General features: G+C 46.5%; 77 protein-coding genes and 1 tRNA gene (1 of these 78 running past the window's edge). 21 read left to right on the top strand and 57 right to left on the bottom strand.

Annotated features, from left to right (window positions below; genetic code table 11):
- Positions 1-845 carry the 3' portion of a TlpA disulfide reductase family protein gene (locus tag FHW36_RS25250; RefSeq protein ID WP_145673287.1) on the top strand. It extends 292 nt beyond the left edge of the window, so only the last 845 of its 1,137 coding nucleotides appear in the window; the start codon falls outside the window, past its left edge; the stop codon is at positions 843-845.
- Positions 846-903: 58 nt separating this feature from the next.
- Positions 904-1,656, top strand: a complete 753-nt coding sequence (locus FHW36_RS25245) for an XRE family transcriptional regulator (RefSeq protein ID WP_145673285.1) — start codon at positions 904-906, stop codon at positions 1,654-1,656.
- 83 nt (positions 1,657-1,739) lie between these two features.
- On the opposite strand, the gene FHW36_RS25240 is transcribed toward FHW36_RS25245, so the two are convergent.
- The 9 genes from FHW36_RS25240 to FHW36_RS25200 all read right to left on the bottom strand — a co-directional run bounded on the left by FHW36_RS25240 (position 1,740) and on the right by FHW36_RS25200 (position 14,478).
- On the bottom strand, positions 1,740-2,426 hold the full coding sequence (locus tag FHW36_RS25240; RefSeq protein ID WP_145673283.1) for an ATP-binding cassette domain-containing protein: 687 nt from the start codon (positions 2,424-2,426) through the stop codon (positions 1,740-1,742).
- On the bottom strand, positions 2,420-2,728 hold the full coding sequence (locus FHW36_RS25235; RefSeq protein WP_145673281.1) for a hypothetical protein: 309 nt from the start codon (positions 2,726-2,728) through the stop codon (positions 2,420-2,422). Before FHW36_RS25235 ends, FHW36_RS25240 begins: the two co-directional genes overlap by 7 nt.
- A gap of 110 nt (positions 2,729-2,838) precedes the next feature.
- Positions 2,839-3,345, bottom strand: a complete 507-nt coding sequence (locus FHW36_RS25230) for a hypothetical protein (RefSeq protein ID WP_145673279.1) — start codon at positions 3,343-3,345, stop codon at positions 2,839-2,841.
- Between the two features lie 67 nt (positions 3,346-3,412).
- Complete coding sequence (locus FHW36_RS25225; RefSeq protein WP_145673277.1) at positions 3,413-3,913, bottom strand: 2'-5' RNA ligase family protein; 501 nt, start codon at positions 3,911-3,913, stop codon at positions 3,413-3,415.
- 55 nt (positions 3,914-3,968) lie between these two features.
- On the bottom strand, positions 3,969-6,227 hold the full coding sequence (locus FHW36_RS25220) for a GH92 family glycosyl hydrolase (RefSeq protein ID WP_145673275.1): 2,259 nt from the start codon (positions 6,225-6,227) through the stop codon (positions 3,969-3,971).
- A 112-nt stretch (positions 6,228-6,339) separates the two neighbouring features.
- Complete coding sequence (locus tag FHW36_RS25215; protein WP_145673273.1) at positions 6,340-7,899, bottom strand: RagB/SusD family nutrient uptake outer membrane protein; 1,560 nt, start codon at positions 7,897-7,899, stop codon at positions 6,340-6,342.
- 47 nt (positions 7,900-7,946) lie between these two features.
- Positions 7,947-10,946: a SusC/RagA family TonB-linked outer membrane protein gene (locus FHW36_RS25210; RefSeq protein WP_145673271.1), complete on the bottom strand. Its 3,000-nt coding sequence runs from the start codon at positions 10,944-10,946 to the stop codon at positions 7,947-7,949.
- 570 nt (positions 10,947-11,516) lie between these two features.
- On the bottom strand, positions 11,517-14,051 hold the full coding sequence (locus FHW36_RS25205) for a galactose oxidase (protein ID WP_145673269.1): 2,535 nt from the start codon (positions 14,049-14,051) through the stop codon (positions 11,517-11,519).
- A 139-nt stretch (positions 14,052-14,190) separates the two neighbouring features.
- Positions 14,191-14,478 carry a hypothetical protein gene (locus FHW36_RS25200; protein ID WP_145673267.1) on the bottom strand — a complete coding sequence of 96 codons (288 nt, stop codon included), beginning with the start codon at positions 14,476-14,478 and terminating at the stop codon, positions 14,191-14,193.
- 349 nt (positions 14,479-14,827) lie between these two features.
- Between FHW36_RS25200 and FHW36_RS25195 the strand changes: the two genes are divergently transcribed.
- Entirely contained in the window at positions 14,828-15,304 is a 477-nt protein-coding gene (locus FHW36_RS25195) for a group II truncated hemoglobin (protein WP_145673265.1), read from the top strand.
- Between the two features lie 3 nt (positions 15,305-15,307).
- Here the strand turns inward: FHW36_RS25195 and FHW36_RS25190 are convergent, their stop codons facing one another.
- On the bottom strand, positions 15,308-16,282 hold the full coding sequence (locus FHW36_RS25190) for a D-2-hydroxyacid dehydrogenase family protein (RefSeq protein WP_145673264.1): 975 nt from the start codon (positions 16,280-16,282) through the stop codon (positions 15,308-15,310).
- A 130-nt stretch (positions 16,283-16,412) separates the two neighbouring features.
- Between FHW36_RS25190 and FHW36_RS25185 the strand changes: the two genes are divergently transcribed.
- Positions 16,413-16,745: a hypothetical protein gene (locus FHW36_RS25185; RefSeq protein WP_145673262.1), complete on the top strand. Its 333-nt coding sequence runs from the start codon at positions 16,413-16,415 to the stop codon at positions 16,743-16,745.
- An 8-nt stretch (positions 16,746-16,753) separates the two neighbouring features.
- Here FHW36_RS25185 and FHW36_RS25180 read toward each other — a convergent pair whose 3' ends face one another.
- The 4 genes from FHW36_RS25180 to FHW36_RS25165 all read right to left on the bottom strand — a co-directional run bounded on the left by FHW36_RS25180 (position 16,754) and on the right by FHW36_RS25165 (position 18,845).
- Positions 16,754-17,227 carry a hypothetical protein gene (locus FHW36_RS25180; protein ID WP_145673260.1) on the bottom strand — a complete coding sequence of 158 codons (474 nt, stop codon included), beginning with the start codon at positions 17,225-17,227 and terminating at the stop codon, positions 16,754-16,756.
- A 50-nt stretch (positions 17,228-17,277) separates the two neighbouring features.
- Positions 17,278-17,601 (bottom strand): hypothetical protein, encoded by a 324-nt coding sequence (locus tag FHW36_RS25175; protein WP_145673255.1) that lies wholly within the window; start codon positions 17,599-17,601, stop codon positions 17,278-17,280.
- 9 nt (positions 17,602-17,610) lie between these two features.
- Positions 17,611-17,991, bottom strand: coding sequence for a PH domain-containing protein (locus FHW36_RS25170; protein ID WP_145673253.1), 381 nt, complete (start codon positions 17,989-17,991; stop codon positions 17,611-17,613).
- 152 nt (positions 17,992-18,143) lie between these two features.
- A complete protein-coding gene (locus FHW36_RS25165) occupies positions 18,144-18,845 on the bottom strand; it encodes a DUF2461 domain-containing protein (protein ID WP_145673252.1) in 702 nt (233 codons plus the stop codon).
- Positions 18,846-19,000: 155 nt separating this feature from the next.
- On the opposite strand from FHW36_RS25165, the gene FHW36_RS25160 reads away from it, so the two are divergent.
- Positions 19,001-20,053, top strand: a complete 1,053-nt coding sequence (locus tag FHW36_RS25160) for an AAA family ATPase (protein ID WP_145673251.1) — start codon at positions 19,001-19,003, stop codon at positions 20,051-20,053.
- Here the strand turns inward: FHW36_RS25160 and FHW36_RS25155 are convergent.
- Positions 20,050-20,790 (bottom strand): LuxR C-terminal-related transcriptional regulator, encoded by a 741-nt coding sequence (locus FHW36_RS25155; protein ID WP_145673249.1) that lies wholly within the window; start codon positions 20,788-20,790, stop codon positions 20,050-20,052. The two genes, FHW36_RS25160 and FHW36_RS25155, sit on opposite strands and share 4 nt — an antisense overlap.
- Before the next feature lie 433 nt (positions 20,791-21,223).
- Between FHW36_RS25155 and FHW36_RS25150 the strand changes: the two genes are divergently transcribed.
- The gene (locus FHW36_RS25150) at positions 21,224-21,601 is read left to right on the top strand and encodes an iron chaperone (RefSeq protein WP_145673248.1); all 378 of its coding nucleotides are present in this window, start codon (positions 21,224-21,226) and stop codon (positions 21,599-21,601) included.
- A 146-nt stretch (positions 21,602-21,747) separates the two neighbouring features.
- Here the strand turns inward: FHW36_RS25150 and FHW36_RS25145 are convergent, their stop codons facing one another.
- A complete protein-coding gene (locus tag FHW36_RS25145) occupies positions 21,748-22,824 on the bottom strand; it encodes a M48 family metallopeptidase (RefSeq protein WP_145673246.1) in 1,077 nt (358 codons plus the stop codon).
- Positions 22,825-22,830: 6 nt separating this feature from the next.
- Positions 22,831-23,799 carry a YjgN family protein gene (locus FHW36_RS25140; protein ID WP_145673244.1) on the bottom strand — a complete coding sequence of 323 codons (969 nt, stop codon included), beginning with the start codon at positions 23,797-23,799 and terminating at the stop codon, positions 22,831-22,833.
- 155 nt (positions 23,800-23,954) lie between these two features.
- Here FHW36_RS25140 and FHW36_RS25135 point away from each other — a divergent pair, with 155 nt between their 5' ends.
- The 7 genes from FHW36_RS25135 (at position 23,955) to FHW36_RS25105 (ending at position 30,965) form a co-directional block, all read left to right on the top strand.
- Positions 23,955-24,812 carry a helix-turn-helix domain-containing protein gene (locus FHW36_RS25135; protein WP_222429182.1) on the top strand — a complete coding sequence of 286 codons (858 nt, stop codon included), beginning with the start codon at positions 23,955-23,957 and terminating at the stop codon, positions 24,810-24,812.
- An 87-nt stretch (positions 24,813-24,899) separates the two neighbouring features.
- Entirely contained in the window at positions 24,900-25,661 is a 762-nt protein-coding gene (locus FHW36_RS25130; RefSeq protein WP_145673240.1) for an MBL fold metallo-hydrolase, read from the top strand.
- 404 nt (positions 25,662-26,065) lie between these two features.
- Positions 26,066-26,530, top strand: a complete 465-nt coding sequence (locus FHW36_RS25125) for a GbsR/MarR family transcriptional regulator (protein ID WP_145673239.1) — start codon at positions 26,066-26,068, stop codon at positions 26,528-26,530.
- A 64-nt stretch (positions 26,531-26,594) separates the two neighbouring features.
- Positions 26,595-27,926 carry a TolC family protein gene (locus FHW36_RS25120; RefSeq protein ID WP_145673237.1) on the top strand — a complete coding sequence of 444 codons (1,332 nt, stop codon included), beginning with the start codon at positions 26,595-26,597 and terminating at the stop codon, positions 27,924-27,926.
- A gap of 8 nt (positions 27,927-27,934) precedes the next feature.
- On the top strand, positions 27,935-29,032 hold the full coding sequence (locus FHW36_RS25115) for an efflux RND transporter periplasmic adaptor subunit (RefSeq protein WP_145673235.1): 1,098 nt from the start codon (positions 27,935-27,937) through the stop codon (positions 29,030-29,032).
- Positions 29,029-30,291 carry an ABC transporter permease gene (locus FHW36_RS25110; protein ID WP_222429181.1) on the top strand — a complete coding sequence of 421 codons (1,263 nt, stop codon included), beginning with the start codon at positions 29,029-29,031 and terminating at the stop codon, positions 30,289-30,291. The genes FHW36_RS25115 and FHW36_RS25110 overlap by 4 nt, the downstream gene beginning before the upstream one ends.
- A gap of 2 nt (positions 30,292-30,293) precedes the next feature.
- Positions 30,294-30,965: an ABC transporter ATP-binding protein gene (locus FHW36_RS25105; RefSeq protein WP_145673234.1), complete on the top strand. Its 672-nt coding sequence runs from the start codon at positions 30,294-30,296 to the stop codon at positions 30,963-30,965.
- Here the strand turns inward: FHW36_RS25105 and FHW36_RS25100 are convergent.
- The 4 genes from FHW36_RS25100 to FHW36_RS25085 all read right to left on the bottom strand — a co-directional run bounded on the left by FHW36_RS25100 (position 30,931) and on the right by FHW36_RS25085 (position 35,441).
- On the bottom strand, positions 30,931-32,397 hold the full coding sequence (locus tag FHW36_RS25100; RefSeq protein WP_222429180.1) for an MFS transporter: 1,467 nt from the start codon (positions 32,395-32,397) through the stop codon (positions 30,931-30,933). The two genes, FHW36_RS25105 and FHW36_RS25100, sit on opposite strands and share 35 nt — an antisense overlap.
- A 44-nt stretch (positions 32,398-32,441) precedes the next feature.
- On the bottom strand, positions 32,442-33,371 hold the full coding sequence (locus tag FHW36_RS25095; RefSeq protein WP_145673232.1) for an alpha/beta fold hydrolase: 930 nt from the start codon (positions 33,369-33,371) through the stop codon (positions 32,442-32,444).
- Positions 33,372-33,458: 87 nt separating this feature from the next.
- Complete coding sequence (locus tag FHW36_RS25090; protein WP_145673230.1) at positions 33,459-34,019, bottom strand: TetR/AcrR family transcriptional regulator; 561 nt, start codon at positions 34,017-34,019, stop codon at positions 33,459-33,461.
- A gap of 210 nt (positions 34,020-34,229) precedes the next feature.
- Complete coding sequence (locus tag FHW36_RS25085; RefSeq protein WP_145673229.1) at positions 34,230-35,441, bottom strand: NAD(P)-dependent oxidoreductase; 1,212 nt, start codon at positions 35,439-35,441, stop codon at positions 34,230-34,232.
- Positions 35,442-35,685: 244 nt separating this feature from the next.
- Between FHW36_RS25085 and FHW36_RS25080 the strand changes: the two genes are divergently transcribed.
- Positions 35,686-35,769: transfer RNA gene (locus tag FHW36_RS25080), tRNA-Leu, on the top strand.
- 251 nt (positions 35,770-36,020) lie between these two features.
- Here FHW36_RS25080 and FHW36_RS25075 read toward each other — a convergent pair.
- On the bottom strand, positions 36,021-37,040 hold the full coding sequence (locus FHW36_RS25075; protein ID WP_145673228.1) for a toxin-antitoxin system YwqK family antitoxin: 1,020 nt from the start codon (positions 37,038-37,040) through the stop codon (positions 36,021-36,023).
- A 1,198-nt stretch (positions 37,041-38,238) separates the two neighbouring features.
- On the opposite strand from FHW36_RS25075, the gene FHW36_RS25070 reads away from it, so the two are divergent.
- Positions 38,239-39,363: a T9SS type A sorting domain-containing protein gene (locus FHW36_RS25070; protein ID WP_145673226.1), complete on the top strand. Its 1,125-nt coding sequence runs from the start codon at positions 38,239-38,241 to the stop codon at positions 39,361-39,363.
- Positions 39,364-39,565: 202 nt separating this feature from the next.
- Here the strand turns inward: FHW36_RS25070 and FHW36_RS30985 are convergent, their stop codons facing one another.
- From FHW36_RS30985 to FHW36_RS24975, 21 genes are all read right to left on the bottom strand, one after another.
- Positions 39,566-39,688, bottom strand: coding sequence for a hypothetical protein (locus FHW36_RS30985; RefSeq protein ID WP_262713403.1), 123 nt, complete (start codon positions 39,686-39,688; stop codon positions 39,566-39,568).
- 275 nt (positions 39,689-39,963) lie between these two features.
- Positions 39,964-40,383 carry a VOC family protein gene (locus FHW36_RS25065; RefSeq protein WP_145673225.1) on the bottom strand — a complete coding sequence of 140 codons (420 nt, stop codon included), beginning with the start codon at positions 40,381-40,383 and terminating at the stop codon, positions 39,964-39,966.
- A gap of 92 nt (positions 40,384-40,475) precedes the next feature.
- Positions 40,476-40,661 (bottom strand): VOC family protein, encoded by a 186-nt coding sequence (locus FHW36_RS30775; RefSeq protein ID WP_222429179.1) that lies wholly within the window; start codon positions 40,659-40,661, stop codon positions 40,476-40,478.
- Between the two features lie 26 nt (positions 40,662-40,687).
- Positions 40,688-40,879, bottom strand: coding sequence for a VOC family protein (locus FHW36_RS30770; RefSeq protein WP_222429178.1), 192 nt, complete (start codon positions 40,877-40,879; stop codon positions 40,688-40,690).
- Between the two features lie 89 nt (positions 40,880-40,968).
- Positions 40,969-41,547: a Crp/Fnr family transcriptional regulator gene (locus FHW36_RS25055; protein WP_145673224.1), complete on the bottom strand. Its 579-nt coding sequence runs from the start codon at positions 41,545-41,547 to the stop codon at positions 40,969-40,971.
- Positions 41,548-41,803: 256 nt separating this feature from the next.
- Positions 41,804-44,128: a glycoside hydrolase family 127 protein gene (locus FHW36_RS25050; RefSeq protein ID WP_145673222.1), complete on the bottom strand. Its 2,325-nt coding sequence runs from the start codon at positions 44,126-44,128 to the stop codon at positions 41,804-41,806.
- Between the two features lie 229 nt (positions 44,129-44,357).
- Entirely contained in the window at positions 44,358-45,572 is a 1,215-nt protein-coding gene (locus tag FHW36_RS25045) for an alginate lyase family protein (RefSeq protein ID WP_145673221.1), read from the bottom strand.
- Between the two features lie 86 nt (positions 45,573-45,658).
- Positions 45,659-47,260 (bottom strand): glycoside hydrolase family 43 protein, encoded by a 1,602-nt coding sequence (locus FHW36_RS25040; RefSeq protein ID WP_222429177.1) that lies wholly within the window; start codon positions 47,258-47,260, stop codon positions 45,659-45,661.
- 12 nt (positions 47,261-47,272) lie between these two features.
- Positions 47,273-48,679: a family 43 glycosylhydrolase gene (locus tag FHW36_RS25035; protein WP_246121226.1), complete on the bottom strand. Its 1,407-nt coding sequence runs from the start codon at positions 48,677-48,679 to the stop codon at positions 47,273-47,275.
- A 359-nt stretch (positions 48,680-49,038) separates the two neighbouring features.
- Entirely contained in the window at positions 49,039-50,625 is a 1,587-nt protein-coding gene (locus tag FHW36_RS25030; protein ID WP_145673220.1) for a GH39 family glycosyl hydrolase, read from the bottom strand.
- Positions 50,626-50,649: 24 nt separating this feature from the next.
- The gene (locus FHW36_RS25025; protein WP_186452591.1) at positions 50,650-53,556 is read right to left on the bottom strand and encodes a beta-galactosidase; all 2,907 of its coding nucleotides are present in this window, start codon (positions 53,554-53,556) and stop codon (positions 50,650-50,652) included.
- 22 nt (positions 53,557-53,578) lie between these two features.
- Positions 53,579-55,762 carry a glycoside hydrolase family 3 C-terminal domain-containing protein gene (locus FHW36_RS25020; RefSeq protein ID WP_145673219.1) on the bottom strand — a complete coding sequence of 728 codons (2,184 nt, stop codon included), beginning with the start codon at positions 55,760-55,762 and terminating at the stop codon, positions 53,579-53,581.
- Positions 55,763-55,796: 34 nt separating this feature from the next.
- The gene (locus tag FHW36_RS25015) at positions 55,797-57,728 is read right to left on the bottom strand and encodes a glycoside hydrolase family 97 protein (protein WP_145673217.1); all 1,932 of its coding nucleotides are present in this window, start codon (positions 57,726-57,728) and stop codon (positions 55,797-55,799) included.
- A gap of 24 nt (positions 57,729-57,752) precedes the next feature.
- On the bottom strand, positions 57,753-59,213 hold the full coding sequence (locus FHW36_RS25010) for a cellulase family glycosylhydrolase (RefSeq protein ID WP_222429175.1): 1,461 nt from the start codon (positions 59,211-59,213) through the stop codon (positions 57,753-57,755).
- Between the two features lie 24 nt (positions 59,214-59,237).
- A complete protein-coding gene (locus FHW36_RS25005; RefSeq protein ID WP_145673216.1) occupies positions 59,238-60,383 on the bottom strand; it encodes a glycan-binding surface protein in 1,146 nt (381 codons plus the stop codon).
- 96 nt (positions 60,384-60,479) lie between these two features.
- Positions 60,480-62,051 (bottom strand): RagB/SusD family nutrient uptake outer membrane protein, encoded by a 1,572-nt coding sequence (locus FHW36_RS25000; protein ID WP_145673215.1) that lies wholly within the window; start codon positions 62,049-62,051, stop codon positions 60,480-60,482.
- Positions 62,052-62,078: 27 nt separating this feature from the next.
- Entirely contained in the window at positions 62,079-65,237 is a 3,159-nt protein-coding gene (locus FHW36_RS24995; RefSeq protein WP_222429174.1) for a SusC/RagA family TonB-linked outer membrane protein, read from the bottom strand.
- 600 nt (positions 65,238-65,837) lie between these two features.
- Positions 65,838-67,430 (bottom strand): RagB/SusD family nutrient uptake outer membrane protein, encoded by a 1,593-nt coding sequence (locus FHW36_RS24990; protein WP_145673214.1) that lies wholly within the window; start codon positions 67,428-67,430, stop codon positions 65,838-65,840.
- Between the two features lie 18 nt (positions 67,431-67,448).
- Positions 67,449-70,571, bottom strand: a complete 3,123-nt coding sequence (locus tag FHW36_RS24985; RefSeq protein WP_145673213.1) for a SusC/RagA family TonB-linked outer membrane protein — start codon at positions 70,569-70,571, stop codon at positions 67,449-67,451.
- Between the two features lie 19 nt (positions 70,572-70,590).
- Complete coding sequence (locus FHW36_RS24980; protein WP_145673212.1) at positions 70,591-73,446, bottom strand: TIM-barrel domain-containing protein; 2,856 nt, start codon at positions 73,444-73,446, stop codon at positions 70,591-70,593.
- A gap of 127 nt (positions 73,447-73,573) precedes the next feature.
- On the bottom strand, positions 73,574-77,662 hold the full coding sequence (locus tag FHW36_RS24975) for a hybrid sensor histidine kinase/response regulator transcription factor (protein ID WP_145673211.1): 4,089 nt from the start codon (positions 77,660-77,662) through the stop codon (positions 73,574-73,576).
- Between the two features lie 313 nt (positions 77,663-77,975).
- Between FHW36_RS24975 and FHW36_RS31090 the strand changes: the two genes are divergently transcribed.
- Positions 77,976-78,296 carry a cellulase family glycosylhydrolase gene (locus tag FHW36_RS31090; RefSeq protein WP_222429187.1) on the top strand — a complete coding sequence of 107 codons (321 nt, stop codon included), beginning with the start codon at positions 77,976-77,978 and terminating at the stop codon, positions 78,294-78,296.
- 167 nt (positions 78,297-78,463) lie between these two features.
- On the opposite strand, the gene FHW36_RS24965 is transcribed toward FHW36_RS31090, so the two are convergent.
- Genes FHW36_RS24965 through FHW36_RS24955 form a run of 3 tightly spaced genes read right to left on the bottom strand, consistent with a single transcriptional unit; the run spans position 78,464 to position 81,537 of the window.
- Positions 78,464-78,802, bottom strand: coding sequence for an L-rhamnose mutarotase (locus FHW36_RS24965; RefSeq protein WP_246121225.1), 339 nt, complete (start codon positions 78,800-78,802; stop codon positions 78,464-78,466).
- A 12-nt stretch (positions 78,803-78,814) separates the two neighbouring features.
- Positions 78,815-79,831 carry an aldo/keto reductase gene (locus FHW36_RS24960; protein ID WP_145673210.1) on the bottom strand — a complete coding sequence of 339 codons (1,017 nt, stop codon included), beginning with the start codon at positions 79,829-79,831 and terminating at the stop codon, positions 78,815-78,817.
- A gap of 56 nt (positions 79,832-79,887) precedes the next feature.
- Entirely contained in the window at positions 79,888-81,537 is a 1,650-nt protein-coding gene (locus tag FHW36_RS24955) for an alpha-L-fucosidase (protein ID WP_145673209.1), read from the bottom strand.
- 234 nt (positions 81,538-81,771) lie between these two features.
- On the opposite strand from FHW36_RS24955, the gene FHW36_RS24950 reads away from it, so the two are divergent.
- Positions 81,772-82,653, top strand: a complete 882-nt coding sequence (locus tag FHW36_RS24950) for a helix-turn-helix domain-containing protein (protein WP_145673207.1) — start codon at positions 81,772-81,774, stop codon at positions 82,651-82,653.
- Between the two features lie 8 nt (positions 82,654-82,661).
- Here the strand turns inward: FHW36_RS24950 and FHW36_RS24945 are convergent, their stop codons facing one another.
- Positions 82,662-83,762, bottom strand: coding sequence for an endo-1,4-beta-xylanase (locus tag FHW36_RS24945; protein WP_145673206.1), 1,101 nt, complete (start codon positions 83,760-83,762; stop codon positions 82,662-82,664).
- 46 nt (positions 83,763-83,808) lie between these two features.
- Entirely contained in the window at positions 83,809-86,715 is a 2,907-nt protein-coding gene (locus FHW36_RS24940; RefSeq protein WP_145673205.1) for a family 43 glycosylhydrolase, read from the bottom strand.
- Positions 86,716-87,000: 285 nt separating this feature from the next.
- Here FHW36_RS24940 and FHW36_RS24935 point away from each other — a divergent pair, with 285 nt between their 5' ends.
- Positions 87,001-91,113 (top strand): hybrid sensor histidine kinase/response regulator transcription factor, encoded by a 4,113-nt coding sequence (locus FHW36_RS24935; RefSeq protein ID WP_145673204.1) that lies wholly within the window; start codon positions 87,001-87,003, stop codon positions 91,111-91,113.
- A 77-nt stretch (positions 91,114-91,190) separates the two neighbouring features.
- On the opposite strand, the gene FHW36_RS24930 is transcribed toward FHW36_RS24935, so the two are convergent.
- From FHW36_RS24930 to FHW36_RS24895, 8 genes are all read right to left on the bottom strand, one after another.
- Positions 91,191-93,338: an endo-1,4-beta-xylanase gene (locus FHW36_RS24930; protein WP_145673203.1), complete on the bottom strand. Its 2,148-nt coding sequence runs from the start codon at positions 93,336-93,338 to the stop codon at positions 91,191-91,193.
- Positions 93,339-93,365: 27 nt separating this feature from the next.
- Positions 93,366-94,316, bottom strand: a complete 951-nt coding sequence (locus tag FHW36_RS24925) for a DUF5627 domain-containing protein (RefSeq protein WP_145673202.1) — start codon at positions 94,314-94,316, stop codon at positions 93,366-93,368.
- 52 nt (positions 94,317-94,368) lie between these two features.
- Entirely contained in the window at positions 94,369-96,138 is a 1,770-nt protein-coding gene (locus FHW36_RS24920; protein ID WP_145673201.1) for a RagB/SusD family nutrient uptake outer membrane protein, read from the bottom strand.
- Between the two features lie 33 nt (positions 96,139-96,171).
- Positions 96,172-98,982 (bottom strand): SusC/RagA family TonB-linked outer membrane protein, encoded by a 2,811-nt coding sequence (locus tag FHW36_RS24915; RefSeq protein WP_145673199.1) that lies wholly within the window; start codon positions 98,980-98,982, stop codon positions 96,172-96,174.
- A gap of 55 nt (positions 98,983-99,037) precedes the next feature.
- On the bottom strand, positions 99,038-100,915 hold the full coding sequence (locus FHW36_RS24910) for a RagB/SusD family nutrient uptake outer membrane protein (protein ID WP_145673198.1): 1,878 nt from the start codon (positions 100,913-100,915) through the stop codon (positions 99,038-99,040).
- Positions 100,916-100,926: 11 nt separating this feature from the next.
- Positions 100,927-104,064: a SusC/RagA family TonB-linked outer membrane protein gene (locus FHW36_RS24905; protein ID WP_222429173.1), complete on the bottom strand. Its 3,138-nt coding sequence runs from the start codon at positions 104,062-104,064 to the stop codon at positions 100,927-100,929.
- Positions 104,065-104,477: 413 nt separating this feature from the next.
- Positions 104,478-106,391, bottom strand: coding sequence for an alpha/beta hydrolase-fold protein (locus FHW36_RS24900; protein WP_145673197.1), 1,914 nt, complete (start codon positions 106,389-106,391; stop codon positions 104,478-104,480).
- A gap of 113 nt (positions 106,392-106,504) precedes the next feature.
- On the bottom strand, positions 106,505-108,454 hold the full coding sequence (locus tag FHW36_RS24895; RefSeq protein ID WP_145673451.1) for a family 43 glycosylhydrolase: 1,950 nt from the start codon (positions 108,452-108,454) through the stop codon (positions 106,505-106,507).
- 836 nt (positions 108,455-109,290) lie between these two features.
- Between FHW36_RS24895 and FHW36_RS24890 the strand changes: the two genes are divergently transcribed.
- The 3 genes from FHW36_RS24890 (at position 109,291) to FHW36_RS24880 (ending at position 114,963) form a co-directional block, all read left to right on the top strand.
- Entirely contained in the window at positions 109,291-112,080 is a 2,790-nt protein-coding gene (locus FHW36_RS24890) for a T9SS type A sorting domain-containing protein (RefSeq protein WP_145673196.1), read from the top strand.
- A gap of 659 nt (positions 112,081-112,739) precedes the next feature.
- Positions 112,740-114,479, top strand: coding sequence for a thiamine pyrophosphate-dependent enzyme (locus FHW36_RS24885; RefSeq protein ID WP_145673194.1), 1,740 nt, complete (start codon positions 112,740-112,742; stop codon positions 114,477-114,479).
- Positions 114,480-114,489: 10 nt separating this feature from the next.
- Positions 114,490-114,963: an MEKHLA domain-containing protein gene (locus FHW36_RS24880; RefSeq protein ID WP_145673193.1), complete on the top strand. Its 474-nt coding sequence runs from the start codon at positions 114,490-114,492 to the stop codon at positions 114,961-114,963.
- A 125-nt stretch (positions 114,964-115,088) separates the two neighbouring features.
- Here the strand turns inward: FHW36_RS24880 and FHW36_RS24875 are convergent.
- Positions 115,089-115,343: transposase (locus tag FHW36_RS24875; RefSeq protein ID WP_186452590.1), on the bottom strand; the 255-nt coding region annotated here is incomplete at its 5' end.

Here is a 115,343-nt window from a genome sequence, read left to right as displayed (position 1 = left end):
TGCTCGACCGGGGCGATACCAGGGTAACCGCCACCGATAGCATCAACAGCGCCCGCATCAGTTCCCCCATTGTAGGGGAACTAAAAAACTATAATAGCTACCTGAAAGCCGTGCGTAAACCCATGGAGCGGCTTACCAGAAAATATAACCGGAGCGGCGCCACCCCTGCTGAACAGGCTAAAATCACCCAGGAATACCAGGTGGCCAACGAAGCCAGAAAATTGCTGCAACACAAATACATCGCTGAAAATCCCGATTCCTACTATAGCCTTGTGGCCCTGATAGAAATTGCCGGGATACAAATCAACCCCGATGAAATAGAACCTATTTTCAAAAAACTGTCGGAAAGAGTACGCAGTACCCCCGCCGGTAAAGACTTTGGAGAGGAGATACAACGAGCCAGGAATCTTACCATCGGCTCCGATGCCCCGGATTTTATGGTCCCCGATATCAACGGGAAACCGGTACGTCTCTCCGACTTTAAAGGAAAAGTAGTGCTGCTCGATTTCTGGGCCTCCTGGTGCGAACCCTGCCGCCGCGAACACCAATATATCCGGGATGCCTACAAGGCCTTCAAAGACAAAAATTTTACGGTGATCAGTATCGCCCTCGATCCGCCGGTTGACCGGAAATATATGCTCGAAGCTATTCAGCAGGACAGTCTTACCTGGACAAACCTCTCCGACCCCACCAGAGATAAAAACGACGCCGCTAAAACCTATAGCGTAAAAGCCCTTCCACAAAACTATCTCATCGATTCTACCGGTATGATCTTTAATAAAGACCTGCACGGGGAATCTATCAAACAACAACTCAGTAGCCTTTTACAACCGCAGAATCCGTAAAAAGCCCTACATTTGTCCTTATTAATTATAAATATAATTTATTATAAATATATAATACATGGACAAACAGCCCCTTTTCTGGGCCGCTAATCTAAAACTATTACGGACACGAAAGAAACTCTCACAACAACACCTCTCCGATTTACTGGGACTCAACAGGAATAAAATCACCGCACAGGAAAGCGGTAAAACACGCAATCCACGGATGGAAGACCTGGTACTGATTGCCGGATTCTTCCAGGTAGACATGGACCTGCTCATAAAAACGGATTTGTCGCTGCTCCCGGAGGCCCAGCTGGAAGAACTGGAAACTGGCAAAAAGATAGACCTCACGGGCAGGCATATACGCATTTTGCCCATAACCGTGGATGAACATAACGAAGAAAATATGGAATACGTGCCAGCCAAAGCCAGAGCAGGCTACCGCAGCGGCTTTAGCGACCCGGCATTTATCGCGGCACTGCCTAAATTCACGCTACCGGAATTACCCAGGGGCAAAACCATCCGCATGTTTCCCATCAGCGGCGACTCTATGGAGCCCATTCCCGATGGCAGTCATATCATTGCCCAATACCTGGAAGACTGGTCACACCTGAAAAACAATACCGCCTGTGTACTGATATTGAAAGGCGGAGAGGAAGAAATAGTGTTCAAAGTAGTGGGTAACCACATTAAGCAAAACAGGACGCTGTCGCTTCATTCGCTCAACAGTGCCTACGATACTACTACTGTGCATATCGACGAAATCCTGGAAATATGGACGTTCATAGGATATATCAGTAAACAACTGCCCGAGGCAAAGGCTGTCTGAAAAGATGGTACATAAAGCAATAAAGGAGCAATGCAGCAAAGGAATAATTTTTAAACTGCTTTACTCCTTTGTTGCCTTGCTTGCTACTCCAGCTCTGCGGCACGCCCCGGCGGCAAATACTGCCAGCGTTCCAGCTCTTCCAAATCGCTAATATTTTTAAACACGCCATTGGTAACTAAAATAATACGGTCGCTGGTGGCAATAATATTACGGTAATCGTGATCCGTGATAATAAACCCTTTACTGGCACGGGCAGCCTGGATCAAAGCTACCACCCGCTCTTTCATCAGCGGATCCAATCCATTAAATGGCTCGTCCAATAATATGAATTTGGCAGGAGAATTGACCAGCAACAATATCTCCAGGTAGCGGCATTCCCCACCGGATAAAGTATCCACTTTATGACGGAGATAAGAAGTGATCCAGGCATGTTCCAACAAACACTCCCGCTCTTCCCGGCTATCGGTATACAAACGGATTACTTCCTCTACCGTCAGATTACCCGGTAAAAAATCACGCTGCGGCAAATAAGCCATCAGCCCTTTTGTTTTATACGGCGTATCATACTTTTTGCCGTTTATGCTGACATACTTATGCTCAGCTGCCATGGCGCCAAAAATGATTTTCAGGAAAGTTGACTTGCCGCAACCATTTCTCCCTAAAATACCTACTACCTCCCCGGTATAACAACGCACAAAACAATCAGTTAATATTTCCCAGCTACCAAAGCATTTATATACACTGTCGGCCAACAATTCATTTCTCACCATGGTCCTATATATTTGATAAACTGGTAAACACCCCACAGACCAACGTTTAAAAGATACGATACCCCTACCAACCACGTTTTGGAATAGCCTTTATTATAATAGAAGTAATAACGGGATGCATATCTCAGCTCATAAAAAAATACCGACAACAGGAAACCGCCACTTAACAGCGACAAGAAGAAACCGGTCATATAACCGCTGAAAGTATTCACATTCATCGCATACCCTAATCCCCCCGCAAACAATGAAAAGGGAATATTAAAACTGCTGAGCGATGTATGATAATGAAGTAAAAGTTTCATGTGGCGCATTTACACATTAAATATAAACTACAAAAACATAAAGCAGCAAAGCCGCATAGAAGTTGATAAGTTCCCTGCACCTTTGCTGCTTTATTTCCTGCGTGCCCGCCCTACTTATAACTTTCCCGGAAGGCCTGCAATCCTTGTTCAAATCGGGCCTTCAGCCGTTCGCCATTCGGGCCGTCGCCAGGCATGGCAATATGAAAAAGATTCATCTTATTGCTTTCTTTCAGTTCCCGGCTGCCTTTGTCGCTTTCCGTGATATTTACTACCGCTCCTTCAAACTCCAGTCCTATATAATAGTCATAGAATACGCTCTTTATGGCGCTGATTGGCGCAGTAAGACGGTATAAGGCAAAGCTGTTTTCTACCGGGTACCGGAAAGTAACCGATAAAGTACCATCTTCACTGATCCGGAAACCGGATTCAATTTTAGCACCCTGCTCCGTCAGGTAAGACAGGTGCGGTGGATAAGCCATGGCCGCTTCTTCCAGTATTTTGGTAAACTGGATGGCCGCCTTGGCCCGGCTGCCGGGATTGCTCACATTTTGCTGAGCCGACATCGAAAGGAAGGATCCCATCAATAGGATAAGGAGTAATAGGTAGCGTTGTTTCATAGGTAGGTATTTCGCGTATGTGGTTTTTGAGGATGTAAATATAAAAAAATTACATCATACATTCATTTTATCTCTCGCGCATATCAAAAGCATACAACTGTTTTAGTTTCCACGGACCTTTCTGGTATTGCCACAATCCTATACCGGTGGCTTGTACGGCAAAAGGCTGAAACGACGATTGTAATTTTTCATACAGCTGCTGTGCCTTGAAATCGGTGACTCCATTCATAATGGTAATATGCGGGCGCAAAGGCTGACGGTCGCGCGGAATAAGCCAGGGTTCCCAATGCTGCTGCAATGCCTGGTGCAGCGACAATAGCGTGTTGGCCGTGAGCGTATAGGCCAGGCCGTTAGGATAGCGTTGCAGGCCGCTCACCTGCAGCGAAAAAGGGGTATGAGCGGTAAAGGTGGACAAGGTAGCAGGGATGGCCGGCTCGTCGGGCAGGCAGTAGAATAGACTCAGGTGAGCGTTTACCTGGTTGGCATGGGCGGGATAATATTGCTGGCGCAGCTGGTTAAAGAAGTTGTTGGCGGCGGTATCCAGTTCCAGTGTAACGATCATCTTCATAGCAACGAAGATAAGTAAAAGAGACAGGCTCCGCCTGTCTCTTTCTATTCATTATTTACTGCACGCCCCAGCTCTTATTGGGCCTGGGGCCCATAAACAGCTCCAGTGTGCCACCATCCACCAGCTGCTGGTGGGTAAACGTGGGCTTATTCAAAGGTTGCCCATTGAACTTTGCCTGCTGGATATATTTATTCACAACAGAGCTGTTATGCGCCACTACAGTAAAGTGCTTTTGGTTGGGCAAAGCAATACTTACCTTTTCAAATACGGGGCTGCCGATGGTATATTCCGGGATGCCAGGTGTTACCGGGTAAAATCCCATGGAAGAAAATACGACAAAGGCCGACATACCGCCGCCATCTTCATCGCCGGGAATACCGAAGATATTGTCTTTAAACCAGGCATCGAGTAAAAACCGGATGCGCAGCTGCGTTTTCCAGGGGGCGCCTGCATAGTTATACAGGTAAGGAATATGGAAGCTGGGCTCATTTCCCATAGAGTACTGCCCTACCAGGCCGGTGGCATCGGGAAACTTATTCCAGAAAGTATACCGCGACATGTCCAGCGGTTCGCGGAACAGTTGATCCAGCCGGTTAACGAAGGCCTGCTTCCCTCCCATTAAACCAATCAACCCCGGAATGTCTTGTTGCACCTGCCACAGGTAAGTCCACCCATTATTTTCATCATAATAATCGCGGCCACCCAGGCCACCATCATACTTTACGTTGATGTCGATCCACTCGCCTTTGTCGTCTTTCGGAAGAAAAAATCCTTTGTCGGCATTCCACAGGTTTTTATAATTTTTAGCCCTGGGTGCAAACAGGCGCTGATCATCGGTCTTGTGCAGGTCGCCCGCCAGTTCAGCTACCGCCCAGTCATCGTAGGCGCCGCCCAGCGTCACTGCTACGGCCTGTCGTTTTTCAAAGTCATGTACTTCAGGTACGGTTTCTTTTTCTCCTTTATGCAGGGCGGGAAAATATCCCTTCTCCCTGTATATATCGTCGAGCACTGTTTTGGGGCCATTGCGCCAGGGCAACATGGTGGCCTCGGTAGCATTTTTGCGCATGCCTTCATAGGCCTTCTCAATATTGAATCGCTTCAGCCCTTTCCGCCAGGCATCCAGCATTACCACGGAAGAATGGAACCCATTCATACAGGCATGGTCGCCAAACAACACCGGGAAAGTAGGCATCCAGCCGCTTTGCTCGTACATATGTACATATGATTCCAACATGTCTTCCTCCCTGGCCGGGTTGAGGATCATTCGCAACGGGTGCAAGGCCAGGTAGGTATCCCAGGACCAGTCATCTACGTAAAACGGACGGCTGTCGCGGTGCACCTGTTTATCGAAACCGCTGTAGTATTGTCCATCTTCCGTAATATCCACCGCCCTTTCATAACAACGGTATAAGGCGGTATAAAAAGACCGCTGCTGCGCCAGTGTACCTCCTTTCACCTGTACCTGCGACAGGACCTCTGACCAGGCCTTTTTGCCATTGGCAGCTACGGCATCAAATTCTTTTTTGCTGATCTCTGTTTCATAGTTCTTTTTTGCCTGTTCTGCGCTGATGTAGCTGATACCATACTTAAAAGTCACTTCCCTGGTGGTGGCCGGGAAAGTAATCCAGGCTTTGCTGCCTTTGCCGCTAACGCTGGTATGGTTCGTTAACTGGTCCTGTTCTACTACACCTGGCGTGCCGGCTTCACTGAATACGCCAAACAGGTATATCTTGATGTCACCGTTATAGGTTTCCATGCCGGTAAGCACGTTCCCGGGTAAAAATTGAAAGGCCGATGCCCCCTCATTATATACATCGAGCAAAAGCGACTTGCTTTTGTTTTGCGGGAAACGAAAGCGGTAATACCCTGTTTTCCTGCCGGCAGTAAACTCCACGTTGATCTCGTCGTCGAGCAGCCAGGTAGAATAATACCATGGCTTGTTTACTTCCAGGTTATGGTCATACGCCATCCTGGCTTGCCAGGCTTGCTTTGAAGGCGTTTGTAAGGTGGGCTTGAGTGCAAACACCTGTCCTAAGCGGTGCGATACAATGGTTAAAGGGAAGTTATCGATCTGGTCGTCCATAAAATCTTTCCGCTGTGGTGTAAACCGTATCAGCTGGTTAGGCAGCTGCACGGTGGGCCGGGTAGGTTCCAGCAGTTGTCCTACGTTGCCAATGGTAGGATCTACCAGGTCGATACTTTGCTTAGGTCCGGGAACAGAATCGCGGCAGGCCGCAGTGGCGGCATAGTCCGGCAAGGATACAAAAGGTGTGAGCAGTAAAAGGCTGCACAGCTTCCACGTTACTTTATTCATTCACTATAGTTTATATGCCGAGAGAAATTGCTGTTGGCTGCGCAACGAATTAACAAAATAGTTTAATCATGCACAAGGCATGATTAAACTATTACGGGTCAAATCAGGACACTCAGTAACCCGGATTCTGAGTCCAGCCGGGGCTGAGACTCAGATCACCAAACGGTATCGGGGCCAGGTACCGGGGCCCCGGGTTGGTGAGCGAATTGCTGTTGATCTTATTTTGTTCTGCGGTAGTGCTGCGGGCTGCCAACACTTTGGGCAACAGCTGCAACCGCACAATATCAAACCAGCGTTGACCAAATTCGCCGGCAAACTCGTAGGCTCTTTCATATACTACCGAATCGCGGAAAGCTGCTGCCGGCAAGCCTTGTGTTAAAGGCGGTAACCCGGCACGCTGCCTCACTTCATTTACCGCACTATAGGCTTTGGCAGAAGGATTTCCCTCCGACATAGCGGCCGCTTCTGCATAAGTGAGTAGCGTTTCGGCATAACGGATCACGTCTGTGGTTTTATTGGTGCTGGGCTTAATTTGTATAATGGTGTTGTCTGTTTCCTGTACCCCATCCCCTACGCCATAACGGAACTTCTTATAATAAGGATGCCGGGCATTGGTCAGTGAATTATCCCAATTCACCAGCGTGTACGTTTTATTATCGGCATTACGGAGCTTAATAGTGGTATAAAACGTTTCGTCGGTACGTTTACATTTGGGCGCATTCAGGTAAAAATTGACCTCGGGGTAAAAATCGTCCCAGCCGCCGGAACCATCCAGTGCAGTTTCTTCCAATGGTACACTGGTAGACCCAAAAGAGCGGTTAGGCGCATTACCGCCTACATTAAACTGTATCCCGAAAATGCTTTCCGCATTATTGTTGGTTCTGAACACCTGGAGGTAGTCATCCATCAGTGTGTATTGCCTGGCCTGGATCACCGCATCTGCTTCGGTAGCCGCCAGCGCATAGTTGGCCGTTTGATGGAGGGGCCAACCTGCCATGGTCAGGTATACGTTAGCCAGCAATGCCCTTGCTGCCAGGCTGGTAGCCTTTCCCACATCGGTGCCAGACGACCATTTGGCCGGCAACAATGTAGTGGCCTGTTTCAGGTCGTTCACAATAAATTCATAAATATGCGCTACGTCTGCTCTTGGCGGTACCACAGATATTTCTGCCTGCTTGTCTACAATAGGCACGGCGCCGAAAGTCCTTACCAGCATAAAATAACAGAGGCCCCGCAGGAAATAGGCCTGCCCCGCCGAGTGGTTGCGGGCATCCACACTGTTGGCATCGGTGGTAGGTACCTTTTGGTAATTGAGCAATACGTTGTTGGCCTGGTAAATGGCGCTCCATGGGCCATTCCACTGCGCCTTCAGGCTTTCATTGGTGCTGGTACCTTCCAGCTTGTCGAACTCGCGGAAGTCCTGCTTGTTCAGGCCCTTATCGGTAGTGAGGTCATCTGCTCCAAAATAAGACGTGCTTTTATTGGTAAAGGCCCAGGCGCCGTCTACACTCAGCCGCTGGTAAATAGCGCTCACCGCGGCGTCCAGGTCTTTTTGGGTAGCGAAATAATTGGTAGTAGTTAAATTTCCTTTCGGGTCCTCTGTCAGCTTCACACAGGAGGCCGTTCCCATTACCACCGCTGCCGCCAGGGGCATTAAATATCTCAAGTTCATAATCGTAGTTTTTAGAAAAATGTAATCCTTTGCTTTTCCTTGGTCACTTATAAGCCTAGTCTCAATCCCACCGTATATGTTTTGGGGTTAGGAATAGTGCCCGTTTCCAACCCTTGTGTAATGGCGTTGGTGGCATTGGTTACTTCCGGATCGTACCCGGGGTAGTTGGTGACAGTCCAGATGTTCTGCGCGCTCACGTAAATATCCAGGCTGTTGACATGGATCCTGCTGAGGATCCTCTCCGGGAAAGTATAGGTAAGCGATATGTTTTTCAGCTTAATATAGCTGGCATCATATACCCAACGGCTGCTGGTCAGGAAGCTGTTGCTGGTATAGGTAGGCACGTTAGTTTGATTTTCCGGCGTCCACATATGCAGCACCTCCGTAGACGTTGCATGACGGGCATCTCCCAGCCCGCCGAGGGTATACGGCGTAGTGAAAGAATAGATCTGGTTGCCGTGGGTGCCCTGGAACATTACATTCATGCTCCAGTTGCCGTAGCTGAAATCATTGATAAACCCGAAACCAAACTTCGGGGTACCATTACCTACTACCTGCAAGTCGGCCGACGTATAGGAGTGGCTGTTATCCAGGTCTTCGTACCGGGCATCACCAGGTTTGGCATTATACAAGGCGGCTTCCGCGGCCTGCGCTGTTTTCCAGGTGCCCAGGAATTTATATCCGAAGAAAGAACCCAGCGGCTGCCCCACTTTCAGAATGGCGGCGCCATTTTGTGCGGAGCCTATATTATTGACGATCACATTATCGATACCGCCCAGGTTCAATACCTTATTGCGATTGAAGGAAATATTGAAGTTACTGGTCCATTTGAATTTATTACCAGCTACCGGCATGCCCCCGATACTGAACTCTAATCCCTTATTTTCCAGGCTGCCGAGGTTCTTCTGGTAGTTGCCGCCACCATAATAACTGGCATTGGGAACGTTGTACAGCAGGTCGGTGATCTGGCGGTTATAGGCATCGGCGGTGAAGGTGAGGCGGCCGCGGAACAACTCCGCATCGATCCCTACATCATAGGTGGTATTCTTTTCCCATTGCAGGCTTTGTGATACCGGTGTTCCCAGCGGCGTAGATACAGAAGGCGTGGAGCCGTCGAAATAATAAGCGGGACCACCACTGTTGATCTGCGCAATGGTAGCATAGGCTGGAACGGCCTGGTTACCGGTTTGTCCGTAGCTGGCCCGTAGCTTCAAGCCCGTCACCACGCGCGACTGCTCCATGAAGCGCTCCTTATTGATCACCCAACCCAAGGCCACGGAGGGGAACGTGGAATATTTCTGCGTGAGGTGAGACGAGCCATCGGTACGAACCGCGGCGGTCAACAGGTATTTATCCTTATAGGCATAGTTCACCCTGCCCATATAAGAGATGAGCGCATCTGCCCAGTATCCGCTGGTGGTAAGCTGTGTACCACCCAGACCCAGGTTATAATAGCCGTTATTGTAACTCGACAAATTCTTCGCCTGTGCCTTTACGTTGGTGTTAGTTTTGGAGGCCTGCTCAAACAGGGCAGTTACCGTGAGCGCATGATCGCCAAACCGGTTGGTATAAGTGAGGAAGTTACTGTTTTGCCAGCTGCGGTAACGATTGGTTTCAGCCTGTGCATAGTCATTTTTCACGTTGCCTTCATTGGTTGCCAGGGGGAACACCGACTGGCTCAATTGCGACTGCAGCTCGTAGCTGTTGTTGGACGTAAAGGTGAGGTGATCCAGGATGCGATAAGTGAATATGCCAGTAGCCGTAACGTTGGTGGTGTTTACATCTACCGACCGGTTCATAGCGTTGGCTACCGGGTTATACTGGTTGGAAGCCCGGGGAGAACCAGGGGTATAGTTCCCGCTGGCATCTTTTACCGGCACGGTGGGATCGTATTGATACGCTTGCGCAAATGGATCGGTGATATCGCCGGAGTAGTCCGTATTGTGTGTCTGAGGCAATACGGCGGTGATGTTGACCTTCAGGTTCATCCGGTCGTTGAGCTTTGCATCCATATTGGCTCTCAGGGTATTTCTTTTATACCACTGGTTAATGAGGATACCTGGCTGATCGAGATGATTGTAGGAGAAGAAATATTTCACATTGGCCGATCCGCCGGAAACGCTTACCTGGTAATTCTGGATCCAGGGTTCCTGCGTGATGGCATCCTGCCAATCGGTGCCGGGATTGTTCTGAAAGCCTTTCAGGTCGGCATCGCTGAAGGGAGGCGTAGCGCTGTTATCTTTTGCGAGGGTATATTTATTTACCTGTTCCGCAAATTGAAAGGCGTTCATCAAACTCAGTTTTTTGGGGATGCTGGCTTTGCTGAGCCAGGAGCTGAAGTTGACCCGGGGCTTCCCTTCTTTGCCCGATTGGGTGGTAATGAGCACTACGCCATTGGACCCCCTGGAGCCATAGATGGCAGTAGCGGAAGCGTCTTTCAGGATTTCCACGGAGGCAATGTCGGCGGGACTTACCGATTCAATATTGCCGCCAATGTAACCGTCGATTACATAGAGCGGGTCGTTACCGCCACTCACGGAGCTGGCGCCGCGGATACGTACACTCAGTCCTTTTCCCGGCTGACCGCTGCCGCTTTGCACCGTTACACCGGAGGTAGTGCCCTGCAAGGCCTGCTCTACTCTTACCAGCGGGCGTTTGGCAATGTCTACTGCCTTGATGGAGCTGGTAGCGCCGGTAACATCTCTTTTCTTTTGGGTACCATAACCTACTACTACCACGTCGTTTAAAGAGCGGGGATCAGTTTTCAGCTGCACCGATACCGCACCGTTTCCGGTAACCGGCGCTTCCGCGGTAATGTATCCAATGTAGGAGATGATCAAAACCGGGTTGGATGTTTCCCCGGTATTAACCTGGAATTCGCCCTGGGCATTTGTGGGGCTGGAGATGGTAGTCCCTTTTACCCGTACAGTGGCGCCGGGTAGCGGATGGCCGGTTTCATCCAGCACTTTACCCTTTGTCAACTGCTTTTGAGCATAGGTCTGTAGCAGACCTGATGCAAGGAGCATCAGCAATAGCACTCTTTTCATAACGTGATTGATATTTCGATTGATAAAAAATAATACCCTGCAAGTAAGCTCCAGGGGGCTAACGGCAGCGCTAATAAGGAACTAACAGGAGCATTAATGGAGGCATTTTCTTAATTTTTTTTTGGGAGAGAGATAAGAAGGCGGGCTATTTCGTTGGTCATAAACATCGTCCCGCAGACGCGTGCCCGGGATGGCGTTCCTATATATGGAGGCCGCGGCGCAGGTGTCTGTCACTTAAAGTAAAATATTAAATACAGTGAAAGTTATCTAACAACTAACATTCATAATATGCTAATAACCAATATTTTGAAAAATATCTATTTTATTTCACTTTAACTGACCTGCTATTCCGGTTTCGTTCTTTTCGTAGGCGGGTTCAGGTGGGTACCCGTAAAAAAAATGCCGGTGAACTACCTCACCAGCATGCTATCATTTGTAATAAAAACGGCCTAAGTGCCCAAGACGTGGAATCTTGTCTTATTCATTTGTTACCTGCAAATTAGTAGCCGTCCCTTAATGAAGGCACTAATAAAGCACTAACGCTGGTATTAAAACCGGGAAAATTATTTTTTATTTATCACCGGAGAAGTCGGTGAACACCTGCGGGAACTCTTCTCCGTACATATGGAGGTATTCTTTGGTGAATTTATTGAAGGCTGCTTTTGCCAGTGAATGACGACCGAGGGAAATTAGACTGCTGCATTTGAGTCGCAACGCCTCTTCATTTACCGGGTCAAAGAGGAAGATACTATCAGCTATTTCGATCAGGAACTCGGCATCGGCGGGGAACTGCTCCGCGGCATCGGTCAACATTGTCAGCGCAGCGTTGGAAATCTCCGACTGAATATCTTCCAGCCAGGTGTAATTGGCATCAGGCAGGAAAGCGCCCCGGCGCAGGATACCCAGCAGCTCCCGTACCCGGTCCTTATTGAATGGGCGCGGCGCCTGCAACAGCTGCTGGAAATCGGCCAGGTCCATCCGGATATCGGAAGGCGCATATTGTAAGCTCCAGCGGTCGGCCTCCTTCACAAATGCGCAGGCGCCCAACTTATCCAGGATCGCTTTCAGCTTTACCATATTCACCGAACGGTTATTCTGCGCCTCCTTGTTCGACTTATCGCGCCAAAGGGTGGCATACAGCCTTTCCGATGAAATGCCTTTGCCAGTACGCAGGGTATGAATGCTGATCAGGAGGAACAATTCCTTCAACAACGGCGTAAAGAATTTGGTAACGTCCTGCCCTTCTTTATCCTGTACTTCAAATGGCCCGAAGAAAAAGATATGTCCCCGTTTATCAGGTTCGGGTAATAACTCCATTTCCGGCTCCGGTAGAGGCTCCGGCATCACTACCTTCTCTCCCGGTGCTGTCACCACAGGCTGCACCGTAACCGGCTGCCGGCGACGGGCTTTCCACCACCATACCAGCAGTCCCAAGACCGGCAGCGCCAGTAAATAGTACCAACGGAATGGCGATGATACTGGCAAAGCCGCATCGGTTGTGAGCAATTCCGGCGGAAACTCCAGCGTATATACCTTCACGGTAGTCACGTTATCTTTCGACGTATACAGGGTTACCGCCACCAGTTGCTTACTGTCTTTACAATAATAGAGATCGGCGAATGACTTGATGTCGTGAAAAGAATAGGGAATAGTCCCCGCCAGCGGTGTATACCCGGGTATTTCCAGCGACCCGCGAATCAGCTGTAACGTAGTATTGAATTTGTCGTCGGGGAAAATCAGCGCATACCAGGTTTTATGGTCGGTATCAAGTACCAGGCTGTTGGCAAAGCAAAATTGTGTGGGCGGGTCGGGCAACTGGTATATTTTATGAAACGCCCGGTCCTTTACCACGTACCGCACCAGGTCGTAGTAATGGCGGGGGTTCACCACCTGGTTACCGCTGTTACTGCCATATCCTCCCAGCACATAGGTGGTATCGCCATTGGGCGTGGCGCCTGCCGCCGCCAGGTAACGTGGCGTCATCCGCTCGCCGGTAGTAGCAACGGAATCCCATTGTTTATCGGCAAACCGGTACCGCTGTACTTTGTTTTTATATTGTAATTGTCCGTATCCCAGCAATACATACAGGGAGGAGTCGGTACGGGATACGAACTTATTGGCCTGCCAGAAAACCGTGAGCAGGTCTGGCGCATAGCTCACATCCCATTTGCGGGCTACCGTATCATAGGTGCCTGCTTTCTGATGATCTATATAATAATTATACAGGCGATGATTAAAAGGATTGAATACCGACTGGTTGCCTGGCATGAGAGAATCCAGTGGCTGTGATAATTTCAGGGCTTGTTTCAACTCCTGCTTAAACGAGATGTCATACAGGGAGTCGCGCGACACCACATACAGTACTTCGTTGTCCCGATCGAAAGCCACACTGGGGTTACCGTTTATTTCCCAGCTTTGCAGCATGCGCCATTGCCGGTGTTTAGGCCCAATCCAGTCGGCATTCCGGATGGCAGCCTTTTTCCCGGCTATCACGTCCACGGCTATCTGCCCATCATTTTCCGACAGGGGCCACTTGTATTTAACCTGTCCTTCCTCACTTACCTGGATATCCCGGAGGTTCATTGGCGGAATATCTACTGTTTGAAACCCCTCGTAGGTGTTGGTGCCAAAAAACACGTGCATACACGTACCCGCGGGTAATTTCACGGGGCCATGGGCAATGGTGCGGCCATTGACCGAAACAGCAGCCTGGCGGCCCGTCACATCAAATGCAATCCCGATACGGGTCCACTGGCCAAACAGGGCAGCGGAATCCACCACGAAAGCGGTGGAATAATTTTCGCCGATCAGGAAGTTAAAAGTGCGTTCTTTCTGGTTGTATACCAGGTCTATATTCTGGTGACTATCCGTAATGATGCGCACTACATAGCCAAAGTATGTTTCTTTATAAGGGAGAAAATTGAGGTCGAACGACAGCGAGGTATTCTTTTTAATACACAGTGAACCGGTGGAGGTAAGATCCAGCGAGGTACGTTTTTCCTGTACTGCTTCATGGCTGGAAAAGCGAAGTCCATAAGACTGCGCATAATCAGCAGGTATAAAAAGAAGAACAGATAAGGACAGTAAAAGGATAAATTTCCACATACTCCGCTAAAGGCTAAAATAACTAACGATTCAATAATAAACTGATCCGGGCTTCGTGGAATATACAAATAATTAGTGTTTTTCTATACACTAATAATCAATCACAAATGTAGAAAGTACCCGTAAAATGTAGGAGATGTTACTTTATAAAATGGTGCACCAGCAGCTCCCACTCTTCCTGCAGGGAGCAGGCAGGACGTTTTTCTCCGGCCTGGCGGTACCAATAGTCCGCGTTGCCAAGGTCGCCCTCCACCCGGTGTAAGTAGGCATGCACACGAGCGGCAGTCGTTCCGGGCAAATCGTCGACCAGGTCGTGGGCCCTGGCCCAATCACCTTTGCCATCGTACCATAATGATTCCAGGAACACAGAAATATGTTCCGGTGGACGCGCCTGTTGCAAGGATTGCTTAAACTGATTAAAATCCATCTTATAATTTTACCTGCCTGTGAATATCCCCCTCAAATATACGGCAGCGGGATACAAATTGTCAATGCCGGGCTTGCTGTTAATATTAAATTAGCGCTTAAGGAGGCACATCGTTTCTTTTATGTGTTTATCCTATATAATTCCCGCTTCCCTGGTTTCCGGGAAAAATTTTCTCGCGTACCCATGGCATAAAACGTAGTATCGTTGGCGTTAGCCTGGCCCTTCTTCTCCCCAACAAACAAAAATGCTGACCGGAATATTCTTTTCTTATTGCACTTACTTTTTGGTAAGTTGTTGCTTTCGTCGTGCAACGATGGTAGCTTTATCATTTATTGTTAAACCAAACGATATGGAAACGAATAAACAGGTCCCATCGCTTTATGAATGGGCGGGCGGGATGCCGGTATTTGAAAAATTGATGGTGGCATTTTACGACAAGGTATTGAAAGACGATTTACTGGAACCTATCTTCAGGCATATGTCGCCCACCCACCAGGTGCATGTGGCGCATTTCTTTGCGGAAGTATTTGGAGGACCTAAAATATATAGCAGTAACGAAGGGTCGCATGCGGCAATGGTAACGAAGCACCTGGGCCGGCATCTCACGGAGGAACACCGGAAAAGATGGGTACAGCTGCTGGTAGCCACCGCCGATGAGCTGGAACTGCCGGCAGATCCGGAATTCCGGTCGGCCTTTGTGGCCTATGTGGAATGGGGCACCCGGATAGCCGTCATCAATTCCCAGGATCCCAACCTTACCATGAACCCTCATGAACCCATGCCTAAGTGGGGTTGGGGAGAACCCGGCGGCCCCTATCAGCCCTGATAGCTACGGTTGGCGCAATACCTGCGGGTTTACAATATGCGTAGGGGTACCCTGGAGAAAGTTGATCACATTTTCAAAGGCTGCCCCAAAATATAATTCGTATCCATTCTTTTCTACATAGCCAATATGCGGGGTGCATACTACATTGGGCATTTTCAGTAGTTCGTCATCGGGGTTATATACCGGCTCTTCTTCATATACATCGATACCGGCAAACCCGGGCCGGCCCTTTTTCAATGCATTCGGCAGCGCATCCGGCGCTATTAATTCCGCCCTGGCGGTATTAATCAGTACCGCGGTGGGTTTCATCATATCCAGGTCAATTTCCTGGACAATACCGGTGGTGGATTCATTCAGGCGCAGGTGCAGAGTGATTACATCGGCCTGGGAAAAAAAGGCCGCCTTGCTGGCAGCTTTATCAAAACCATCTTCCAGCGCTTTTTCCCGGGAAGCCTCGCTTCCCCATACCAATACACGCGCGCCAAATACCTTCGCATAGTTAGCCACCATTTTACCGATCTTACCATATCCCCAGATGCCAATGGTTTTCCCATGTACCGACTGTCCCATATTCACCTGCCATTTCCCATGCTTCATCCCCTCAATGGCGGCGGGAATCTGGCGAAGTACATTCATGATCAGGGCCCAGGTTAGTTCCGCCGGCGCAATAGGAGAACCTACACCTTCCGCTACGGCCACCCCGTATTTGTTGCATGCGTCAAGGTCTATATGCCGGGAAATCTTACCGGTTTGGCTAATCAGTCTTAAATGAGGTAAGCGGGACAACAATGCTTCGTTAATATCTGTTCTTTCGCGGGTCAGCACCAGCACTTCTACGCCATCCAAGGCGGCGGCAAGGCGGGCCGGATCTTTTTCTGCGGTATGTAAAATAAGTACTTCCTCCTGCTCATCGAGCATATTGAAACATTCCAGCCCCTGGATAACATGCTGGTAGTCATCTAAAATGGCAATACTCATATAACTCCTCCACTATTTTATGCAAGTTACCATCATTCGCGCGATTAACGAGATAAACCTGTCTTGTTTACAAGAGTCTTTACAAATGCAATATTTTTTTATATCTTAGTGACAAAATGGAAACTACCCCATGCGCCTCTTTCCTATCGTTGTTTGTATATTATTGACAGCCACCGCTTGTAAATTTTCAGCTCACCGGAAAAGCATCCTCGCGACTCCTGAATATCATGCTACCAGCGATACCGTACTACAGGAAAGCATTCCAGCGGATTTTTTGAATAGTACCGCCAACGACTATACGCCCAAACACCCGGCCGTACATGCCGCTACCTCCCCCACCCGCGATTCTTTTTTGGAAACAACCATGATAGATACCGTAGCAGAGGTGGAACCAGGGCAGGAATTAGTGCCACAGCCGGTAATACTGGTGGAAGAAGACCGGTATCATGTGGTGGAAGAATAAGGCAAAGGTTATCTATCTATGGCTTCCCATTTCGTTCTGACCTTCCATAACATAATGGCATAAGGTATTTCCAGCGCCAGGCTAATTACAGTGATGCCAATGGCGGAAATCACGGGATTAAGATGATCACCTGGCCACAAAAGAACGCTTCCGATATTAAAAAGCTGTAGTAATATTGAAATGCCGGCAACGATCAATGCCAACAGGATTCCTGGTTTCTTTTCCCTTAAAATGAGTAAACTTGATAAGACCCATAAAACCAGGGATGCCAGGATCAATGCTTGCCCAATTACCTGTTCTTCCCGGTCAGGATCACCAATAACCCTATAAAGCTCCTTCATAGTGCGGAGTATACCCAGGCTACCAAGTACCAGGATCCACCAGACATATCGCTTTAATGGCCTGGACAACAGGTCGCGGCGACGTATAGTCGTTTCCGTTAAAAACTCTTCGTCGAAAATGGAGGATGGTTCGTTTTCCATATCTTAAGAATTAAAACAGGAGTATACCGGTTCCCCTGTTACTATTAATACTAGAGACTTTTACTATCCAGTTCACTTTTTGAAAACGCCATGGTTTCCCAGTCCTTCTTTATTTTTATCAGCATCACGAGGAAAGGAAGTTCCAGCATGATGGCGACAGCACCAGTTGCCTGGCCCGAAAAAGATGGCGTCAGGCTCCGCAGGTAAATGATTGTTGCACATTGTGCACTCAGAGAAATGGCCGTCACAATAAGTGCCAGGAGAATAGCTGCTTTCTTTTCCATCCAGATGAACAGGCAGGATATAATCCGACGGCGTATAGCCGTGGCCGCGAAAAAATCATGCTCAAAAATAGAGGAGGATTCATTTTCCATAAGCTGCTATTAACCCAGTACATAAAAGGCCAGCACGCGCTGCACTTCGTACACGTCTACTGATTTGGTAAACTGTTTTGTAATGCTCGGCTGCTGCTCCCCGGAAATCCAGATCTTCAGCTCTGCATCCAGGTCGAATGTACCGGCAGACTCCACGCTGAACCGGGAAATGCTTTTGTAGCTAATGCTACGGTACTCCGTTTTGCTACCGGTCAGCCCTTGCTTATCGATCAGTATGAGTCGCTTGTTGGTAAATATAAACATGTCCCTGATCAGCTTAAAGCCAAGTTCGATCTTCTCGGTATCTATCAGTAATTTACCATATTCCTGTTGTAATTTTTGCGGATCTACGGCTCCGGCATTGCCCAGCAGCCCCGAAAAAAATCCCATATAAAAATGTATTGAGGTGATCGGTTATAAAAATGTGATTCCATGCCTGGCCTGCCTAACAGAAAGATTTGCTACAAAATCATTCATGGGTATAGGTATTCCCTATAAATATAGGATGATTGCGGGAGATTTTTGATCTCCCGCATAAAAAACTATGCTTCCTCACCATTAGCATCGGCCGTTAGCGCCATGCTCATATAGTCGAAGAAAGGCCGCATGCCCTGGAAAGTACGGTTAGCCTCTGCCAGGAAAGATTCACTCAATACCTCGTTATCAGAAAAATTGCGTATAAGCAAAAACTGCTTATACCTTAACAGGTCGATGGCTTCATGATCTGCGTCAAAGCCTTTGGGGGCGGTTTTCAACTGCTCGCCCTGTAAAGTGCCAAACAGCGAGGTAAATGTCTTGCTTTTCAATATTTTCCGTAGTGGCGCCGCATCAAAGGCTATTTCATCCCGGATCTTCTTCAGGTCGTCGGCTACAGGGCCAAAAAAGCCGCCGGCAATAAAGCTGTTACCCGGTTCCAGCTGCATATAATATCCGCCCCGGCGTTGCTTGGTGGCCCGCCTGAACGCCAGGCTCCAATGGGATTTATAAGGCGTTTTATCTTGTGAAAAACGGGTATCCCGGTAAATGCGGAACAAGCTCTTTTTGCCGGAGGGCGTTTCAATCAGGTCGTGGGTCGACAACTGCTCCAGCAGCGCATCTGCGAAAGCCGCCACCGCGTCTTGTTCCTGGATAAACGTTGTTTTATGTTCATTAAACCATTCCCTGTTATTATTTGCCTTCAGCTGCTGTAAAAATTTAAAGGAAGACGGGGTGATCTGTGGTATTACTGTTGCACGTTTTGCCATATAGCGTCTATAATTTTATTCCCTGCGTATCACGGGTATGCGCCTACGCCGGGCCGTTACAAAAGTCGATTTTTTTAGGGAGAGAAACCGCCTTCTCATCAAAGTATTTTTATCTTTGCCGGCTATTATTGCATTCCTTATTCCTATTTGTATACATGAAGCGTGCTATTACGAGTAAAAATATGTACCGGCAGTTGCTGGCCGACCTGATTGGTAAAGACTCCTACCGGGGTGTTACGCTTACGTATTCCTGGTTGGCCAACCAGTTCGGTCATTTCTCGCTGGGCTTTATTCCTACTTTCCTGTTCTTTCTTTTCCTGAAAAAAAGGATGACAGATACCAGCGCCGCGCTCTTGGCCGCTTCGGTGATAAGCGCGATATGGTTGCTTTTTGAAACCTTCAATTTCCTGGGACCTCTACTGCTCTCTAAACGTGGTGATGTAAAAAAGGCCTATGTATTTCAACCAGCCTGGGGCAATATTGCATTCGATACCGTTACCGATCTGCTGTTCTTCTGGTTCGGCGCGTTCACGGCTTCGCTCTGTTGCGCTCCTACCAATACGGCGCTGACGATAGCTATTGTGCTGGCGATTGGTATGATGTACCCCGCTTATTACTGGTATCTCACCAAAATGTACCTGCAAACGCCGGCTTACCCCTTCCAGTTCCGCCTCAGCCAATGGAATACGGAAAAAATACCGGATAACGATGTGGCCATTGTACAACGGTTTTTGGATAACGAAGTACAGGGCATGCACCTGTTCCTGTTTGGCCCTAAGAGAAGCGGCAAGACCAGCCTCAGCGTGGCCATTGCCACTGAGTTATCTATCCGCCACCATGCGGCCGTATACACCTCAGCCATGAAACTGTATTGCATGTTCTTTGAACAGGACGAACACGCTACCGCCGACACCCTCTGGACCTGGCGCCGGGCTTCTATACTGGTGATCGATGATATTAATCCCGGGCACCCCATCAAAGAAGAACTGATCAGCCCCGAGCGTTTTCTCAGCTTTGTAGATACCTTTTCTACCAATGATATTAACCGCACGGTGCTCAAACAAACCAACGTGATCTGGGTATTGGGCGATGACGATGATGCCAGGAAATTATCTGAAAGATGGAAAAATATGCTGCACAGTATAGGCGTAGAAAAAGAGAAAATGCTCTCCCTTAACCTGGAATTAGCCGAAACACCTGTATGCTAAGGCAGGATATGATTGGCAAAGGCGAAACTGATCAGGTGCGTCAGGCTTTTCACTTCAAACCTCCTATACATCGGGATAATCCTTTTTTCGATGGCCGACTGGGAAACACCGAAGCGGGCAGCTATCTCTTTAAAGGAATATCCTTCTGCCACCAGGGAGAGGGCTTCCTTTTCCTTCTCTGAAATGGCATAGTGCCGGAACAACTGCTTATTGAGCTCATCTTCAAACTCCGATTTTTCGGGGCCATAGGCGGCATAGCGCATCACGTTACCCAGCTTGATACTTTCATTCCGCTGCGAGTGCCCAATGATACTGGAAACGTGGCCCTGCTCTGCTTTAAACACACCCACTTTGGAAATCAACGGGACGTGGGTACCGTTTTTATGAATCTTTTTTAACTCGATCGTAAAACTGTATTGTTCCAGGTCGGTGGTTTTGTTGTGCAGGAACATTAATGCCTTGTCGTTCAACTCATTGGAAAACGGGGCATATTCCGGCGCCGTGATATTCACGATCGTTAACATGGTAATTTCATCATCCCGGTACCCCAGTAAGTCCTCCCAACCATCGGCATATAACATGCGGTTTTCCTTAAACGAATAAATATAGATCGCCTCATCCGGGAAGCGCCGGATGGTTTTCTTAAATTCCTTTGCCTCCGGACTGTTGAGGTCAGCCGGTACGTCTGTGATAAAAGTCTTTGAATAGTTTCCTAAGTCCAACCTGTCGGATTGCATGTTTTTTTGCCCTAAAAGTAACAAAGAAAATGAGAACCTGCGAATTTACGCAGTTGACCAGTCATGAATACTATGATACTTTTGCCGCTGTAATACAAGCTATTAATAATAGCAGGACAAACGCTGAAAGGCCTTTTATCCGGTACCCCATAAACCATACTTCTTTATCAGCTGATGGTTTATCATTATAAAGTTGAGTTCGAAAAACCGCCCTTCTCCGTCATTCTTGTCATGTTCCCCAAACATAGCGCGGCTTTCACAGCCACGCTATGTTATTTCCGAATACACCTGCTTTGTTTTTATGCTGACAGCGCCAGCCGAACCCGCGACCTGAAATGGGGATGTCGCATCTGCCCCAGATACTGTCGCTTTTACACCGCCTTGTTCCGGCAATCCCTATGTAAATTTGCTACAGGTCAAATTCTCACCCGCCATGAATAACGCCAATTTCGATACCATAGATGCATACATTGCTACTTTTCCCAAGAGCATACAAACCATACTGGAAGAAATCCGGGCCACAATAAGAAAAGCCGCGCCGGATGCGGAAGAAGCTATCCGATATGGTATTCCCACATTCCGGCTACAGGGTAACCTGGTACATTTCGCCGCGTTTAAAAATCACATCGGCTTCTATCCTACGCCCAGCGGTACAGAAGCATTTAAAGAAGAAATAGCCCCCTACCGTGCAGGGAAAGGCACGATACAGTTTCCGCTGAATGCCCCCATGCCGTTAGGTCTCATTACTAAAATTGTCAAGTTCCGGGTAAAGGAATCACTGGCGGCTAAAACAGCTGTAAAGAAAAAGTAACTGCGGTGTCTTAAAACCCGGCGTAGATGTACCGGCGGGTAAGCCGGTTCCGGTCAAATGCCCAGCATACCAGGTATCCAGGTATGCTACAAATTACGGGAAATTTTACTCCTTTGCATATTTCGTATACCCGATACCGGTATAGCTCAACGGGAAGCCTCCTTTAATTGTTGAAACAGCGTTGCCATAGCAGGATGTTGCATAGCGGTAGCCGGATGTTCGGCAATTTGTTGCTGTACATAGCGCACGCGGTGATCTGTGAGCGGATGTGTGCTGATAAACTCCGGGATATGATGCTGGTGATCCAGTTGTTGCAATGCTTCCATCAGCGCCAGCATGCCTTGCTGGTTAATGTGGTTCTCCCGGAGGGTAGCCAGCCCGGTGAGGTCGGCCTGTTCTTCATATTTACGGGAATAGCGCAGGCTATTGAGTGATGCCGCATTGGAAAACAGCTGCCCGGTAAGCGTACCTCCTCCACTGAAAATAAGGTTGATGAGCAGCATACTGCTCATATTGCTGCAGAGGGCGCGGATGGAGTGCCGGCAGGTAACGTGGGCCACTTCATGGGATAATAATGCGGCCAGTTGCTCCGGCGTTTTCAGTTTTTTCAGCAGGCCGGTATATACCACCATATATCCGCCCGGAAGGGCATACGCATTTTCTATATCCCGGCGGGATACCACAAAAGTGAGGGTATCCCGGGTATCCCATTGTATTTGCCGGGCGAAGGCGGTCAGCAGGGCGCTGGCCGCCGTATCCACCGGTTCGGGATTGCTGTTACGCGCCATTTCTCCCAGCTGCCGGTCGAAGGAATGCGGTAACCGCTCCGCCGCGATACCGGCGCACCAGGGTAATACCACGAAATTACCAACCAGCAAAAGGGCTATCATCACCAGTACAATACCCAGGCTCCATTTAAGACCGCCACGAACCACCAGCTGCTCAAGACGGGTAATTCGCGACGGCTTATAATATTGCAGGAACGTTTTTACAAACGCCGGATCGTTTACTTCCAGCGTACCGGCATCCGCTCCCCGATGGATAATGCGGATAAAGCTGCGGTCGACCAGGTCCGGCTGCATATCGGCAAACAACCAATATACCGGCTGGATGACGCCTTCTTCTGCGCCCGGCACCTGTAGTAACAAACCTGCCTCTACTATCAATACAGTAATAGTGGTAGATTTGGCCACCTGGTGATTGTAAAATTGTCCTGTAAACATTCGTAATTAAATAATGCTCAGATCCAGCATATCTGCCAGGTCTTCGCCGGTTGCATTTTTATATTCCTCTTCTGTTTGCGCCAACTCATCCAGTGCGATATTACCTTCTATTTCCACGTTCTCCATCAGGAACTTGATGGTACGGGTTTGTACCCACGCATACCCGATGCCCAACGTGAAAATCAACAACAAGGCATTCAAAATCAGCAGCCCGGCAAAAGCACTACCAGATGCGGTAGAACGGAAGTTAAACACTTTATCGCCATGCAGCAAACGCGTATGATCAATACTGTAGCGGAAAATATCTGCCTGCCACCAGAAGCTGTAAATACCCAGGGTGATAATAGTCAGGAAATATCCTTTCAGGTTTATCTTGAAATACTCCCAGCCATCACCTTCGTATAAAAACTCCCCGCTTCCAAAACGGATATTGCTAACTACGTAATTGCGGATATTCATCAACATCCAGGAACCATAAAAGCCCAGGGTAACGATGGTGAGCAACATTTCCTTAATAAACAATTTTACAAACTCGTTCCGGTTGCCGCGGTATCCGAAACGGATACCCCTCCAGGTAGTCCGGGACCAGTGGTAACGGTTAGCGCCATGAATGGCTACGGGCACCACAAACACGATAGCTGCCAGGTATACCAGTACCCCCAGGAAAGGGACTTTCATCCAGGCAAAGAGACCCACCAGCAAACCAATGACCAAAAGAATACCCAGCGCCTTCAGGAAGCCAATAAACATTTCCTTCCCCGTGCCATTCCAGGCAAAACGGGAACCTTCCATTTCCGTAGAGGAATAAAGATAACGCAGGCGTGCCGCCCGGGCCCAGGGATAATAAAATCCGAGTGTAACCACCGACAACAACATGTTTACGATCAGGATACCAAAATAAGAAGATCCGCTCCCCTTAAAGCTTAAAGAAGGAGCGCTTGCTACAGTCCCCGAAGGGCTATACTGTTGTTCCATAGATAAGGATTAAAATGATATAGATTAATGAAGTAAAAATATAAATATTTTTTACAATACAAAATTACCTAATCAATATCGCCTCCCGCGACCGTGATATTTCCTTACATTTGGCGACCGGACCAACAACTATGCAAGCACCTTTAAAAACTATCTTGTTCCAAAAAACGGAGTGCGGCGTCGACTTTCTCCTGAATGTGCTTGGCGGCAAGCAACAGCAAAGGCGCTGGACCAATAACAATACCTATAACACCGATTTCTTCGAAATATCTTTCTTTAAGAAAGCCAAAGGCCGGCTATTGCTGGATCAGCGACAAGTTGATATAGGGGACAATACCGTCATTTTCATTTCCCCCTTCCAGAAAAGACAATGGCCCGTGGCCCTGGAAGATCCGGATTTTACCACGCTAATCTTCCAGGAAGACTTCCTGAATGATTTTTTTGCAGACAAGCTGTTCACCTATCGCCTGCTTTACTTTTACCAGCTGGACTACCCACTGAACATGACCATCCCTGCCGATGAAATGGACAGGGCCTGCCATATCTTGCAGGAAATAAAAACAGAACTTACTGCTACCAAACCGGATAGCGTGCATATCATCCGGTCGCTATTGTATTACCTGCTGCAAAAATTAAACAGGCAATATGCCCATCAACATCATCTTCCTATAGAAAAAACAGAAAACAACTATGCCTACCAGTTCAGGAAGCTGCTGGAAGTACATATCCATGAAAAACAGCGGATCAGTGAATACGCTGCACTGATGGGGATTAGCCGGATTTCATTGAATAAAGCCGTGCAGGCCCAATTCAACGTAACCGCCACTCAACTGATGAAACACCGGCTGCTGGCGGAAGTCCAAAATTACCTCCTGCACGAAAGGCTCACCGTAGCGGAAATTGCAGACAAGCTACACTTCTCTGAGCCCCATCACCTGATGCGGTTCTTTAAATCTCAAACAGGCCTGACCACCAGCGAGTTTATGGCCAGTTATCAAAACACCGTTGTATAAGCTTATCAAAATGGTAGCTTCATGTGCTGTTTGGGTAGCCGGCAAGCCAACCGGAGCCTGTATCTTTGACGTATAAAATCATTTGATATGTCGAGCATACAGTTAATAAGAAACGCTACATTGGTGATCCATTATGCCGGGAAGAAGATATTGGTCGATCCTATGTTTGCTCCCAAATCAGGTTTGGGCTCTATTGCAGGAAAGGTGAAAAGCCCTACCGTAGAACTTCCGCTGCCCATAGCAGACATCATCCGCGACACCGATCTGGTACTGGTAACACATACCCACCGGGATCATTTCGATGCAGCTGCCAGTGAAGCCTTAGATAAAGCCCTGCCGCTGATCAACCAGCCCGCTGATGAAGCTTACTTCCGGGACGCAAAATTCACCAGTGCCATCACTATACACGATACTATCACCTGGGAGGGTATTACCATCCAGAGAACAGGCGGTGAACACGGCAGCGGCGAAGTACTCCTTAAAATGGGTACCGTGAGCGGGTTTGTATTAAGCGCTGCGGGCGAACCTACCATTTACATTGCCGGCGATACCATCTGGATCCCGGAAATAGCGGGGTACCTCCAGACCTTTCAGCCAGATTATGTGGTGATTAATTCCGGTGGCGCCGTTATGCCGGGTTATGAAAACACGCCCATCCTCATGGAAGAAAGCCAAACCATGGAGCTGATAAAAGGAACCGGTCATGCTAAAATAATTGCAGTACACATGGAAGCCATTGACCACTGCCTGACTACCCGGGAATCCCTACGCCAAAAAGCAAATGCGTTGAACGTACCGGAAGGGAAACTGACTATACCCCGGGATGGAGCGGTAGTAATACTACAATAAAGTACTTCTAAACAGCAAGCATATACGAAAAAACGCCTCTGCATACAGCGGGGCGTTTGCTTTTCCACCGCCCGCCACTCCCAGCTCCCCTGCTATTTACCAGAGTCGAAAGCCTTTCCTTTTTTAGCGTGGCCAGCAGAACAATTGCTTTCATAAGCTGTTTTTAAAAACCGGGAAACAATAACGACGCCATTTATCACTGCTTTCTGAAAAATATCTACTTCGTTCGTTGACGAGCCTGTTGTAAATATCTGCATATACTTATGGGGCATTGTACATAAGCCTTATGGAAGATGATACAGCACATTTACCTTTTCTTCCTGTAGGATTCTTAAAATAAAATCGGTTCTCTTTTTGGAAAACCAATTTTATTTTTCCAACTTTGTCCAGTAAAAACAGCATCATTGGAAAAACACAGGGATAAGATTGAGCAACTGAGCGTTGCCATGGAAGGTCTGGGCCTTACACCGGTAGCCGCACGGACTTACATTTATCTCTTGTTGTGTAAAGACCACCAGGCTACATTTGAACAGATAGTTGAGTATTTCGGCGTGAGTAAAAGCGCGGTATCTAATGCCATTAAAATGCTGGAATCCACTAAAATGATCACATCTAAAACCGTGGGAGGCCAGCGAAAACGCTACTTTTCGGTCAACCTGGCCGGCATCTTCAATGAGCAGACCATGACCGACAGGATCAAGGTCTTTTTCGGCATCCTGGATGAAATCAGGTCTATCCGCCACACCGATGACACATTGAATGAGGAATTGGAAGCAGTAGCCCTGCTCTATAAAATGATGCTGGTAGAATTACCATTGATAATGGAACGATGGAAACGGACCATCGCACTCAACAAAGCCCACCCATAGCGGCTTTTTTTTTGTCGCGCCTGGTTCTTTAAGTTCAGAACTAAAAGAATAATAACTACTTAAGATGAAAACAGGGATTATTTTTCTGTTGCTGGCTGCCCAGATCCGGGTAGCGGCGGGACAAACCATGCCGGAGAAAGACACGGGTCAACCTGCCACTACCCTCAGCTTACAGCAATGTCTTGACTATGCCAGCGCCCATAACCAAGAACTGCTTGTCAAAGCGCAATCGGCCGATGCGGCAACGCAAGACCGGAAAGCGGCGGCGGCAGCCCTTCTCCCCGACATCACCATTACCGCAGCTGTCAACAACTACTGGAAAATACCAGTACAGGTATTTCCCGGAGAACTGGTAGGCCGGCCTCCCGGCACCTTTGTACCGGTACGCATGGGTACCCCCTGGATGGGCAACTACGGCGCAGAAGCCAGCCTGCTCCTGGTAGATGTAAAAACCTGGCAAAACATCCGCCTGGCAAAGCTGCAGCAACAGGCCGCCAACAGCGAATATCACTCCTTACAACGGCTGCTGCGAAAGAATGTACGTATGGCCTACTATAGCGCACAGCTGCAGCAAGACTACCTGGCGGTAACGCAACAACTGTACAGCAACTACCAGCAAATCCATGACTTGGTACTGCTACAGTTTAATAAAGGCCTGACAGATAAAATTGCTTTCAATCAATCGGCCGCCCTGCTGAAAAACAGGCAGCTAGCCGTACAACAGGCCACGGCATCATTGCAGGAAGCCTGGCTTGATCTGAAATTCTGGATGGGCTTTCCGCCAGACAGCCTGCTGCACACACAATCTGCAGATCCTTTGCCGCCGCTGGACATTCCTAATTATAACGCCACCCAGCTACCCGATTATGAGGCGGAGCAACTGAAAGTATCCATCGCGGCGCAACAATACCGCCACATTCAAGCTTCATTATATCCCAGCTTACACCTGAAAGGTTCTTATCAGCAACTGGGATTTGGCGATCAAATCAACTTCGTCACCCGCTCGCCCTGGTTTACTGTTGGCTTTGCTGGGGTGGAATTGCGTTTCCCGCTGTCGTGGTCCAACATCTCTGCCAAACCACGCAGCATGAAAGCCCAATGGCAGGCGAGTTCCAGCCGGTTCAAACAATACGAAGCAGCACAGGAAAAGAAATACCGCCAGGAAAAACTACTGCTGGAAAAAGCAGCTGGCGATATACAGGTACTAAAAGAAAACATTGCGCTGGCACAGGAAAATGAAACCCTCAGCAGGCAGAAGATCAATAAAGGAATAATCGATATGATACAGTTGAAGGAAATACAACAAGACCTGTATGATGCCGAGGTAAAGCTCAACGACGCGCGTACCGACTTTTTCAAACACTACACTGAACTCAACTATTTGCAACATCAATAACGATCTGCATGAAAACATGGCTCACTATAACAGGAATGACTATACTGTTCATTGCCTGCAAATCGAAAACGGTTACCTATACGGTGCAGGCCCGCACCTTGAATGAAGCCGTATATGCGTCCGGGGAAATTATGCCCGAAGCCTACTATTTCCTGAAAGCCAATTCCGCTGACCTGCTGCTGAAAGTGCTGGTAAAAGAAGGCGACACCGTACGGCAAAACCAGGTGCTGGCAGTGTTAGGCACGCCCGGTCAACTGGAACAGGTGGACATCCTGCAGCGGCAGGTGGCCCTGGCCGGCGCCAATACACAGGAAAACTCCGCTCCGCTAACGGAATTGAAAAAGCGAATTGCACTGGCCCAAACCCAGCAGGAACAAGATGCGGTTAACGCCAACCGCTATACGGAGTTGGCACAAAGCAAGGCGGTATCAGAGAAAGAGGCGGAACAAGCCAGGATACAGGCCGCCACCAGCGCTACACAATATAAAACCTTACAGGATCAGTACTATACGATGCAAAACGACCTTTCCGCCAAGTTGCTGCAGGCCCGGCAACAGCTAACCGCCACCGCACAAGAACGCGAAGGCAAAGTGCTGAAAAGCCCCGTGAGTGGACGCGTATACAAGGTATACCTGAAACCCGGCGAACTGGCGCAGCTCAATGACCCCGTAGTAATGGTAGGACAACCCGGCTCATTCAAGCTGGAACTGCTGGTAGATGAACGGGACATCAGCAAAATACATAGCGGCCAGCAAGTGTATTTCGAAACCGATGTTTACAAAGACAAACAGTTTGCAGCGACCATCAATAAAATTATTCCGCTGCTACAAAAGGAAAGCCGCAGCTTCCAGGTGGAAGCCGCCGTACAGGATACCGCTCTCTTTTACCCGCAATCGTCTGTGGAGGCCAATATTGTTATACGGGAACACGTAACAGCGCTGGTAGTACCAGCCAATTACCTCTTGAAAGGCGACAGCGTGTACCTGCAGCAAGGCCAAGCAATACAGAAAACCGCGATTGTTGCCGGCATCCGCAACGGCGACTGGATAGAAGTTAAATCCGGCTTGAAAGCAGGTGATATCATCGCCTTAAAAGAAGCACCATGAAACTAATTACCAATATCAAACTGGCCGCCACCATCGCATTCACCCATATGCGCGCCCGGCTGAAACAAACGCTGATCGCCACTGCCGGCGTCACCTTTGGGATTACCGTCTTCATTTTTATGGTCAGCTTCATACAAGGCTCCAATGATTTCGTACAGGCGGTAGCGTTTGAACAATCGCCTCACCTGCGGCTATACAACGAAATACAAACGGCGCCCGCTAACATTATCGACAGGACCTATCCCGGTAACATCAACCTGGTCAGCCATGTTAAACCAAAAGACATCCTGCTCAACCTGAAAGATGGCCCGCAGGTGGTACAGGCATTACAGCAGGACCCGCGCGTAGCCGCCGTTTCCGGCGCTGTCAGTACCCAGGTCTTTTATCGCCTGGGCTCCAGTAGCATTAATGGCACCATCAACGGTATTCGCTTCGAACAGGAAAATGCCCTGTTTAACCTGCAAGCCAAACTGGTAGAGGGCAGCTTCAAAGAGCTGGCTACCCTGCCCAACAGCCTGGTGGTTGGCATTGGACTGGCCAGGCGACTCAATGTTAAAACTGGCGACCGCCTCGAAGTGACGACCGACAAAGGCAACAACTTTTCTGTAAAAGTAGCCGGCATCTTTAAGACAGGGCTTACCGACATCGACAAACAACAAAGCTATGCGAGTTTGCATACCGTACAACGGTTCCTGGAAGTACCGGTATCCTATATCACCGACATCAAAATAAAACTGCATGATATGGAGCTGGCCCCCGCCATGTTACCGGAATTGCAGGCTAAATACGGCTTTCATGGTTCCGATTGGAAACAGGACAACTCCGCCCTGCTCGAAGGCGATGCCCTCCGTAAAATGATTGTATATGGCGTAGCCGTTACTATCCTATTGGTAGCCGGCTTTGGTATTTTCAACATCCTTACCATGATGATCTATGAAAAGATGAAAGATATAGCCATCCTTAAAGCCATGGGGTTTTCCGATACAGACATCCGCTGGATATTCCTGGTACAGGCGCTGATGATTGGGATCACCGGCGCCTTAATGGGCCTGGTATTCGGATTCCTGGCGGCGTACGGCATTTCCAAAATGCCTTATAAGAGCGATGTGATGATTACGCTGGACCATCTGCCTGTAAGTTTCAGCGCCGTGTATTACGTTACCGGCTTCACTTTCGGGATGCTTACCACTACCCTTGCCGGTTACCTGCCTTCGCGCAAAGCCGCGCGGGTAGATCCGATCACTATATTAAGAGGATAACCATGAACCTGATAGAAGTTAGGAACATCAATAAATACTTTTACCAGCCCACCAAAATGCAGGTGCTAAATAACGTAGACCTGGACATTGAAAAGGGCCATTTCGTTTCCATCACCGGGAAATCGGGTAGTGGTAAATCTACCCTGCTATACTTGTTGTCTACCATGGATACCGATTTTGAAGGCAGTATCCGCATTAACAGCGAGGAAATGCAGGGCAAACGCAACCGGTGGCTGGCCGACTTCCGGAATCATCATATCGGATTTGTGTTCCAGTTTCATTACCTGTTACCCGAATTCACGGCGCTCCGCAACGTGATGCTGCCCGCATTAAAACTGGCTCGTTATCCCCCCGCTGAAATAGAGCACCGGGCGATGGACCTGCTGCAGTTACTGGGTGTGGATGCGCAAGCCAACAAGCGCGCATCGCTGCTTTCCGGGGGGCAACAACAACGTGTAGCCATTGCCCGGGCACTGATCAACGAGCCCCTGATCATCATGGGCGATGAGCCGACTGGCAATCTCGACAGCCAGAATGCGGCGATTGTCTTTGATCTTTTTCGCCAGCTCTCTTCAGAACGGGGACAAACCATCCTCACCGTAACACATGACGATGACTTTGCCCGTCGTTCTGATAAGGTTATTCACCTGGTAGATGGAAGGATTGCGGATTAATGGGCATTTTCGCCTTCCGCACTTTCCTGGTAGTACTGGTGTGGCTGTCGGGTAATATCACCAGGAAACCAATCACGATGACCAGCATCGCAATACTCAATATAGCGGCGGCGCGGTAGGCCATAACATACTCCTGCAAAGAAGGATTCTCTCCCGTGAAGCAGAAGAAAACGCCTCCTACAATACCAGCGCCCATAGCAATAGCAGATTGTTGAGCGGTGTAATAAGAGCCGGATGCTGCTCCCGCAAATTCATGCGGAATACCTTTAAGGGAGAAGGCCAGTAAAGAAGGGAGTACAGCGCCACATCCAATGCCGTATAGCAACAGGATGGCAGCAAATGTGAATGGCCCGGCCTGCAGATTATCCAGGAAAAGAATATGCAGTACGAAAGCACTAATCATGATAACCACGCCCGCCACCAGTACCTTCTTGCCAAATGAGGGGATCAGTTTTACCGATAAAATAGACGCTATTACATAACCGATTCCCTGGAATACAAAATAGCTACCGGTAGTATAAGAAGGAATGCCCAGGCCATTTTGAAAGAATACACCCGTGATCAGGAAATAAGATTCCTGTACCAGGAAATAAAACAGGGATGCGAACAAACCGATGCGGAAGTCCTTATAATGAAACAGCTGCATATTAATCAATGGTTCTTTTCCCCCTGCCGGCTTATTCCGCTGGTGGATGTAAAACAGGTAAAAAAGTGGTACCGCTGCCAGGAGCATTGCCACACTCCAGGCCGGCCACCCGAGTTCCCGGCCCTGTATTACCGGAAAAACCAGGCAGAACAACGCGGGGGTAAGCAGCAATACACCTTCATAGTCAAATTTCAGCGAAGTGTTACGGGGCGTTTCTTTTAAGAAAAGTCCGGCGAAAATCACCGCCACAATGCCCACCGGTACGTTGATGAAGAATATCAACCGCCAGCCCTCCATCGCAAAATGTGTGTCTGGCAATAACCCTCCGAGGAACTGGCCAATAACAGAGGCCGAGCCGGCAATGATGCCATAAATGCCAATGGCCTTCATCCGTTCCTTTTCTTCCGGAAATAATACCTGGATATAGGAAACGCCCTGGGGAGTCATAACAGCGGCCGTGATGCCCTGGAAAAAACGGGCAACGTTTAGTTGTCCCGTCGATTGTGCCAGTCCACAAAAGCAGGAGCTAACCGTGAAGAGCAACATACCAGCTATAAAGATTTTCTTCCGGCCGTAATAGTCACCCAACCGGCCCCCGGTAATCAGCAAACAGGAATATCCCAGCAGGTAAATGGCAATCACCAGCTGCAATTCACCATTGGTACCGTGCAGTCCTTTCTGGATAGCCGGCAGTGCTACATTCACTACAAATATGTCGATCACCGCCAGGAAAATGGCGGACGATACGATAAGCATGGAAAACCATCGGGACGTTTTTTGTTTCATAAATAATTATATAGATAGATCTATCTATTTATAAATAAAAAAAATTAAATGACGGAAACAGTGGTCGCTTCCAGGAACCGGCCAATCAGCTCCCCTATTGCATCAGGCGCATCTTCCAGGCTATAGTGCCCGGCTTGAGGCAGTTCATACACCTCGCCTTCCGGGAACAGCGACCGGAATAGCGGGAGAAAATATTTCCCCTGCAGGGTGTGATCGGCGGTTCCCCAGATGGCGAGTGCCGGCAAACGACTGATCTTTTCCAACGCCACCATGTCCGGTTGTTCAAACCGATGGACTCCGGCGGCAAATCCTGCTGCCCATCCCAGCACGCCGGCGCAGTCGGCCGGAGTTGAAAAAGGAGCGCCATAAGCTTCCAGCCAGGTGGGCGTAATGAGTTCGTTACGTTCAAATCCATTTAGCTTCAGCGTGCTGAGGATGTTGTAACCGCTTTCATTGAGTACGCTTTCCAGTCGTTCCTCCTTCGCGGCCTGCAATATCCAGCAGAACCAGGGCGACTCCTGGGCATTGGCTTCCAAAGCAGCTGGCAAACCGGCTTGCCCAAAAGCAACGGGCCCATTTACACTTACTACCCGGGATATACGATCCGGATGCCTTGCTGCCAGGCCCATTCCCACAGGGCCGCCAAAATCATGCATCACCAGGGTAATATCCTGCAAATCGAGGTCCAGCACCAGCCTTTCCAGGTTATCGATGTGGTCCTGCAGCCAGTACGTACGGCCTGCCGGCGTTTCACTCTTTCCAAATCCCATATGGTCTGGAACAATGACCCGGTGGGTATCCGAAAGCTCCCGGATCAGGTGCCTGAATAAGTAACCCCAGGTGGGCTCTCCGTGCAAACAAAGCACTACCGGTCCTTTACCTTCATCCACGTAGTGCATATTAAAGCCAGGCGCCGTGCTGAAATAAGGCGCAAAGGGAAAGGTCCCCCTAAAGGTTTCATCGCGAGGTATCATATTTATTAATTTGATGATAAACAAAATAGATAGATATATCTATTTATTTTTAGCATTAAAAAAAGTCCCGGTACCGGGACTGATAAATCAGGCCATCATTTTCTTTATAAATTTTTTGACGCCTTCCAGCGCTTTGATGTTCCTCGAGATAGTGGCGTTTACCGTGGCTCCTTCCACCATTAAGAAGAAGTTATCCGCCAGCAGTTTCTTATCCACCGGGCCATCGTAGTCCAATTGCTGAAAGAGCCCTTGCAACAGCATACGTTGCCTGTTTTTATGGCCTTCCACCAACTGTTGTACCTGCTGGTCCTGCGTTCCTATCTCCGCAATGATTTTGATAAAAGGGCAACCGTAGAAGTCCGGTTGCTGCTGTGCAATCCGGTAGTCGATAAACTTCAGTATTCTTTCGCGGGGCTGACTGATACCCTGGGTGAATTTCTCCAGGCCGTCAAACCACTCCTCTTCCTGCTTCCTCAGGTAGGCCAGCAGCAAGTCGTTTTTAGAAGGAAAGTGATTATACAGGGAGCCAATGGCAATGTCGGCCTCGGCAATGATCTGGTTAATCCCCGTTTGGTTAAATCCCTGGTGATAAAACAAATCGGTGGCCACGTTCAGGATACGGTCTCTTACTTTTACTTTTTCCTTCATAACCTTATTTGAGCTGCTAAGGTATAAAAGTTTTTCAAAAAATAGATAGGTCTATCTATTTTTTAAAAAAACTACCCCACCACGATGAGCGATCAGGCGGTACGGGTTTGTAGCTGTGCCTGCACCAAATAGGTGGCCAATAGCAGACAACTTGCCAACAGCAGTGTTATAGGTCGCTTCATTGTGCTGTTCTTGCTGAGGTGCGATTTATTAAATACTCCTGGCATAGTCTTCCAGGTATTGAAAAGTTGGCGTCAGGCGGCCCTTATCCACGATGGTGGCTTTCCGGATCATCTCGTTATCGGCTTTCAATAATTCTTCAAACACGTATTTCATCAGTTGGTCGCCGAAATATTGCGAGGCATCCCGGGGTAATTCATTGGGTAAATTGCTCACGCACATCATATCGACAGTGCCCGGAAGATAGGGTGCTGTTTGCTCCATGGTATCCCGGTTTACGCCGTATACCGGCTGTTCAATGGTGCTGTCGCCCAGGTTGCAAGGCACAGAGCCATTGGTATCATCTGTGATATCTGCAATCACCTGGATATGGAAATTATCTTTTTTCAGATCATCCGCCTGGAAGAGCGGAGGAATGTTATGGTCCCAGTAAATACCGTTCATGAGAATATCGCTCACGGTAACATAAGGAAGAAAACGGCATTCGTATTCCTCCGGATGTGCGTGAAAGTCGCTTCTGCTATATGTTTTATCATTCTTACGCAGGTACAGCTCCCCCGCTTTCAGCTGGGTATATACCGGGTAGCTGTACTTATTGATCAGATATTCCTCCGGTGGAATGTACTTGATACCGAGCAACCCCATAATTTCCAGGGCTCCCGCAGCCACGCGTCCAGAGCCGGTAATCACCATTTTCATTGGAGGCAGTTTAATTCCAAAATAATGGCTGATCAGCTCCTGGAAATCGTGACAGGTATGTACCCGTTTAAAATGAAACTGCCTGGTTTTCTCGCCGTAAGCCATCAGGCCGTTGTGCGCGCCAACTACGCCGGCAAAAAAGCCAAAGCCCAGGATACGCTGTCCATCGGCATGTACCAGGCATTCGTAATCGATGAGTGTTATGCTCTTTTCCAGGATGGCTTGCAGCATTTGCTGATTATGCGGCTGCTTCTTTTTCGTATGACTGAAGAACAGGTAAGTTTTTCCCCCTATTAATTTCGCTACCGGCACTTCTTTGATGCCCATCAGGATGGAACAGTGGGAAAGGTCTTCCTGCAGGTAAATACCGGCCTTCTCATATTCTTCGTCTTTGAAGCAGCGCCAGGGAGATGGCTGTACGTATAGGCGTACCTGTGGGAAGTGATGTTGTATCCAAACGCATTGTTTGGGTGTAAACGCCACCCTATTGTCGTGCGGCAGTTTTTCCTCCCTGATAAGTCCTATATGAATCGTGCTTTCCATACGCTGAATGTACGGTATTTTAGTGAACCAGGAAGGTGGTTGTAAATTTTTTATGCGACAAAATAAATCCAGTCTGTATATACTAAAATCCTTTATGGTAGCCGGTATACAAGATTTCACTTTTAATAAAAGCGCACAATATTGGGAAAAATATCAGGCAAAATGAAAAAAAATATTGGAGATTAAAAAAGAGTTTCTATATTTGCATCCCGCAATTGACGCGGAGAGTTCTTATAAAATGATTGCCCAGATGGCGGAATTGGTAGACGCGCTAGACTCAAAATCTTGTTTCGGCAACGGAGTGCAGGTTCGATTCCTGTTCTGGGCACAGTAACTACCAAATAAAAAAGGCTCACGTACGTGAGCCTTTTTTATTTGCCAACAAATTCATGAAGTATGGCTTATATGGTCGTATAACTTCAATCAGTTTAATTTTAGCATTCAGTTCATCGTAGTGATGGTTAAAGCGGGCGACTACGCTTTCCCAATCAGTGCTGGTTGTATTAACATCATAACTACCCCAGGATGGCAAGAAGGCATCCCATCTTATTAACTGAAAATGATCGTCCAGCTCTTCTGTTACGCTAAGTTGGCGTAACATTTGCCCGCCCGGGTCGTACAAACGCCAGGTATACCGGTGCCATCTCCGTTATTGGTGAAGTCAATGAGTTTGCTGCCTCCTGAAGCATAGTAGACGGCGCTTTCGGGGAAGCCGCCTTTATCGGAGGAGAGATGTCCTTCGCAAACCAGTTCATCGTTGAAGTAACTGCGCTTATGAACAGGAGATAATTCTTCTTTGCGTATGGAATAGAGTTCCTGTCCTGTTTTCTCAAAATAGGTACTGATTACATCTTTGTTTTGTTTACGGCTAACCGTGCTGATTTTTGCTACCGGTGTGGCTGTACCACTGTAGTAGTAGGTATCCTCGGCATCTTGAGGATTGTCTTTATCATACAGAGAAGAGCGACTTAACTTCCCTTCGAATTCATATCGATAGTCTTCCAACACCTTGCCGGAAGTACTGTAAAGTCTTTTTACCAACAGTTTCCCGTCCAGATCCCATTCCAGGTATTCACCAATATACCTGGCGATACGGGTATCAACAGTGCCCATGATCCAGCTGGTTCCTGTACTGGCAGGTTGCACGAAATGTGCGCGTGCAAATACATTGTGGGGTCTTACCGGCAACGGATCTCCATCTGAACTTACCTCCCGGTTATCTTTGTCGTAATAACGCTGGGCATTATAAATGTATTCATCTACATAATCAAATTCCGCGATCCATATACTATCGTCATTACCGGGAGGGAAATATTCAGAAGTAGGATGATCACTTTTTATCAGTCGTACCGGGCCTACATATTTAGCGCCGCCATACCATTCACCATCTTGTGATATAGTACCATCGGGGTGAAAACGTTGGGTAGGATAAGGAGGGATACCATCACGGTAGTTGATGGATACCCAGAGGTAGCCTTCTGTATGCCATATTTTCCAATGACCGATGCGTTGGTTGTTTTCATTGGCTTCGCCAAGCAACCATTCTTTGTCCGTGTCATTATGGACGGCGCCTTCGGGTACAGTATCAGGTCTTTTCATTGTTTTGAGGTGTGGATTTTGACGCCGCAAGGTATGCAATATTACAATACTATATCTGGTGCAAATATCTTACCAGGAAGATTGTTAACAGTGTGAGGATATTATCGACGGCGTGCAGGTTCAATTCCTGTTCCTGGCATAAAAGGGCCTTGTAACTAATTGATTTACACATGCATTTAAAACCGTGAAAAGTAGCTCTGATAGCGCCTTTAATATAGGTCCAGCGAAACTATCAAGTTTCTAAGCATTTTCCTAACCTCCTTCAACCCCGGCTAAATCGATAAAATATAAACGTCGATCCACAGTACTTGATTCTTCTAATTTCATTGTTACGCGTGTAAGGTGCGTATAAGTCCCACCTGTATTTATATACCTGGCGATTCGCCATTCATTACCTATTGCAAATTCCCGTTTGTACAATAACTCCCTGTACCAGTTAACATAGTTATCTGTGTTTAATTTTTGAAATTTTATTTTAAGGGTATTTAAAGTTTACTTATAGTGTTGTTTCCTGCCCAGAGCAAACTACGTCCATTGCTGACAATGATATGAATGCGCCTGAATACGTCTTACACAGAACCTTCCGTCTTTTTTTCGGCGGCGTTTGTAAAAATGTCAAGTGTCGGATTTATTTTTGTAGTCGGCCTGTAATGATTAACTTGCTTCTATATTTTGTGCTGTGTAACCTGTCTGCCCGATATGCGGCGACTCTTTTGTGCCCGTTCTCAATAACCAATATCTGTTTTCATTATCATTAATCTAAAAAAATATCTATGATTTCAAGTACTACTATTTTCCGTTAATCCTTTATCGCTTGATATGAAAATCCACTATTGTTCTGTTATCCGGAACGATAATAATCCTATTCATTTTATTATCTAAAAATCCTTCAAACAACATGAAATTTCTATCTGTTTTGTGCATCAGTATTTTTTTTGCAGTTTCCTTACATGCCCAGGTAATGGGATTGTTCCAAATATGTCCTGATCAGAAATATAGTTATTGGTATTCTACCACCAGACCGTACTACACTATTGATTATACCGTGATTGATGGACTTGGGGTCGTTGAACCTCAAGGTTCTCAATGCTATATCAGGTTTCCTAGCACAGAGAACGTAGGCAAAAAACCGCGTGTCGTTGCCAAAATACGTTGGACTGATAACACTCTTTTTACAGACACTTCACAAGCGATAACTGTGTTTGCCATTGGAGATCCCTGGGAGAGTGTTTCTATGACCAGGTCCTTTCCTTGTTCATTCAGGGGAACCACTACCGTTACCTTCGGGAGTGTTGTTAATGCGAATTCCTTTGATGTAAGCAATGATGCCGGCTGGCCGGTTACGAGGGTTTCTGCCAACCAGTTTATCATCGATATTAATAATGGCGCTGAGGGTATAGTGGCATTGATTGCCAAACATGACAGCTGTAACAAAACGCGGATCAGCCAAGTCCCGATTTCCAGGCCTAAGCCGAAGTTGGGTGCTATCACGGGAGCCGATGTTTGTGACGGTAGTACATCAACATTCAGCGTGCCTGCCTATCCTGATGCGACATCTTATACCTGGACGGCCACCAATGCCAATATCCGGATTAATGGACTAGCAGCTCCTGTTACTATTGCCGGCGCCAGTGGCAACAGCGTACAGGTATCTTCAGTCGGTGGAAATTATTCTGATATTATCCGTGTGGTGGCCAGCAGCGGATGCGGCAACAGTGACACGGTACGCCAAAGTATCGCTGTCGGTATTCCACCCATTACCGGGATTGGAGGATTTGAAGTCAACGGAATGCATTTCGCTGCCGGGCAGATTTATCCATTTTCTGTTGACCTGGCTTCAGGTAGCCAGGGTATTCTTGAATGTAAATGGACTATAGGTGGCGGTGTTATCATCAATTCCAATGCGAGCAAAAGCGCTATAGATGTGCGCATGAACAAGCCCAGATTTCAACCGTTACCGGGCGCTGTGAATATGATGGTAGAATACCGGAATCAGTGCGGATGGAGTGGATATTTCAGGCGGACAGGGGACCTGGATATCAATGGCCTGCCATTTACGGTTAGTCCTAACCCTGCGACCAGTCAGCTTAACATACAACTTTCAGATGGTGAGGCCACCAGTAAAGTAGCCAAAGCAGTTGTCAATGGGGTTGTGATACTCTATGATCTGAATTACAGGGAAATCAAAAGCATGAAGCTGCCTATCGGTACACAACAAATCAGGATGGGGGTACAGGATGTCCGAGAAGGTACTTATATCCTACAGGTAATTTCAGGCAAAGAAAAATCGGCTAAGGTTGTGGTGATTTCTCACTCCATGTAGAGGTTAACAAGCTCTTTTCAATTCAAAACAGGGCTGTCTCAAATTATTTCTGAGACAGCCTTTTTAAATAGTTAAAAATCCGGATATAACCTCAGAGATTGCCCTAATTATCTAATTATATAATTATATTATTCACTTCTTGGAACAAGCAGATGGGCTAACTCTGGGGTATTATAAATACGGTCTATTTCGGTCTCAATAATCATCCCCACTTCTTCTTTGATACGGAATAGTTATCGTCTATCTCCTTCTGCATGATATCTCTTAATTTAGGTGTTAGTTCGTATGCCTTCTCCTCTGCCTTAATAGCTTGATGATCATTCATTACCTCACAGTGTATTATCCACCGGAATGAAGGTTTTTGCCTCAAAATATTCTTTTTAACTACCTCAACGACATTCGTTTCTGAGACTTGAAATAGCTTATTGGGTTTTAATCCCATTAATGTTTTTAGCTTAAAAATAAGCGTCAAATCTTCCATCTCCCGGTTCGATAATTCTCTTAAGTGATACCTAAAAAGGCCTTGTAATTCGATAAATTACAAGGCCTTTTTTGTGGCTCTATGTCAGTATTAATGAGCCTCTCCGTTACCGGTATTTTTTATTCGTTTGATTGTTGAGTTGGGAATTTAGTAATATCCATGTAGAAAACTTCCCAGGTGTGCCCATCTAAATCTTCAATGGTGCGCTGTTGCATAAAACCGTAATCTCTCAACTCGTTTGGTTCAATTCCTCCTGCATTCAATCCATTTGTTACTAAATTATTCACTTCGTCCAGGCTGTCTAACGATAATGAAAAAAGTCCTGCTAAATTTGATTTTGTGTCTGCTAATGGCTTAGTTGCAAAAGTTTTAAACTTTTCATGTGTCATTATCATCACGAAAATGTTTTCACTCCATACCATGCATTTAGCGGCGTCGTCTGAAAATTGAGGATTGTTAGCAAAGCCTAAAGCCGTATAAAAGTCCAATGATTGTTGAAGGTCTTTTACGGGTAAGTTGATAAATACTTGTTTTGCCATTGTTTTAATTTTTTCTGGTGAATAAAGTTTGCGATAATAAATAGTTAGGTTTCTTTACGGTAGGTGCAGCGTATTTATAGTTTGCCTTCACTTCAATTGGGTATGTTCGTTGCGTCCATATAAACAATTTCCCATTGATGTCCATCCGGATCTGCAAAGCTATGCTGGTACATCCATCCGTGGTCTTGCGGCTCAGCATAAATAGAGCCACCAAGTTCAGTTGCTTTTATAATGGTTTGCTGCACTTCCTCACGGGAAGCCGCATCAAGTGCCAGCAATACTTCAGTTGCCTGATGTGCGTTGCTTAACTCTTTTTTGTGAATGTTTTAAAATAACTTTCTATCAACATCATTACATAAATGTGCTCGCTAACCACCATACAGGCCGCCTTGTCGTCAGTAAATTGTGGATTAAAGCTGTAGCCCAGCCCAATGAAAAATGCCTTTGACCGTTCCAGGTCTTTAACTGGCAGATTGATGAAAATTTTTGTTGCCATGATTTAAATTTTTTGATTGTTTACTAAAGCAAAGTTGTGGCAACCTTTTTCCCCCAAAATTTACATATGTTGAGAAAGGCGAAAAATCTTTATTTATTCGCAAAAAATATCCGGCTTAGCTGGGTGGGGGTGATACCGAGATAGGCGGCGATATGATGTTTCTTTAGCCTTTTCACTAAACCGGGGTATTTGCGGAGAAAATTATCGTAATTGGTTTTAGCTGATTCATACCGTAGTGATACTTCATAGGGCTCCTTCTCGATTATCCAGTGCTGCTCCATATAACGGATATAAAAAGCGGCGATATCGGGATAAATCGTCACAAGTTTTTTAAACTCCATGAAATTATATTCGAGCACAGCTGTATCCTCCAGGGCTTTTATGGTGAAATCACTGGGAGACTGCGTGAGAGCAGCTGTCATGGAACCGGCAATTCGGTTCTCAGGGAAGAAATATTTAATTATCATATCACCGTTTTCGGCAGCGTAATATTGATACATTAAGCCCTTTACAATAAAAGCCACTTTTTTAGGTGTCTGGCCTTCGGTGATGAAATTGTCGCCCTTGTTGTACGTATTTTCGCGAAGCAAAGCAGCCCACGCTGCTTCGGCTTGCGGTGAGAGATCAACGTACGTTTTTATTTTCTGAAAGAAAACATCGTGGCTCATTGGCTAAAGATAAGCATCTTATTTGCCACTACAATGGAGGGATTAAATTATCTTAATATACTGTTTGTATATGCATGAGTATTTACCATCCTGGCAGGAAAATATTGGCAAGCTCACTGCAGCGAAAAGTGTGTTGAAAAAGCGTTTCTCCAATCGCTTCTCTACACTTTCCTGATTCCTCTTTCTCCTTAAAGAACCTGCTGCAGTGGCTCAACCAATACTTACGTGATCACGTATTTGAAATTAGAATGGCGCGCTATAATACCTTTAGTAGCCTAACCTCCATGATGCATGGCGTAGTGCTGCCCGAGGCTGCCTTAAAAATTACTTTTACCGTATCCGAGGAAACCAGTTCACCAGCGATATCCACGACTGCGATTTGATCAGTCATATCATGGTTAGCCTGTCCACATAATTCTACCAGGCTTTTATCTCCAATAACAATACTTCCGCAATCGCCGGCATTAGTATAACGGTAACGGATGTACAACCGATATCCCCGGGCTGCTGGCGCTTGCAGGGTATAAGCAAACCAATGTTGTGCAACTCTGAAATGCTGGTCCCCCAAAACACCGGTAGTGCTGCCTCCGTCCTCAAATTGGTGGTCAGCCTCAGGCTGTTGTTCACCGGCATACACCCTGTCAACTGTCAGGCTGTCTAAGTGTAGTGTTTCCTCTCCCTGTTGTACCGGCAATTTGCTGCGTTCCGCCCGGCCAGCATATGGCCAGTAGAGCATATACCGGCTGTCGTGTACTTTATAAAATGGTACCAGTTTGAGGTCTCTAAAGGCTGCCCCGGAGATGAAATTATTCACCGCAAATTCCAGCGGCCTGCCCGTACTTTGCAAAGTAACGGGGCCCGGCCCCTCCAGTTCCAGCAGCGGGGCTGCTGACATTGAACGCAGGTTCCCGTGTGCAATCTGGCCCCAGCGACTGGTATCTGCATATAAACCAGGCATATTGAGCGTATCTGTAGCCGCAGCAAGTACGATTGGACCGTACAAAAAAGAAACCCAGTGAGTGCTGTCCGGCAAACCTTCTGTACGTGCTTCCATAGGAAGATGGATCTTTATTACATCGCCGCTCTTCCATGTACGGCGAACAAATACGTAGCCAGACGTACCTAGAGCCGGATCAACAGGACGGCCGTTAACAGTAACAGACATTTTATTGCTCACCCATTCCGGCACACGCACCCCTATCGTTAATAGTTCGGGCTTTTTTAAATTGAGCTTCAATGATGAACCATCTTCCGTTGGAAACCGGGTTTCCTGTACCAGCTTCAACGATTTGCGTTTCCATTGTAATACTGAAGGAATAAACAGGTTTACATAAAGCGAATCTTTTGAATGGGCATAGATCAGTTCCGTATATTTCCCGTGATTTTCCAGGCCTGTTCCCACACAACACCACATCGTATTCTGAGGAGTAGAATACACCCGGTAGTGCATAGGATGTATGGGAGTAAAATATACAAAACCTCCATTGGGATGCTGGGAGGAAAGGATATGATTATAGAGTGTGCGCTCATAGTAGTCGATAAACTTACGGTCAGGATGATGCAAAAAAAGCAGCCTGGTTAGTTTCAGCATGTTATAGCTGTTACAGGTTTCAGGTCCTTCAGGGCTTTCCAACATCGCCCGGAAGTTATCGGCAGCATGAAAATGTTCACGTACACTATTACCTCCTATGGAGATACTTCTATGTGTTACCACCGTGTTCCAGAAGAATGCCGAAGCATCTTCCAATGCAGTATCCTGACCTACTATCCCTGTTCGCATAAAGCCAACCACTTTGGGAATCTGGGTATTGGCGTGTAAGCCGGTAAGCGTATCGGTATGCCTGCGGAGCGGCTCAAGTAATTGCTGGTGGGTAAAACGCCTGGCCATATAAAGCCAGGTAGTGTCGCCGGTTTGCGCTGCAACCGCAGCAAAAATTTCGTTCATTCCTCCGAATTCCGTTTGCAGCATTAGCTGCATCTGTTCCTCGCTGAGGTTCCTGGTCACCTCCCTGCTCCAGTGGCAAAGCTGTAGCAGCATGTCGCGGGCCTGTGTGCTGGCTGTCAGTGTCCAGGCATCCAATAGGCCGTTCATGGTTTTATGTACGTTATACCAGGGTACCCATCTTTTGGTAACTGCATCTCCCCTGCCATCCTCTACCTGCTTCCAGAGCTTTTTACCATCCGGAATTCCTCCCAGGTAACCATTGCCGTTCTTTAGCTGGCACTGTTCCAACTGGTTCAGCATATAATGTAGCCGTTGTAGATACACCTGCTTTCCGGTAGCAGCATACATCAATGAAAGCGCCGAAAGGTAATGTCCTCCTATATGGCCATCCAACCCGGAGTTCTCCCAGTTCCTATAATTTTCTTTCTTTACAGCGATTCCTGCATCCTTCTGAAAAGGAGCCAGCAGACGGTCGGGATCCAGGGACAAAATATATTTTTCATCTGTATGCTGGGCATCCAGGAAAAGCCCTGGCAGCAGCCGGACCTCGCCGGAAGCAAATGTTTGTAATTGAGTGGACTGAGCTGCTACATTAACAGGAATATATGCCAGCAGCCAAATGAACAGTTTTTTCATATATGCACGTGGAATAATTGTCAAATTAACAATTAAATTTTATTTATTCAAAGTAAATGTTGAATAATTCTGTTTGAAGCGTTACCGGCAAAGAGAAATCCTGCCGTGAATGTTCTCCCGGCAGATAAGTAAAATACCAGTACGGGAAGACTTTCCCATACTGGTATTTTACTTTTAATATTATTGGTCTCTTCCCGCGATTGATTGGCAGGTTACTTAGGATATCTGTCTATTTCAATGAGAAGGTTAATGTGCCATAGCCAAGTTGGTCATAGCCTCCGCTGTTAGGCCCATAATTTCCTCCGCCGCCCTCCGGCCGTACTTTTTGCGCAAATCGCGCACAATTTGGAGCGGCCAACCCTTTGCGGTTTACATAGTGGTTATACACCAATTCCCAAACGGGACGGGTATTGCCCCGGCTGCCGCTACTGATAACGTTTTGTACAACGCCCACGCAATTGGCATAAGGTTTAAAAGAAACCGAGTCGCCGAGATTATAGGCCGCCACATATTCTGCCCCTTTCAAAAAGCGATTATTATCATAACCATACATATCGTCTCCCTGGTTCCAGGCCATTTCGCAAAATGTTCCCATCAAACCAATGCCGAGCGTAGTGTGCCCCTGATCGCGGCCACTCTCCTGCCACTGCCCCAGGCCGTCGGGATGAATAAAATAAACAGCATTGGAGATGGCGCCATTTCCTGCGCCATATTTAAAATAGTTGATCGCTTCATTATATAGATCGCGGTCGTCGCACAAAACGCCTATAGCGAGGATGGAGTTCATAACACATAAATCCCAGTTTGCGTAGAAATGGCTCATACACCTCTCCCTTCTTGTGAGGAAGGAGTGATTCATGGGATAGAAAACATTCCGCATCATTTGCTGGAATCTCCTAAAATCGGCAGGAGCCCAACCACTATAACTTCTCATTATTTCCGCCGCATTGGCAAACTGATAGCCATATAATCCTGCTGCCAGGTTTGCATCATTGTTGCCGTTGATGCGTTTCAACCTGGCCGACCACGCGTTCATGATTTGTATGGACTTCTCCGCATATAACTTATCGCCTGAAACCTTCCATCTCAAAGCCGTTGCATAAGCCGCCGCAATATCGTTATATAATTGCCCGTAGTTTTCACGATGAACACCATCACTACCCCGATAAACGGTATCTGCCGGGTTGGGCTGCCAGCCAAGCCCGCTGTGTGAGTTGGAGGTCAGGCGGTTCCAACCGGAAACCCATGGCTCTGCTCCCGCCTCCACCTTGCTTTTCATGCGGTCGAAATCAGCTTGTTTATGCAATAATCCCGGATGCACAAATACCGTATCATGATTGTTTAATGGCTGCTTTCCCGTGGCGTCAGCCATTTCCTTTCTACAGGATGTTACGATAAAAAATAAAAGTACTCCCCCAATGGTACTCATTCTCATTAGTTTCATAGGTTTTTCAATTAGATAAATGTTAAAATGACAATATTTAACGTATACGGTAAACTGTTAAGGCAGGTTGCCTGGAAATAAGTATTCTAATACTTGTAACGGAAAAAATCGATGTCCACAAAGCCACATTCCTGCGCTGTATTAAAATTAAAGATGCCAATCCTGTCGCCACGATAGCTTCCCCAGGTCAGTTGGTTTTTCGCTCCGAATGGTAAAAACAATTTACCATCCACACTATAAAAAAATCTGTTAATCCCCTGGAAATCCCATACTGACCGCAGCCACACCATATTATCTTTCACTGCTGGCCCGATACTATCCTTATTTTCACTCGTATAGGTTAAATACCGGGAGCTATCAAACTGCTTTATCCCAATACAGGAGGTACCTGCCGTTGAAAAATGGGTCAGCCCTGCATGCCCGCCATTGCACATGCCCCGGATGTCCAGCTTAATAGTCACTTCACATGAGGCGGTGCGGAAGCTTCTTTGGGTGATCATATTACCTGCTTTCAACAGGATATTGCCGCCTGTTTGATTTACCGGCATAAAAGCATGTAATCGCAGGCAGCCTTTATGTTCGGTCAACGACCATTTATCAGCTCTTGGCTGATAGTTCCACTCCCATTGCGGCTGTAAAACCTGTACATTAAAATCATCATTAGCAGATTTGCCTTTTTCAATATTTGGAATATTAATGGGCTTAGGAGCTTTCCAAACCATTGAGCCAATACTATCTTTTCCCGGTTCTCCGATAACCGGCCAGCCATCCAGCCACGTAACCGGCAGCAGGCTGGCAGCCCTACCTTCCCAATCGCCGGTGCCATGATGCGTAAAAAAATACCACCTCCCGCTGGTCAACTGTATAAGTCCCCCCTGGTTAGGTTCTTTATCCAGCGCCTTGTTTACGTGATTCAATTGCCTCGTTTCCCAAGGCCCCAGGATATTTTTTGAACGTTTCATCATCAACACACGTCCCTCAGCCTTCACCTCACTGAACAAATGATAGTAAAACCCGTTTATTTTGAACAACTTATTTGCCTCACTACCCGGCGATTGATGAATAATACTATCCGACTCCATCAATAAGCTTTTACCATCGGGGGGCATTTTAAAGAGATGTATATTATACTTCCTGTTATTCTTTGGATCATTTTCAAAGTTGGTAGCCATAAAATACAGCTGTCCATCATCGTCACAGAAAGGGCAACAGTCATCCCAACCGGATACCTTCCACACCTGATGCAGCGGTGTCCATGGGCCGGCTGCATTTTCTGCAGTACTCATAAAAAATCCATCATCAGGCGTACCAAAATACACCCAGAATTTTCCTTTGTAATAACGGATAGCACCTGCCCAGATACCTTTTCCGTAACTGTCCATTTTGTTCCAGTTCAGATCAGGACTAATTTGTGTCAGGTCGCTAACCACATGGCTGATTATTTTCCAGTTGACAAGATCCCTCGAATGCAAAACGGCCATACCTGGTGAATACTGCATGGTGGAGGATATGGCATAGAAATCATCTCCTACCCGTATGGCATCCAGGTCACTAAAATCAGCTGGTATGACAGGGTTTATATAAGTTCCGTTCCCCTGGTCTCCCCATTTGCCGGTTTGCTGGCCCAATACAGTAAAAGGCAGTAATGTAAAAAACAGCAGTGTTATAAATATTCTGATCTTCATCATTATTTTTTCCACTTAGTTGATATTCCATTCCCAGACACCTTTTACCCCTTCTGTAATCCTGACACGGAGATAGCGTGCCTTGAGCTTAAATATATCGGTGTGGGGAGACTGTATCCTTGCGTCATGATGGCCGCCACAGGTAGTCCAGTGTTTCCCGTCAACAGATGATTCCAGCATATATGAATGCCCGGCTGTAGGGCGAACGAAGTAAATGTCGCTACGTTTTATCTGATCAACTTTTCCCAAATCTGCTACTAACCAACAGGTGGTATCGTTCTGTGCTGCCATCCACCGGGAGCCATTTGCGCCATCAAAAGCAAACGAGGGCGCAAAATACTCGACCCGCTGAAATGAGGAATCTTTTGCCGGGTTGATTTTTAATTCGGTACGGATACTGGACGCAAAAGCATACTTAATTTTCCTGGGAGCGTCGGACTTTATTTTACGAAGCGCCCCAACCCCCTCCATAGTGAGATCAACAGGCTGGATAGCGCCATCACTTGTGAAGTATAACTTATTGACATACGTTTGTCTGTTGGTACTGCCCCTCCCATATTCCAGATAAACAAAATAATAATCATCTGTGCCCGGCACGTTAAAAACACAACCATGTCCAGGGCCGAAAATCTGGCGTTTATAATTGGTGGCCGCAATAATATCGTTTCCTTTAGGCGTATCAAAAGGGCCGAGCGGCGACAGGTTACCTGAAACGTACGCATATTGGTACTTTTCATCGCCCCCAAGCGTATAGAGAAAATAATAGATGCCTTTCCGTTTAAAAAAGATAGGTCCTTCAGAATAACCGCTATGCGGCGTTTGAATGGTAGCCACATTGGTGTCAACAGTTACCATATCTTCATGCAGCCAGGCTGCATGTCTTAATTGCCAGAATAAATAAGCTTTTTTGTCGTCGTCTATAAAAACTTCCGCGTCTATTCCAGCAGGGGCATGGGGCGATTGCGACTTCAGCAAAGTATTAGCCGAATACGGTTTTATAAACGTGTCAGGTCCTTGTGCAAGATGGAAAGGCCCTTCTGGTGAATCGGAAACAGCCGCATACATAAACCCATTAACTGTAGGGTACAGGTAATACCTCCCATTCGCAGCAATGGCTTTACTCGGCGCCCAATATAACTGCCCTGCTGCCGATGGAAAACAAATCCCCGAAAAACTCCAATGCACAAAGTCCTTTGACTTCCATACCACAGGCGGCCCGGAGGTCTTAAGCCCCGCGTCATAGCCATCGGTTGTTGCGTAACAATAAAACGTGCCATCTATCTCCTGGATACTGGCATCTGCAATCATGTCCGGGATAAGGGCCTTACCGAAAGGGTTTGACTGTGCTATAACAGCTACGGAAGACAATACCAAAAGAGTGACCCCATATAACCAGGTAAATATGACAATTTTTCTATTCAAGATGTGCGGATTTATTCGTAAAAATTTCAAGAAAACACGCCTGCCCCAAAATAGCTCCTGCTTGTTGACATCTATACCTACGCTGCTATTAATAACCAATGGAGTGCAATCTTAAAAAATTAAAATGTCATTTTAACATTTATTTTTCGAATAAAAAAACTGCCTAAAATAGAATCAGTAAAGTTCCGCCCCTTTTTACTTTTGGATGATGCCCCCATATGGGAATCTGCATGTTTCTTTGCAAAACCATATTATTCCCAAATACTTTAGGCAGGGATAACTGCCCGTAACAACATGGCTGGCAAAACTGGAATAATATAAAAGCCAGGAGTGCTACTCCTGACCGGTAACCGATATCTCTATAATCTGATAATATTCAGCAAGAAGACATCATTCTCACGGATCTCCAGTTCTCTTGTAAAGCTGCCGGCTTTTACAGTAACAATTTCCCTGGCAACGGGCGATCCATCGTTTTGTTTCTTTATTTGTTCAACTTCCTGCCTGTTGAGCTGTGCAGGCCTTCCCATGGAGAGATAGGTAGAATAGGCATCGTTGACATGGTATCCAACTTTATAAATTTCAAGTGCGTAGGTGCCATCCGGAACATTTGCAATATTAATCTTCAATTTTCCTTTGGATTTTGAAGGAAGATCACGAATGTAGTATTGCTGATTGTGTACGGAGTCCCCGGGATGAGTATTGGTAAAATCCCACGCCAGCACCTGCATATTTCCGGCGGCATCCTTACACCCCCATGAAGCAACATCGTTATTTACCAATTCAATGTTTCCCAGCTTGTTCAAAAATTGATAAGCATAGAATACCGGTTTGTTGATACCCTGCGTGCTCAACATGCCAAATCCTCCGTGGAAAGGCGTAAAGCGGGGTCCGGGCTCTTCGAAGATGTCCGTAAACACCCAATACGACATGGAATTGGCAGCGTTGCCCACCTGTTTTAACTTTTGCAGCACAAACGCCGCTTCGTGGTAGCTGTCGTGGATAGGATCTGCCGGGGTGTAGGAAGCGCTCCATTCAGTATAATGAAGTTCCAACTGAGGCATAGCGGAGCCGGCAATTTCTTTCCGCGATTGAAGCACATCACCACTGATGCTCATGGGATTTTTATCGAGCACCGTCCCTGAGTGGCCAAATTCGTCGAGGTATCCCTGCTTTACCCCATATGCGTGGGTGCTTATAAAATCAATAGGCACATTATTTTTATTGCAGTAGGCAATCATTTCCGGTTCCCAGGCTGCTCCCGCCGTTCCCGGCCCTCCTACGCGATAAGATGGATTAACACTTTTGATTGCCTTTGCGCTGTAGGTATATAATTTAAAATAGTCGCTCTGGCTCCCCGCCCAAAATCCATCCAGGTTAGGCTCGTTCCAAACCTCAAAGTACCAGGTCTTTACTTCATCGGCGCCATAACGCTCCGTAAAATGCCGGGTAAGATCCTTCACCAGCGCTGCCCATTTTTCGTAATCCTTCGGCGGAGTGACGTTGCCCCGCCACCAGAAAATTGTTTTACCACCGCTGGCCAGCGCGGAAGGCATAAAACCAAGTTCAACAAATGGTTTCATACCAATACTTTGTAAAAAATCAAACAACACGTCAATGTACATGTAGTTATACACCGGATTCCCTTTATTATCTTCTGTATATACTGCCATATCATCTGTTAAAAGGCCATGCATACGGATGTACCGGAAACCACATTCTTTTCTTACATAAGCCAGCTGCTGCTGCCAGTCTGCCCGAAGCCCTTCATTCGCCCGGCCTGCCCCCACACATGCGTTAAATTGGGTATTGAGCTTACCGGCTGTTTTATTGAAGTCAATATTAATGATCCGCTCAGACGCCGCTGGTTGCTTATCTTTTCCTCTTTGTGCCACCAATGTTTCTGCAACGGCAAAAAGCAGGAACATCAAAACAATCACTTTTTTCATCTTTTAATATATTTACCTTTCTTACTATCGTTTAAAAATGTGTTGGGAAAACAGGTACAGGTTATTATCCCATTCCGTATTGTCGTGACCGTTAGCGTCTACATTCCAGATGTGCGGAATACGTGCCTCCTCAAGATACTGGTGCGCCTTTTCGCTAATCCGGAAAAGACCGTCTTGGGTTCCACATCCCAGCCATAGCAGTTTCAATTTCTCCCGGGTAGTATTGATATCCGGGACAAACTGAACATCTGTGTACATACCACCAAACTGATTGGTGTTAGGCGCGGAAGAAAATCCGCCTATATAGGCAAATGTTTCCAGGTGATGTAAGCCTATGTTTAGGGATTGCCCACCCCCCATCGATAAACCCGCTAATGCACGATGTTTGGCGTCGGAGATGGTGGAATAATGTGTATCGATGTAAGGAATAATATCTTTCAACAGATCCTCTTCAAATGGTTTGCCGTAGCCTTCAAAACCATCTGCTCTACCCGAGCGACTGGCACGGGCTGTATCTGTTACTGTCAGCCTGGTATCGCAGTTGGGAAAAACCATTATTACAGGTTGTATTTTACCTGCTGCCACCAGGTTGTCTATAATGTTATCCGCCTGGCACCATTCCGTCCATTGACGATAGTCTTCTCCCAAACCATGCAACAGGTATAGCACAGGATACTTCCTGCCGGCCGAATATCCCGGAGGCGTATACACATTCATTTCCCGGAGTTTTCCCAGTGTTGTTGAATGATATTGAACAGCTGTCAATTTTCCATGGGGCACATTATTATGTTGCACATTAAATCCGGCCGGCGGATTGGGGAAAGTAGATACGGTGTCTGGGTTTTGCTCGCTCCAAACCAGCACTCCTGCGGGTTTCAGCACTTTCTCTCCAATCAGTATACTGGCCTGACCAGGTACTTTCATTTCATAATTATCAGAAGAATAGTTTACCGCCACGTAAAAACCATCCCGCCAATAAACGTATACACCCGGCGGAAAATGCTCCGTAGTGGCACCTGCCTCGTTATATATCTCCTGTAATATATCCGATTCCAGTTTCGAATCATCTGTATCCACCCCGATGTATGTAACATTGCCTTTGCCTATCTTATGCTTTACTACTGCCGCCTTTCCACGATAGAACTGGTTGTCATATATGGCAAGTGGTGTTGTATTTTTGTCCGGTGCCAGTAGGTCGGCCCAATTATTCCAGCTGTAGTATGTTGATTTCATCAGGATATCCCCTTTAGCGCTGTTTGAAAGCATATCAGTTGCTTTGACCCGGGCCCCTATCAGTCCGGACATAGGTTCCGCCCATCCTGTTTCCCAAAAGTGCCCCATACGATCTTTGGTGCCTGTACGGCAGGTAATGATCAGATGACCGCCTTTTGCCGCATAGTCCTGCCACTTCTTTATCAAAACGCTATCTACCATTTCGTATGCAGGTACAACAACAAACTTATATTTCGACAGATCAGCGGTTTCCGGGATCACATCTACCGGCGCACCAAATGATTTGGCGATTTCCAGGAATTTAACCGGGTAGTTCCAGGTATCCCATTGCCAGGTTTGCTTTTGCCGGTCAATTGTCCAGTAATTTTCGAGGTTCCAAACAATGGCTGTTGAGCGGGCCGCCAGCTTTTCCGGCATGGCGGTACCCGGTTTGTATTGTTTTCTCAGGATTTTTATTTCCTTCATGAATTGCATATACTCTTCCCCACCAGCTGAAGGAGTTACACCGTCCGTTTCTATCACACCGGCATGATACTGTTCAGCACTGTAGTTAACCTGGCGAAACCGGTAAGAGCTGGCCAATTGTCCTCCAGCCGCAAAGGTGTGATAAAGCCACATACGTACGGTGCCTGGCAGTAGTAGCGGATTATAACTGCCCCAGTTGACGGGGCCTGGCTGAATTTCCATCACACCGGAGATCCCGCCGACTGACTTATAATATTCCGCTGCGAAGAGGATTACCTTACTATTTCCTAAACGAAAGCCCAGGTCACCGATATTATTTGTGCCTCCATTTGGATAAGCCGTGTAGGTTGCAAAATCGAGTTTGTTTGTCCGCCGGGGATCAGCCCCTGTGGAAACCGCGGTGTAATTGGTGGTGATATATTGATCCTTTGAGATATTTTCCCGTAATATGCCCGCCTGAAAATCAAGAAATGCGCCTTGCGCATCTGCGCAATACCGTTTAAAATCCAGCAAGGCATGGGGATTATTTCCCCACCAGCCAACCAGGTTCGTATTTGGAATGATCACCTGGTCGAAACTATTGTACCATTGGCTCCAGAAGGCGGTTCCCCAGGCGATGTTCAAGGCTTCGACAGTTGTATACTTAAGCTGCAGCCACTGCCTGAATGCATCTTGTGAAGAAGGGCTATAGTCAGGTTTCGCATCCGGCTCATTATCCAGTTGCCAGCCCACTACATTTTTATTGGCGCCGTAACGTTTGCCTATCTCCGTTACGATATTCTTTACAAACTTCCGGTAAACGGGGTTAACGATTGATCCTAACCCGCGTGTACCCTGCTCTCCGCGGATATAATGACCATCCATCACGAAAGTTTCCGGGTAATTAGTCCTCATCCACGCCGGCGTGGTAGCGGAAGGAGTACACATCAGTACTTTGAGGTTATATTTTGCGCACAGGCTTACCACCTTATCAAGCCACTCAAAGTCGAATTTTCCCTCCGTGGGTTCCATCCTAAACCAGGCAAACTCGGCAAGGTGTACAAACTCAAAGCCCATATCAGCGATCTTTTTTATATCCCGCTCCCATTGGTTTTCATTCCAATGCTCGGGATAATAATAGATGCCGGTAGTAACGAGGTTCTCTGCAGGAAAAAATTGGTCGGCTTGCTGTGCTCCTGCTTTCCATCCAGATATTAAAATTGTTATAAGGACAAGTATAATATGCTTATTCATTTGCATTGTTATCTTCATTATTTCATTTAACCATAATATTCACGGATGATGAAATATTACGTGACGAGTTGCCCATATGTAATATAAAATCGCCTGCTTCTACATTCCAGGATTTTCTTGCCTCATCATAAAATGCCAGGTCTGCCACTTTTACTAAAAGTTCAACCGTTTTTGTTTCGCCAGGCCGGAGAAAAACCTTCTCAAAAGCTTTTAATTCTTTGTCCGGGCGCAGCACCGCACATTGGGGATCGCTGACATATAACTGCACCACCTCTGCTCCTTCCCTGGAGCCAGTATTCGTTACCGTACATTTTGCATGGATGGTTTCATCCTTTGCATAACTGGCTTTATCTGCAGAAAAATTATCAATAGAAAACCCGGTATAAGAAAGACCATATCCAAATGGAAACTGGGGCATGATTTTCTTTGTATCAAACCAGCGATAGCCTACCAAAATATCTTCTTCATAGTTTACACTAAGGCCTCTGCCGGGAAAATTACCCAGGGCATGCGCCGGCGACTGGTCCAGTGATACTGGCAAGGTAAACGGTAGTTTACCGGAGGGATTCACTTTACCGCTTAATAGATCTGCCACGGCATTACCTGCTTCCATTCCGCCAAACCATGACCATAATATTGCAGGTACCCGGTGAACAATGCCGGATAATTTTACTGGTGATCCGGCTATAATCACCACCACGGTGTTAGGATTAGCCTTCGCTACTTCACGGATCAATACATCCTGTCCATAAGGTAAATCCATATGCTGTTTATCGGAAGACTCTGTATCGAAGTCATGATTCAATCCCCCAAAAACAACTACGACGTCTGACTCTTTTGCCGCCTTAACTGCTTCGTCAATTAATTTCCAATCGATCTTATCGGCGTTTGTCTGACCCGTATTGCTGCCTTCTCTGAAAGAAGACTGCTTCTCATACCCCTGGGCAAAATTAATTTTCACATCTGCTCCAAACTTTTTCCGGATAGCCTCCAGTGGTGTAACTTCGTACAGCGCTTTTATTTCAGAGCTAAGTCCTCCATTACAATGTCTGCGGGTAGCATTATCGCCAATAACGGCCACTGATTTTATCTTTTTGAAATCAAGCGGAAGTATGTTTCCACTATTCTGTAATAACACCGCTGCTTCGATGGCGTCGTTATAGGCGGCCTGCTGATGTTCCGGCGTATTCATTTTGCCCTTTTCACGCTTTCCTTCGTCAAACATCTTTGTCGCCATCATCACCCGTAATACATTCGCTACTTTTTCATCAACAACCGCAACGGGCACTTTTCCTTCCTTTACTGCCCGGATTAACGGATCGGCAAAATACCATTCGTTATAATCCTTCTTATCTGTTCCCATTTCCAGATCAAGGCCGGCCAATGCAGCTTTTACAGTTGTATGCGCAGCCGCCCAGTCGGTCATCAATACGCCTTTAAAACCAAATTCTTTACGGAGAATTTCCCTGTCCAGGTATTCATTTTCGGAGCACCAGTCGCCCCTGAATTTATTGTATGCTGCCATTACCGTGTAAGCACCGCCTTCCATAACCGAGGCCTTAAATCCTGGCAGGTAAATTTCGCGCAGTGCCCGCTCACTCATGTGTACATCAACAGAATCCCGATGGGTTTCCTGGTTATTAGCCAGCCAATGTTTTACGCTTACGGCTACATCTTTCGACTGTAGCGCTTTAATATAAGCCACTGCCATTTTTGAAATGAGGAACGGATCTTCGCTCATGTACTCGAAATTTCGTCCGCAGAGCGGCGAACGGATTATATTGACACCTGGTCCGAGTAAAACATCTTTTTTCCGGAAACGGGCTTCTTCTCCCAATACTATTCCCCGCTCATAAGCCAGCTTCGGATTCCAGGTAGCTGCCAATGCCGTCCCTGGCGGAAAGCAGGTGGCTGAGTCGTTAGTCCATCCGGCATAGGCCCAGTCGTGCCGGTTTATTTCTGCACGCACCCCATGTGGGCCATCGCTGGTTGCCAACTCCGGGATACCCAATCTTTTAATACCCGACACATAAAATTTTGAATTGGCATGTAGCAGGCTAACTTTTTCATCCAGGGTCATCCGCCCGATCAGGGACCGGATCTTGTCCTCCCGCTTACTATCATTTGTGGTCAATTGCGCACTGGCTATCCCTCCTATCAACAGGCCTGTAACGCCAAGCACCAATTGCCTTACTATTCTTTTCATTTCCATCTATTTTCTATTTCAATACGTTCCTTTGTTATGGCATTGGTTTCATTACTGCCACAAATCCACCACGGCGAAGCACGGGAACGTTTACTGTGCTGGATCTGTCTACCACCAAATACCTGGTGGTAAACGCTTTATCGTGTTTTCCGTCACTAATTAATGTCAGCTTATATTTAGTTCCTTCCGGCAGGAAACTGAAATTGATCTTTTCTTTTTTTTCCAGCAGTTCTGCGTTAATGCCGCCGATAAACCAGGTATCATTCTTACGGCGCGCCAGCATCACATCTTTACCGGGATAACCGGCCAGTAACCTGGTATCATCCCATGCGGCAGGTACTTCCCGTATGAATGCTTTAGCGTCATCGGGCAACTCACGATAGCCTTCCGGCCGGTCTGCCATATGCTGGATACCGGATTCAAACACGATACTCAGGGCCAGCTCATGCCCATACGAGGTGGTATGTGGGAATTGGGAGTTGGTAAAGGTAACTGGTGTATAGTCCATTGGACCCACCACGTTGCGGGTGAAAGGCAAAATGGCGTTGTGTACCGGCATAGCCAGCGTAGCGTTGGGGTCATAATTGTACCACTCCGCTCCTCGTACCGCTTCCTGTGTCATCAGGTTAGGATAGGTTCTTGTCCAGCCCCTTGGCACCAGGCAACCGTGTAAATAAACCATTATTTCAAATGCAGCGGCATCTTTCAGGATATCGAGATAATATTGAATCATCTCCTGTTTCTCACTCTCAAAAAAATCTACTTTTATACCTGCAATACCTAATTTTTTCAATTTTGTAAATTCTTCTACCCGCTTTTCATGCGTCAATAGCCTGTCGCGCGGTGTTGCACCAACATCGGTATGGGGGCCACCTGAATTGTACCACATTAGTGGCTTCACTCCCTTTGAATGAATATATTGAAGTGCATCTTCCAGGTTTCCGCCATTGCCCATGGCATCCCACTCCCAGTCGAGCAAGGTATAGGGCCAGTTCATTTCTGCCGCCAGGTCGGCAAACTCACACACCACTTTATAATCCATGGTGCCGTGATTATGGGACCAGTAATTCCAGGAAGCAATCCCCGGTTTAATCCAATCCGTCTGCTTTACCACCGATGGAGTGGCCACATCATCCGTTAATGTAGATGCCACCACATCTGCCAGCGTACCGGCAATAATCACGCGCCAGGGAGATTGCCAGGGCAGCGTGATGGTCGGCTGCGATGCCCCCTGCCCTTTTCCGTCCCGCTGATCCGGAAATGTTAATTTGTAGATGGATGCATCATTTGTGTTACTGAGTTTAGTACCACAATAGGCTCCTGTTACATCGGCTTCATGTAACAGGAACCAGCAGGAATTATCTTTTAATTTAAAAAGCGCCGGGTAGCACCATTGCTGTTTTTGAATGCTGCTATCACTCATGGAAGTATAAAATTCTTCATTGGGTGCATTCCATTTTTCCATCCACCGGCTTGTTTCTCCAGGAATCGTGTAAGCAGTTAGTTCATCCTTTATCACAAACGTACCCTGTTTATCCGGGAACTCATAACGGAAAGCAATACCGTTGTTATAAGCCCTGATCACAACATTCATTTTTGCTTTGGATGGGTTTTCAAAAGAAACGATGACTTCATTTCCTTCATTGGTACAAGCCGATCTTTTGCCATGCAATGCAGTATACTGCTCATGGATCAGCCGGGGTTTACCTGCTTTAAGCAACTTCAGTTCCTTTGAAAATTCCTGATCGCTGCGCACCAGTCCAATATCAATACGTGGAATCACTTCCACTATCTTTCCCTGGCTATTACGGGATGCTTTGATATACCATCCTCCCACACCATTATCTTGTGTAGAAAATAAAGAAACACTTATCCGTTGATCCGGCGATTGCACCGTTGCTTTTTGGGCAAACGATGTCAACGCGTAAAAAGAAAAAAAGAAAACAACGCCAATCGCAAATTTCATATTTACCTTGTTTGTATTTAATTGTTAGTTACCGCCCGCCCTGAGTGCATTCATAGTGCGTTGATCCAGCACGGTGTTATTACGCCTGTCCAAAGCGCCACCAGTATCCCAATAGAAGGGTTTCGCACCACTGGCAATTGCCCGTTTTGTAACGTAGGTCAGCCAGTAATCCACCGCATCATTGTGAGTAGCCAGATCTTTAGGAACATACCTGCTGTTACCGCGCCTATAGGTGCCGTATTCGCCCAATATCACGGGGATCTGCTTATCGGCAAATTTCGTTTTTACCAGGTTGAAGGATTTATCCACCTCGCTTTCTTCCCCCCAGGTGGCATTCCGCTCAGGCTCAATAGTAGAATGATGGCCGGCGCCCCAGTAATAAAACATTTTACCCCAGGAAGCATCGCCATCCATCAGTATACAAAACTGGGCGGGAGAGTAATAGTGTACCTCTACCATCATACGGTCTTTCACCGCATCGGTAGGAAGGGTATTCATCCAGTCATTGCTTTTTTCAATATTCGTTGACGGCCCCTGTACCACCAGCACCCGGTAACTGTTACGTCCGCCGGTAGACCGGACTGCGCTAACGAAGGTTTGATGATAGCCGGCCAGCACGTCCATCTGCTCCTGACTTTCCACTGCAGGTTCGTTAGCGCTGGCAAACATCAGGTGTTCATCAAAATCACGCATTTTGGTGGCTATTTGTTCCCAGAATGCTTTTTGTTTCGCATTGACAGAATCCTGTTTGGCCTTGGTAATATTGTTCTCCAGCCAGCCTCCATCCCAATGGATATTGAGCAGTACATACATATCGTTATTCACACAATACTGTACCACCTGTTTTACGCGGTTGAGCCATTCATCCTGGATCTTTGCTGTAGTTTTATCAGCATAATGATCCCATGAGCAAGGCAGGCGGATGGCATTAAATCCCTGTTGTTTTACAGCCTGGATATAACTCTCCGTAATCAAAGGGTTTCCCCAGGCGGTTTCTCCGCCTATGGCTTCTAACGTATTTCCAATATTCCAGCCCAGTTTAAATTTTGCCGCCAATTGTACGGCATTGCTTCCCATACCACTGGCATCGGCCGGCGCCGGTGATGTATTATAGCCCGGGTATAAGCTGCCGGACTGTTTTATATTAACCCTGCGCACCTGGCTGGTTCCGGCGCTGATCACCAATACGGCCGACCGGTTTGCACCGGTAGTATTGGGTGTAGTAGTGACCATCACAGCTGCCTGGCCACTATTGCCGGTTGCCTGGCTTACCTGTATCCAGCCGGAAGCGGGATTACTGATATTCCAGTCTACGTTACTGATAATAGATATGTCAGTGGCGCCTCCATCAGGCTGGAAAACTATTTCCGATGAAGAAACTGACAGCTCTGGCGTAATAGGACTCTTTTTGCTACAACACGTAGCTGTAACGGTAAAAAAGAGCAGGCTCACTATCGCATACCTTCTGCTGATTTTCATATTCATATAATTGGTTAAAATTTTCTAATGCTATTTAATTTTCACTACCCTGATATTATCAATAGCCGCCTGTAAACCGGAGGCTGACGGGGAACCGGAAAAGTTCTTGGTCTGGATATTTACAGCACCAGTGGCATTGGCGCCCAATAAAGTGGTCAGGCTTGCAGCAGCTGTACCTTTACCATCATTGGTCCTGAACAGGGATAAAGGAATCGTTACCGTACGCCAGCCTTTTGTAGTAAAAGGAGCAACAGTACCGTCAGTACCTTGCCATGGCTCATACCGGGCCAGGTAGTCAAATGAAAAACCTTTTATCACATAAATCGAAGTACCGGACCAGGCGGTACGAACATTGATCTCAAACTTAATGGCATAATCATCCACAGCAACGCCTAAACTATCGGTAGGTACCCACTTTACATCATTGGTATTGATACTGCGCCCAGAACCCCACCAGGTACCATCTCCCGCCGGCAATACATCGTTTTTCAATACGGCATAGTAGCCCCTGTTTCCCGGATACGCGATGCTGCTGTTATCGGTACTGGTACCCCAGCTAAAAGTATTGACGTTATCAAAATTGCAGAGCACCCCCGTTTTATCGTCATTCACATTAAACGGCGTAGTAGCCGTGCCGGATTTAGTGGCAACCACTACTGGTCCGCCCTGGCTAAGCGCCGGCAATATAAATCCGACAGATGTACCATCGCTGGATTCGGAGAAATGAGTAATTGCAGTGCCGGCAAAGCTAAGCTGCTTTATAAAAAACAGATTGAGGCCGGAAATATACACGGAATCACCTTCGTTCGCATTTTCGTTGGAAATTGCCGTGATGGATGGCGGCGGCGCAGCAATGCTGAAAGAGAAGGTAGTGGCTCCCTGCCGGGTAATATAACGAATCGTGTTCAGGCTTTCCGCGGGTACCGATGGAAACGGTATCACCGCAGGAACCAACACCGTAGCACTGGTATCGGAAAAGAGCACACTATTGATGGAAGCCGGTACACCATTAAAGGAGATCTGTACAGCATCCTTTAAGTTATGTCCGATCAATACTACCCGCTGGCCGGTAGTGATCGTGCTAACGAGGGTATCTGCGGGAGACGCTGCGTAATTTCTAACGCTTGTTATTTCCGGCGCTCCGGCCGTTACATCCTTCTTACAAGCGGATTGCATACCCGTAAAAATCACTGCAAGTATGAAAAGCGGCCAGCTTTTATATATTATATGATGGAATGTTACTTTATTCACGGTATAATAATTTTTAGTTTTTTAATAATATGATACCGGAGGTTCCTGCAGTTTTGGATTGGCAGTCACCTCAGAAGAAGGTATAGGGAAAGTAAAGCTCTGGATAGTGGGCGGGGTAATCACTCCATATGGACTGGCAGGTGTTAAAACCCCGCCTGATATCGTAAAGGTTACCCGCGTTTCTCCCTTTAACATGTTAATAGCCTTGGCCGGGTTATAGTAAGATAATCTCACAAGGTCTGTCCAGTATTGGCCTTCTGCTGCCAGTTCAATTCTTCTTTCAAGCAATATACTATCGGCATCTATTTTCAGAGCCGGAAGCATTCCTGCCCTGTCGCGCACTTTGTTAAAATATAAAAGCGCGTCTCCGTCACTTGTGGAAGCATTGTTACCCAGTATGGCTTCCGCATACAAGAGATAAACATCTGCCAGCCTTAGTAATGCATTATGCTCTGTAGATGTTGTTTGCGTCATGGTAGGCGCATTATTATCCTTGTTGGTGCCGATAATATGTTTTTTCAATGCACACGATCCGGTAAATTTAAATCCACCACCGGCGGCGTTCAGCTCCGGGTAATAGTCGCCGTTGATCATAAAAGTAGCTTTACGCCGGATGGAATCCCTTGTAGCGTATAACTTATACATGTCTACCGTTGGCCCTATACCAAACCAGCCTGCCGACCCGTTGGCAGATATTTCTGCACTGGTTGAGTAGATCTGCAGCATATTGCCTTCCAGCCAGGAGCCACCTGGCGCCCATTGTAAGGCAAACAATGACTCAGGATTATCATTAAACTGGGTTTTAAAAAGATCGGCATAATTAGCAGACAATGCCAGCCCACTGTTCTTACATACATTTCCTGCATATTTTGCCGCGCTATCCAGGAACTGCTGATTCCTGGAACCCTGCCGGTTCAAACCCGCAGCGGTTAAATAAGTCTTCGCCAGCATGCCTTGTGCAGACCAGGTGGTCACTCTCCCTGCCACATCAGCTGCGGGAAGATGTCCGGCTGCAAATGTCAGATCATTGATTGCAAATTTGTATACGTCTTCCGTCTTTACCCGGTTAACCAGGGGAGATATAATCAGCTTGCTGTTATCTTCAATAATCGGAACAGCGCCCCATTGCACCGCCAGGTTATAATAGGCAAATCCGCGTATAAACCGGGCTTCGGCAATTGCAGCATTTTTGTTCCTGTCAGGAATGGAATCGGGTGCTTTTTGCTGAATAGCATTAATGGTAACATTACAATGCGCGATGATTTTATACATCGACTTCCAATTGGCAATCATAATCCCATTCAGGCCGGTAACAGTAAAAGTATTCAACTGCACCGCATCGCCCCAGTAGCCCACCGCCATATTTCCACTCAGCACATCGCCTACCGGTAAATAACAGTTGTAGTTCCAGTCGGCCCAGGGTGTACCCGCGTATAATGCCGCTGTTGCCAGTCTTAAATCACCGGTACTTTGATAAAAATTATCAGCACTTATTTGTGACAACGGCGGACGATCCAGGAAACTTTTGGAACATCCCGTCATCACTATTATTATGAACAGGAATGCAGTTATTTTATCCAATATTGATCTCATAACAATTGATATTAACAGATGAATATTTTATTTGGTCAGTTTAATGTTAGCACCGATGGTAAATACCCGGGGCTGTGGATAATATCCATTATCAACACCGGCACTCAGCGGATCCCATGACCCGATTTCAGGATCCATTCCCTTGTAGTTGGTAATAATGAAAGCATTCGAAACATTGACGTAAACTCTCAGGTACTTAATGCTGACCTTCGAAATCAGGCTTTCAGGGAGGGTATATCCCAAAGAAATATTCTTACATCTCAGAAAAGTTCCATCTTCCACGAACTTATCAGAGTTCCGGTTATTGTCATTGGTATTATCGTTCCTGATACCCACAATCCTCGTATCGGGATTCGCCACCTTTATATTATCAATATCCGTGGCGCTTCCATTTGGATCAATCAATGTAAGTTTTGCATAGTTCGTCAGCGCCTTCATGTATCCATAACTGGTACCCGGATACTCCCCATTTATACGCATTTGATTATATACTTTATTGCCGACGTTGGCAGCGAAAAATATATTCAGGTCAAAATTTTTATACGAAAAGGTATTATTGAAACCAAGCTGGTATTTAGGTATCGGAGAGCCCAGAAAAGTTTGATCGTGTTCATCGATCACGCCATCACCGTTAAAATCTTTGAATTTCAGATCACCATACCAGATACTTCCACCGGCAGCCCCCACAGGTAATGGCACCCCATTTTTGGTAGGTAATGCATGGGTCTTGAAATCTTCTCTCGTTGCAAATACGCCTCCATCAATTACATATCCGTAAAACTCGCCGATAGACCTGCCCACAACGGTTTTGCTATACGTCCTGTCCAGCGAAGCGCCATCCGTATTAAGCTTCAGCACTTCGTTAATATTGCGCGAAACGGTGAGGTCAGTTTTCCAGGTGAAATTTTTTCTTTTAATGTTGGTAGAACTGATTCTAAAGTCGAAGCCCTTGTTGTTAACAGTACCCACATTCACATAGGGGGCATCCAGCGCTCCTGGCGCATAACCAATAGACGTTCCGGAATACAGCGGCAAAGGAATTTGCAACACTAATCCATCTGTTTTACGATTGTAAAAATCCACGGAGAAATTGATCCTCCAGCTAAAAAGCGTACCATCCAGTCCTATATTCGCATATTTCGTTTTTTCCCATTGTACAAATGGATTACCCACATTCTGCGTCAATTGTGCAATTCCCGTCAGCCCGGTCGCTACAGTAGCCAACGTGGAGGTATAGGCGTAATCGCGGATATTCTGGTTGTTCGTTAAACCATAACCTAGCCGCAGTTTCAACTCGTTAACGGCTGTAACCTGCTTCAGGAATTCTTCATTATTCAACTTCCAGGCAAAGGCGCCTGAGTAGGTAGTTACCCAGCGGTTATTGGCCGCAAACTTTGAAGAACCATCTGCGCGGACGTTGGCGGTAAACAGGTATTTATCATCGAGGCCAAAGTTGATACGGCCAAAGTAGGATTCCTGGGCGCTTTGTCCCTTGCTGCCAGCATTGGTGGCCGTGGTGGGATCTCCGCTGCTGATGACGTGCACATTGTTGGAAGGGAAATTACTCCTGCCAGCAGAGGCACTTTCATTCGTGCTTAGTTGTGCTTCATGTCCCAGGAGCACATTTACATTGTATTTATTTTTGAACAAATGCGCATAGGTCAGAAAATTCCTGAGCGTAGTAAATGAGTTTTGTGAAGAATTATAAGAGGCGCTGTTGAGCGTATTTTTTACAAGCCCAAAGGTATAGGAAGGGTTAAACCGGTCTTCCGTAGCCATCGAAAAGCTTCCTGTTACTTCATTTCGAAGGGTCAGGTCCCTGGTAAATGCAATTTCCGCATATAAGTTGCCAAAAAGCTGGTTTCTCTTTACCTCATCTTTATTAATAAGGGCGATGGCATAAGGGTTTACGGTGCTGTTTACCCATCCATTAGGGTTATAGGCGCCACCCCAGCTACCATCCTCATTCTTCACCGCTATATCGGGTGTTTGGCTTAATGCCGTGTTAATGACACTTGAGCCGGTAGAATTTACGTTTTCCTTAATATTCACCAATTGCAGGCTAGTACCTATCTTCAGCCAATTGGTTGTTTTATTGTCAAGATTCAATCTTAATGACATCCTGCGAAAGTCGGACCCCAGGGCAATACCTTCCTGGTTGAAATAAGAACCGGACAGCAGGTATTGTGTTCTGGGATCTCCCCCGCTAATGGTAAGCGTATGATTAGACATCGGGGCATTTCTAAAAAGTTCTTTCTGCCAGTCGGTGCCATCGCCCAGGTACTTGGGATTGGCAAATTCCGGACGGGTATCAAATCCCCAGCCTAAACCGGTGTTCCTGTCATTTATAAAACTGGCATACTCCCTTAAATTCATCAGGGGCAGTCTTTTGGGTATTTGCTGGTAGCCGGTGTACATCTCGTAGGCAATGCTGGGCGGCGCCACCTGTCCCCGCCTGGTGGTTATTACCACTACGCCATTGGTAGCCTGGGAACCATAAATAGCTGTTGCAGATGCATCTTTCAATACATCGATAGATTCAATTTCAGAAGGGTTGATACCGGCCAGTGGATTCACGCCGGCGCCTAATGCCGCGGTGCCGCCAATAATAATCCCGTCAATAACGTACATAGGTGAGCTTCCTCCAAAAGAAGACAGGCCGCGGATTTGAACAGATACCGCTCCGCCGGGCTGACCTGATATTTGCTGGGCTACCAGGCCGGGAACTTTTCCCTGCAAGGCCTGGTCAAAGGTGACAGGTTGTGTTTTACGGATTTCATCCCCGGAAACAGATGATATGGCGCCGGTTACATCGGGGCGTCTTACTTTACCATAGCCAATCACCACCACATCTCCCAGTTGAGAAATATTTTCCGTCAGTGCAACTTCTATAGCTGCGCTTTTATTTATAACTACTTCCTTTTTCTGATAACCTACTATAGTAATTACCAGGGTATTTCCCGTGGAAGCATCAATGCTGAATTTTCCGGCTTCATCGGTAATAGCAAAGCGATTTGTGTTTTTTAAGGTAACAGTTGCCCCGGGGATGGCAGCGGAGGAACCTTTATTAATGACCCTTCCGGTTACCTTTATTGTTTGTGCAAAGAGAGATGTGCTGGAAAGGAATCCCAAAAGGATACCCAATAGCGGTAGTATTCGCGCGCGAATCATTTTGGTTGACTTCATTTTGAAATTTTTACATAAGTGGAAGATTATCTCCGGCAGCGGGAGAAGACATTTCATTAGGTTAGAACATTCGTAACAGGACCAGGCTATTAAAATGGGAATGCTTTCGGGCACCGAACTCACTATCCATTTATTAAATATGGCCTGGTACTTTTAAGTGGATGAGTTTGAGGTGAACGAAATAGTAAAGCATCATAACGGTAAAAGGGGAACCGGGACTTGTCCCGAAATAACCTGCCGGCGCCCCGCTAAAGCAAGTATGGACAGGCGTGTAAAGTGGTAGTAATTGTAGTTTCATATACGTGGATTAAATATTGTAAAGCTATAGTGATGGCGGCTCAATCACGGGACCGGATTGATTCAACTATAGGCATCAAATGTTACAATTGGCTGCTCAACTTCCTAGCTACCTGCGTAGGTCGTTATATAACGTTGACACTGCTGATGGTGACGGCATTATAGAAATAACGCGGGTTGTAAAAAAACCAGGAAAGCCGGAAGCACACTATTTGCATTCATCCAACATCGACAATTTCTTCCGAACCGGCTTTCCTGATTATATTATTAGAATGGATGATTTATAAGGGCAGCTCAGTTATGCTACCACCCTGCGTTTTGTTTCAATACATTGTTAGACAGCGTAATTTGCGTGTTAGGTACTTGTACCAGTCCCTTTGTTTCCATCACTTTAGATGCCAGAATGGTTTTAGGGGTATTTACACCTCCATTTTGAACGGTTGTTGATTCGGCAATCGCGGATGCAGCCACATTTATCCCCTGGCGAAGCAAATCCCAGTAACGGATTCCTTCTGCGGCGAACTCCAGTTTCCTTTCATTCATGATATTTGCCTGGTTTACCGGGATTTGCACAAAACCGGCACCAAACGCCCTTTTGCGTACATCGTCGAAGTAAGACTGGGCGCTGGCAGCACCTAATTCAGCCGCCATTAACAACACATCTGCATAGCGGATAGACACATAATCCTGGTACTGGCTGATCATAAAGCTCGTGCCTCCCATCTTTTCTGCCAGGCTTCTCCCTGCCTCATCTGCCATGGGGGTATACTTTTTAATCGTGTAGCCGGTATACTCTCTCTGGTCTTTTATGTTCTGGAAATTGAGTTTCTCATCGTTTATTGAAATAATAGACGCGCTTCTACGGCTATCGTTCGGCGCAAAGGCATCCCAGAGCTTTGGATTCACTGTTGCGGCTCCCCAACCCATTCCGTAAGGATAAATACTTTGAACCCGGATGCCATACATTACCATCCAGTTATTGCCATCGGAATTCCCATTCCAGTCACTGGTAAAGGTATACTTGATGGCGAATACCGTTTCTTTATTGTCCTCGCCAACATAATTATTCAGTGAAGCGGCCGGCCATAGATTGGCAAATTTCTCGACCAAACCAAATCCGCCGTTCGTAATAACATCCTCTAGGTAGGCCAACGCCTGCGCTTTTGACACCGCTCCTACCAGGTCTGTTTTGCTATAATAGCCGGTGTAATAAAGGAATACGCGGCCCAGCAGCGCTTCAGCAGCCCATTTGGTTACCCTTCCATGGGTGGAAGCAGCCTGGCTGCCATAACTGGTAGCCGCCAGATTAGCAGCGGCAAACTTCAGATCATCAGCAATCAGCTTATAAACATCATCCGCATTGGCCTGTGGTACATTATCAGTGGTAGGCTTAGTAATCAACGGAACATTCCCCCATAACCTTACCATATCAAAGTAGCAATAGGCACGGATAAATCTTGTTTCCGCTTCGTAGGTGTTACGCAAGCCGGGATTTCCGCCCCAATTCACACCATCCAGATGCGACAACAACATGTTAGCGCGGTAAATAGCCTTATAATAAAGGCTCCACGAATCACCAAACATATCCTGGTCTGAAGGAGAACGGAGCTTGTCAAATTCGTCCATCATCTGGAAGCCAAATCCATCGGCATTGCCTCCACCACCAAACGCTTCGTCAGACATAACGGTAGAAGCAACCGGGAAAGCAATCCCACCAGACCAAACACGCTGTAATCCGTCATAAACGCCCACGAGAGCCTTCCAGGCATCATTGGGTGTTTTGTAAAAATTCTGCTCTGTAGCGGAGGTTACATCTTCTGTATCCAGGAAGCTTTTTTTACAAGCCATCAATGACAACAGTGCAGTAACCAGTATATATAATTTTAAGTTTTTCATCGCCAAATTCATTTTAAGTTAAAAACGGATGTTTGCGCCTGCCATAAAAGTTCTGGGCCGGGGATAATAGCCTAAGTCCACCCCGGATGAAAAACCTTCATTATATCCCACTTCAGGGTCCATACCTTTATATTTGGTCAATATGAAAGCATTCTGTACAGACGCATATACTCTCACTTTTCCCAGGTAGCTTTTCTTCACCAGCCTGGAAAAATCATACCCTAACGTAATATTGTTGATGCGAAGAAATTTGCCGTCGTGAATATACAGGTCGGAGAACTGGGCCCAGTTAACGCCATCTTCCGTCACCCGGGGAATTCTATTAGATGTTCCCGGACCATGCCAGCGATCCAAAATTTCTGCAGTGTAATTGCCAAAACCGCCGGGGCCTCTCCATGATTGCACGATTTGATTGCCCGATACGCCGGAAGCCTGAATTAGTAAATCAAACCCTTTGTAGCCAAGCGTTACATTAAAGCCAAAGGTAAAATCAGGGTTGGGATCGCCGATTTTCGTTTTGTCGCTGGCATCGATAACACCATCTCCATTCAAATCAACATAGCGAACATCTCCGGGCTTTGCATTGGGCTGGATAGGCGCGCCGGTTTTACCTTTATAAGCCAGCACTTCGTCCGTGGTTTGGAAAACACCTGCTGTTTTATATCCCCAGAAGTAGCCAACGGGTTCTCCATTTGCTGCGCGGTAAAACTCGCCTGCATTGGCGTACAGTACATTGGTATTACCATGAAGCACATGATCGTTCGTGGGTATATTTCCTATCCTGTTCCTGTTATAGGCACCATTTACACCAACGGAGTAACTGAAGTCCTTACCGATATTGTTATGATAATTAAGTGCCAGTTCAACGCCGGTATTTTTCACGTCACCACCATTGATAAGGGGCGCATCGGCTCCGGCTGTCGCCAGGATAGGTACTTTAATTAACCAGTCTTTTGTTTTTTTGACATAGTAATCAAACGTCACGTTCAAGCGCTGCAATACCGTAGCGTCAAAGCCAATATTGGTCTGCTCGGAGGTTTCCCATTTTACATTCGGGTTAGCGATGCGGCTTGGGTAAGCTCCCTGTGTGTTTGCGCCTTCAACAGGGCCGAATATATAGCCTGCATTGGTGAAACTGATAGGCGATAAAAACTGGTACGCGTCTACATTCTGATTACCCACCTGTCCCCAGCTGCCGCGTATCTTCAGGAAATCCAGCCAATGGACGTCCTGCATAAAATTTTCCCTGGAAACTACCCATCCGGCAGACACAGAAGGGAAATATCCCCAGCGACGATCCGGCGCAAACTTCGATGATCCGTCAGCCCGGAAAGTAATATTCAACAGATACTTTTCCTGGAAATCATATTGGAGCCTTCCGAAGTAAGACATCAAAGCGCTTTCGGTTGGGCCACCGCCCAGGCTCATATAGGGAGCGCCCCTGGTTACATTCTGGGCAACGGAAAGATAAGCATGTTGCAGATCGGCTACCCGCAAATCCCAGTTGTTGCCATTCATGGCCACCGTTTGCGCTTTCAGCGAAGAGGTACCTGCCATTACGCTGAAATGATGATCATTATGAACATCAAAATCATAACTGAGTAAATTGTCAAACTGGATAGTCCGTCCACTTCCCATCGACTGGCTCACTTTAGCAGTATCATTGAAGGAATAAATAGACAGATGGTACACCGGTGTATAGCCATGGCTTTGGTTTGAGGAATAATTTAAACCAAGGCTCGATCTGAACTTTAACCCTTTAATTGGTTCTGCCTGTATATACACATCCCCAAATAGCCCTTGGCTGGCGTTCCGGTTCCTGGTAGTATAATCCATAACAGCATAGGGATTGGCCTCTGCATTATTCCATGCCTGGTCGGGTTTTCCCGGGTACCAGCCCTTCGTGTCGCTGGCGAAATAATTGCCCGCGGCATCATACATGGGCAGAAGAGGACTTGTACTGAAAGCGCTACGCAAGGTGTTGTTGTACTGTCCATCTACTAAAATGCCGTGGTTGTTTTGATAGTTGAATGTAAGATGCTCACCTATCTTAACAATATTCTGGTATAAATTATGTTCGGAGTTTATCCTGAAATTGTAGCGGTCGAAGTAAGAAATGCCGGAACCACCTACAATCCCACCCTGGCTGGTGTATCCGAGGGATAAGGAGTACGCTGAATTGGTTCCTCCGCCCTGTACGCCCAATACATAGTTTTGAGTAGGCACATTGCTTTTAAACATCTGGTCCATCCAGTTGGTATTTACCGGCAAATTGTTTACTACTTCATCACTGAAGTAGGGCGCTTTACCCGAGTTTACCGCTGCTTCATTTATGATGGTGGCATACTGTTTTGCATCCAGTAATTTTGCTTTGCGGGGCACCTGCTGGGCGCCATAGTAGACATCGAGGGTTACCTGAGGCTTTTGATTGATTTTCCCTGTCCTGGTGGTCACCAATATAACGCCATTCGCTGCCTGGGAGCCATAAATAGCGGCAGAAGCCGCGTCTTTCAAGATATCTATCGAGGCAATGTCGGCAGGGTTCAGATAGGAAATATCGCTGGTTTGAACGCCGTCCACAATATATAATGGAGCAAAGTTACCCACCGTACCCTTACCACGAATGACAACATTCATACCCGATCCGGGCTGTCCTGAATAAGTAGTTATTTGTACGCCGGGTGCTTGCCCCTGTAAGGCTTGCAGCGCGTTCGTAGTATTCTGTTTCTGAATATCGTCGCCTTTAACCTGGATATTAGCGCCCGTTACAAGCTTTTTCTTCTGTACGCCATAGCCGATTACCACCACATTTTCCAATTGCGTTTCGGCATCCTGTAATTGAATCTTTAATTCGGATGAGGAGGTAACTTTTACCTCCTTTTGAATAAAACCAACCGAAGAAATTACCAATACATCGCCCGGAGATGCAGCGATGGTAAACTTTCCGGCTTCATTGGCCACCGCGGAAACATGTGTACTTTTTACGGTAACCGATGCGCCCAAAACCGGTAAGGAAGAAGACTGGCTGGTGATTATCCCGCTCACTTTTGCAGATTGGGCATAGGTGATCTTGCTAAGCGTAAGGACTAAAAAAGCAGTCCATAGCAATAATCGCGAGTGAGCAACTCTGGCTAATTTCATACGTGTGAATTTAAATTGGCTATTTTTTTATATTTAGATATTTCCCTTCATAAATCACTTCTTTATCGCATGTTGCATCAAAATCCAGCGGCGTGGCCCTATTTGGAGTTATCATCTTAATACGAAATGTTCTCTTTTGTAACATACCATTAAATAAACCTTTCCGGTCCCCTATGGTAACTGTTGCTGTTCCTTCGTTATACTTTATCGGGATAATGGAAAAATTGCCTTTTTCATAATTGTAATTGGTTCCCTCATCTTCATAAAGGTTAAAAGTTGCATCTGCACCGGTATAAATGTTCAGGGTGATGGTATCCGGGTGCTTTTCTGCGGTGTACTGTAATTCCGGTCCGAAAGGCACTATAGATCCGGCTTTCACAAATAGGGGCATGCGTTCATAAGGAGCAGCCGCCGTAATTTTCTGACCGCCGGCGTACCATTTTCCTGAGTAAAGGTCATACCAGCCGGCGCATTCCGGCAAATACACGGCACGTTGGGTTTGTTTGTATTCACAAACAGGATTTACCAATAATGCAGGGCCGAACATATATTGATCAGGAATATTTAATACGGCAGTATCTTTTGGAAAGTCCATGGCGAGCCCGCGCATAATGGTATAGTCATTATGATATGCCCATCCTGCCAGTGAATAGGTATAGGGAAGTAGGCGGTAACGTAGCTTGTCATAATATAGAAAGCTTTTGTAAGCAGGATGATCTTCCGGCGCGGTGTTAAATACCTCACGGTAAGGAAACTGTCCATGCGAACGGAACAAAGGAACAAATGCGCCAAACTGCAACCAGCGGGTCATCAATTCTCTCCATTCTTCCAGGCTTCCGCTGTCAGGCTTTTCAAACTTCTCCGGCACTACAAAACCACCTATATCCATGGTCCAATAGGGAAGTCCGGACATAGAGAAATTAACGCCGGCAGTTATTTGCGTCTTCATATCTACCCAGGTAGATCCAATGTCGCCGCTCCATATGGCTGCGGCATAACGTTGCGAGCCTGCAAAGCCCGAACGGGTGAGCAGGAAAACTCTCTTATCAGGATCTGTGGCACGCTGTCCTTCGTAAATTCCTTTTGCATTTTGTAGCGGATAGGCATTCAGGAACTCTGCTGCACTGCCTAAAGCAGTTGGCGTCATCTGGAGCTTTCTTTTATCAGGGCTTACATTAGAAAGGATGTCCGGCTCGCTGGCGTCCATCCACCAGGCGTCAATTCCTTTACTATAAATTTTCTTATTGATCAGGTCCCAAAATCCTTTCCGGGCAGATTTATTGAAAGCATCGTAAAAAGTAGAAATATATCCCTTCCCTATCCAATCCCTTTGTTGGTCTGCTATGTTTCTTTTATAAAGCCAGCCGTTTTTATCAAATTCTTTATAGGCGGTTATCCCGTCATAAAACTTGGGCCATACCGAAATCATTATTTGCGTGTTGTATTTTTTATGCAACATCGCAATCATGCTATCCGGAGAGGGGAAACGTTTTTCGTCAAATTCCTGGCTGCCCCATTCCGCTTCCTTCCAATAACTCCAGTCGAGCACAATGTTATCAATAGGAATTTTTCTCTTCCGGAATTCGTCAACCGTAGTAACTATCTCCTCCTGTGTTTTGTATCTCTCCCGGCTTTGCCAGAAGCCCAGTGCCCACTTCGGTACAATAGGCGCCTTCCCCGTGAGCGTTCTATACCCAGAGATGACTTCGTCCATGTTATCGCCGTACACAAAATAATAATCGACTTGTTTCCCTGCTTCAGAGCAAAAACCAAAGCTGTTTTGTAGGTCGCTGCTCAATGGTTCCTGCCACTTTAAAGAAAGATAGGACTCGCCTCCTTCGGGGATCCATTCAATTTTTACCGGCACCTTTACGTTTTTCACAAAATCCCAGGGAATTAATGCAGACGCCGGGTTCCATGCTTTTCTCCACCGATCCAGCACCAATTTACCGTTCAGCCATACTTTCAGGGAACCGCCATAAACAAACCTGAATTGATGAATACCTGCCAGATTGCTGGACAGCATGCCTTCCCAGGTAACCATGCCGGTGGCTGGTGAGAACTCCCGGGGTAACCGGATCTTTGATTCTCCCAGGAACTCCATATTAATATTGGTCTCCGCTTTTTCAACGCTTACCTCCTGCGGATGATGCCAATCGTTGGCATAGGAGGCGGTTAACCATCCTGGCTCCCCCTTTTTTGAAAAAAGCTGTAGGGAAGAAAGTGGATGAAGTGGCCTGATATCGCCGGCCCTGGTCAGAGAATAGTTATCCCACAGGATACCATAGTTCTTATTGGATATCAAAAAGGGAATGGCTACTTCCGTATTATTCTGGAAGAAGGTAACCTGTTGCCCCCTGTAGTTGATAATACCATCCTGGTGCTGGCCAAGCCCGTACCAGGCATCGCCGTTGGCCGACTCAAATGATTGCGTCAGCACATAATATCGTTTACCGTCAAATACAGCCGGTTGGAAATTCCGTCCAAAGGGTTGCTTTTCCGCCAGTATCTTTTTACCGTTCAGGTCAGTAAAAGTGACGGCGCCGGTTTGGCGGTTGACGGTGGCAATTAACTTTTTTGTTTTGAGTACCAGGTTTTCCTTGGAAGGAATAATTTCCCAGGCAAGGTCTGGCCTTTTCTGATAAACGGTGACCAGGCTATTTCCAGGTACTATTTCTTTACCCGGAGCAGCAATTACTCTTATTATATTATCTGCTATCACCTCAAGCTTAACAGCATGTGGGGAACCTGTAAACAGGGAGTCAGTGAAGAGCAACAGACCATCCGGTAGTGTAATATAGGCAGGCGGCTTCGCCAGCAAGTCATTTATAAAGCCCAAAGTTAGCAGGCAACACAGCAATAATCGCAATTTCATATACGTGGATTAGATGCTGTAAAACTATTGCTATGCTGCCAGTAGGCGGGGACTCAAATGATTCAACAAAGGGTGGCGAATGTTACAAATATGGGAATATCAAGGTCCACAGGCTGCCAGCCTCCTGCTAAAGTGTTTTATTCTTAAGACTCGCGGCATATTCTGACGGTGTCACCCTGAACTCTTCCTTGAAAAGCTTGCTGAATACTTTCGGATTATTAAATCCGACCTGGTATGCCACTTCCGCAATAGACATTCCACTATTATTTAATAATTGAGCGGCTCTCTTTAAACGAATAGAACGGATAAAATCTAAAGGTGACTTGCCGGTGAGAGAATTTATCTTTCTGTATAGCGTCACCCTGCTCATGAACAGCTTCCTGCTGAATTCATCCACCGAAAAATCAGGGTTATCCATTTGATTTTCAATTATTTCCAATGCCTGCTTCAGGAACTTTTCATCTACAGGCGTTATTGTTACCTCCTCCGGATTGACAGTTATCTGCTTCTGGAACCTTTTTTTCAATAGCTGTTGTTGTACCAGGAGATTATTAATACGGGAGGCGAGAATCTCAAAAGTGAAAGGTTTTGTGATGTAGTCATTGGCGCCTGCTTTCAGGCCCTCCAGTTGTTTTTCTTCACTGCCCATGGCGGTAAGCAAAATGACGGGGATATGTGCCGTCAGCATTTCTGATTTAATTTTTCCGGCCAATGCTACGCCATCCATTATGGGCATCATCACATCACTCACCACCAGGTCGGGATTTAACCGTTTTATTTTCTCCCAGCCTTCACTTCCATTACTGGCCTCCTCCACGTGATACTGATCCTTCAGGTTATCCTTTAAATAAAAGCGGAGATCTTCATTATCTTCTACTACCATGATTGTTTTCTTTTTATTCTCTTTTTTCTCCTCTTCCATCATTATTTGCTCTCCTTCCTCCGCAGGCACCGCGGGAGCTATGGGCTGTGGCGAAACATACATCTTCCTTGCAGGAAGCAGTACGGTAAAACAAGTGCCCTGATCCGGCGCACTTTCCACGTTGATAGTACCATTATGTAGTTTTACGAATTCTTTCGTAATGGCCAACCCTATGCCCGTTCCCTGGTTCACCATACTTTCCGGCACCTCTGTCTGGAAAAAACGTTCGAAAATCTTTTCATGCTGTTGCGCCGGAATACCAATACCGGAATCTTTTATGCTGATAGCAAGCGTTCCCTCTGTATCATTGGCGGCAGGTATATTATATTTCAGGCTGACACTCACCTTTCCATGGTCATAAGTATATTTAAAAGCATTGGAAAGCAGGTTAAATAAGATCTTCTCTATTTTATCCTTATCAAAATAAATCTCAAGGCAGTCAATATCAGACGAGAAGGAGAATTGAATCTTCTTTTTCTCTGCAATATCAGTGAAAGACAGGCTGGTTTCCCTGCAAAAATTGACAATATCTCCGACCGCAGGGTGCAATTTTACCTCCTGCACTTCCATTTTTCTGAAATCCAGCAGCTGGTTTACCAAGTTCAACAGGCGCTTTGCATTCCGTTGCACCAGGTTCAATTGTTCCACCTGCTCCTGGTCAGTAGCATGTTTAATGATCTTATCCAACGGCGCAATAATAAGGCTTAATGGGGTGCGGAACTCGTGGCTTACATTGGTGAAGAACTTTGTCTTTAGCTGTTCCAACGCATGGGCTCTTTCGGCCTCCCTGCGCTGTTGCTTAACTTCAAAACGCATATGTATCCGTTCTAATGTAATGCGCCGGATGAGTAAAAAGAGGCCTCCTGCAATTAGTAAATATATAAAATAGGCAATAGGTGTTCGCCAGAATGGCGGTTCTATATTGATCTGCAACGTTTTTACTTCACTCCATGCACCTGTTCTATCCAGTACTTTTACTTTGAAAGTGTAATGACCCGGACTGAGATTGGTATAGGTGGCCCTTCGTTGGTCATCGCCCGTATATAGCCAGTCGGTGTTAAACCCTTCCAGCATGTAGGCATATTTATCATTGTGGTTATGCGAAAAATCGAGGGAGGCAAAGTCGATGGAGAAAACATTTTCCTTATACTTCAAATCAATACTTTTCAACTGCGATAAAGCACGATCCAGCAATACGCGATTATTGACCTCTTCGCCGGGTGTTATATTTCTATCCAGTATCTGGAAACCGGTAAAGGCCACCGTTGAGCGTCCAACTGGTTGCTTAATAGCCACCGGGTTGATAATATTAAATCCCGATGGTCCTCCAAAAATCAATTCTCCTGATCGTGTTTTTAGCGCTGCATTATCATTGAATTCGCGGTCCTGCAGGTTATTGGTGGCATCGTAATTAATAACAGAAAAGGTAATATGGTTATTATTTTGCCGGGGAGTAGCGTTGCATAAGCCGCTGGGCGTGGAAATCCAGAATGTTTGACGAGCATCTTCCAGGATATCCAATATCATATTGTCTGGAAGGCCATCTGATGTGGTGAAAGTTTGAAACTCGCCAGTTTGTTTATTAAACAGGTTAAGTCCCTCCCTTGTTCCTACCCAAATCCGTCCTTTGCTGTCTTCCAACAGGCAAAAAATGCCATCATCGCTTAAACTGTTTTTTTTGTTGGTATGTTGATAAGTAGTTGTCTTTCCTTTATCTTTTTCAAAAACAGTAATGCCCCCACTTGTACCAACCCACAAATCGCCCTTCTTGTCCTGCATTATCGTGCTAATATAATCAGCTCCTCCCCCTCTTTTAAAATGTACAAACCGGTTGGTGGTTCTGTCGAAGCGATCGAGGCCACCACCTAAAGTGCCTATCCACATTTGTTGATCCCTGTCCTCAAATATTTCCCATGCGGCGTCATCCGCCAAACTGGAAGAATCATTGTCATGATGCCGGTAGTGCGTAAATTTCCTGCCGTCGAAACTGTCAAGGCCACCGAGATAAGTGCCTACCCAGAGGATATTTTCCCGGTCGATGCACAGACCCACAATTACGTTATTGCTGAGACTATTGCCGTTATTAGGGTCGTGCAGGTATTGCTTGAAAGTATTATTCTTCCTGTCAAAATAAATCAGTCCCCCTCCATTGGTACCTATCCAGATATTGCCGGACCTGTCTTCAACAAAACGGTTTACATCATTGAATGGCAAACTCTTTGGATCTGATTCGCGGTGATGATAATAGGGGAATTGTACAATACTGCTTTTATAATAATTTATGCCTTGCTTGTAGGTCCCCAGCCAGATAATCCCCTGGTTGTCTTTATAAATTGTTGTGATACTGTTTTGACTAATGCTCTTGGGATCATTGGGATTATTCAACAGGTAACTGGCGCCGAAATTGTTCTTTTTATCAATCAGGGTGACGCCTCCATGATCAGTTCCTACCCAGACCAGGCCGTTATCGTCCTCCACAACCTGGCTTATCAGTTCAGAACTCAGTTTGGCGGGAAATGAATTTTTGCCTAAACGAAGGAGGGTGTTATCTTCCGGGTGCAGAAAAAAGAGGCCGCTATTATAAGCCCAGCACCACACATCTCCGTCGCTATCAACAAAAAGATTAAAAAAGCTCTCCCCTTTATGTTGTTGCTGTATGGCAGTATTGGAAAAAATAATTCTCCCTGATTTTATATCATACTCCTGCAGAAAACCGGACTGGTATACCAGCCATAGTTTCCCATCTGAAGTTTCCTTTACAGCAGCAATCTTTCCGCCTGCAGGGCTGATTCCCGGCGGATTAAATGGTGTTACACTTTTATGGTTGGCTGAATATAAATATAGTCCTTTGTCTCCGTAAAGGAACCAGTACCGGCCATCCTTCCCTTTTACGATGCTGGAAATTGAACCTGCCGGCAATCCCATAGAAGATAAATAGCTATCCTGGTTGCCTTCAAATTTTTCTGCATCCGCATTATAAATACAGGCTCCCGCCGTTGTTGACACCCACATTTTCCGGCCAGGCAGCTCGTAAAGACTGCTGATATTATTGCCTTTCAGGGAAGTGCTGTCATTGTGATCCTTACGAAATATTTTGCAGGCATAACCATCATAACGATTTAGCCCATAAGTAGTACCAAACCACAGAAAACCATCCTGGTCTTTTAATATTGCTTTTACTTCGTTGTGAGACAGTCCATTATAGGTATTAAGCTTTGAAAAATTAAAACGTATACTTTGTGGCAAAACAATAAGGGATTGCAGCAATAAAACAATCCCTAAAAGGTAACGCATTGCTATAGGTTTTAGGTATAAAAAAATTCGTCTGCCCAGGCATTCATGCACTTCCTGCTGGCATTGCTTTCCATTCCTGGTTGCTGGGAAGGTACTGTTCCCGGGTAGTGTAACATTCCATACCCCAATCCGACCTATTTCATACCCTTTGGTATGAGTCAGACTAAATAACTTTAAAATATTATTCCACGTAGTCAACTTGCCTCGTTATGAAAACATCTATATTGTTGCCTGGCTTACAGCCTGTCTTGTTTTGCGTGCCTAACCCAAAAGGCTTGCCGTTGCCGAGCCTATTTAAGTGTCAATATAACACATAAACTTTATTACAACAAATCCCCCTAAAGTCAGGAGTTCGGTAAATATTCTTCCAACGCCCGTCACCATTGGCCAAATAGCACTTTGGGCGCAGATTGCCAATTATTTTAAAAACTATAATGAACGGCTCCTTTTTGCCAGCGCCAATGAGCCGGCGGTCAGCGATGCAACAGGGATGTCTGTTTTATTATCTTACCACCAGACTTTTATAAATGCGGTTCGCGCCACCGGTGGAAATAATAGTTCCCGCAGTCTTATTATACAAGGACTATCATGGTGGAAGTCCATTATTACGCACCCTGGCAATTTTGCGGTTTGACAACAGACGAGACGTGGGGTAAAATGTTTTGCTACTGGGGATCCATAAAATCCGCCGCAACTAAAAACCGGCTGGCATTTGGAGTATCGCTCCAATTAAACAATAGCGCATTGCCTCATTCATAATAACGGCAATAACCACTATGCTGATTATTGCCGTTATCCATGTTACAATTGAAAAATCTGTTCCATTAATACCCATTTCTCTCCTTCCTTTGCCCAGGGCAATGGTTGCTGGAATTTCCACATTAATTGCTCCCACTCCTGTACCTTAGAATTTGCTGCATCCGATGCCGCTTTCGCCCTCTCATTATACTGATCATTTGTTTCCATAATCATCATTAAGCGGTTACCTGTTCTGTAAATCTCCATTTCAACAATTCCTGCATCAAGGATACTCTTTCTTACTTCCGGCCACCCATTTTCTGCTTTATGCCAATATTCATATTCTTCAATCAGCCTTGGATCATCTTTCAGATCAAGGGCTAAACAGTGTCTTTTCATCATATCATTCATCATTTACAAATAGCTGGAAGCATAAGCGGGGTCAATCAATCCTCTATTCTCCATTTCTTTCCAAAATCCATCCGGGATCATGGAATAGGGCAATGCCAGATTTTGCGCCACCCTGGCCGCCTGCGTGGTATTCAAAGCGATACTGCTTACCCCGGGCGCATGCAGACCAAAAATGACACATGCCTCTACCGGTTTTATATTATAATCAACACATAGCTGGTTAAACTGCAGCCGCCAATGATATAAGGCCTTGTCTTTTACCGGATCTGTTAACCGATAGTTGTAGTAAGCAGATCCAGTTAAAAATCCGCCATTAAAAACAGACGAATTGATAATAGTGACACCCTGCTGCTCCAGCTTTAGCATAAAATCCACCAATTCGGCAGGATGACTATGAATCGTCATACTATTGGCAATCATTACCCAATCCAGCTTTACATCACCAGCTATGCGGGTTATGATTCGCCAATCTTTTGCTCCCACTCCAATGGACTTGACTTTGCCCGCCTGTTTTAGTTCGCGTAAAGCCCGGTAGGCATCCAATATATCCAGGTAACGTTGCTGATATTCCTGCTCATTCCCGGACGCCGCCAGGTATTCATCAGGGTCATGTACGGATACCAGTGCGGCATGATAACTTCCTAATAACTGGTTTCCCTGTTCATAACATTCCAGGATACCGTCGTAGCTTATTTTCTGAACAGCATCATGTTCAAGATTTTGCCATATGCCAGGTTCAAAAGTAGGCTCGGGCGTTTTTAACTCCATTCGTAACCAGCCCAGTTTATTGCTGATCAGCACCTGTGAGGGATCGACTTTCAACTGTTCCAAACTACGCCCCAGCGCTTCCAGCGCCAGCCCTGCTCCATACTTACCGGCCGAATCAAACATCACTGTCCCCGGCGAATGCTTTATACATTCGTCCACAATAGATAGTTTCATCTCATCTGGCAGTGCTACATATAAATTTCCCAACCCGCTTGTACCAAAGATGACCTTTGGCCATGTAATTTTATCCATACTACAGCATCATTGAAACCGATATTTTTTTCTTTATGCGATGGCCTTTACCCTGTTTAGACAATGGCCCCTTCAATCTTCAACACGAACGCCTCTTTGCAAGGCGCTTGTTCCGGCAATTGTACTTTGAGGCCCTCGGATGTTTGCTGAAATTTCAATTGGCCGTTTCCCAGCAGGCTTACCCGGCTGATTGGTCCTGCCTGGTTATTTGTAGCCAGGGTCTTCACCAACGCGGCATTATTTGCCGGCCATCCCAACATGACCGCATAAAGTATTTTACCCTTTGTTGTAAAACGAATATCCTCCGCCACAAATGGTTTACCTTTTCCTTCGTTAAAGCCCTGGGCACTCAAAGCTACTGTTGCCTCCATTGCAGGTCCCTCTCCGAATACTTTCCAGGGACGTGTGCCGTAGATCGCTTCACTATTGATCTGCATCCACGCCGCTATCTGTTCAACAACGTTACGTTCTTCGCTATCAATAGTACCATCGCCACGTACGGGAATATTCAGCAACAGGTTGCCATTCTTGCTTACCACGTCTGCCAGGGTATGTATAACTGTTTTAGCACTTTTATATCTTTTGTTATCAAACAAACGGCGATCGTAGTGCCAGCCTCCGATACAAGTATCCGTTTGCCAGGGCAGCGGTTCTATCTCGTTACTTTGTCCCCGTTCAATATCCCATATCATACATTTACGTTGCTGCTCGTTGAGTACTTTAGCGAACAAGGCAGCCTGCAACTTTCCGTGCTTTTTGATACTGGTATTGTAAAAGTGTGCCGCTATCTTCAGACCTGCATCACTTACCGGCCAAAGCGGCAGCGCGCTATCGTCAAAATAAACAAGTTCAGGGCCGTACTTATCGATGAGTTCAATAGTCCGGTTTAAAAATTTATCGCAATAGGCCTTGTCAGGTATGCTTGCCCCATTTCCCCAATCCCAGTGCTCTCCCATACTGCCATCATTCAGGCTATCCTTGCTCAATGCATGATTTTGGGCATATAGTTCCTGCGGATCATAGCCACTCCACCAGGCATTATGGCCATCGGATGCGGTCAATTTACCATCGTAGGGAATACCTGCATATGACCCGCTTTTATCGGAACGCTGCGCCACCTCATACCACGACCAGGCATGCGACGCATGCACCGATACGCCAAAGGGCAAGCCCTGCGCTTTGGCTGCTTTTGCCCAGCCCCCGATGAGGTCTTTTTTAGGGCCCAGCTTAGTCGCATTCCAGCGATGGTATTTACTATCGTAGAGGTCAAAATTATCGTGGTGATTGGCCATCGCCATAAAATATCTAGCCCCGGCCTTTTTGTATAAAGCCACCAGCTCTTCCGGATGCCAATTCTCTGCCTTCCAGTCATTTATTACCTCCTTAAAGCCAAACTTTGACGGGTGGCCATATTTCTGGATATGATATTTATATTGGTCACTTCCCTCCTGGTACATACCACGGGCATACCAGTCGCCCCGTTCCGGCTGACATTGAGGTCCCCAATGCGCCCAGATACCAAATTTTGCATCACGGAACCAGTCGGGTACCTGGTACTGCTCCAGCGACTCCCAGCTAGGTTGAAATGGCCCTGGCGCCATACGCGGAATTGATGGGGTTCTCAATAAACCGTGTGCATAAAGATTGGATAGGTATAAGGATGATAAGCCTGTAGCTAAGCCTTTTATTAACGTTCTTCTTTTCATGGAATTTAATTTTACCGGCTCTCCCTATAAGCGGGACATCACCTGCTTTTCAGCGTAGCGGGAAGCCTATGATGGCAACTAGTAATTGATAAATCAAACTTACTCCGAAATATTTACCCAATATTTGGCTTAATAGGACTTTCTTTTATACAAAACCGACTATTTGCCTATTATTGCTGTGTCAAAATCGTAACACTGGAAGGACGTGGCCATATTGTTAATTAATTGTACCGCATGATTAAAAGAGCACTAAAACAAACATTCACCTTATTGAACGTTGACCATGTAAAGCTTGATTCCAGGTGGAACTATAAAAATGTGATCAGTCCGTATTTCAGGATATATTATATCGATGCGGGGGCAGGAGAAATCTGGGACGCCTCAAATAAGGTCAGGCTTGAGCCCGGATTTCTATATATTATACCGAGTTTCACCTTGTGCAACCTGATCTGCCCGGACTATCTCAGCCAATACTTTGTCCAGTTTTTTGAGGAGTCGTCGGATGGTATTTCCCTGTTTGAAAATAACAGGTCCATTGCGAAGGTAAAAGCGACTGAAATGGATATCCTGAACTTCAGGAGGCTATTGGAAATAAACCCCGGGCGGGGCATTAACCGCTCTGACAATCCCCGGGTATATGAAAAAAATATTTTCTACAAGGAGTACCAGGAGCTCAATAACCGCCAAAGCATGTCGACATTCACAGAAACGCATGGCATTCTCCTGCAATTGGTATCCCGCTTCCTGACGCAGGAGACCTTTAAACAAATGGACACCCAAGACGTGCCGGCTAAAATCCTGAATGTAATCAGTTATATTCAACTAAACCTGCACCGCGACTTATCGGTAGCTTACCTGGCAAGAAGAGTGAACCTGCACACCGATTACTTCTCACGCCTTTTTCATCAGCACACCGGCGAAAGGCCTGTTAAATATGTACATGAAAAAAGAATTGAGCGGGCGCAATACCTGATGTTAACCACCCAGATGACCTTTGCCGAAATTGCCCTGCAAACAGGTTTTGACAATGTTTTTTACTTCTCTAAAATCTTTAAAAAAATAACGGGAATGTCGCCGGGGAATTACAGAAAACAGATGGATACAGGTGGATTTTAGGCTGTCCCTTAAAACTTAACCACCGCCCAGAATGCTTTCTTGGGTTGCAGGTCTTTGTTGAACAATAATGGATAGTCTTTTCTGCCCCGCACGGGAAAATTGTCAAGCCAGCTATAGCGGTCGGAGATATTCCAAAACGTTACACCAGTCAGGACATCACGATACTGCCGGAAAGATTCGAAACAGCGGCGGAATTGTTCGAGCTGTTGCTGCTCCCTTTCCGCGGTAAATGCCATCGCGCTGTCGCCTGCAGCCCATTGCCTCATCTCATGTTCTTTTCGGTAAACGGAAACATCCAATTCAGTTATTTGTATTTTCAGTCCCAGTTTAGCAAAATCCGACATCGTTTCATCCAGTTGCTTTGCCGATGGTTCATTTATGGCCCAATGCGCCTGCAATCCTACCCCGTGAACAGGCACTCCTTTGCTCATCAGTCTATTAAGCATACGGATAATTTTTTCCCGTTTCACTGTACTAATCTCATTGTAATCATTGTAAAACAACAGCGCATCAGGGTCAGCTTCATGTGCCCACTGAAATGCTTTCTCTATGTATTCTTCACCGCAGATCTGGTACCACAAAGAGTTCCGGTAAAATTCATCCTTACGGTCGCTGATCACTTCATTGGCTACATCCCAGGCATATACGATTCCCTTATATCTTTTTACCACCGTCGTAATATGCTCTTTCAAACGTTGCAACAATGCATCCCTGGATACCTGCTGTCCATTGGCATCTTTAAAGATCCATCCCGGGGCCTGGTTATGCCAAACCAGGGTATGCCCTCTCAGCTTCATCCCATTCCGGCGTGCAAAGGCCGCTATAGAATCAGCATCCCTCCAGTTATACTGCTGTTCACCAGGATGGATCACACTCATTTTCATGGCATTTTCCGGGGTAACGCTATTAAATTGCCGGATCACCAGCCCCGCTTCATCTGTATACAGCGCACGCGCTGAAACAGCTACGCCTATAGGAAAATAATCCCTGTAATAATCTTTTAGCCCCGGCGCTTCCGGCAAAGCGGCATGATGAGCGCGGTAAGCCACGCAGGACAGACTGATGGTTACGACCAGCAAAATAATAACAACCTGGCTGAGATACTTCATATGATATTTTGATTCATTAATTGTTTATGAAAGATATTACCTGCATTTACCTGAATGCGCTCAATGTTTGGATAGTGCCATCACTATTATACTTCAACTCCATTACCTTGATGTTTCTCAGGTGTGTTTTACCTGACAATTGCGTATCATGATAAAACAAATACCACTTATTCCCGACTTGAATAATCGAATGATGATTGGTCCAGCCTTCAACTGGCTTCAGAATGACACCCTGGTAGGTAAAGGGGCCATAGGGGCTATCTCCAATTGCATATACAATATTGTGCGTATCGCCTGTTGAGTACGAGAAGTAATATTTGCCATTGTATTTGTGCATCCAGGCCGCTTCAAAAAAACGTTTGTCGTTCTCCTGCTCGTTATACAGGCGGCCGGTGCTGTCTGTTATTTTTATAGCCTGGGGAACATTTTCAAAGCTTTTCATATCCCGCGAAAGTTTTGCTACACGGGGAAGAATGGCCACGTCCTTCTGTCCACGCAGCCTGGCAGTGGCATCATAGCGGTTATTATTCCAGTTTTGCAATTGCCCTCCCCAGATACCGCCAAAGTACAAATAAAAGGAACCGTCGTCGTCCCTAAACACACAGGGATCGATGCTATAACTGCCGGCAATGGGCGCCTTTTCCGCCACAAACGGGCCGGCCGGCTGCTTCGAAGATGCTACGCCTATTCTGAAAACCCCTTGTTTATCCTTCGCAGGAAAATATAAATAATAGGTTCCATTTGAAAAGGCCGCATCCGGCGCCCACAGTTGTTTAGCTGCCCATGGCACATCCTGTACCCGAAGCACTGCCCCATGGTCTGTTACTTTGCCCCCGATGGAGTCCATGGAAAAGATGTGATAATCAGCCATCTGGAAATGATCACCATTATCACTTTCTTTCATTGGGGCAGCGGTGTCGTGTGAGGGATAAATATATATTTTTCCGTTAAAGAGATGTGCTGACGGATCGGCGGTATAAAGATGTGATACCAGTGGGACCGATGTATACGCCTGCTGGTTGCTATCGGCGAAAGTAAACCAGTTAAAGCGTGCTGTGGATGGTATGTTTCCCGTAAATGCAAATGTCAGCCGATGCCTGCCGGTAAGCGGCTTCACGGGTACGCTTACCGTCATGTATTTCAGCGACGGTTGCTCAGGCACTGCTACGGTAGCATAGGGGTTTAATGAATCTCTATCCAGGTATATATGGATATCTCCTCCCCGGGGAGCTACCCTTAATAACAGGTATTTATATTCCCTGTCAAAATCCACCTGGTTAAACCGGATCCATGCGCCGGCCGTCAAATGGCTGATTTCCTGCGCTCCCGGCTCGCTACTGTCGTTTCCGGGTGCTACATGGGCGCCGTAAATGTCGTCATACCTGTCGGCCGCAATTCGCGAGGAGGCTTTAAAGAGATTGGGAGGCCCCTGCCGGGTATTGAGGTGAAACCAATCCACATCAACATAACCACCTGTTTGAACAGTAGCATAGTTAAATAATGTAAACCGGTTGCCGGTAAACATCTTCAGATCAAAGGCCATATTAAGCGTATCTCCCAGGGGTATAAATGTCCTGTTATCAAGGCTATAGTAAAAATAAGCCTGATTCCTCACTGTGTTAACGGATGCCCTGAAGAATACCCGGGGCTCCTTCCCTATCGCAATACTATCTATCCTGTTGCCGGCATGTTCCATTACAATAAACTTCGCCGCTTCCATCGCCCTGATACCGATAAAGGCGTAGGGCAACTGCAGAACGGCCAGCCCTGCTACATCACCCGCTTTCATACCGCTGATATCCAATGCGGTAGTGGCGTCAGAAAATGGACCAAATATCCGTTGTGTGAGTGAATTTCGCGCATGCAGCAGCCCGGTGGTAACACCGGCGGTAGTTAGCCGCAGGTATCCTTTCCGCTTACTTAAAGACCAGGCGCTGTCGTCGGGATTATGATTCCAGGCCCATTGTATGCCCAGTTTACCGTCATTAAACTCATCACTGCCGGGAAGTACCATTACCGGCGCCGTTGCCTCCATACGGGGTTTAACGTGCGTGACTACGGCCCTTCCATTCTTTCCCACCACAGGCCAACCATCTATCCACTGTACCGGCTGCAGGGTGGGTACCCTTCCTACGCCTACCCTGTCCTGGAAGATGACACTCCACCATTCTCCCAGGGGAGTTTCAACCAATGCTCCCTGGTGAACGCCTTTGCCGTAGAGATTCATATCGTCTTTCAACACAACTTTTTCTTCGTAGGGGCCATAGATATTCTTTGACCTGAGGCAAACCTGGTAACCATCTCCACCTCCATAGGTGGCGTAAATGTAATAATAGCCATCTTTCTTATAAACATGCGAACCTTCCAAACCCGGCCGCTGCACTTTGTCAAATATAATACTGTCCCTACTGAGGGGGGCTAGGTTAGCATCCACTTCTGTCACAGACAATTTGGAATATCCGTGAACAATGTAGATACGGCCATCATCATCAAAAAAAAGTCCGGCGTCGTAATAGGGCCTTACCAGCTTGCGTATTTCCCACGGGCCTTCCGCTTTCGATGCGGTGCACAAAAAGCCCCCCTCATCCAGGGTCAGGAAAAGTATATAGAACTTCCCCTTGTGGTAGCGAATACTGCTGGCCCATTGCCCCTTTCCATATCTATCCCCTCCTTTTAAATCATAAAAGGGATGCTGTTTAAACCGCTGCACTGCATTGGCAGCATAAGTCCAGTTCACCAGGTCTTTCGATTGCAATAAGGGTACGCCGGGGAAAAAATACATAGAAGTTGTTACCATGTAGTAGGTATCTCCAACGCGGATCACATCATTATCCGGGAAGTCAGCCCAGATGACAGGATTGGTGTAGGTACCATCTTCATTGTCCGATTGCTGCGCATAAAGCGATACACTAAAAAAGGACAGGAGTGCTATAACGAGGAATTTTCTATACATCTTACGAAACGTTATTCAATCATTTTGATTTCTATGGGTTCCTATTAAAGAAATGCGGCTTGCCTGGGAACAAAAATACAGGGGCCACCACTTTCCTGTTAGTTCATTTGTTGAAATTGATGGAAAAAATGTCTTTTAGACAGTAATTATGCATCAACCTCAGTGTATTTGGGCAATTTAGTATCATAATGATGATTAATTTCATGACAATACTTAAATTGGAAAGTAAAGAACCACGTTCATATCGCACAACCAAAACTCTTGTTTTTTTAATGATTGCCCAATATGCTTAAATATACCTTCACGTTCCTGTGCTGTTTACTATACCTGGTAAAAACCGGTTGGACGCAATCCGGTCATATCAACTTCACTTCGCTTACCTCTAAAGACGGATTAGTTTCAAATGGGGTAAATGCGATTATCAAAGACCATTACGGCCTGATGTGGTTTGCCACGGACGACGGTCTGAATAAATTTGACGGTACACACTTTACAGTTTACCGGCATCGCCAGGGAGACTCCTCCAGCCTGAGAGCCAATGAGGTGCTGGCGTTGCATGAAGATAAAGCAGGTAACCTCTGGATAGGTACCAGCGGAGGCGGGATTAGCCTGTACGATCGTAAAAAAGATGCCTTTATTCACTTTCCGCTCCATGCAGATGCGCCACAATTACCCCCTAATGCGGTGATACTCGATATTTCAAGCGATACCGCCGGCAATATATGGATAGCACAGTTCGAGCATTTATTTATGCTTGTTCCCCGTACCCATCATGTGTCCAAAATCAATTTGGCAGCAGGAGAAGATAGACCGGAAGCAAAAATTAGTCCCCACTGTATTTTTGTAGACCATCAACAACAAATCTGGGTCGGTACCGGCCATGGCCTCTACCGGTACACTCCCTCCACAGGAACTGTAAAACTGATAACCAACAAGAAAGCCGGGTTTACCGTTCGGGACAACGAAATCAGGGCAATTACCGGTGATAGCGACGGGCAGATCTGGGTAGGTACCGCTACCGGTTTGTATACACTACAAGCCGATGGCGCCGGCATCTCCCCTTATCATTCCCTTCCACTGCTGGACGATAAACTGATTAACTGCATCAAACCAGACAAGGATCATCAACTATGGATTGGCACCGAAGAAGGATTGATAGTACTTAATACCCGGACAAACACTACCGACCATTATCTTCCTACCGATGAAAACATCTACAGCCTTACCAACAAATCGATCAAATGTATTTATAACGACGGGCGGGGTATCTATTGGTTAGGGACTTTTCGGGGTGGCATTAACAAATATGATAAAAATCTGCATCTTTTTAATTTTAAACCAGGTACTGCTTTCCATGAAAATGGCCGTCAGTCGTCGATTGTGACTGCCCTGGCTGAAAACAGTGACGGCAATGCTTTTGTAGCTACCGATGGCGGTGGTATGTTTGAATTTAACCGCAAAACCGGGAAAGTTCGCCCCATTGACATTCCACTCCCGGGAAAAGGGAATAAAGTGTCCATTATGGCGCTCCAATATACCCGTGACAAGAAATTATACATAGGCACCTACGCGCTAGGACTGCTGATCATGAATAGTGCTAACGGAACTTATAAATACCTCGCCAAAGGTACCGGCGCCAACCACCTTGGTACCAATGATATTTTTTGCATAAAAGAAGACAGCAAAGGCAATGTTTGGATAGGTACCAATGGAGAAGGCCTGGACGTACTCAAAAATGAACAGGTGGTTGCCAGGTATACCCCTCACCCGAATCCTGCGTTGCCTGGTGAAAAAGAACTACCGTTTAATGGCTATATCAGGGCTATCGAGGAAGATACGGAAGGGAATATCTGGGTGGGTACCCATGGTGGAGGCATTGGCGTTTATCACCCGGCTACCGGGCAATGGGACATTTATACGCAAAGCAATAGCCTGCTGCCCAGTGATAAAGTACAAACGCTGCTCCGCGACAGTAAAGGCCGTATGTGGATAGGCACTTTCGGAGGCCTGAGTCTTTTTGATAAAACACAACAACGGTTCATCAATTTCTCTGAAAAAGACGGACTGCAGAATGTAACTATCTATCAAATTCTGGAAGATAAGAACGGTATTATCTGGCTGAGTACCAACATGGGTATCAGCAGCTTTCATGCTGAATCAAAAAAATTCAGGAACTATACCCGCTATAACGGGGTACAAAATAATAACTTCGTCCATAATTCCGGGATACGCTTATCTGACGGCGACCTGATGTTCGGGGGACTGGAAGGTATTAATTACTTTACCCCTTCTGATGTAACGGTCAACAAGCATGCGCCGGCAGTGTTGCTAACAGATTTAAAAGTATCCAACAAATCGATACGCCCTGATGAAGACGGTCCCATTAAAGCACATATTTCTGTAGCTGATAATATCCGGCTGGCCTACAAACAAAACTTTGCGATCACCTTTGTAGCGCTCAACTATACACTTCCCACCGAAAATTACTACGCCTACAAACTCGATGGATTTGATAAGGACTGGAACTATATTGGCACGGCTAACACCGCCGCCTACACGAATCTGGATCCGGGAGAATACACCTTCCATGTAAAAGCCGCCAACAACGACGGCATCTGGAGCAACCAGGATACTACCATAAAGATTTACGTCCGCCCGCCATTCTGGCGAACTATATACGCATACGTCTTTTACATTTGTGCCATCTGCCTGTTGCTCTTATACAGCCGGCACCTCGGCATCAAACGGATAAGAAAAAAGTTCATGCTGGAACAGGAAAGACTGGAAGTAAAAAGGCTGCAGGATATAGACCGGCTCAAAATCAAATTTCTTACCAACCTCAGTCACGATTTCAGAACACCTATTTCGCTGATTATGGGTCCTGTGGAACAGCTTATCAATGAGGAAAAGATCGCTCCCCGGCTCCACAAACTAAACATGATCAAAAGAAACTCCCGGCGATTGCTCAACCTGGTCAACCAATTACTGGATTTCAGGAGAATGGAAGAACATGAGCTAAAATTACAGTTGACAACGGGTGACCTGGTAGCTTTTATTAAAGAGGTAATAGACTCCTTCCGCGACTTTGCTGAACGAAAAAACATCCAGTTTAACCTTATCAACGGCCCGGCTGCGTTACCTGCTTTGTTTGACCATGATAAAATAGAACGTATTCTTTTCAATTTGCTTTCCAATGCCTTCAAATTTACCCCGGAAAAAGGTGTAGTTACGGTAGAACTAAAACTGTTGAATAAAGACGAAGCCGCCCATCGGCAATGGATTCAAATAATAGTAAAAGATACTGGTATTGGTATTCCCAAAGATAAAAGAGAAAAGATATTCGAGCATTTCTTCCAGACGGATACTACGTCCGCCATATTGAACCACGGAACAGGCATTGGATTGTCTATTACAAAAGAATTTATAAAAATACATGGTGGAACCATTGAAGTGGAAAGCGAACCCGGACAAGGCGCCGCTTTCATTATACAACTTCCTTTAAAAACCGTCGCACAGCATCCGGTGCAGGAAACGCCGGCCGTAATGCCGCCGCCTCCCGGAACAATGCTGCAGGAGCCGGAAATAGTTACACTACAACATGGAGAAGAATTACCGGACAGTTCGAAAACATCGGTCATATTACTGGTGGAAGATAATGAAGACTTCAGGGATTATCTTAAAGATAACCTTCGAAAGAACTACAAAGTAATAGAAGCCACCAATGGAAAAGAGGGCTGGCAAAAAGCTTTGCTATTACATCCACATTTGATTGTCAGCGATATCACCATGCCACAAATGGATGGTATCAGCCTGGTGCATAAACTGAAACTGGATAAAAGAACCAGCCATATACCCGTAATATTGCTGACAGCACTCACCAATGAAGAACAACAGATCGCCGGATTGGTTACAGGCGCCAACGACTATGTCACCAAACCATTTAATTTCGAAATACTTCACGCGAAAATAAGGAACCTGCTGCATCTTAACGATACCCTGAAAAGCACCTATACCAAACAAATAAAATTGCTGGCTCCTGAAATAGAAAAAGTATCAGCGGAAGAAAAATTGATGGCACGAATCGCCAATCACCTGGAAGCCAACCTGACAGATTCGCAACTTTCGGTGGAAAGCCTGAGTAAAGAAGTAGGGATGAGCCGTAGCTCCCTCTACAATAAACTACTGGAATTAACCGGTCAAACCCCGGTAGAATACATCCGGTCTTACCGGCTGGAAAAAGCTGCTATGCTGATGGAAAGAAGTGACCTCACCATTGCTGAAATTGCCTACCAGGTGGGATTCTCCACGCCCAACTATTTCGCCAAGTCATTCAAGATAAAATACAATATGTTGCCTTCCGAATTTATAGCCAGGATGCAAAAAAGACAGGGCACTTGAGTAACTACCCAGCAAAAAAGTGCCCCCCAAACTTACCGTATAGGGGGCTGTTATTGAGCTTTCAGCAGTGATTCGGGTTATTTTGCATTGACCTCCAGCGCCTTGGCTACAGCAGCATAAGCGAGCTTGCGCACGTACCCTTCCGTCCATAATCCTACTGGTTCACCGGGACGCCACCCGGAACCAACCGGGCTGTCAATAGGGCTCCAGATGGTAATACCATAGCGCTGTTTAGCGGGAATGAGTTCAAAATATTTATCGATGACATACTTGTACATATCGGCCTGGGCTTGATAATGTCCGGCTGTAGCGGCCGTTGTTTTCACCCCGACGCCCATATCCAGTTCAGAAACCTTTATCATCTTCCCGGTAGCCGCCAGCAGTTTAAACATCGCAACGATGTTTTCTTTATTGGCATTAATATCCATATGCATCTGGGTACCAATGCCATCCACCCTGGCTCCCTGGCTTTCGATGTAGTTGACATAAGCAATCAGACCGCGGCATTTATCCAGGTTAAACTCCAGGTTATAATCATTTATAAAATGAAGATCCGTAGCATTACCGTATTGACGGGCCATTTTAAAGGCCGTTACGGCATAATCTTCACCCAGGTAATCCTGCCAGTAAAACTCATCGGACGCCATGTTCGTTTTGCCCACCCCTGTTTTTAACTCATAAGGTTTGCCATCATCCATCGGTTCGTTTACTACGTCCCAGGCTTTTACTACAGATTTACCGGCACCGACCATACCGCTCATCCATTTATCCAGCGCTTCGGTGAGGATGTATTTTTTTTCCGCGGCTGTTTTCTCCACCACTGTTGTACTTCCACCCGTTGCTTTGGCATTTTTCAGTATTACGTCATCGATATAGACAGTCCCGGCAAATTCACCATAACTGAACACAAGCCGGGTTCTATCGCTTGCTGTAGCTGTAGTAGAAATCGTTACCAGCTGCCAATCCTGGGTCACCTGTACTTGTCCGAATCCGTTAGAGGAATAGTTGGCACTCTGCAATTCCGGGCGAATAACTCCCGCTGCGGTGCCCTTCACCCAAAAGCTTAATTCGTAAGTAGCGCCGTTCTCTAAAGGCGCCGCAAAGTCATAGATGGTTTGTACATCCCAGTAATTAGCCGATTTAGACGGATTCGTAACATAAAAGGCCTTGCCTTTATTCCCTACCCCCATACCATCGGCAGTTACACCACGGGTAGAGCTACCACCCCAACCACCCCAGCCGCCACCGGATTCAAAATCGCCGTTAGTCACCAGGTTATTGACTGCAGGTGTGCCTTGCGTATCGTATACGTACAAATTATTAATATCGATATAATACGATACCCCCGCTTTATTTTTCAAATCAAAATGCAGCTTAATATTATCACCGGCAAAATCACTGATGGTAAAGCGGATTTCTTTCCATGAAATGCCGGTGGTGAAGGTGGCGGTAGGCGTTCCGGACTTTGTCCAGTCTACCAATGGCGTATTATTATTTAACCCTTCGAAAGAGATCCTTCCCTCTCCCGCTTCATTTGACCGGATATACATCACCACTTCATACTTATGTGTCTTGTTGATGGTTATTCCCGGGGTAGCGAGCTGTAAATCTGCGGCGGCTCCGCTGGCTTTTAGTGCTATGGCATTATTGCCCGTTCCCATGCCAGTTCCGGTTATTACTGAAATACCGTTACCAGCATTGAGCTTTGTCCAGTTGGCAAAACTGTTGTCCTTTAACCCGGCAACGCTTAAACTATTGGGATATGCCGGGGAAGTGACCAGCAAAGGCGAGATCAGTCTTTTCAGGTAGCTGGCATTTTGGTTGGCATGCCACATCAGGGTATGACCGTATACCTGCATTCCTGCCTCTCCTGCTGTTTGCAACAGCGACGTTATCTTCGCGAGATCAAGGCTCCCATCCGCCTGCACTACTGCGCCATGTTTCATTTCGTAACCTAAAACAATTTCATCGAAGTTCCGGTTGGCCAGCCGGTACTTCACGCCTTTATCCAGGTACTCCTGCAAACCAATCGCTACTCCCCATTTAAACCCCGGCTGCGAAGCGCGGTTAATGTAACTTTTAAGCGCCGGGTAGGCATCTATGTTTTCCTGTACAGCCACACTTTCCGGCTTGTCTACGTTAAAGTCGAGCTTCTGATATTTATTGCAGGAGCTTATCACAACAAATACCAGGAAGCCGGCCGCTATTTTATGAAGTTGATTCATACCAATTACTTTAATGTCGGATAAAAATTATTTACTCACCGGGGTAAATGTTTCCATGGTCACAGACCGGTCTCTCATTACCAATGTGTCTGATGTGGATACCTGCATGTCCGGAAGCGTGATCTGGTATTGCAGATAAAGCGCATCCCTGTCTTTGCTTCCCCAGCTGTTCTTTTCTCCCCTTTTCACAAATTGGCCCTCTCCGGTAGCACTGACGTTGGCCGTAGCGGAGGAGATGGTACATTTTTCACCATCGTGGAAGGTGAGCAACAATGTGCAGTATATATTATTACCATCCTTGTCTTTATATACCACGGGAAATTCCAACTCTTTCATAGACCTGGTGCTTAATTTGTTCACTTCGTCTTTTTCCACATACATCGCATGCCGCACTACGGTTTGGTTTACGCTCCCTGACACTACATCTTTTCCTCTTCGCAGGTAGTTACCATGCCACTCGTTCACATATTTAATGGCATAAAGGATAAAATCCTTTCCGCTCAGAATGGAATCTGCGCCCGACTTGTCGGTAATACGCAATGGAATCACATAGGTGTTTTTGATAGCCTTGGGATCGTTAAAAAACGCGTCGGTCAGTTGCACCTCTACCCCGCCTGCCAGGCTACCTTGAGGGATGACAATCTTATTGTCTGCCAGTGAATAATAGTTAGCAGGCATGGGCAGGATTTGATCTTTGCCGGCACCAAACAGTAAACCGCTTCCCAAGAGGGTATTATCTACTGAGATGCCGATATTCAGGGTCTTTTTACTGGAATAGACACCGCCCGTTGCAGCCATTATTTTACATTTGCGCTGGTTATCCAACTCTGTACTAAAGATATCTTCCCCGAAAGTGATGGTACGAACGGGATATTGATAGGCGAAATATACCGTTTGATATGCGTAGTCGGGAAATGTTGCATCTTTGTTACATGCTGCGAGTAACAGCAGTATTGCGGGTATCAGGAACTTTTTCATCTTTGCTGTTTTCAAAAATTCAATTAAAAATGATCTCTGCACATGGCTTCTATTAATGCCAGCCTTTGTTTTGTTCGAGTGTGCCAAACTTCAGTATTTCCCCGTAAGGAATAGGGCCATAGGTCATGAATGGCAGAAACTGGCGGGTTTCCACATTCATAACAGCAGGAACATTATTTTTTATGCTCACCCCTCTGGCAGTTTCACCAAGGTTAACCTTCCAGCGGCGCAGATCCCAGAAGCGAAATCCTTCAAAGCATAATTCTATTCTCCGCTCATTCCTGATCAGCTCTCTCATCTGGTCTTTATTACCTTTGGCTTCTTCGAGGTAAGCGTCCCCGTTAGTAGTACCTACACCTGCTCTTTTGCGAATAGCTTTGATCACATCATAGGCAGAAAATGGATACTTACCGGCTCCTAATGGTCCCCAGGCTTCATTTGCGGCTTCGGCGTAATTGAGAAAAATTTCTGTATACCGGATATGGGGTTTGTAATGCCGTTGATTATTGGTGGAATTAGGGTTAAGGTTTACATCCTGGCGCAACAGCTTGCGTAAATAGTACCCGGTTCGGGTAGATGTTCCTACTATGTTAAGTCCATCATTAGTACCGCCGTCGGCCGCCGTACTGATAACCGTATTATTCGGCCCGGCAGTTCCACCGTTCACCAGGATAAACATGCGCAACCGGGGATCTCTGTTTGTATAGGGATTGGTGGCATCATAGCCGCTGCCTGCGCTGCCAATAGGCATTCCGTTGGCCATAGGGAAAGCGTCCACCAGGTTCTGGGTAGGATTGATACGTCCATTACCAAATAATCCGGGTGGATAATTGGCCTGCTCCAGGTCGCGGTTGTCGCCATAATTATTTCTCCAGAGTATTTCTGCGGGATTGGCGCCATCGGCCAATCCCGCAATTTCAGCGGCGTTAGCATACCAGGTAAGACCATTGGAAGCCAATGCACCCACACCTCCTTTAAGAGAAAGTACTTCCCCGGCATAGTCGGCAGCATCGGCCCAGGTAGTGGTATTACCGGTACCAAAAGCCGGGCTGGCAGCCAGCAATGCGGCTTTTGACCGGATTGCCTTTGCAATACGTCCGGTAAGGAATCCGCGGAAAGCGGCGCCAAAGGCCCGGTTATACTGTTCGAGGCTCACAGTGCCATATTTCGCAGGGATGAGCGCGGCGCTTCCAATATTTTCGTAGTCCAGAGGAAGCAACTGATCTGCCATTGACAGATCACTGTAAATTTGCTTCATACAAGCCTCAAAAGTAGCGCGCGGTTTATTGAAATCAGCATTGGATCCTTGTACGTCCGTGATAATTGGCACCCCCAGTACAGCACCGCCTTCAGACACGCCCCCGTGCGCCTGCAATAAGTGATAATAGAAAAGTGCGCGTAAACCGGCGGCTTCACCCTTTATCCGCATCGCAAATAATTTACTTACGATGGGGTCCGACACCCAATGTACGGTATCTACATCACGTAATATGATGTTAAGATACTGAATGGCCGCATATGCGTTGGTCCACTGACTCAGCGGATTGTTATTTGCTGTCCATTGCCCATTCGCCATTTTCAGGAAACCATTACTCTGATCGTTCGTCACGGCGTCGTCGGTGGCTACATCATTAAAGGACCAGGAATTAGTGGGTATCCGGTTATAGCCATTCAGCAATATGCCAAATGGCAACGCGGCATCATTGGGAGGATATTTACCTGAATTCAGGTTCCGGTTATTCTCAATTTCCGGCACCAGCAGATCTTTACAACCGGCAAATAGCCAAAGGCAGGCCAGCAAAAAGATAATATTTCTTTTCATAAAACGGGAACTTAGTTATGCGAATGAAAAAGATTAAAACAATCCCTTTATACCAAGGTTATACAAGCGTGTTTGCGGCGCGGCACCCACATTCATTTCCATTGTTTTGCGTTCGGCCGACACCGTTAGTAAATTAAAACCGCTGATATATACCCCCATTTCTTTCAGTACTTTCTTCCTGCCCAGCAATCCGCTCATATCATAAGAGATCTGGACTTTCGCCAGGTCTATACGGTCAGTTTTGTACAACCAGAAATCTGAACTGCGGAAATTATTATCGCTGGCAAATGTTGTAAGACGGGGATATTTGGCGGTTTGCGCTGTTTCGGGCGTCCAGCGGTCTCTTACCACGGCAGAATATTTATCTTCTCCATCTACCCAGAACCAGGAGCTATTCTTCATACCATACGCGCCAAAACGCCCTACAGCCAGCGCAAAGAAGGAGAAGTTTCTCCATTTGGCACTCAGGTTAAGTCCCAATGTAAGCGGAGAACCAGCCCAGCCGGCACGACCCAGGTACACTTCATCGCGGGCATCAATAATGCCGTCCCCATTTTGATCTTTATACTTAATATCGCCTGGTTTTACCTGGCCAAAAGCCTGGGCCGGAGAATTTTTAATATCATCTGCATCCCGGAAGAATCCCTGGTTTTGTAATCCCCATATAGCATCCAAAGGCTTACCCTGACGATATTGATAGTTATCAGCATACAACTCCGCGCGTTTCGCTGCGGTTGTTTTATAATAGCTGCCTACCAGTCCTATTGTATAACTGACCTCCCGCAACTTGTTATGGAAGCTAAGGCTGAAATCGGCGCCCACTCGTTTATCATCGTTATAATTGATGTAGGGGATAAAAGAGGATGACGGGAACCCGGTGGTGAAATAAGAAGGATAAAGTACATCTGGCTGAATGATATTTCCGGTAATTTTATTGACGAAGAAATTACCTTCCAGTTTTATTAACTGATGAAAGAAAGAGCCATCCAGGCCAATACTGATTTCTTCCCTTTTGGGAAAACGCATATCAGGATTGGCGCCCCGGCGCGACTCTGTAGCCTGCACGCCAGTACCATCTTTCCAGCCAAACCAGCTTCCCTGCGTGGTATATACTCCCTGGTATAAATAATATGAGGCTATATCCAGGTCAGTATGCAATACTCCCGCGGAAGCAGTCAAACGCAGCTCATCAATGGCCGATATTGCCCGCAGGAAAGGTGCATTACTAATTCGCCAGCCCAGTGACACCGTTGGAGAAAAAGCATTTCTATTTCCTTCCGGCAGCTTCGCACTATGAATCATGGCACTGCTAAAATCTATGTAGTAGGTGTTTTTAAAATCATAGCCCAGCTGCAAACCCAGGTTAGCATTGCTGGTACGGTGATATACCGCCGACTCTGATTGCTGGAAACCATTCACCAGTAAAACAGCAGAAAGATGGTGCTTGCCACGGATGGTATTCAGGTAATTAAACTGGCCAGTAGCAGCAATAGTCTGACGATACCAGCTACTGCTAACATTCTGTACGCCGGAAGTAGCATCCTGCCCATATTGTGTCAGGCTGCTGATTAAGTCCTTACCGGAATAAGTATTCCAGGTGGGAGCATACACCACGTAATTATTATTATAAGCCAGGTTGTAAGATGTATTATAATCAACTGCAAACGTGGCACGGAAAGTAAGTCCTTTCAGCAAATTTCTAAGGTCTGCATTCACGCCTGTATTGAACAGGAACTGCCGGCTAATATAACGGTTGTTACCACCGGCGTAGATCGCCGCAAAAGGATTTGTCTGATCCAGCTGTGTTCCTCCCAGCAAATACTTCCCGTCGATAATATGATTACTGTTTTTTACGAGCACATTGGATGCCTCATCATCTCCTTCTATTCTATCTAAAGGAATAAGTGGCGCAAAACGATAAGGGCGCAAGTTTGCAGCACTTCCCCAGTAATCCGTATTTACTCCCCTTCCGGTATAAAAGATAGCGCTGGCATCAACATTACAGGAAATATAATCGCTCAGGTTAACGTCTACGTTACCACGCAGATTGAGGCGGTCAGATTTCCCATTTTGCCGGGCCTCACCAAAATTGAGCAACGATCCGGAAGCCTGGTAACCGATATTCGTATAATAGCGTGCCTTATTATTTCCACCGGATATTTCCGCCGTTACATCGTAGCGGCTAAAGAATTTTTTAAGGTATTCATCTGAATAATAATCTACATCGGGATACCTGTATTTATTCTTACCGGAAGCATACTGATAAATAGTCTCAGGGCTATATAAATCCGTAAGTCCATCATTACGGCGCGCCTCATTATAGAGCGTCATATACTCCGCTGATCCCAGGTAGGTGGGATATGCTTTGGGGACGTTGATCCCGCCGTTTGCTCTTACGTCTATCCGTTGATTACCGGCTTTTCCTCTCTTGGTAGTAATATATACCACCCCTTTCGCGGCCCGGCTGCCATATAATGCCACTGCATTCACCCCTTTGAGAAAAGAGATTTGCGCTATTTCGGTGGGCAGTACATTGGTAGCCTCGCGGGGCACGCCATCAATGACAAGCAGGTAATTTCCCATTCCCCATATACTATTACCGTTAAAACCACTGGCCCAGCTCTCCATATTTTCGAGGCTATAGTTCATATAGTTTTGTGTCATTTGCGGCAATACGTCTACCACGGAAATACCACCCGGCAGCTCTCTTTTGTTCAGCTTGCGGAATGCTACCTGCACCATATTGTTGTCAGGAACATTTGATATCGCAATGCCCGTAGTATCTTGTGCCTGCGCCACCGGCATGAGGCCCGTCAGCGCTATAGCGGCTATTAATGCTTTCATCTGATTCATGAATTTTTGAAATTAGCGTAAACGATACAAGTAGGAATTGTACGTTTTACCAACCAGGATTCTGTTTAAACTCCAGGTACATATTGGCGTCTGCATTTTTCAGCGGCAACCAATAGTGTTTCTCGGAATACTTGCGTTCCAGGATTACCGCTTCACGTAAGTTGAGTACCCTATTATTCGTGGGATCAGTAGTACTGAATGCTGGCGACCGGTCAAACTCAACAGATTTTTTTAGGGTATACGGACTTTGTATCAGCAACATCCACCTTCTCAGGTCATTAAAGCGATGGCCTTCAAAAGAGAGTTCCACCGCCCTTTCGCGCCGGACTTCGCTCATAAATTCATCCAGCGCACCAGTAAAGCGTGCGGCCACATGTCCCGCTCCTGCCCGGTCGCGGATCGCATTAATGGCGTCCAATGCCGTTTTGGTATAATTACCGGATTTTCCTGTAGCGGATCCATATCCCTCAGCCGCTGCTTCTGCGTACATCAGATACACGTCTGCCAGGCGCATGTAAGGCAGATGGATATTGAGCGCTTTATCATAGCTCCAACCGTTATCAAATCTATTGGCAGTCATTGGAACAAACTTGTGGAGCAAATAACCGGTGCGGCTGGCGCTACTAACATCGCGGTAACTGCCACCGGTGAAAAGATTCGCGTAGCGGTTCTTTTCGTCTGTAGTAGCACCTTGCACACATTTCACGCCATCGAAAATGATATCATTATAAAAACGGGGATCCCTTCCTTTCCAGGGGTATGCCGGATCGTAGCCCGATTCCGGATCTGCCTGTGTAATGTTTTTGATGGGTAGCCCATTAGCCATGCCATAATAATCTACGTAGTTAGCAGTAGGCGCAAAGGTGATGGTTTCCCCTGTCAGCAAAGCGGAACCATACTGTTTTGCGGTGCCATAGGTAGAACCATGTGCACCATAGTAAGGACCGCGAAAAATAGCTTCTGTACTGCCTGGCATTAGCCAATTTTGGCCGGCGCTATAGAAATTAGTATAGTACTTTGAAAAATCCACGAGACTATATGGAGCGTCGCCCGACTCGCAGCGTTGCAACAGTTCACCGAAGGCTTCGGCCGCTTTCTGGCAGTAGGTGGTGCTGTAGGTTTTGCTGCCGGTAGATACATAATTCATCAGCGGACTTCCAGCCCATAGGTAGTTTTTCCCGAGATAACCCAACGCCATGATCTTATTAATGCGTAGCTGATTTTTTCCCAGCGTCCTTTTCCCGGCAATAGTATTATCCCAGTTTACCGGCAGCAGCTTTGCCGCTTCACTGAAATCTGCAGCTGCTTTATCTGCGCATTCGTTATACTTCAGCCTGGGCAATGTTAGCTTCTGATCGCCCGGAAGTACTTTATCGATATAGGGCAATCCACCAAAATACTGAATGAACATAAAATGAAACCAACCTCTGAAAAACAATAGCTGACCTTTGATCAGGTCTTTTTCTTCCTGGGTGGCATCGGTGAGCTTATTGAGGTTTTCGAGGCCCATATTGGCTTTACGAATGCCATACCAGCCCAGTTTCCACAATGATTTTGCCATTCGGTCGTCGTTGGTGCTGGTGTTGTTCCGATCCATCCACCCTGCCTGCCAGCCATCAAATTGTGATTGCCATCCCCAGAAATCACCGTTATCTATTTTTATAATGAAATGAAAATCACGCGCGGTAGATTGAATTTCATCTTCCCCCCAATTCCAGGAATTCGTCCAGTAAGCATTTGTAAAATCCGGGATGCAGTGATAGAGTTCTTCGGTATACCCCTGAAAACTAATGAAGGTTTTAAAGGCATTATCTGCCGATACAATAGATTGTGGTTCCCTGTCGAGAAACTTTGTACAGGATGACAGGCCATGAATGGCGGTTATGCCAAAGGTTGCCAATAACAGCTTTATATATTTATTCATAACGGTCATGTTTAGAAGGTAAAATTGGCGCCGAGATTATAACGCTTTACAGTAGGATATGCTCCCTGCGATGCCCAGCCAGTGCCGGCAAAGTTTGATTCACGGTCATCCGGCATCTTGCTCCAGGCCGCCAGATTATTCCCGTTGAGATATACTCTCAGCGATTCAAGCCCTACACGCTTTATAAAGCCTGTGTTAAATGTATAGGCAATTTCTGCGTTCTTTAGTCGCAGATAGGAACCATCATACATATATTGAGTACCCCGGTAATAATCTGCCGGTGTTGACAACCAGCGGGGCATTGGCACATCTCCATTGGTGTTGTTCTTTGACCAGTAACTACCCTCATCATAAACGGTATGTCCCTGGGATCCCAAACTATTAAAAACCACCTGGCGGGTGACGTTATTAGCGGCATAGAATTGTACAAAAGCACTCATTCCTCTCCAGTCTACGCCCAAAGTGGCATTGTAGGTATTCGTAGGCCAGCCGCTATGTCCATAAGGGATATTATCCCGCGCGTCAATCACACCATCACCGTTGTAATCCACGAGGTAATAGTTGCCCGGTAATTTCTGATTGTCGTTGGTATTATGTATTGTACTACCATACAGCTCATCCCAGGTGTTATAGTATCCCTGGCTCACGTAGGAATAAGCCTGACCAATCTGCATGCCTTCCGATTTTTGATAAGCCGGCAGCAATGCGGGGTTATCAGCCTCGATGACTTTATTTTTTGTATGGGTCATATTCAGATCGGCCCAAACCCGGGTTTGTTTAGATGCCTGGTAGTTGAAGTGCAGCTCCAGCTCATAACCCTGGGAATTTACCCTGCCCAGGTTGGCCACCGGTGGCGTGGCACCATAATAAGAAGGTACGGAAGACCGGTTAGCTAATAATATTTTAGAGCGCCTGTCCTGGAAGAAATCAGCCTTACCTTTTATGAATCCTTTGAATAATTCAAAGTCGGTACCCACATTGAATTTCTCTGCCTGCTCCCACTGCACATTGGGATTACCTACAGTAGCTTCCCGGTACCAGTTATATGGACTTTGCTCGGCGCCTTCCCCGGTGGTGCCCAGTCGCGCCTGTCCGCCATATGCCCAGTCGGTAAGGTATAAAAAGCGGCCCGCCACGTTATCAAAACCCGTTTGTCCGTATGAAGCACGGAACTTTAACAGATCCAGGAACCTGATATTCTTCATGAATTTTTCATTGGATACAATCCAGTTTACACCCCCTGAGGAGAAGAAGGCAAACCGGTATTTGGGGGCAAATTTTTCGGAACCGTTATAAGCGCCATTATACTCGAACGTATACTTATCATTGTAGGTATAGGTGGTACGAAACACCCAGTCTTCCCGGTACGAGGGTATCATGCTGCCGTAAGCGGTAACATTGCGATTCAGGAGTCCCATGGCGGTTACACTGTGCTTATCCGCAATGGTTTTGGCATAATTCAGCTGCAACTGGTAGAATAACCGGCGCTGGTTATCCGTCACCGCTCCTGCTGCCGGCGTCCATTTTACCCCTTCCTGGAAATCGAAATTGGTTACACCGTCAAAAGCGCTCTTATAAAATACATTCCCCGTGGCAGGATCGATCCATTTACGCTGAACATCATTATAAAGGTCATTGACTCCCCTGTTACTTTCCACGAAAGTATTGTCCATGGAAAGCGTACCATTAAACTTTAATCCTTTAAGGAGCATATCCAGGTTTTGTTCCACCGTAAAGTCGGTGGTGATGCGGGTAGTGGTCTGATATTGGATACCACCTACAGCCAGGTTTCTGGCCGAATTCTCCGCCCTTCCTTCATTGGGTGCATAGTACCCCCAGGAGCCATCGGAATATACCGGTAGAAATACATCCGGCGCAGTGGTATAGGCATCAATCCAGGATCCATACTGATTACCGGAAAATCCCCACGGACTTTTCCGTACACCATACGAACCCGCGAGATTTACTTTAAAGAGCGTAGACGACGTTAATTGAAAATCCAGGTTAGAACGTGCATTTAACCGGTTAAAGCCGAAACCGGGTTTATACCCGCGTTTATTATCATAAATTTTAAAAAGATCTGCTTCATGCAGAAAGTCTGCACTGGTAAAGTATTTGACAAAACGCGTCCCCCCGCTGATATTCACGTTGGCATTTTGCGACATCGCATGATCCTTGAATAAGGTTTTTGCCCAATCTACATTAGGATAGCGTTCCGCTTCTTCCAGGTTGGCCGGGTGCCGGTATTTATCTAAAATGGCCTGTGGGTAGTAGTTGTTCCAGCTTTCAGGCTTCAATGCCAACTCGTACTCAATAGCTTCGTTAACGGTACGAAGCGCATCATATGAATCTGCTTTGCCCGGTAATTTAGAAGGCGCTTTCATAATGGTATTCACGGTAGCGCGAATAGATGCTTTCCCCGCTTTTCCTCTTTTGGTGGTAATGAGGATAACGCCGTTGGCGCCGCGTGAACCAAATACTGCAGTTGCCGAAGCATCTTTTAAAACGGTGACCGTTTCTACAGAGCCTATATCCACACTGCTCATAGGACGTTCCACCCCATCCACCAGGATCAGGGGATTGCTATTATTCCAGGTGCTAAGACCACGGATAAGCAGCTGGGGGTCTTCTTCGCCGGGCAACCCCGTACTTTGGGCAGTAATCAAACCAGGTACATTCCCGGTGAGCGCTGCACCAATATTTGATACGCCGCCTGCCCGTTCCAGTACTTTGCCGGTAGTTTGGGAAACAGCAGCTACCACACTTGCCTGTTTCTGCCGGCCATAACCCACTACTATTACATCTTCTAAGCCAACCACTTTATCTTTCATGACAACAGCTATATCCGATCTGTTCTGGATATTTACTTCCTGTGATACTTTTCCTATGTAGCTAAAAACAAGTACCTGTTTGCCAGACGGAACATGAATGGCGAACTTACCATCCCCATCCGTACTGGTACTTACCTTCGTATCTTTTACCAGTACTGTTATACCCGGGATGGGCGTCTTTTTCTCATCCAGCACTACTCCCCGGACCAGACCTGCATCCTGGGCTTGTAACGGCAAATAACCGGGTAATGCCGACAACATAAACGCCGTCACTACCAGCCATTTCCATGACATCTGCGAAAGAATCATTTTAAACATGGAATTCAAAAAATTTAATGTTAGGGCAATAAGGGTGCTGACAGCCTGTAAAAGACCATCGCGCCGGAATACCGGCATAAACAATCACAATGCGATAAAAAGACAGTACAGCGATAGCAATGCTGATACTACCCGGTTAAGGATGAAACTGAAATTGGTTGTAATGGGACGTGGTGACCCAGACGCATTGAAATTTCATAAGTAATCATTTAGCGTTTTAAGTAGCGCATTTTTTCATAACGTAACAATTGAAGAAGGGTGACAAGATATTGGAACAAAAAACATGAATCGAATCTACAATAGGGAAGTATATATCCATGGCACTAATCTCCAAAAGGATAGCAATAATGTCTAAACAGACAGCCCCCTTACCTCCCGGCGTTTAACAGCCATTGTAATAACCAGCAACGCATTTATTTAAAAAGCTGTTGGGCGAAGTTGAATAAGTTATTTCTCCATACCGGCCAGGTATGGCCGCCCGGATATTCGCTATAGGCATATCTGATCTTTAGTTCATCCAACTTTGCCAGCATAAGCTGGCAGTTCTTAAAGGCAATATCCTCTTTTCCTCCCATTGAAATCCACAGTGCTTTCAGGCGGTTGTTAATCGTGGTGGCATTAGCTTTCATAAAATCATACTGAGCTGCTGCAACGGCACTTTGCCTCGGCTGCAGCCAGCCCGAACTAAATACTCCCAGGTAGGAAAACAGCTCCGTGTTTTTAATACCAGTGTAAAGCGTATGAATGCCTCCCATAGATAAACCAGCTAATGCCCTTTTGCTGGCATCGGTTTCAACGCGAAATTGCTTTTCTACCAGGGGAATAATCACCTCCTTCAGCTCCGACTCAAATGTTGTCAATGATGATTCATCGAAAGCCGTACCGCCAACATTAGCATCCGGCATCACGATCAACATGGGTTCGGCTTTTTTCGAAGCAATCAAATTATCCATGATCAGGTCGGCCTTGCCTTGTTTGGCCCAGCCAGTTTCATTTTCGCCACCACCGTGTAAAATATAGAGCACCGGATATTTCCTTTTTGTATTTTCGTCATAGCCGGGCGGGGTATAGATATATAACTGCCGCCATGCACCTGTAACCCTGGAAAAATATTTCCTGGTGCGGATATCTCCGTGCGGCACGTCTTTCAGGGCATAATAATTGGCGCCGGGTATTTCAATACCGGCTGCCATTCTTCCCATACCATAAAAAGTTTCACTGGCGGGATCGGCAACGGCCACGCCATCTATCAGCAATGAATAGTAGTGAAAGCCCTCCCCTATGGAATCTGTTGTTACTGTCCACAAACCACCGGAATCTTTTACCATATCATATTTACGGCCCAGGTCTACCTGTACCGTCCGCGCTTCCGGCGCTTTAACCTGGAAGATCACACGGTGATCGGCCAGTATCTGCGGATACTTTGCATTGCGCACATTGGTCTCCGCAGGTACGCCTGCCACTTGATATTTTGAGAAGGTGGTAGTGTCTACTGGTTTAAAAATCAGTTGGGAAAACATATATAATCCATTCTTCCACACTTTAAAATCGTGTACGCCCGACTCAATGTAATAGATATGCGGCACATTGTTCTTTTGCAGGTAATCGTGCGTGCGCTTACTGAAGGTAATTAATCCATCGCTGGCGCCGCAGGAGATCCAAAGCAGCTTTATTTGCTGTTTTGCGGCTGCAGGATCCGGCACCAGCTGTTCCGGTGTTTTGGTATTGGGGGCAGATGAGAAGCCGCCTATCCATGCAAATTTATCCAGGTTGCCGAGACCAAAATTCAGTGACTGCCCCCCGCCCATCGACAAGCCCGCAATGGCCCGGTGATCCTTGTCGGTGTAAACAGGATACTTCTTTTGTACATACGGGATAAGATCGCTTAGTAAATCTTTTTCAAAAGTGGCAAACGCCTGTACTTTGTCCGGCGCCATAATATTACCTGTTGCCCGGTCGTCTTTCATGGCCCTGCCGTTGGGCATGACTACGATCATCGGCTCAATTTTCCCATCGGCGTATAAGTTATCCAGGATTACCTGGGGCGAGCCGCCATTTAACCATTCTTTTTCGTCACCTCCGATACCATGCAGCAGGTATAGTACCGGGTACTTATGTTGCCGGGAAAATCCTGGTGGGGTATAAATCAGCGCCCTGCGCGGATTACCTACTGTTGTGGAGTTGTAACTGATGGTATCGATGCTGCCGTGTGATATTGCTGCACGCGGGATGTCAAAACCCGGTGCTGCATGTTCAACAACGTTTTGGGTAAACGCAGGTAGCGCAGCCCATAGAAAAACAGAAAGACCAAATAGTGTTTTTTTCATATCGTGGGATTTTTTACGTCTATATAAATTTGTCGACCGGTTATTCCCTAAAATAATAAATGTCATTTAAACAGTTAATATAATAACAGGAACATTGCCACCAAAGCGGCCCGTTATTTTTCTTGTCTTAAGAGCCGAACGCTTTCTATCATAATATCTCCAGGAGACTTCCCGGGGAACCGGATAAAAAGATCATGTTGACCAGACACCTGGCGCAGGCTGCCTGTGTGGAGGAGGCGCCCGCCAGGTTTTACCTGCACTACTGCAACCTGTTTTCCTTTCTCGAGGTCGTCTGTCAGTAGTTCCAATTGGCCACCCCGGGTAGCATTACCTGTTATTTCAACCGCCTTTGCTTCGCCGGCGGCTCCAAAATCCACTCCTGATATCATTAACCATCCACCATGTACAGAAGAAGTACTAACGCCGGTACCTTGCCCTTGTTTTATTTTGCTGATACCATAATAGTTGCTGCTTCCTATAGCCGGCAGTGAGGAAAATCCGTCTTTACAAACAAAAAAGCGAAAGTCAACCGGGCCTCTTTCTGCAAACAGCCCGATGCTGGTACCTACCCAGCTGTTAAAATCAGGTTGCGCTTTATCGATGGGCACTGCACTTACGGGCACACCCACCTGCTGCCAGTTTTTACCGTCGGTACTGAAGAAGCCGGTTAACTGGTGTTCAAACCTTTGCAGTTTAAGCCAAACATCTTTTCCTTTAGGGCGAGGTAATTCTCTCAAGGCTGTATCCAATTGAAACACAATACGTGGATTTTTCCCTGAAGCATAATAAAGGCGGGCTACTACGCTTTGCTTTCCATTGGTAAGATAAATACCACCCTGCGCTGCTGCATTGCTGTTGGTCACTTGTACCTGCGTAACAGCCGAATAGTAATGATCCGTTTCCTTTTGTAGCAGGTGTGTTCGCCCGGTATCCGGGGACAGGCGGATCCATCCTTTGTGTTGGGTCAACGAATAGGCAGCGGCCGCAGATTTTGTTAAGAAATGCCACCAGGGCCCCAGGCTATCGGTGTCAAAACGATCTGTATGTACACTGCGCCAGGGCGTGTTATCATTATCCAGTGCGGGCTTCGGTACCGGACCACTAGCCGGTGCTACTCCCCACGGACGGTCGCCTTCCCATAATACCCGGTAAAGCGATGTTTGTCGCCCCATGCCGGACCAATCATCGTTGCCATGCTTTTCATAACTCTGACCTATGGTCCACCAGGTGCCATCTGCCAGTTGTACGGGCGCTGAAATATGATTGGGACGCGGGAACGTATTGTTGGGGTCCGTAATAGGCTTGAAAAAATCGCCCAGTCGCTCCCACTTCGAGGAATCGGCCGTTAACTCCTTTGTCCGCAAAACATATTGGCCGCCTGATACGTCACCGGCGGGGAAATAATAATAGTAGCCATTCCGCTTACACATCACCGGACCTTCCGCCCAGCTGTACTGGAGTTTCGCGTTCATCCAATCGAGGTCGATCACTGAGTCGGTGAGTTGTCCATCCTTTCCGAGTGCCTGCAACCTGTTCACTTTCTGGCCATTTTTTATCACCATATAAGGCTTACCATCATCATCTACAAAAATGGAATTATCATAGCCGAGTGGTCCTGTCCCCGCATTTTCGTTTACCCGTACCGGGTGAGACCATGGCCCGGCCGGTGATGATGCCTTCGAAAACCATTGTCCCTGCGAAGAAAAATAAATCCAATAAGACCCATAAAAATAAGTGATGGCCCCCTGCCATACACCTGCTCCCGGGCGGTCTGTTACTATATTGGTATTTGCCGGCGATAACACACGACTAACCACTTTCCAATGTACCAGGTCTGTGGAATGATAAATGGGTAGATAGGGATTAAAATGAAAAGAAGAGCCACAGTGATAAAAATCGTTTCCTACCTTCAGCAACGTAGGATCAGGATGATCGCCGGGCAAGACCGGGTTCACATAGGTATTAACCGAGGTATAAAAATGGACAGCCGCCATTTCCTCTTCCGGCGACGGATCAAATGAGCGAATAGCATTACTTTGCTGGGTAAACCCGTTTTTTATCATCAAAGTCAAACCTATAAAGACAAAAATCAATACTCTTAAAAACATCTGGCAACTATTTTTTGTGAGTACAAAGTAATCAGCCCTCCCCTCAAGTGACCGCCACAAATGTTGAAATAACGAGTAAAAATGTTTCGTCAGGGAATATAAGAGATCTAAACCTCCCATTCTTAGCGTGTATTTATTTAATGGGGGGGGTAGTTGTATAAAATACATCAAACACGACATAATGACAGGAAAGGGTGGATATTAGAAAAGAAAAAAGCCCCGCAAAGAGGTTTAGCCAGGAAAATTATTTCAAAACCCAGGTGTTGTAACATTTCTTCCCACAATCTGTAACATTTGGGGCCCCTGTTTTAAAGAACATCTTAGTAGTTTCACCTCAGCTTATCGAGGGAGAGATTTCCAGTTATGAAAAATTAAGAGAAAGATTTCCAGTTATGAAAAACCCGCTATTGCCGTTAATCTTCCAATGGCTTCCCCTGCGTGCCGCCACGCTGTCAGCATCCTCATTGAAGTATCACTGTATTCATGATGTACTCAACCAATATATAAATATGAAAATATGAAATCATCCAAAACGAATCACTGACGATTGTAGCTGCTATGGGCACCCTATTAATTCCTTTCGCAGGTGATGATGCCTTTGTTCAAAGATTATCAGATAAGATTACCGCGGCTTCGGCCCCAGGGAGCTTTCATTGCGGTCTAAAACATCAACAATACCGTTGCTGCCGATGAGGTGGCACCCCGGACGGGCTTTCTCTGCGATAAAGGGTACGACCTGTCTTGCCGCTTTTGCTTTTTCCGGATTGATTCACTTAAACCATTCAACGTTTATGAAAACAAAACTACTGCAACCATTTAATCACAGCGCTATGTTACCCGTTATTCGCGGATCTTTTATGTCGGCTAAAGCATACCCGCTGTTCAGGCAAAAGGTGCTTGCCATCCTCTGTTTGCTCTCCGTATGTACGACGTTTCCGGGCTATAACGTGAACGCACAGACCACCGCCAGCTATACCTGGAAGAATGCACCTATTGGCGGTGGCGGATTTGTAACGGGCATTATTACCCACAAAACATCCGGCGACAGGTATTGCCGCACGGATGTAGGCGGAGCCTATCGCTGGGATGCGGCGAATAATAAATGGATTCAGTTACTCGACTGGCTTAACGAGTCTGAAAATGGCTTTATTGGCGTGGAAGCCTTAGCACTGGACCCACAGAATGCCAATAATGTTTATATGCTCTGTGGGACTTCTTATATCAATGGCGGAAGAACGGCCATATTGAAATCCACGGACAAAGGGAATACTTTCACTTATACCGACGTTACGGCTAAATTTAAAGCGCATGGAAATGGCAACGGACGCGGGAATGGAGAACGCCTTGCAGTAGATCCCAAAAACAGTAACATATTATTCTGCGGAACCAGGGCCAACGGACTTTGGAAAAGTACGGATGGCGGCGTTACCTGGAACCTTGCCTGGAATGGCGTTACTACTACCCCCAATGAAAACGGGATATGTTTTGTCATGTATGATCCTTCCGGTAACGTAGTGGGCGGGGCTAGCCAAACCATTTACATAGGCGTTTCCCGCACCGGCAGTGGGAATATCTATAAGAGTACAGACGGAGGAGCCACCTTTACCAACATTTCTGCCACAACCAGTTTTATGCCGCACCGGGCAGCGCTGCAGGGAACAACCATGTATGTTACCTATTCGGATGATGCCGGCCCGCAATCCAGTGGAGGCAATGGAAAGTTATATAAGCTCAACACCGCCACCGGTGTGTGGACAAACGTTACTCCTGTTTCTTCGAAGGATTATCCATACGGGGGAGTAAGTATCGACCCAACGAATGTTAACCGGGTCATCGTTTCTTCGTGTGGCATGTATTGGAACAACCAGTTTGGTACCGGCTGGGGAGACTTTATTTTTCTCTCTACCGACGGCGGAGCTACCTGGACCCTTAAAAACGGTACGAATGCCACCTATGACAGCAACGGCATGGCATGGACTAACGGCGGCGCCGTTAACTGGATGGACTGTATCGAGTTTGACCAGTCCAACCTTTCAAAAGTGCGGGTTATCGGCGGAGGTGGCGTATATACCTGTTCCGATATCACCGCTGCAAATCCTTCCTGGAAATACGATGTAATAGGGCTTGAAGAAACAGCGTTACTCGACGGCATCAGTATTCCCGGAGGCCCATTTATTTCTTCCTTTGGAGATGTAACGGGCTTTGTGCATGAGCCGCTGACTTCCTATCCGGCCAAAAAACTTAGTCCCACAGATGGTAACAACCAAAGCATTGCATATGCCGCAGGCAATACCAACAAGGTGGTAAGAGCTTCTAACGGAGGAAACGTTGTTTACTACTCGAACGACAAAGGTGCCACCTGGACGGGGGTTGCTACCAATATGGGCTCCCAGGGAAGGGTGGCCGTCAGTGCCGACGGAGGCACGATACTGCATTGTCCCGGAGGTTCCACCACCACCTACTATACCACCAACAACGGAGCCAGCTGGTCTGCCTGTTCAGGTGTATCTCTCGGCGACGCTGCACCGGTAGCAGACCAGGTAAATTCGAACTATTTTTATATCTACTATCCCTCCAACGGGCAGCTGCTGCGGAGCGCTAATAAAGGAGCCAGTTTTTCGGTAGCAGGTATGCCCGGCGCGTCAACGGCAAACTATCCATGGGAAGCCGCCCAAATCCGTACAGTGCCGGGCTTTGAAGGACATGTGTGGGTACCTCTAGGCCGCAATGGATTAAAATACTCCACCAACTACGGAACCGCATATACGACTGTTTCAAATGTAACCTATTGTAAAACCATAGGTATAGGAAAGACAATGCCCGGATCGAATTATCCGACTATTTTTATCTGGGGCACCGTATCAGGTGTGACCGGTCTTTTCAGATCAACAGACCAGGGGGCTACCTGGGCCAGGTTAAATGATGATGCTCATCAGTTTGCAGGTGCTCCATTGCTGATTGGCGACATGAACGTTGCCGGAAGAGTATATATGAGCGCCGGCGGCGGAAGAGGTCTAATTTATTGGGACCCCGCCGCCTGCACGCCTACCGCCATTACCCCATACGTACAGGTTAATGGCGGAACCTGGCAGCAAACAGCCAATGCCGCTGTAACTGCCGGCAGCAACATACAATTTGGTCCTCAGCCCATACAGGGAGGATCATGGAGCGGGCCGAATAATTTTAGTGCGGCCACAAGGGAAGTATTCATTTCAAATATCCAGGCTAACCAGGTTGGCAACTACGTAGCCACGTATACCAATAGCGGAGGATGCCAAAGCACGCAGACGTTCAACATCACCATGACCAGCTCCCTGTTGCAAACAAAGGTTAACACTAATGATGATGCTGTCAGCCTATATCCGAATCCTACAAGTACAGGCAGGTTTACGATTCTTCTTCCGGAAATCTCCGAAAATACAGTCATAAGAATTTATGATAACCAGGGCAAAATACTTTACGAAAAGATAGCTCGCAGCGGTAACAAAATAGAGATCAATTCACGGCTTGGAGCGGGATTTTATCTTGTCACAATCGATTCGAAAACATTTAGGTTCACTAAGAAGCTAATCGTTCAATAACAACTATTTCACTGGCTCCTGGGAATGCTTCCAGTAAAGCATTTCCAGGAATCCCAGGCGATTTCGACCCACGGGTTAGCCGCAGGCCTATACTATATACAGATAAAAAACCGGGAGATGACTATAACAATTGCAGGCAGCATAACAACAGCAGTGATGTCTGTATTCAAAATGTTTTCAAATATTTTCAAGCCGGTATGCACCTTCTCAGTGCAATTTGTTTACTTTTTCCAAACTCATAGTATATAACTCCCGGCTTTCCTTGCTGAAATATACTTTCGTACATATTGTATGTAAAGATGTTAAAGCAATTGCCATTGTTTGAAATACGCGCTACCCTCTCTATGTTTCAGTAATATAAATGCGAAAGCATTGTAGTATTTATACTACACACGCTGCAACGCATCGGCCGAAATCCGGCCGGCATCTTACTTTCAACCGGCCACAATAAAAAACTAAATACACTTCGCTAACCCATCTTATTCCAAAAAATTTGCGCTTCAGCAAATACTACTTATCTTGTATCGTCAGTGAATTTATACAAAATAGTAAACCCATTTTGAAAACCCATATCAACAAGCCTTCGTAAAAGCCCTCATACAACGTTCTCATAATAAACCATACAGAAAACCGCGATTTATCAATTTAATCACTATTCTATGACGCTCCGTAACCTTTATGGAAACCCTCCCTGCGTGGCTGATAACTATCAGCTCATTGTAGACACCCTTACCGATTGGGGTATCACTTTATATACCGGCGTTACCGGCGGTGGTGTTATTCACCTCCTAAAGCACCTCAAGCCCTTTGACGACCTGCCCTCCAATGAACCTGCTTTTCTAACGCTGGGCGAATACAGCGCGGGATTTGTCCCCCTGGGCTATTACCTGGCAAGCGGTAAAATAGCCGCCGCTGTGGCCACTACCGGCGCCGCCACCAGGTTGATCACCTGCGGACTCAGTGACGCCAAGTTGCACGACATACCGGCAGTTTTTATTGTGCCCGTTTCCGGTAGTAATACCATAGGCTTCTCTCCATTACAGGATACTTCCGTATATGGCAGCAATACTATAGCACAGCTACGGGCAGAACTGGGAGAAGCTGTTTTTGTACTGAATGATCCATTTTCATTAACGACTCAACTGGCCCAGGCGAAAGCCATGCTGGACCGCTCCAAACCGGTGGTATTGGTGTTAGACAATGAAGCCGTAGGAAGTCCTTTAATGGAGTATACTATGCCGATGGCCGAAGAAGAAAGATCGGTAGAAGACGATTTCCTGGATGCATTTGTGTCTACATTCCGGAAAACAGTGGATGATAAGCGGGTAGTACTGCTGGTAGGAGAAGAAATGGCACGTTATCGCCATGCCAAACAACTCACCACGCAGCTATGCGAACAATTACAGGCCGCCGCCATCTGGAGCATCAACGGCGCCAACGCGGTGAGCCAGGACAACCCTTACGGTTACGGCTATATTTCCTTTGGGGGAAATGATAAGGCTATGTCTTTATTTAATTCACTTGGTGCACAGGATGTACTGCTGGTACTGGGGGCCTGCCCCGATGAATACACCATTAATTTTAGTGGTTTTAATGCCGCGCATACTTTCTTCCTGGGGAATATTTCCGAGGCATATGGACTGGTAGAAAATAGTCTGCGCCACGTGGCTACAGGCGGGTATGACCATGTGTACGGACCGCTGGACATTTTGTTAGGCGCACTGATAGACGCCGGTCAACGCTATCCTTTTACCAACAGGCCTATGGCAAAGGCGCCGGCAGATCTGAACGACCGCCCGTTTGCCACGCCGAGGGAAGGATATGTGAATATGGCTACTTTATATCAGCGCCTCAATAAGTGGTGGCCGGTACATTCGCTGGGAATAGACGATGTTTGCCTGGCTTATAAAGACCGGCAATATGTAACCCAAAGACCTAATGATAATATCGACTTCTACTCCCTCTATCGCGGTTCCGCCATGGGTGGTGCTTTTGGGGCAGCGGTCGGAGCTAAACTAGCTGACCCTGATCGCCCCGTTTTTTTGTTCACCGGCGATGGCTGTTTTCGCCTGTTCTCCGGTTCTTTAGGAGAAGTGAGCCAGCTCGGCATCATCATTTTCCTGCTGAACAATGAGTCGTTGTCTATCGTTGAGCAGGGACTGGAAAAAGTACTACCTGGTATCGCCGCACCGCACTATCATGCCCGTGTGGCAGCAATTGATTATTGCGCTATCGCGAGGGCTTGCGGCTGGGAGGCAGCACGATTGCAGCCCGATCTGAGTAACCTCGGAGAACTGCTGCATCGTATCGAAATGGACGGGCAACGTTCCCTGCTAATTGAAATACCCGTAGATCACCAGCAGGAGCTGGGCCAAAATCCCCGTCTCAAAAATTTATAATTACAAATGTATGTCGTCAGTTCTTTCTTTAATCACACAAATAGACCAGAATTTCCTCGACAGGAACGGCAAGGGACTTCCCACGCCAGCTGGCATTACTGCTCGCGCGCAGTGGTTGCACGAAGCGGCGCCCTATAGTATCCTTGCGCACGGAACAGGCACGGACCCACATTTTATTTATGCGAATCAATTTGCCTTATCCTGTTTTAAATATAACATAGCAGAACTCTTGCAGCTTCCTTCCCGGCTGAGTGCAGCACCGCAGGACAGAAGTGAACGGGAGCGGTTACTACACGATGTCACGCTCAATGGCATCGCTTACCACTATACCGGCCCTCGCGTTGATAAATACGGAAATACTTTTACTATTTACGATGGCGTGGTATGGCGATTAACGCATCCCGACGGATTACCGCTCGGACAAGCGGCGCTTTTCTGGCTTCAGGAGGAAGAAAGGCCCGCGTGGTATACAGGCATCAGATAGGAATATAAAATAGGACAGTCAGTAAGAGGCTGTATCATAAATAAATGGTACAGCCTCTTCTTTTTTGATGGTGCATTTTATCAATTTGAGATAATATCTTAAAAAATCAATATTCTTTTGTCATTTTACGCCGCCTTTTTACGAAGATTATGTGCCAATGCTAATAACCCAGCTTCAATACTCACCTTGTCCATACCTCGCATCATAAATCGTTTAAAAAGATGATTATGCTTGATGTTGGCAAAAACAGGTTCGGTGTCATGGCATCTTTGTTTGCGTTTTTCCATACCCCGCTTTGTTTTTAACCGCTTTTCTACTTGTCGCTTTAAACGATTTAAATTGTGATTTACCTCTATTATCCGGTTCCCTTCTTGTCCATG

The sequence above is a fragment of the Chitinophaga polysaccharea genome, from assembly GCF_007829335.1.
GTDB classification, from domain to species: Bacteria; Bacteroidota; Bacteroidia; order Chitinophagales; family Chitinophagaceae; genus Chitinophaga; species Chitinophaga polysaccharea_B.
The sequence above is the reverse complement of the archived record's forward strand: the minus strand, read 5'-3'. Positions and strand labels throughout refer to the sequence as shown.

Excerpts from the sequence above, each read along its gene's own strand:
- FHW36_RS25165 (WP_145673252.1), bottom strand. The coding sequence starts at position 18,845 with ATGGCAAAACGTGCAACAGTAATACCACAGATCACCCCGTCTTCCTTT.
- FHW36_RS25105 (WP_145673234.1), top strand. The coding sequence starts at position 30,294 with ATGAACCTGATAGAAGTTAGGAACATCAATAAATACTTTTACCAGCCC.
- FHW36_RS25100 (WP_222429180.1), bottom strand. The coding sequence starts at position 32,397 with ATGAAACAAAAAACGTCCCGATGGTTTTCCATGCTTATCGTATCGTCC.
- FHW36_RS25185 (WP_145673262.1), top strand. The coding sequence starts at position 16,413 with ATGCGCCTCTTTCCTATCGTTGTTTGTATATTATTGACAGCCACCGCT.
- FHW36_RS24915 (WP_145673199.1), bottom strand. The coding sequence starts at position 98,982 with ATGAAAGCATTAATAGCCGCTATAGCGCTGACGGGCCTCATGCCGGTG.
- FHW36_RS25150 (WP_145673248.1), top strand. The coding sequence starts at position 21,224 with ATGAATAACGCCAATTTCGATACCATAGATGCATACATTGCTACTTTT.
- FHW36_RS25090 (WP_145673230.1), bottom strand. The coding sequence starts at position 34,019 with ATGAAGGAAAAAGTAAAAGTAAGAGACCGTATCCTGAACGTGGCCACC.
- FHW36_RS25195 (WP_145673265.1), top strand. The coding sequence starts at position 14,828 with ATGGAAACGAATAAACAGGTCCCATCGCTTTATGAATGGGCGGGCGGG.
- FHW36_RS25205 (WP_145673269.1), bottom strand. The coding sequence starts at position 14,051 with ATGTGGAAATTTATCCTTTTACTGTCCTTATCTGTTCTTCTTTTTATA.
- FHW36_RS25155 (WP_145673249.1), bottom strand. The coding sequence starts at position 20,790 with ATGCAATCCGACAGGTTGGACTTAGGAAACTATTCAAAGACTTTTATC.
- FHW36_RS25190 (WP_145673264.1), bottom strand. The coding sequence starts at position 16,282 with ATGAGTATTGCCATTTTAGATGACTACCAGCATGTTATCCAGGGGCTG.
- FHW36_RS25110 (WP_222429181.1), top strand. The coding sequence starts at position 29,029 with ATGAAACTAATTACCAATATCAAACTGGCCGCCACCATCGCATTCACC.
- FHW36_RS25220 (WP_145673275.1), bottom strand. The coding sequence starts at position 6,227 with ATGAATAAAGTAACGTGGAAGCTGTGCAGCCTTTTACTGCTCACACCT.
- FHW36_RS24895 (WP_145673451.1), bottom strand. The coding sequence starts at position 108,454 with ATGATAAAAAACGGGTTTACCCAGCAAAGTAATGCTATTCGCTCATTT.
- FHW36_RS25230 (WP_145673279.1), bottom strand. The coding sequence starts at position 3,345 with ATGAAACAACGCTACCTATTACTCCTTATCCTATTGATGGGATCCTTC.
- FHW36_RS24900 (WP_145673197.1), bottom strand. The coding sequence starts at position 106,391 with ATGAAAAAAACACTATTTGGTCTTTCTGTTTTTCTATGGGCTGCGCTA.
- FHW36_RS24945 (WP_145673206.1), bottom strand. The coding sequence starts at position 83,762 with ATGAAGTATCTCAGCCAGGTTGTTATTATTTTGCTGGTCGTAACCATC.
- FHW36_RS24920 (WP_145673201.1), bottom strand. The coding sequence starts at position 96,138 with ATGAAAAGAAATATTATCTTTTTGCTGGCCTGCCTTTGGCTATTTGCC.
- FHW36_RS25055 (WP_145673224.1), bottom strand. The coding sequence starts at position 41,547 with ATGAGCCACGATGTTTTCTTTCAGAAAATAAAAACGTACGTTGATCTC.
- FHW36_RS25210 (WP_145673271.1), bottom strand. The coding sequence starts at position 10,946 with ATGAAAAGAGTGCTATTGCTGATGCTCCTTGCATCAGGTCTGCTACAG.
- FHW36_RS24885 (WP_145673194.1), top strand. The coding sequence starts at position 112,740 with ATGACGCTCCGTAACCTTTATGGAAACCCTCCCTGCGTGGCTGATAAC.
- FHW36_RS30985 (WP_262713403.1), bottom strand. The coding sequence starts at position 39,688 with ATGAATGATCATCAAGCTATTAAGGCAGAGGAGAAGGCATACGAACTA.
- FHW36_RS25140 (WP_145673244.1), bottom strand. The coding sequence starts at position 23,799 with ATGGAACAACAGTATAGCCCTTCGGGGACTGTAGCAAGCGCTCCTTCT.
- FHW36_RS25215 (WP_145673273.1), bottom strand. The coding sequence starts at position 7,899 with ATGAACTTGAGATATTTAATGCCCCTGGCGGCAGCGGTGGTAATGGGA.
- FHW36_RS25030 (WP_145673220.1), bottom strand. The coding sequence starts at position 50,625 with ATGAAAAAAGTGATTGTTTTGATGTTCCTGCTTTTTGCCGTTGCAGAA.
- FHW36_RS25025 (WP_186452591.1), bottom strand. The coding sequence starts at position 53,556 with ATGAATAAGCATATTATACTTGTCCTTATAACAATTTTAATATCTGGA.
- FHW36_RS24935 (WP_145673204.1), top strand. The coding sequence starts at position 87,001 with ATGCTTAAATATACCTTCACGTTCCTGTGCTGTTTACTATACCTGGTA.
- FHW36_RS25175 (WP_145673255.1), bottom strand. The coding sequence starts at position 17,601 with ATGGAAAATGAATCCTCCTCTATTTTTGAGCATGATTTTTTCGCGGCC.
- FHW36_RS25145 (WP_145673246.1), bottom strand. The coding sequence starts at position 22,824 with ATGTTTACAGGACAATTTTACAATCACCAGGTGGCCAAATCTACCACT.
- FHW36_RS24965 (WP_246121225.1), bottom strand. The coding sequence starts at position 78,802 with ATGATGAAAAGACACTGTTTAGCCCTTGATCTGAAAGATGATCCAAGG.
- FHW36_RS30770 (WP_222429178.1), bottom strand. The coding sequence starts at position 40,879 with ATGGCAACAAAAATTTTCATCAATCTGCCAGTTAAAGACCTGGAACGG.
- FHW36_RS24975 (WP_145673211.1), bottom strand. The coding sequence starts at position 77,662 with ATGCGTTACCTTTTAGGGATTGTTTTATTGCTGCAATCCCTTATTGTT.
- FHW36_RS25170 (WP_145673253.1), bottom strand. The coding sequence starts at position 17,991 with ATGGGATTTTTTTCGGGGCTGCTGGGCAATGCCGGAGCCGTAGATCCG.
- FHW36_RS24940 (WP_145673205.1), bottom strand. The coding sequence starts at position 86,715 with ATGTATAGAAAATTCCTCGTTATAGCACTCCTGTCCTTTTTTAGTGTA.
- FHW36_RS24925 (WP_145673202.1), bottom strand. The coding sequence starts at position 94,316 with ATGAAAAAGTTCCTGATACCCGCAATACTGCTGTTACTCGCAGCATGT.
- FHW36_RS25235 (WP_145673281.1), bottom strand. The coding sequence starts at position 2,728 with ATGAAACTTTTACTTCATTATCATACATCGCTCAGCAGTTTTAATATT.
- FHW36_RS25065 (WP_145673225.1), bottom strand. The coding sequence starts at position 40,383 with ATGGCAAAACAAGTATTTATCAACTTACCCGTAAAAGACCTTCAACAA.
- FHW36_RS24930 (WP_145673203.1), bottom strand. The coding sequence starts at position 93,338 with ATGAATCAACTTCATAAAATAGCGGCCGGCTTCCTGGTATTTGTTGTG.
- FHW36_RS24960 (WP_145673210.1), bottom strand. The coding sequence starts at position 79,831 with ATGGATAAAATTACATGGCCAAAGGTCATCTTTGGTACAAGCGGGTTG.
- FHW36_RS24890 (WP_145673196.1), top strand. The coding sequence starts at position 109,291 with ATGAAAACAAAACTACTGCAACCATTTAATCACAGCGCTATGTTACCC.
- FHW36_RS24995 (WP_222429174.1), bottom strand. The coding sequence starts at position 65,237 with ATGAAGTCAACCAAAATGATTCGCGCGCGAATACTACCGCTATTGGGT.
- FHW36_RS25130 (WP_145673240.1), top strand. The coding sequence starts at position 24,900 with ATGTCGAGCATACAGTTAATAAGAAACGCTACATTGGTGATCCATTAT.
- FHW36_RS24880 (WP_145673193.1), top strand. The coding sequence starts at position 114,490 with ATGTCGTCAGTTCTTTCTTTAATCACACAAATAGACCAGAATTTCCTC.
- FHW36_RS25005 (WP_145673216.1), bottom strand. The coding sequence starts at position 60,383 with ATGCAATCCGCTTGTAAGAAGGATGTAACGGCCGGAGCGCCGGAAATA.
- FHW36_RS25095 (WP_145673232.1), bottom strand. The coding sequence starts at position 33,371 with ATGATACCTCGCGATGAAACCTTTAGGGGGACCTTTCCCTTTGCGCCT.
- FHW36_RS25240 (WP_145673283.1), bottom strand. The coding sequence starts at position 2,426 with ATGGTGAGAAATGAATTGTTGGCCGACAGTGTATATAAATGCTTTGGT.
- FHW36_RS25245 (WP_145673285.1), top strand. The coding sequence starts at position 904 with ATGGACAAACAGCCCCTTTTCTGGGCCGCTAATCTAAAACTATTACGG.
- FHW36_RS25075 (WP_145673228.1), bottom strand. The coding sequence starts at position 37,040 with ATGAAAAGACCTGATACTGTACCCGAAGGCGCCGTCCATAATGACACG.
- FHW36_RS24910 (WP_145673198.1), bottom strand. The coding sequence starts at position 100,915 with ATGAATAAATATATAAAGCTGTTATTGGCAACCTTTGGCATAACCGCC.
- FHW36_RS25050 (WP_145673222.1), bottom strand. The coding sequence starts at position 44,128 with ATGAAAAAACTGTTCATTTGGCTGCTGGCATATATTCCTGTTAATGTA.
- FHW36_RS25115 (WP_145673235.1), top strand. The coding sequence starts at position 27,935 with ATGAAAACATGGCTCACTATAACAGGAATGACTATACTGTTCATTGCC.
- FHW36_RS25160 (WP_145673251.1), top strand. The coding sequence starts at position 19,001 with ATGAAGCGTGCTATTACGAGTAAAAATATGTACCGGCAGTTGCTGGCC.
- FHW36_RS25040 (WP_222429177.1), bottom strand. The coding sequence starts at position 47,260 with ATGATGAAGATCAGAATATTTATAACACTGCTGTTTTTTACATTACTG.
- FHW36_RS25085 (WP_145673229.1), bottom strand. The coding sequence starts at position 35,441 with ATGGAAAGCACGATTCATATAGGACTTATCAGGGAGGAAAAACTGCCG.
- FHW36_RS24990 (WP_145673214.1), bottom strand. The coding sequence starts at position 67,430 with ATGAAAAACTTAAAATTATATATACTGGTTACTGCACTGTTGTCATTG.
- FHW36_RS25010 (WP_222429175.1), bottom strand. The coding sequence starts at position 59,213 with ATGAATATGAAAATCAGCAGAAGGTATGCGATAGTGAGCCTGCTCTTT.
- FHW36_RS25180 (WP_145673260.1), bottom strand. The coding sequence starts at position 17,227 with ATGGAAAACGAACCATCCTCCATTTTCGACGAAGAGTTTTTAACGGAA.
- FHW36_RS25200 (WP_145673267.1), bottom strand. The coding sequence starts at position 14,478 with ATGGATTTTAATCAGTTTAAGCAATCCTTGCAACAGGCGCGTCCACCG.
- FHW36_RS24905 (WP_222429173.1), bottom strand. The coding sequence starts at position 104,064 with ATGTTTAAAATGATTCTTTCGCAGATGTCATGGAAATGGCTGGTAGTG.
- FHW36_RS25120 (WP_145673237.1), top strand. The coding sequence starts at position 26,595 with ATGAAAACAGGGATTATTTTTCTGTTGCTGGCTGCCCAGATCCGGGTA.
- FHW36_RS25045 (WP_145673221.1), bottom strand. The coding sequence starts at position 45,572 with ATGAAACTAATGAGAATGAGTACCATTGGGGGAGTACTTTTATTTTTT.
- FHW36_RS24985 (WP_145673213.1), bottom strand. The coding sequence starts at position 70,571 with ATGAAATTAGCCAGAGTTGCTCACTCGCGATTATTGCTATGGACTGCT.
- FHW36_RS25015 (WP_145673217.1), bottom strand. The coding sequence starts at position 57,728 with ATGAAATTTGCGATTGGCGTTGTTTTCTTTTTTTCTTTTTACGCGTTG.
- FHW36_RS24955 (WP_145673209.1), bottom strand. The coding sequence starts at position 81,537 with ATGAAAAGAAGAACGTTAATAAAAGGCTTAGCTACAGGCTTATCATCC.
- FHW36_RS24950 (WP_145673207.1), top strand. The coding sequence starts at position 81,772 with ATGATTAAAAGAGCACTAAAACAAACATTCACCTTATTGAACGTTGAC.
- FHW36_RS25225 (WP_145673277.1), bottom strand. The coding sequence starts at position 3,913 with ATGAAGATGATCGTTACACTGGAACTGGATACCGCCGCCAACAACTTC.
- FHW36_RS25000 (WP_145673215.1), bottom strand. The coding sequence starts at position 62,051 with ATGAGATCAATATTGGATAAAATAACTGCATTCCTGTTCATAATAATA.
- FHW36_RS24980 (WP_145673212.1), bottom strand. The coding sequence starts at position 73,446 with ATGAAATTGCGATTATTGCTGTGTTGCCTGCTAACTTTGGGCTTTATA.
- FHW36_RS25020 (WP_145673219.1), bottom strand. The coding sequence starts at position 55,762 with ATGAAAAGAATAGTAAGGCAATTGGTGCTTGGCGTTACAGGCCTGTTG.